96 protein-coding genes and 5 pseudogenes are annotated in these 105,982 nt (G+C 70.8%); 60 read left to right on the forward strand and 41 right to left on the reverse strand.

Going from position 1 to position 105,982, the window contains the following annotated elements; genetic code table 11:
- On the forward strand, nucleotides 1-445 hold a 445-nt coding region (locus tag JF597_RS11385), incomplete at its 5' end, for an FCD domain-containing protein (protein WP_293992572.1).
- A gap of 351 nt (nucleotides 446-796) precedes the next feature.
- On the opposite strand, the gene JF597_RS11390 is transcribed toward JF597_RS11385, so the two are convergent.
- A complete protein-coding gene (locus JF597_RS11390; protein ID WP_007385204.1) occupies nucleotides 797-1,078 on the reverse strand; it encodes an HPr family phosphocarrier protein in 282 nt (93 codons plus the stop codon).
- 176 nt (nucleotides 1,079-1,254) lie between these two features.
- On the opposite strand from JF597_RS11390, the gene JF597_RS11395 reads away from it, so the two are divergent.
- The gene (locus JF597_RS11395; RefSeq protein WP_293992585.1) at nucleotides 1,255-4,176 is read left to right on the forward strand and encodes a bifunctional GNAT family N-acetyltransferase/acetate--CoA ligase family protein; all 2,922 of its coding nucleotides are present in this window, start codon (nucleotides 1,255-1,257) and stop codon (nucleotides 4,174-4,176) included.
- Here JF597_RS11395 and JF597_RS11400 read toward each other — a convergent pair.
- Entirely contained in the window at nucleotides 4,170-4,310 is a 141-nt protein-coding gene (locus JF597_RS11400) for a hypothetical protein (RefSeq protein ID WP_293992588.1), read from the reverse strand. The genes JF597_RS11395 and JF597_RS11400 overlap by 7 nt on opposite strands.
- Between JF597_RS11400 and JF597_RS11405 the strand changes: the two genes are divergently transcribed.
- The 4 genes from JF597_RS11405 to JF597_RS11420 all read left to right on the forward strand — a co-directional run bounded on the left by JF597_RS11405 (nucleotide 4,300) and on the right by JF597_RS11420 (nucleotide 8,142).
- Nucleotides 4,300-4,896 carry a DUF5998 family protein gene (locus JF597_RS11405; RefSeq protein ID WP_093498645.1) on the forward strand — a complete coding sequence of 199 codons (597 nt, stop codon included), beginning with the start codon at nucleotides 4,300-4,302 and terminating at the stop codon, nucleotides 4,894-4,896. The genes JF597_RS11400 and JF597_RS11405 overlap by 11 nt on opposite strands.
- The gene (locus tag JF597_RS11410) at nucleotides 4,896-6,089 is read left to right on the forward strand and encodes a nucleotide pyrophosphatase/phosphodiesterase family protein (protein WP_293992594.1); all 1,194 of its coding nucleotides are present in this window, start codon (nucleotides 4,896-4,898) and stop codon (nucleotides 6,087-6,089) included. The genes JF597_RS11405 and JF597_RS11410 overlap by 1 nt, the downstream gene beginning before the upstream one ends.
- Nucleotides 6,090-6,129: 40 nt before the next feature.
- The gene (locus JF597_RS11415) at nucleotides 6,130-6,780 is read left to right on the forward strand and encodes a thymidine kinase (protein ID WP_293992596.1); all 651 of its coding nucleotides are present in this window, start codon (nucleotides 6,130-6,132) and stop codon (nucleotides 6,778-6,780) included.
- Nucleotides 6,781-6,948: 168 nt separating this feature from the next.
- The gene (locus JF597_RS11420; protein ID WP_293992599.1) at nucleotides 6,949-8,142 is read left to right on the forward strand and encodes a transposase; all 1,194 of its coding nucleotides are present in this window, start codon (nucleotides 6,949-6,951) and stop codon (nucleotides 8,140-8,142) included.
- A gap of 33 nt (nucleotides 8,143-8,175) precedes the next feature.
- On the opposite strand, the gene JF597_RS11425 is transcribed toward JF597_RS11420, so the two are convergent.
- Complete coding sequence (locus JF597_RS11425; protein ID WP_293992601.1) at nucleotides 8,176-10,161, reverse strand: GAF domain-containing protein; 1,986 nt, start codon at nucleotides 10,159-10,161, stop codon at nucleotides 8,176-8,178.
- A gap of 267 nt (nucleotides 10,162-10,428) precedes the next feature.
- Here JF597_RS11425 and JF597_RS11430 point away from each other — a divergent pair, with 267 nt between their 5' ends.
- On the forward strand, nucleotides 10,429-11,220 hold the full coding sequence (locus tag JF597_RS11430; protein WP_293992604.1) for a class I SAM-dependent methyltransferase: 792 nt from the start codon (nucleotides 10,429-10,431) through the stop codon (nucleotides 11,218-11,220).
- Here the strand turns inward: JF597_RS11430 and JF597_RS11435 are convergent.
- A complete protein-coding gene (locus tag JF597_RS11435) occupies nucleotides 11,208-12,323 on the reverse strand; it encodes a transaldolase family protein (RefSeq protein ID WP_293992607.1) in 1,116 nt (371 codons plus the stop codon). The genes JF597_RS11430 and JF597_RS11435 overlap by 13 nt on opposite strands.
- 292 nt (nucleotides 12,324-12,615) lie before the next feature.
- Between JF597_RS11435 and JF597_RS11440 the strand changes: the two genes are divergently transcribed.
- From JF597_RS11440 to JF597_RS11485, 10 genes are all read left to right on the forward strand, one after another.
- Nucleotides 12,616-13,104 (forward strand): cupin domain-containing protein, encoded by a 489-nt coding sequence (locus JF597_RS11440; protein ID WP_293992609.1) that lies wholly within the window; start codon nucleotides 12,616-12,618, stop codon nucleotides 13,102-13,104.
- A gap of 94 nt (nucleotides 13,105-13,198) precedes the next feature.
- Nucleotides 13,199-14,854: an FAD-binding oxidoreductase gene (locus JF597_RS11445; RefSeq protein ID WP_293992612.1), complete on the forward strand. Its 1,656-nt coding sequence runs from the start codon at nucleotides 13,199-13,201 to the stop codon at nucleotides 14,852-14,854.
- A gap of 8 nt (nucleotides 14,855-14,862) precedes the next feature.
- A complete protein-coding gene (locus JF597_RS11450) occupies nucleotides 14,863-16,329 on the forward strand; it encodes an MFS transporter (protein WP_293992614.1) in 1,467 nt (488 codons plus the stop codon).
- A 109-nt stretch (nucleotides 16,330-16,438) separates the two neighbouring features.
- Nucleotides 16,439-17,200: a glucose 1-dehydrogenase gene (locus JF597_RS11455; RefSeq protein WP_293992617.1), complete on the forward strand. Its 762-nt coding sequence runs from the start codon at nucleotides 16,439-16,441 to the stop codon at nucleotides 17,198-17,200.
- 271 nt (nucleotides 17,201-17,471) lie between these two features.
- A complete protein-coding gene (locus JF597_RS11460; RefSeq protein WP_293992619.1) occupies nucleotides 17,472-18,638 on the forward strand; it encodes a 3-deoxy-7-phosphoheptulonate synthase in 1,167 nt (388 codons plus the stop codon).
- 17 nt (nucleotides 18,639-18,655) lie between these two features.
- A complete protein-coding gene (locus JF597_RS11465) occupies nucleotides 18,656-19,426 on the forward strand; it encodes a 2,3-dihydro-2,3-dihydroxybenzoate dehydrogenase (protein ID WP_293992622.1) in 771 nt (256 codons plus the stop codon).
- Between the two features lie 87 nt (nucleotides 19,427-19,513).
- A complete protein-coding gene (locus tag JF597_RS11470) occupies nucleotides 19,514-20,155 on the forward strand; it encodes an isochorismatase family protein (RefSeq protein ID WP_293992624.1) in 642 nt (213 codons plus the stop codon).
- 53 nt (nucleotides 20,156-20,208) lie between these two features.
- Nucleotides 20,209-22,092, forward strand: a complete 1,884-nt coding sequence (locus tag JF597_RS11475; protein ID WP_293992841.1) for an anthranilate synthase family protein — start codon at nucleotides 20,209-20,211, stop codon at nucleotides 22,090-22,092.
- Entirely contained in the window at nucleotides 22,080-22,412 is a 333-nt protein-coding gene (locus JF597_RS11480) for a hypothetical protein (protein ID WP_293992627.1), read from the forward strand. Before JF597_RS11475 ends, JF597_RS11480 begins: the two co-directional genes overlap by 13 nt.
- Nucleotides 22,413-22,490: 78 nt before the next feature.
- Nucleotides 22,491-23,708, forward strand: a complete 1,218-nt coding sequence (locus tag JF597_RS11485) for a 3-hydroxybenzoate 6-monooxygenase (protein WP_293992630.1) — start codon at nucleotides 22,491-22,493, stop codon at nucleotides 23,706-23,708.
- A 40-nt stretch (nucleotides 23,709-23,748) separates the two neighbouring features.
- Here JF597_RS11485 and JF597_RS11490 read toward each other — a convergent pair whose 3' ends face one another.
- On the reverse strand, nucleotides 23,749-24,552 hold the full coding sequence (locus JF597_RS11490) for a VOC family protein (protein WP_293992632.1): 804 nt from the start codon (nucleotides 24,550-24,552) through the stop codon (nucleotides 23,749-23,751).
- A 313-nt stretch (nucleotides 24,553-24,865) separates the two neighbouring features.
- Between JF597_RS11490 and JF597_RS11495 the strand changes: the two genes are divergently transcribed.
- Nucleotides 24,866-25,708, forward strand: a complete 843-nt coding sequence (locus JF597_RS11495; RefSeq protein WP_293992634.1) for a sulfurtransferase — start codon at nucleotides 24,866-24,868, stop codon at nucleotides 25,706-25,708.
- Between the two features lie 59 nt (nucleotides 25,709-25,767).
- On the opposite strand, the gene sepH is transcribed toward JF597_RS11495, so the two are convergent.
- The gene (gene sepH / locus JF597_RS11500; protein ID WP_293992637.1) at nucleotides 25,768-26,805 is read right to left on the reverse strand and encodes a septation protein SepH; all 1,038 of its coding nucleotides are present in this window, start codon (nucleotides 26,803-26,805) and stop codon (nucleotides 25,768-25,770) included.
- 471 nt (nucleotides 26,806-27,276) lie between these two features.
- On the opposite strand from sepH, the gene JF597_RS11505 reads away from it, so the two are divergent.
- Nucleotides 27,277-28,089, forward strand: coding sequence for a hypothetical protein (locus JF597_RS11505; protein ID WP_293992640.1), 813 nt, complete (start codon nucleotides 27,277-27,279; stop codon nucleotides 28,087-28,089).
- On the opposite strand, the gene JF597_RS11510 is transcribed toward JF597_RS11505, so the two are convergent.
- Together JF597_RS11510 and JF597_RS11515 are read right to left on the reverse strand one after the other, a co-directional pair.
- On the reverse strand, nucleotides 28,013-29,332 hold the full coding sequence (locus tag JF597_RS11510) for a D-arabinono-1,4-lactone oxidase (RefSeq protein ID WP_293992642.1): 1,320 nt from the start codon (nucleotides 29,330-29,332) through the stop codon (nucleotides 28,013-28,015). The genes JF597_RS11505 and JF597_RS11510 overlap by 77 nt on opposite strands.
- On the reverse strand, nucleotides 29,292-30,530 hold the full coding sequence (locus tag JF597_RS11515; protein ID WP_293992645.1) for an MFS transporter: 1,239 nt from the start codon (nucleotides 30,528-30,530) through the stop codon (nucleotides 29,292-29,294). Before JF597_RS11515 ends, JF597_RS11510 begins: the two co-directional genes overlap by 41 nt.
- A 164-nt stretch (nucleotides 30,531-30,694) precedes the next feature.
- On the opposite strand from JF597_RS11515, the gene JF597_RS11520 reads away from it, so the two are divergent.
- Together JF597_RS11520 and JF597_RS11525 are read left to right on the forward strand one after the other, a co-directional pair.
- A complete protein-coding gene (locus tag JF597_RS11520; RefSeq protein ID WP_293992647.1) occupies nucleotides 30,695-31,822 on the forward strand; it encodes a ferrochelatase in 1,128 nt (375 codons plus the stop codon).
- A gap of 8 nt (nucleotides 31,823-31,830) precedes the next feature.
- A complete protein-coding gene (locus tag JF597_RS11525) occupies nucleotides 31,831-32,646 on the forward strand; it encodes an inositol monophosphatase family protein (RefSeq protein ID WP_293992650.1) in 816 nt (271 codons plus the stop codon).
- A gap of 490 nt (nucleotides 32,647-33,136) precedes the next feature.
- Here the strand turns inward: JF597_RS11525 and JF597_RS11530 are convergent, their stop codons facing one another.
- On the reverse strand, nucleotides 33,137-33,310 hold the full coding sequence (locus JF597_RS11530; RefSeq protein ID WP_167450044.1) for a hypothetical protein: 174 nt from the start codon (nucleotides 33,308-33,310) through the stop codon (nucleotides 33,137-33,139).
- A gap of 419 nt (nucleotides 33,311-33,729) precedes the next feature.
- Here JF597_RS11530 and JF597_RS11535 point away from each other — a divergent pair, with 419 nt between their 5' ends.
- From JF597_RS11535 to JF597_RS11550, 4 genes are all read left to right on the forward strand, one after another.
- Nucleotides 33,730-34,383 (forward strand): response regulator transcription factor, encoded by a 654-nt coding sequence (locus JF597_RS11535; RefSeq protein WP_130438183.1) that lies wholly within the window; start codon nucleotides 33,730-33,732, stop codon nucleotides 34,381-34,383.
- A gap of 5 nt (nucleotides 34,384-34,388) precedes the next feature.
- On the forward strand, nucleotides 34,389-35,651 hold the full coding sequence (locus JF597_RS11540) for a HAMP domain-containing sensor histidine kinase (RefSeq protein ID WP_293992658.1): 1,263 nt from the start codon (nucleotides 34,389-34,391) through the stop codon (nucleotides 35,649-35,651).
- Nucleotides 35,652-36,052: 401 nt separating this feature from the next.
- The gene (locus JF597_RS11545) at nucleotides 36,053-36,349 is read left to right on the forward strand and encodes a DUF4193 domain-containing protein (RefSeq protein ID WP_003997302.1); all 297 of its coding nucleotides are present in this window, start codon (nucleotides 36,053-36,055) and stop codon (nucleotides 36,347-36,349) included.
- 13 nt (nucleotides 36,350-36,362) lie between these two features.
- The gene (locus JF597_RS11550) at nucleotides 36,363-37,325 is read left to right on the forward strand and encodes a hypothetical protein (protein WP_293992720.1); all 963 of its coding nucleotides are present in this window, start codon (nucleotides 36,363-36,365) and stop codon (nucleotides 37,323-37,325) included.
- Nucleotides 37,326-37,427: 102 nt separating this feature from the next.
- On the opposite strand, the gene JF597_RS11555 is transcribed toward JF597_RS11550, so the two are convergent.
- On the reverse strand, nucleotides 37,428-37,895 hold the full coding sequence (locus tag JF597_RS11555) for a DUF3093 domain-containing protein (protein ID WP_293992722.1): 468 nt from the start codon (nucleotides 37,893-37,895) through the stop codon (nucleotides 37,428-37,430).
- A gap of 58 nt (nucleotides 37,896-37,953) precedes the next feature.
- Between JF597_RS11555 and JF597_RS11560 the strand changes: the two genes are divergently transcribed.
- The 8 genes from JF597_RS11560 (at nucleotide 37,954) to JF597_RS11595 (ending at nucleotide 45,877) form a co-directional block, all read left to right on the forward strand.
- Entirely contained in the window at nucleotides 37,954-38,538 is a 585-nt protein-coding gene (locus JF597_RS11560) for a PaaI family thioesterase (protein WP_293992724.1), read from the forward strand.
- A complete protein-coding gene (dut, locus tag JF597_RS11565; protein WP_293992726.1) occupies nucleotides 38,535-39,116 on the forward strand; it encodes a dUTP diphosphatase in 582 nt (193 codons plus the stop codon). The genes JF597_RS11560 and dut overlap by 4 nt, the downstream gene beginning before the upstream one ends.
- 1 nt (nucleotide 39,117) lies before the next feature.
- Nucleotides 39,118-39,882, forward strand: coding sequence for a DUF3710 domain-containing protein (locus JF597_RS11570; RefSeq protein ID WP_293992729.1), 765 nt, complete (start codon nucleotides 39,118-39,120; stop codon nucleotides 39,880-39,882).
- A gap of 162 nt (nucleotides 39,883-40,044) precedes the next feature.
- Nucleotides 40,045-41,211, forward strand: coding sequence for an alginate lyase family protein (locus JF597_RS11575; RefSeq protein WP_293992731.1), 1,167 nt, complete (start codon nucleotides 40,045-40,047; stop codon nucleotides 41,209-41,211).
- Nucleotides 41,212-41,361: 150 nt separating this feature from the next.
- Complete coding sequence (locus tag JF597_RS11580) at nucleotides 41,362-43,920, forward strand: sensor histidine kinase KdpD (protein ID WP_293992733.1); 2,559 nt, start codon at nucleotides 41,362-41,364, stop codon at nucleotides 43,918-43,920.
- Nucleotides 43,917-44,603 (forward strand): response regulator, encoded by a 687-nt coding sequence (locus JF597_RS11585; RefSeq protein WP_093498626.1) that lies wholly within the window; start codon nucleotides 43,917-43,919, stop codon nucleotides 44,601-44,603. Before JF597_RS11580 ends, JF597_RS11585 begins: the two co-directional genes overlap by 4 nt.
- A 77-nt stretch (nucleotides 44,604-44,680) precedes the next feature.
- The gene (locus tag JF597_RS11590; RefSeq protein WP_293992734.1) at nucleotides 44,681-45,079 is read left to right on the forward strand and encodes an OB-fold nucleic acid binding domain-containing protein; all 399 of its coding nucleotides are present in this window, start codon (nucleotides 44,681-44,683) and stop codon (nucleotides 45,077-45,079) included.
- 3 nt (nucleotides 45,080-45,082) lie between these two features.
- Entirely contained in the window at nucleotides 45,083-45,877 is a 795-nt protein-coding gene (locus JF597_RS11595; protein WP_293992735.1) for a DUF3159 domain-containing protein, read from the forward strand.
- A 57-nt stretch (nucleotides 45,878-45,934) separates the two neighbouring features.
- Here the strand turns inward: JF597_RS11595 and JF597_RS11600 are convergent, their stop codons facing one another.
- Together JF597_RS11600 and JF597_RS11605 are read right to left on the reverse strand one after the other, a co-directional pair.
- The gene (locus JF597_RS11600; RefSeq protein ID WP_293992736.1) at nucleotides 45,935-46,606 is read right to left on the reverse strand and encodes a TrkA family potassium uptake protein; all 672 of its coding nucleotides are present in this window, start codon (nucleotides 46,604-46,606) and stop codon (nucleotides 45,935-45,937) included.
- Entirely contained in the window at nucleotides 46,606-47,277 is a 672-nt protein-coding gene (locus tag JF597_RS11605) for a TrkA family potassium uptake protein (RefSeq protein ID WP_293992737.1), read from the reverse strand. Before JF597_RS11605 ends, JF597_RS11600 begins: the two co-directional genes overlap by 1 nt.
- 363 nt (nucleotides 47,278-47,640) lie before the next feature.
- On the opposite strand from JF597_RS11605, the gene JF597_RS11610 reads away from it, so the two are divergent.
- The 5 genes from JF597_RS11610 (at nucleotide 47,641) to JF597_RS11630 (ending at nucleotide 55,796) form a co-directional block, all read left to right on the forward strand.
- A complete protein-coding gene (locus JF597_RS11610) occupies nucleotides 47,641-49,686 on the forward strand; it encodes an APC family permease (protein ID WP_293992738.1) in 2,046 nt (681 codons plus the stop codon).
- A 98-nt stretch (nucleotides 49,687-49,784) separates the two neighbouring features.
- Entirely contained in the window at nucleotides 49,785-51,113 is a 1,329-nt protein-coding gene (locus tag JF597_RS11615) for a TRAM domain-containing protein (protein WP_293992739.1), read from the forward strand.
- Between the two features lie 382 nt (nucleotides 51,114-51,495).
- Complete coding sequence (locus tag JF597_RS11620; protein WP_293992740.1) at nucleotides 51,496-53,079, forward strand: FMN-binding glutamate synthase family protein; 1,584 nt, start codon at nucleotides 51,496-51,498, stop codon at nucleotides 53,077-53,079.
- A gap of 13 nt (nucleotides 53,080-53,092) precedes the next feature.
- Entirely contained in the window at nucleotides 53,093-54,856 is a 1,764-nt protein-coding gene (locus JF597_RS11625; RefSeq protein WP_293992741.1) for a thiamine pyrophosphate-dependent enzyme, read from the forward strand.
- Between the two features lie 94 nt (nucleotides 54,857-54,950).
- The gene (locus JF597_RS11630; protein WP_293992742.1) at nucleotides 54,951-55,796 is read left to right on the forward strand and encodes an RNA polymerase sigma factor SigF; all 846 of its coding nucleotides are present in this window, start codon (nucleotides 54,951-54,953) and stop codon (nucleotides 55,794-55,796) included.
- A 580-nt stretch (nucleotides 55,797-56,376) separates the two neighbouring features.
- Here JF597_RS11630 and JF597_RS11635 read toward each other — a convergent pair.
- Nucleotides 56,377-56,550, reverse strand: a complete 174-nt coding sequence (locus JF597_RS11635) for a CsbD family protein (protein ID WP_079133780.1) — start codon at nucleotides 56,548-56,550, stop codon at nucleotides 56,377-56,379.
- A gap of 139 nt (nucleotides 56,551-56,689) precedes the next feature.
- Between JF597_RS11635 and JF597_RS11640 the strand changes: the two genes are divergently transcribed.
- Nucleotides 56,690-56,860 carry a hydrophobic protein gene (locus tag JF597_RS11640; protein ID WP_293992743.1) on the forward strand — a complete coding sequence of 57 codons (171 nt, stop codon included), beginning with the start codon at nucleotides 56,690-56,692 and terminating at the stop codon, nucleotides 56,858-56,860.
- Between the two features lie 249 nt (nucleotides 56,861-57,109).
- Here JF597_RS11640 and JF597_RS11645 read toward each other — a convergent pair.
- Nucleotides 57,110-57,343, reverse strand: a pseudogene (locus JF597_RS11645) (cardiolipin synthase B); the annotation flags it as partial.
- Between the two features lie 305 nt (nucleotides 57,344-57,648).
- On the opposite strand from JF597_RS11645, the gene JF597_RS11650 reads away from it, so the two are divergent.
- From JF597_RS11650 to JF597_RS11670, 5 genes are all read left to right on the forward strand, one after another.
- The gene (locus tag JF597_RS11650; RefSeq protein WP_293992744.1) at nucleotides 57,649-59,004 is read left to right on the forward strand and encodes a nucleobase:cation symporter-2 family protein; all 1,356 of its coding nucleotides are present in this window, start codon (nucleotides 57,649-57,651) and stop codon (nucleotides 59,002-59,004) included.
- Nucleotides 59,004-60,311: an amidohydrolase family protein gene (locus JF597_RS11655; protein ID WP_293992745.1), complete on the forward strand. Its 1,308-nt coding sequence runs from the start codon at nucleotides 59,004-59,006 to the stop codon at nucleotides 60,309-60,311. The genes JF597_RS11650 and JF597_RS11655 overlap by 1 nt, the downstream gene beginning before the upstream one ends.
- Before the next feature lie 364 nt (nucleotides 60,312-60,675).
- Nucleotides 60,676-61,698 carry a 2OG-Fe(II) oxygenase family protein gene (locus JF597_RS11660; protein ID WP_293992746.1) on the forward strand — a complete coding sequence of 341 codons (1,023 nt, stop codon included), beginning with the start codon at nucleotides 60,676-60,678 and terminating at the stop codon, nucleotides 61,696-61,698.
- Between the two features lie 101 nt (nucleotides 61,699-61,799).
- On the forward strand, nucleotides 61,800-63,314 hold the full coding sequence (locus JF597_RS11665; RefSeq protein ID WP_293992748.1) for a nucleobase:cation symporter-2 family protein: 1,515 nt from the start codon (nucleotides 61,800-61,802) through the stop codon (nucleotides 63,312-63,314).
- Nucleotides 63,274-63,741 carry a site-specific integrase gene (locus JF597_RS11670; protein ID WP_293992750.1) on the forward strand — a complete coding sequence of 156 codons (468 nt, stop codon included), beginning with the start codon at nucleotides 63,274-63,276 and terminating at the stop codon, nucleotides 63,739-63,741. The genes JF597_RS11665 and JF597_RS11670 overlap by 41 nt, the downstream gene beginning before the upstream one ends.
- 329 nt (nucleotides 63,742-64,070) lie before the next feature.
- Here JF597_RS11670 and JF597_RS11675 read toward each other — a convergent pair whose 3' ends face one another.
- Both JF597_RS11675 and JF597_RS11680 read right to left on the reverse strand, forming a co-directional pair.
- A complete protein-coding gene (locus JF597_RS11675; protein WP_293992752.1) occupies nucleotides 64,071-65,135 on the reverse strand; it encodes a carbohydrate kinase in 1,065 nt (354 codons plus the stop codon).
- A complete protein-coding gene (locus JF597_RS11680; protein ID WP_293992754.1) occupies nucleotides 65,128-66,186 on the reverse strand; it encodes a LacI family DNA-binding transcriptional regulator in 1,059 nt (352 codons plus the stop codon). Before JF597_RS11680 ends, JF597_RS11675 begins: the two co-directional genes overlap by 8 nt.
- A gap of 149 nt (nucleotides 66,187-66,335) precedes the next feature.
- Here JF597_RS11680 and JF597_RS11685 point away from each other — a divergent pair, with 149 nt between their 5' ends.
- From JF597_RS11685 to JF597_RS11700, 4 genes are all read left to right on the forward strand, one after another.
- Nucleotides 66,336-67,463: a substrate-binding domain-containing protein gene (locus JF597_RS11685; RefSeq protein WP_293992756.1), complete on the forward strand. Its 1,128-nt coding sequence runs from the start codon at nucleotides 66,336-66,338 to the stop codon at nucleotides 67,461-67,463.
- Between the two features lie 107 nt (nucleotides 67,464-67,570).
- Nucleotides 67,571-68,605: an ABC transporter permease gene (locus tag JF597_RS11690; protein ID WP_293992758.1), complete on the forward strand. Its 1,035-nt coding sequence runs from the start codon at nucleotides 67,571-67,573 to the stop codon at nucleotides 68,603-68,605.
- Nucleotides 68,602-69,384, forward strand: a complete 783-nt coding sequence (locus JF597_RS11695) for an ATP-binding cassette domain-containing protein (RefSeq protein WP_293992760.1) — start codon at nucleotides 68,602-68,604, stop codon at nucleotides 69,382-69,384. Before JF597_RS11690 ends, JF597_RS11695 begins: the two co-directional genes overlap by 4 nt.
- Nucleotides 69,385-69,400: 16 nt before the next feature.
- Nucleotides 69,401-70,408 carry an aldose 1-epimerase gene (locus JF597_RS11700; RefSeq protein WP_293992762.1) on the forward strand — a complete coding sequence of 336 codons (1,008 nt, stop codon included), beginning with the start codon at nucleotides 69,401-69,403 and terminating at the stop codon, nucleotides 70,406-70,408.
- Nucleotides 70,409-71,130: 722 nt separating this feature from the next.
- Here JF597_RS11700 and JF597_RS11705 read toward each other — a convergent pair.
- The 6 genes from JF597_RS11705 to JF597_RS11730 form a co-directional block, all read right to left on the reverse strand.
- On the reverse strand, nucleotides 71,131-71,562 hold the full coding sequence (locus tag JF597_RS11705) for an STAS domain-containing protein (protein ID WP_293992764.1): 432 nt from the start codon (nucleotides 71,560-71,562) through the stop codon (nucleotides 71,131-71,133).
- Nucleotides 71,563-71,689: 127 nt separating this feature from the next.
- Nucleotides 71,690-72,640 carry a sensor histidine kinase gene (locus tag JF597_RS11710; protein ID WP_293992766.1) on the reverse strand — a complete coding sequence of 317 codons (951 nt, stop codon included), beginning with the start codon at nucleotides 72,638-72,640 and terminating at the stop codon, nucleotides 71,690-71,692.
- The gene (locus tag JF597_RS11715; protein ID WP_293992768.1) at nucleotides 72,637-73,419 is read right to left on the reverse strand and encodes an MEDS domain-containing protein; all 783 of its coding nucleotides are present in this window, start codon (nucleotides 73,417-73,419) and stop codon (nucleotides 72,637-72,639) included. Before JF597_RS11715 ends, JF597_RS11710 begins: the two co-directional genes overlap by 4 nt.
- A gap of 117 nt (nucleotides 73,420-73,536) precedes the next feature.
- Complete coding sequence (locus JF597_RS11720) at nucleotides 73,537-74,226, reverse strand: hypothetical protein (RefSeq protein ID WP_293992770.1); 690 nt, start codon at nucleotides 74,224-74,226, stop codon at nucleotides 73,537-73,539.
- Between the two features lie 140 nt (nucleotides 74,227-74,366).
- Nucleotides 74,367-74,498, reverse strand: a complete 132-nt coding sequence (locus JF597_RS11725) for a hypothetical protein (RefSeq protein ID WP_293992772.1) — start codon at nucleotides 74,496-74,498, stop codon at nucleotides 74,367-74,369.
- Nucleotides 74,499-74,563: 65 nt separating this feature from the next.
- On the reverse strand, nucleotides 74,564-74,875 hold the full coding sequence (locus JF597_RS11730) for a hypothetical protein (RefSeq protein ID WP_293992774.1): 312 nt from the start codon (nucleotides 74,873-74,875) through the stop codon (nucleotides 74,564-74,566).
- Between the two features lie 519 nt (nucleotides 74,876-75,394).
- On the opposite strand from JF597_RS11730, the gene JF597_RS11735 reads away from it, so the two are divergent.
- From JF597_RS11735 to JF597_RS11745, 3 genes are all read left to right on the forward strand, one after another.
- On the forward strand, nucleotides 75,395-75,598 hold the full coding sequence (locus JF597_RS11735; RefSeq protein ID WP_030404051.1) for a cold-shock protein: 204 nt from the start codon (nucleotides 75,395-75,397) through the stop codon (nucleotides 75,596-75,598).
- Nucleotides 75,599-75,946: 348 nt separating this feature from the next.
- A complete protein-coding gene (locus JF597_RS11740; RefSeq protein ID WP_293992782.1) occupies nucleotides 75,947-77,443 on the forward strand; it encodes a DEAD/DEAH box helicase in 1,497 nt (498 codons plus the stop codon).
- A gap of 46 nt (nucleotides 77,444-77,489) precedes the next feature.
- The gene (locus tag JF597_RS11745) at nucleotides 77,490-77,894 is read left to right on the forward strand and encodes a CBS domain-containing protein (protein ID WP_293992785.1); all 405 of its coding nucleotides are present in this window, start codon (nucleotides 77,490-77,492) and stop codon (nucleotides 77,892-77,894) included.
- A 255-nt stretch (nucleotides 77,895-78,149) separates the two neighbouring features.
- Here the strand turns inward: JF597_RS11745 and JF597_RS11750 are convergent, their stop codons facing one another.
- The 3 genes and pseudogenes from JF597_RS11750 to JF597_RS11755 form a co-directional block, all read right to left on the reverse strand.
- A complete protein-coding gene (locus JF597_RS11750) occupies nucleotides 78,150-78,362 on the reverse strand; it encodes a hypothetical protein (protein ID WP_293992787.1) in 213 nt (70 codons plus the stop codon).
- A gap of 30 nt (nucleotides 78,363-78,392) precedes the next feature.
- Nucleotides 78,393-78,518: pseudogene (locus JF597_RS55525) on the reverse strand (hypothetical protein); the annotation flags it as partial.
- A gap of 218 nt (nucleotides 78,519-78,736) precedes the next feature.
- The gene (locus tag JF597_RS11755) at nucleotides 78,737-79,096 is read right to left on the reverse strand and encodes a hypothetical protein (RefSeq protein ID WP_293992789.1); all 360 of its coding nucleotides are present in this window, start codon (nucleotides 79,094-79,096) and stop codon (nucleotides 78,737-78,739) included.
- 828 nt (nucleotides 79,097-79,924) lie between these two features.
- Here JF597_RS11755 and JF597_RS11760 point away from each other — a divergent pair.
- The 3 genes from JF597_RS11760 to JF597_RS11770 all read left to right on the forward strand — a co-directional run bounded on the left by JF597_RS11760 (nucleotide 79,925) and on the right by JF597_RS11770 (nucleotide 85,245).
- Complete coding sequence (locus JF597_RS11760) at nucleotides 79,925-80,263, forward strand: MerR family transcriptional regulator (protein WP_293992792.1); 339 nt, start codon at nucleotides 79,925-79,927, stop codon at nucleotides 80,261-80,263.
- Nucleotides 80,264-80,885: 622 nt separating this feature from the next.
- Entirely contained in the window at nucleotides 80,886-82,571 is a 1,686-nt protein-coding gene (locus JF597_RS11765; RefSeq protein WP_293992794.1) for a ribonuclease J, read from the forward strand.
- A 718-nt stretch (nucleotides 82,572-83,289) separates the two neighbouring features.
- Nucleotides 83,290-85,245 carry a potassium transporter Kup gene (locus JF597_RS11770; RefSeq protein WP_293992797.1) on the forward strand — a complete coding sequence of 652 codons (1,956 nt, stop codon included), beginning with the start codon at nucleotides 83,290-83,292 and terminating at the stop codon, nucleotides 85,243-85,245.
- Nucleotides 85,246-85,579: 334 nt separating this feature from the next.
- Here the strand turns inward: JF597_RS11770 and JF597_RS11775 are convergent, their stop codons facing one another.
- Nucleotides 85,580-86,974, reverse strand: coding sequence for a HAMP domain-containing sensor histidine kinase (locus JF597_RS11775; protein ID WP_293992800.1), 1,395 nt, complete (start codon nucleotides 86,972-86,974; stop codon nucleotides 85,580-85,582).
- Nucleotides 86,971-87,696: a response regulator transcription factor gene (locus tag JF597_RS11780; RefSeq protein WP_293992802.1), complete on the reverse strand. Its 726-nt coding sequence runs from the start codon at nucleotides 87,694-87,696 to the stop codon at nucleotides 86,971-86,973. Before JF597_RS11780 ends, JF597_RS11775 begins: the two co-directional genes overlap by 4 nt.
- 98 nt (nucleotides 87,697-87,794) lie before the next feature.
- Between JF597_RS11780 and JF597_RS11785 the strand changes: the two genes are divergently transcribed.
- From JF597_RS11785 to JF597_RS11795, 3 genes are read left to right on the forward strand one after another with little or no spacing between them, the layout of a single operon-like run.
- On the forward strand, nucleotides 87,795-88,448 hold the full coding sequence (locus JF597_RS11785) for a DUF4956 domain-containing protein (protein WP_293992805.1): 654 nt from the start codon (nucleotides 87,795-87,797) through the stop codon (nucleotides 88,446-88,448).
- Complete coding sequence (locus JF597_RS11790; RefSeq protein WP_293992808.1) at nucleotides 88,445-89,254, forward strand: polyphosphate polymerase domain-containing protein; 810 nt, start codon at nucleotides 88,445-88,447, stop codon at nucleotides 89,252-89,254. Before JF597_RS11785 ends, JF597_RS11790 begins: the two co-directional genes overlap by 4 nt.
- The gene (locus tag JF597_RS11795) at nucleotides 89,251-90,105 is read left to right on the forward strand and encodes a phosphatase PAP2 family protein (RefSeq protein WP_293992810.1); all 855 of its coding nucleotides are present in this window, start codon (nucleotides 89,251-89,253) and stop codon (nucleotides 90,103-90,105) included. The genes JF597_RS11790 and JF597_RS11795 overlap by 4 nt, the downstream gene beginning before the upstream one ends.
- An 18-nt stretch (nucleotides 90,106-90,123) precedes the next feature.
- On the opposite strand, the gene JF597_RS11800 is transcribed toward JF597_RS11795, so the two are convergent.
- Both JF597_RS11800 and JF597_RS11805 read right to left on the reverse strand, forming a co-directional pair.
- Nucleotides 90,124-90,996 carry a S8 family peptidase gene (locus JF597_RS11800; RefSeq protein ID WP_293992813.1) on the reverse strand — a complete coding sequence of 291 codons (873 nt, stop codon included), beginning with the start codon at nucleotides 90,994-90,996 and terminating at the stop codon, nucleotides 90,124-90,126.
- 687 nt (nucleotides 90,997-91,683) lie between these two features.
- Nucleotides 91,684-94,887: an AAA domain-containing protein gene (locus tag JF597_RS11805; RefSeq protein WP_293992815.1), complete on the reverse strand. Its 3,204-nt coding sequence runs from the start codon at nucleotides 94,885-94,887 to the stop codon at nucleotides 91,684-91,686.
- Nucleotides 94,888-95,153: 266 nt separating this feature from the next.
- Here JF597_RS11805 and JF597_RS11810 point away from each other — a divergent pair.
- Nucleotides 95,154-95,428, forward strand: a pseudogene (locus JF597_RS11810) (ATP-binding protein); the annotation flags it as partial.
- Nucleotides 95,429-95,695: 267 nt separating this feature from the next.
- A complete protein-coding gene (locus JF597_RS11815; RefSeq protein ID WP_293992817.1) occupies nucleotides 95,696-96,277 on the forward strand; it encodes a TetR/AcrR family transcriptional regulator in 582 nt (193 codons plus the stop codon).
- A 220-nt stretch (nucleotides 96,278-96,497) separates the two neighbouring features.
- On the opposite strand, the gene JF597_RS11820 is transcribed toward JF597_RS11815, so the two are convergent.
- Nucleotides 96,498-96,896 carry an NAD(P)-binding oxidoreductase gene (locus JF597_RS11820; RefSeq protein ID WP_293992820.1) on the reverse strand — a complete coding sequence of 133 codons (399 nt, stop codon included), beginning with the start codon at nucleotides 96,894-96,896 and terminating at the stop codon, nucleotides 96,498-96,500.
- 15 nt (nucleotides 96,897-96,911) lie between these two features.
- Nucleotides 96,912-97,634, reverse strand: a complete 723-nt coding sequence (locus JF597_RS11825) for an OBAP family protein (protein WP_293992822.1) — start codon at nucleotides 97,632-97,634, stop codon at nucleotides 96,912-96,914.
- Nucleotides 97,635-97,782: 148 nt separating this feature from the next.
- Between JF597_RS11825 and JF597_RS11830 the strand changes: the two genes are divergently transcribed.
- Nucleotides 97,783-98,127, forward strand: coding sequence for a DUF6343 family protein (locus JF597_RS11830; RefSeq protein WP_293992824.1), 345 nt, complete (start codon nucleotides 97,783-97,785; stop codon nucleotides 98,125-98,127).
- Nucleotides 98,128-98,307: 180 nt separating this feature from the next.
- On the opposite strand, the gene JF597_RS11835 is transcribed toward JF597_RS11830, so the two are convergent.
- From JF597_RS11835 to JF597_RS11880, 10 genes and pseudogenes are all read right to left on the reverse strand, one after another.
- Nucleotides 98,308-98,439 (reverse strand): hypothetical protein, encoded by a 132-nt coding sequence (locus JF597_RS11835; RefSeq protein WP_293992826.1) that lies wholly within the window; start codon nucleotides 98,437-98,439, stop codon nucleotides 98,308-98,310.
- A gap of 152 nt (nucleotides 98,440-98,591) precedes the next feature.
- Nucleotides 98,592-98,825 (reverse strand): annotated as a pseudogene (locus JF597_RS11840) (endonuclease); the annotation flags it as partial.
- 483 nt (nucleotides 98,826-99,308) lie between these two features.
- Nucleotides 99,309-100,118 (reverse strand): hypothetical protein, encoded by an 810-nt coding sequence (locus JF597_RS11845; RefSeq protein ID WP_293992829.1) that lies wholly within the window; start codon nucleotides 100,116-100,118, stop codon nucleotides 99,309-99,311.
- On the reverse strand, nucleotides 100,118-100,762 hold the full coding sequence (locus JF597_RS11850; RefSeq protein ID WP_293992844.1) for an SAF domain-containing protein: 645 nt from the start codon (nucleotides 100,760-100,762) through the stop codon (nucleotides 100,118-100,120). Before JF597_RS11850 ends, JF597_RS11845 begins: the two co-directional genes overlap by 1 nt.
- Before the next feature lie 83 nt (nucleotides 100,763-100,845).
- Nucleotides 100,846-101,280: an ATP/GTP-binding protein gene (locus JF597_RS11855; protein ID WP_293992832.1), complete on the reverse strand. Its 435-nt coding sequence runs from the start codon at nucleotides 101,278-101,280 to the stop codon at nucleotides 100,846-100,848.
- Between the two features lie 88 nt (nucleotides 101,281-101,368).
- A complete protein-coding gene (locus JF597_RS11860) occupies nucleotides 101,369-102,091 on the reverse strand; it encodes a hypothetical protein (RefSeq protein WP_293992834.1) in 723 nt (240 codons plus the stop codon).
- 658 nt (nucleotides 102,092-102,749) lie between these two features.
- A pseudogene (locus JF597_RS11865) lies at nucleotides 102,750-104,159 on the reverse strand (ATP/GTP-binding protein); the annotation flags it as partial.
- The gene (locus tag JF597_RS11870; protein ID WP_293992835.1) at nucleotides 104,135-104,761 is read right to left on the reverse strand and encodes a hypothetical protein; all 627 of its coding nucleotides are present in this window, start codon (nucleotides 104,759-104,761) and stop codon (nucleotides 104,135-104,137) included. The gene JF597_RS11870 and the pseudogene JF597_RS11865, both read right to left, overlap by 25 nt.
- Nucleotides 104,758-105,030 carry an NlpC/P60 family protein gene (locus JF597_RS11875; RefSeq protein ID WP_293992837.1) on the reverse strand — a complete coding sequence of 91 codons (273 nt, stop codon included), beginning with the start codon at nucleotides 105,028-105,030 and terminating at the stop codon, nucleotides 104,758-104,760. Before JF597_RS11875 ends, JF597_RS11870 begins: the two co-directional genes overlap by 4 nt.
- A 60-nt stretch (nucleotides 105,031-105,090) precedes the next feature.
- A complete protein-coding gene (locus tag JF597_RS11880) occupies nucleotides 105,091-105,840 on the reverse strand; it encodes a hypothetical protein (RefSeq protein ID WP_293992840.1) in 750 nt (249 codons plus the stop codon).
- Between the last annotated feature and the right edge of the window lie 142 nt (nucleotides 105,841-105,982).

The following is a 105,982-nucleotide window of genomic DNA, read 5'->3' on the forward strand; positions in this document are numbered from 1 at the left end:
GGAGCCGCTCGGCGCCTCCCGGGCCGCCCAGCGCCGCACCGAGGCCCACCTCAAGGTGCTGCGCGGGCTGGTCAGGCTGGGGCAGGAGCGGGCCAGGCGGGGCAGCAGCGAGGACCTGCGCTCCCTGGGCGGCTGGTTCCACGAGACCCTCGCCCAGGCCTCCGGGAGTCACGCCCTGACTTCGACGCTCACCCAGCTGCGCCACAAGATCTCCTGGATGTACACCGTGGAGACGCCCGCCAACCCCGTGGAGTCCTGGACGGAGCACGGTGCCATCGTGGACGCGGTGGCGCGCGGCGACGGCGACCGCGCCCGGGCGATCACGGCCCTGCACACCGAGCGCTCCACGGTCTCCCACCGGCTGCGCTTTCCCGGCGCCACCGAACGGGCGAACGGTGTGAGGACTTCGCAACACCCCGTAAACATGTCGGGCCTGCGGCATTAACACGCGCGCCGTATACAAAGAGATGTTATTCGGCGGGGCGTGGTTTCGCTGCCCGAATTCACGCGCGCCGGGAATTCACGGTCGCGCTCCTTGCGTGTGCCCGCGGTAAATGCGGACGCCGGAGCCTTCGCAAACTCCGGGGCGCGGCGGTCGTAAAGTCATGTCCGGCCCGCCGTGAAGTCGTGCGCGGCCCGCAGTGAAGTCGTGCGCGGCCCGGCGTGCGGTCGTGTGCGGTCCTCACGGAATCGCGGCACCTGCCGGACGGCCCGGCGCGGGGCGGGCGGGGAAACGGCGGGGCCGCGCCGACCCCATGGGAGTCGGTGCGGCCCCGGACGTGCGGGCGCGGGTTGCTCAGACGGTCTCGGGGAGTTCCTCGAGGCCCTCGGCGACCAGCTTGGCCAGGCGGTCGAGGGCGGCGTCGGCGCCCTCGGCGTCGGAGGCGAGGACGATCTCCTCGCCGCCCTGGGCGCCCAGCCCCAGGACAGCCAGCATGGAGGCCGCGTTGACGGGGTTGCCGTCGGCCTTGGCGATCGTCACCGGGATACCTGCGGCCGTGGCGGCCCGGACGAAGATGGAAGCGGGGCGGGCGTGGAGGCCCTCGGCCCAGCCGACGTTGACGCGGCGCTCAGCCATGTGATGCTGCCCTTCGGTGTTCAGGGTTGTCTAGACCAGTTTCCCATATCGTGAAGCATGCCCGGAGGGGACGTGAACCCCTCCGGGTGTGTCGCCGGACCGCGGCCTCGGTCCGTCGTCCGTCCTCCACAGACTGCCTCGCGCCGTTGCCGGACGCGAGCCGTACTCTGGGGCCCATGCAGACCCCGGCGGACCCGCAGGACCGGCACGAGTACCCGTCCCACTGGGAGGCTGACGTGGTGCTGCGCGACGGGGGTACCGCGCGCATCCGGCCCATCACCGTCGATGACGCCGAGCGCCTGGTCAGCTTCTACGAGCAGGTGTCGGACGAGTCGAAGTACTACCGCTTCTTCGCGCCCTACCCCAGGCTCTCCGCCAAGGACGTCCACCGCTTCACGCACCACGACTTTGTGGACAGGGTGGGGCTCGCGGCCACCATCGGCGGCGAGTTCATCGCAACCGTACGCTATGACCGCATTGGCGCCGACGGGACGCCCGCCTCCGCGCCCGCCGACGAGGCCGAGGTCGCCTTCCTCGTCCAGGACGCCCACCAGGGGCGGGGTGTGGCCTCCGCCCTCCTCGAGCACATCGCGGCCGTCGCGCGCGAGCGCGGGATCCGCCGCTTCGCCGCCGAGGTGCTGCCCGCCAACACCAAGATGATCAAGGTGTTCATGGACGCGGGCTACACCCAGAAGCGCAGCTTCGAGGACGGCGTGGTCCGGCTGGAGTTCGACCTGGAGCCCACGGACCGCTCCCTCGCCGTGCAGCGCGCCCGCGAGCAGCGGGCCGAGGCCCGTTCGGTACGGCGCCTGCTGGCACCGGGGTCCGTGGCCGTGATCGGCGTCGGCCGCGCGCCCGGCGGGGTCGGCCGCAGCGTCCTCGGGAACCTGAGGGACGCCGGCTTCACCGGCCGTCTGCACGCCGTGAACCAGGCCTTCCCGGACGACCTCAAGGAGGTCGACGGGGTGCCCGCGCACCGCTCCGTGCGGGACGTCGACGGGCCCGTCGACCTCGCGGTGGTCGCCGTACCGGCCGAGCACGTCCCCGCGGTCGTCACCGAGTGCGGCGAGCACGGCGTCCAGGGTCTCGTCGTCCTCGCCGCCGGGTACGCGGAGAGCGGTCCCGACGGCAGGGAGCGCCAGCGAGCGCTCGTCCGGCAGGCCCGCACGTACGGCATGCGCATCATCGGCCCCAACGCCTTCGGGATCATCAACACCGCGGACGGCGTCCGGCTGAACGCCTCCCTCGCACCGGAGATGCCCCGCCCCGGCCGCATCGGTCTTTTCGCCCAGTCCGGCGCCATCGGCATCGCCCTGCTCTCCCGGCTGCACCGGCGCGGCGGCGGCGTCACCGGCACCACGGGCGTCTCCACCTTCGTCTCCTCCGGCAACCGCGCGGACGTGTCCGGCAACGACGTCCTCCAGTACTGGTACGACGACCCCGAGACGGACGTCGTCCTCATGTACCTGGAGTCCATCGGCAACCCGCGCAAGTTCACCCGCCTCGCCCGGCGGACGGGGGCGGCGAAGCCGCTGGTCGTGGTGCAGGGCGCGGGGCAGGCGCCGCCGGGCCACGCGGTACAGGCGACGCGGCTGCCGCACGCCACGGTGTCCGCGCTGCTCAGGCAGGCCGGGGTGATCCGGGTCGACACGATCACCGAGCTGGTCGACGCGGGGCTGCTGCTCGCGCGGCAGCCGCTGCCGGCGGGGCCGCGGGTGGCGATCCTCGGCAACTCGGAGTCGCTCGGGCTGCTGACGTACGACCGGTGCCTGGCGGAGGGGCTGCGGCCGGCCAGGCCGCTGGACCTGACGACACGGGCGGGTGCCGCGGACTTCCACCGGGCGCTGTCGCAGGCGCTGGCCGACGACTCGTGCGACGCGGTGGTCGTCACGGCGATCCCGACGATCGGGGAGGGGGCGGTGGGGGACGCGGAGCTGGCGGAGGCGCTGCGGTCTGCCGCCGAAGAGGTTCCGGGGAAGCCGGTGCTTGTGGTGCACGTCGAGCTCGGGGGGCTGGCGGAGGCGCTTTCGGCTGCGGGCCGTACCGCACCTTCGGCTGCCGCGACGGCACCCGGCACCGGTGGCGGTGCCCACCTTCCCCCACTCCCGGCTTCGCTCGACCGGGGGGACCCCCATCGCGCCGCGGAACGACTGCCCACCGCGGGATCAGTACGACTGCCCACCCCGGTGGCGGTACAGGCGAAGCCCCCCGCCCCGCAGGCCTCCCGCCCCTGCTCCCGTCTCATCCCCGCCTACCCCGCCGCCGAGCGGGCCGTCCGGGCGCTTGCCGAAGCCGTGAAGTACGCGCAGTGGCAGCGCGAGGCCGCCGACCCCGGGAAGGTGCCCGAGTACGACGACATCGACGAGAGGGGCGCCGCCGAGCTGATCGGCGCGCTGCTCGAGCGCGACGAGGGGCTCACCATCGGCGCCGAGGAGACCTGCCGGCTCCTCGGCAGGTACGGCATCGACGTGCACCGCGCACTGCCCGCCCCCACCCCCGGTGCCGCCGCCGACGCCGCCCGCGCCCTCGGCTATCCCGTCGCCCTCAAGGCCACCGCCCCCCACCTGCGGCACCGCGCCGACCTGGGCGGCGTCCGCCTCGACCTGGCGGACGAAGAGCAACTGCGCCGGGCGTACGACGAGTTGAGCGAGCTGTTCGGGCCGCCCGAGGAGCTGCGGCCGGTGGTGCAGCGGATGGCGCCCCGGGGTGTCGACACCGTCGTACGCGCCGTGATCGACCCGGCCGCCGGAGCCGTGGTGTCCTTCGGCCTCGCCGGGGCCGCCTCGCAACTGCTCGGGGACATGGCGCACCGGCTGGTTCCGGTCACCGACCGGGACGCCACCTCACTGGTGCGTTCGATCCGGACCGCGCCCCTGCTGTTCGGCTGGCGCGGCTCGGCCCCCGTCGACACGCCCGCCCTGGAGGAGCTGCTGCTCAGGGTCTCCCGGCTGGTCGACGACCACCCCGAGGTCGTCGCGGTCACCCTGGAACCGGTCGTGGTCGCCCGGCAGGGCGTGAGCGTCCTCGGGGCCACCGTGCGCCTCGCACCGCCTCCGGCCCGCGACGATCTGGGCCCCCGCACCCTGCCCGCCTACTGACCGCCACCGAAGACGTCGAACGCCCGCACCGCGCGGCGGCGTTCGAAGCGGCCGCGGGCGACCCCGACGGCGCCGTACGCGGCCTCGCACGACTGGCCCGGGTCCCCCTGCCCACGGATTAGGATGGACGCCATGGCCAAGACCAGTACGACGACCCAGGGGCTGCGTGTCGCGATCGAGCGCAGCGGCTACTACCCGGCCCTCGTGGCCGAGGCGGTGGAGGCCGCCATCGGCGGCGAGCCGATCCGGTCGTACCTGGTCCACCAGGAGACGACGTTCGACCAGAACGAGGTGCGGCGGCACGTGACCGTCCTCGTCCTCACCGGCAACCGCTTCATCGTCAGCCACACCGACGAGCAGGCCGCCGACAGCACCTCCCCTACGCCGTACGCGACCACCTCGACCGAGTCGGTCAAGCTCGGCCGGATCTCGTCGGTCGTGGTGAGCCGGGTCGTGGCCAACCCGGAGCAGTACACGCCGGGCACCCTGCCCCGGGAGATCGTGCTGACCATCGGCTGGGGCGCCGTATCCCGCATCGACCTCGAGCCCGCCGCCTGCGGCGACCCCAACTGCGAGGCCGACCACGGCTACACCGGCAACTCCACGGCGGACGACCTCAGCCTGCGGGTCAGCGAGGCCGGGGACGGCCCGGAGACTGTGCGCCAGGCGCTCGCCTTCGCGCAGGCCATCTCCGAGGCGACCGCGGACGTCACCCGCTGATGGCGTACGCCGCCTGGGACCATCCGGAACCCCTCGCCCTCGGCTCCGCGCCGCTGCCCGAGTACGGCAGCGGTTCCCTCGCCGACCTGCTGCCCACTCTGGCCGCGGGCATGGCCGTACCCGGAATGACCGCGTCGATCACGGAGCTGACGCCCGCCGACCGCAACTGTGTCTTCCTGATCGACGGTCTGGGATGGGAGCAGATCAAGGCCCACCCGGACGAGGCACCCTTCCTCACCTCGCTGCTCGGCAGCTCGCGCGGCGGCACAGGACGGCCCCTGACCGCCGGCTACCCGGCGACCACCGCGACCTCCCTCGCCTCCGTCGGCACCGGCCTGCCCCCGGGCGCGCACGGCCTGCCCGGCTACACGGTCCGCAACCCGCAGACCCGGGAGCTGATGAACCAGCTGCGCTGGCAGCCCTGGACGGATCCGGCCGCCTGGCAGCCGTACCCCACCGTCTTCCAGCTCGCCCAGGACGCCGGTGTGCACGCGGCCCAGGTCTCCTCCCCGCACTTCGAGCACACCCCGCTCACGAAGGTCGCGCTGAGCGGCGGAACGTTTCACGGGCGGCTGACCGGCGAGGAGCGGATGGACCTCGCGGCGGAGCAGCTCGCCGCCGCCGACCGTGCCCTGGTCTACACGTACTACGCCGAACTGGACGGCGCCGGGCACCGCTACGGCGTGGACTCCGACACCTGGCGCGGCCAGCTCATGCACGTCGACCGGCTCGTGCAGCGGCTCGCCGAGCAGCTCCCGGCGCGCAGCGCGCTGTACGTCACCGCCGACCACGGCATGGTCGACATCCCCTTCGACGAACAGCACCGCATCGACTTCGACGAGGACTGGGAGCTGAAGGCGGGCGTCGCCCTGCTCGGCGGCGAGGGCCGGGCCCGGCACGTCTACGCGGTGCCCGGCGCCGCGAACGACGTCCTGGCCTGCTGGCGCGAGGTGCTCGGCGAGCAGTTCTGGGTGGCCTCGCGGGACGAGGCGATCGCGGCCGGCTGGTTCGGCCCGGCGGACCGGTTCGAGGAGCGGGTGTACGACCGGATCGGCGACGTGGTCGCGGCCGCGCACGACGACGTCCTGATCATCGCCTCCGAGCGGGAGCCCAAGGAGTCGGCGATGGCCGGCAACCACGGTTCGATGACCCCCGCCGAGCAGCTCGTGCCGCTGCTCGAAGTACGCTCCTGAGACCCTGCCCCCCGATTCGCCGAAAGGTGCTCAACTTCTCATGCCCGAGCTGGTGTTCTTCTCCGGAACGATGGACTGCGGGAAGTCGACGCTGGCACTGCAGATCGCGCACAACCGGTCGGCCAGGGGGCTGCAGGGACTGATCTTCACCCGCGACGACCGGGCGGGGGAGGGGAAGCTCTCCTCGCGGCTCGGACTGGTGACCGACGCGGTCGAGGCGGTGCCCGGCATGGATCTGTACGCCCACGTCGTCGACCTGGTGTCGCAGGGCGGCAGGGTCGACTACCTGATCGTGGACGAGGCGCAGTTCCTGGAGCCCGAGCAGATCGACCAGCTGGCGCGGGTCGTGGACGACCTGGGGCTGGACGTCTTCTCCTTCGGTATCACCACCGACTTCCGCACCAAGCTCTTCCCCGGATCACGGCGGCTGATCGAGCTGGCGGACCGCCTGGAGACGCTCCAGGTGGAGGCGATGTGCTGGTGCGGGGCGCGTGCCACGCACAACGCCCGTACGGTGGGCGGCGAGATGGTGGTGGAGGGCGAGCAGGTCGTCGTCGGTGACGTGAGCAGCCCCGCGGCGGAGGTCGGCTACGAGGTGTTGTGCCGGCGCCACCACCGCCGCCGTGTGACAAGCGCTTCCGCCCATGCCGGCGCCCTCTCGCCGGACGTTCTGCCGGTGACCTCCGACTGATCTCCGGCCTGCCTCCGACGCGCCTCCCGCCGAGGGGGTCCGGCCGGCCTCCGGGGTGTGGCCGGGCAACCGTCGACGCTCGCAGGTGTGTGCCCGGTCTACCTCCCGTCGCCGGGCGTGGGCGGCCAGTCTTGTGGCACAGCCACGGAGTTGGCGGACGGGGGAAACGTGAACGCACAGATTGTCGCCGGTCACCGAATACGGTCGAACGCGCGGGACACCATCGATCCGGGTGACGAGCTCAGCGCGGCGCTCTTCGCGTCGCTGCGCCGCAGTGACCAGCGGCTGAAGGCGCGGCACTACTTGAGCGGGCTGCTGGCGGCGGAGGGACGCAAGTCGATCCGGAACATCGCCACACTCGTCGGCGGGGCCGCGGCCGAGCAGAGCCTGCACCACTTCATCAGCAGTTCCACCTGGGACTGGTCGCCCATCCGCGAAGCCCTCGCCGGCCATGTCACGCGGGTGCTGGCGCCCCGCGCCTGGGTCGTACGGCCGCTGTTCATCGCGAAGGCGGGCGGGCACTCGGTCGGGGTGGAGCGGCAGTTCGCCCCGGAGCACGGGCAGGTGCTCAACGGCCAGCTGGCCTTCGGGGCCTGGGCCGCGACCGAGGGGACCAGCGTCCCCCTCCAGTGGCGACTGCACCTTCCCGAGTCCTGGCTCGGCAACGCGAGCATGCGTCGCAGGGCGGAGATTCCCGACAGCGCCGAGGCGGAGACACCGGACGAGTGCGCGACGGCCACGGCGCTGACCCTGCTGAACCGGTGGGGTGTGCCGAGACGTCCCGTCGTGCTGGACGCCCACGTGACGGGTCTCGGCGGCGTGGTCCGGCCCTTCGCCGACGCGCGGATCCCCCTGCTCATCCGGGTGACGCCGAGTACCCGGCTGACCGTGGCGGACCGCGCCATGCCCGGGTACCGCGCGGGAGCGCTCCCGGCCGGCCGCATCATGGAGTCCGCGCGGGGCCTGCGCCGTCCGCTGGCTACCGCCCCGGGGCCGGTGCGGGGCACCATGCTCGCGGCGGCGGTCCGGGTCCGGCTGCCTCGGCCGGACACCGGGCCCGAGCTGTCGCTGATCGGCGAGTGGCACGAACGGGGAAAGGCGCCGACGTCCCTGTGGCTCGCGGCCCCGGCGACGGCACCGGTCGGTGATCTGGTGCGGTTGACCTGGCTTGCCCGTCGGGTCGCCCAGGACGAGAAGCAGACCGGCGAGCGGGTGGGCGTCCGCGACTTCGAGGGGCGCACGTTCAGGGGCTGGCACCGCCACATGACCCTGGCCTCCGTCGCGCACGCCGTGTCGGTGCTGGAGGCCGGGGCGGACGAACCGGGCCGGTCGCGTCTGTGCGAGCTGCGGCCCTCGGCCTGACGGTCCACGGCCTGCCCCCTTCGCCACCGGCTCCTATTCCGCCGCCCCTTGAGGGGCCTGGCCGCCGGCGCTCCCCGCCGCCCCGGAGTTCGCCTGCCGGTGCTGCAGGGTGTGCCGGGTGCGGTGCAGCCGCAGGGCCAGCTGGATCTCCAGAGCCCGCTCGGGTTCCAGCCAGTCGGCTCCGAGGAGTTCGGCGATGCGCTCCAGCCGCCTGGACACCGTGTTGGGATGGACGTGCAGGCTCGCCGCCGCGCGCGTCGGGCTGGCGGAGGAGGCGAAATAGGCGTCGAGGGTCCGGGTCAGCTCGGTGAAGCGCTGGGTGTCGTAGTCCAGTACGGGACCGATCACGCCCTCGATGTAGTCGCCGATGCCGTGGGTCTCGGAGAGCAGCACGCCGAGGAAGCCCATCTGCTGCGGAGTGGCGACACCACCGAGGTTGCCCAGTTCGGTGAGCGCCTCCAGGCAGCTGAGGGCCTCGCGGTGGGCCTGCGCCACATGGCCCGGGCCCGACACCGGCCCGGCCGCCCCGACCGTGACGGGATGTCCGACGACCGGCGCGAGCTCCGCGGAGACGGCGGTGGCCGCGGCGAGCGGGTCCGCGCCGGGCACCAGCAGCGTCACGCAGCCGTCCCGGAACTTCGTGAGCCCGGACATGCGATGGGCGTACGACGACGCCCACGCGGCGGCCCGGCCGCCCGGACCCCCCTCGGGCCGGGCCACCACCATCACATGCGGTTCCTCGATGGAGATGCCCAGCCGGCGGGCCTGCGTGACCAGACGGTGCGGCTGCGGCCCGACGTCGCCGAGCAGCTCCTCCAGCAGCTCGTCACGGATCTGGTCGTGCGCCACCGTCGAGGTGCGCTGCAGCAGCAGGATGAGGGCGACCGCCCGCGCGGTGAGCTGGAGCAACCGCACTCCGAAGCCGTCCGTGAGCGGTTCGTCGGGGACCAGAAGAACGGCGCCGAGGTTCTCGCCGCCGGCCGTGACCGGTGCGACCCAGCCGCCCCCGGTCATCGGCACCGGGCAGCCGGCCGCGTGGGCGTCGTAGGTCCACCTGAGCACGTCGGCCTCGGCGAGTTCGGGCGGTGTGCCGGTCACGACGACCTTGCGTCCAAGGCAGTCCCTGACGACCATCGCCCCCGACAGCTCCCTGACCGCCGCCTCGGCGAGGGTCTGCGGGTCGCAGCCGCTGAGCACCAGGTCGATCAGCCGGATGTAGGCGGCCTCGACGCGGCGCTGCACGTCGAGACTGCTCCTCGCGCGCGAGGTGTCCAGTTCCAGCTCGGTCACCTCGGCACGGGTCTCCTCCAGCAGCCGCGCGCGTTCGATGGCGACGCCCGCGAGCTTGCCGAGCGACCGCAGCAGACTGATCTCGTCCGGCGTGAAGTACCGCACCTTCCGGTCGGCACCGTAGAGGGTGCCGAAGACCTTGGTGCCGTAGCCGAGCGGCACCGCCAGGATGGCGTGCAGCCCCTCGGCCCGGACGACGGCGTCGATGTCCGGGGAGTGTGGAATGTCCCTGTCGGTCAGGTAGTCGGGGCTCCAGGCGGGCGCCCCGCTCCGCTGGACGAGGCCGCCGAGGCCGGAGTCGTCGGAGGTCTCCAGGCCCACGCTGCGCGAGGTGGTCTCACCCTCCGCCGCACGGATGGAGGAGGCCGGCCCCTCGCCGTCCGCGTCGCGCAGCCCGATGTAGGCCATGTCGAAGTTCAGCAGCCGGCGTGCCCGGCGTGCGATCTCGTGCAGCAGCGCGTCCATGCCGTGCACCAGGGTGAGGTCGTGGGCGGTGTCCACGAGCGCGGCGAGCCCGGCCTCCCGCTGCTGTGCGTGGCTGATCCGGGACTGGACGGACGCGGCCAGACGGACGGCCTGGTCGAGCTCGGCGAGGGTGTCGTCGGACACCTCCTCGTGCCGGGCGGTGCGCAGCAGTTCCTCGAACCGAGCCGCCGGCGCACCTTCGGCGAGCAGTTCCAGCACGGACATCGCATCGGGCGACGTGGCCGGCACCAGTCCCTTCATCATCTTCCCCCGTGATCAAGCAAGTAGCTCCTTAGAGAGCCTAAGCTTGGGGACCTGTGGCGGCAACCGCCGCCCGCGCGCGCCCAGGTGGGGGCACGGGTGGTGGCCCAGCCACCTCTCTCCCCGGCCGGATGTGTGGTCTGATCACCTGTCGCCCGTCGGGGACGGCACGGAAGGATCGGACGGGGACCCGTGACCACGGGGACACGAACGGTGACGGGGAACGCCGAAGGCGGCGCCCGGCACACAGAGGGGAACGTCGGGGGACGCATGTCCGAGATCAAGAGTTATCTACGTTCGCTCGAACGCAGCCGTGACTCCATGCGAGCGGAGCACCGGCGTGGGGAGTTCTCGTTGCGCGGCAGGGAGTGGGACCTGCTCGGCACGGTCTTCGCCCCCCTGCACGCGGGCACCACCGAGATCGTCCTGGACCTGCTCGGCCTCTCCGATTCCGGCCACCACCCCTGTCGCGGCTCGTTCCTGGAGGTCGGCTGCGGCACCGGAGTCGTCGCCGTGACCGCCGCGCTCGCCGGCTGCGAGCGGGTCGTCGGCTGCGACATCAACGCCGAGGCGGTGACCAACACCGCGCTCAACGCGCGGCGGCACGGCGTCGCCGACCGGGTCCTGGCCGTGCACAGCGACCTCTTCGAAGCACTCCCCGCCGGGCAGCGCTTCGACACCATCGTCTGGAGCTCGCCGTACGTCCGCGCACCGGAGGACTACCGGTTCGTCACTCCCCTGGAACGCGCCTACGTGGACCCCGGATACGAGGCGCACCGCAGGTATGTGGACGAGGCGCCGAGCCGGCTGACGGCCGGCGGCCGGGCCCTGCTGCACTTCAGCAGCCGCGGGGACGCGGACGGACTGCACCGGATCGCCGAGGAGGCGGGACGGCAGCTGAGGGTGCTCGCCGGGCACGTCGTCGTCGACCGGGGGGACACGGTCGAGCACTTCCTGGTGGAGATCCGTTCCGGCGAGTCCCCTTCGGAGGGGTACGGCAGCGCCGTGCACCGGGCCGGGTTCGTGGCCGGCCCGCCCGCCCGGACGGCTCAGCCCGTCTGAGTAACCGTCAGGAGCAGCTCCCACGCGGCCCGTTCGCTCTCGATCGCGGCGGTCTCCAGTTCGTGCGCGAGCGAGTCGAAGGCGATGCCGGCCCGTCCGTACGCGTCCAGCACCCGGCAGGCCGCGCAGTGTTCACCCGACAGGGTGTCGCCGTGGAACCCCTCGTGGCGTTCCAGCGCTTCGAGCCCCTGCCGGGGCAGGGCGTGCGAGGTCATCCAGGCGATGAGCCGTTCGACGCGGTGCACCGCGGCCCGAGGGGACTCCGGCGCGTTCTCGGAGGTCCAGAGCAGGCGTTGGGGGCGGGCGCCGCCGGCGACCAGGGAGCGCCAGTGCGGGCCGCCGAGGCTCTCCTCGTACCGGCGGTAGACGAGCCGGGCGACGGCCACCCCGGCCTGTCCGCGCAGGGCGGCGGCGCGGGGGTCCGCCGAACCGTCCAGCAGAGCGTCGACGCGGGCGTTCAGATGGCCGACGTCCAGGGAGACGAGCGAGGCGAGGGCGGACGCGGGGTGGCCGTCGGCCGTGGCGCGTTCCAGGCCGCGGAAGTAGACGTCCACCGCCTCGGCGTACCGCTGCACGGAGTACACGGAGCTGAGGTGCACGCCGACCCCGTGCGCGAGCACGTCACCGGCGGCCGCAAGTCCCCTGCCGGCGACCGGAATCCGGATCAGGAGGTTGGGGCGGTCGACCATCTCCGCGAGCCGCCTGGAGTGGTCGGCCATGGCCTGGGCGTTGCCGGCCAGCCGGGGTGAGATGCCCAGGGAGACCCAGCCGTGCATGCCCTTGGTCGCCCGGAACACCGGTTCCAGCGCCGTGCAGGCCGCACGGGCGTCCTCGGCGATGAGCGCGTAGACACGGTCCTCGGCCGGGGCGGCGGCGTCCAGTAGCCCCGTCAGCTGGTCCCGGTAGGCGGTGGTGTCCGAGACGGCGCGGGCGACCGCCGCGGGCCGGGAGATGACCCCGCCGACCAGTCCGTCGGCCACCAGTCGCGCCAGGCTGCCGTCGGCCAGCCGGCCGCGGTGGTAGTCGTCCAGCCAGAGAGTGACCCCCTCCGCCGAGAGCTGGTCCGGGACGCCACTGCGTTGCGAGCGCGGACACGTGGTCAATGACTGCCTCCGTTCCAGCAGCCGAACAGGATGCAAAGGGCAGCCGCGATTCTAGGCCCTGGCATTTCTCTTTGGTGCATGCGGCGATAACGGCCGAGTTACTGCGTGATCACGTCGCGGCGACCTGACGAAGTATGCGGCACGGTTTGCGTGACGGCTCGTCATGTGCTTCGCCGGGTCGTGGGGTGACACCTGACAAACTAAGTCCGTGCGCGTTGCAGGCCGTGCGGGCGGCGTGTGAGGCTCCCGGAGGACTGGTGAGCGAGTAATCGCAGTGTTCTCTGGAGGGGCCTTGACCGCAGAGCTCGACGGACGGTCGCCGGTGATTCGCCGCGACGGTGAGGGGATTTCCCGGCTCTGGGGAAAGGGGTCGGTGGTCACCACGAAACTCTCCGCCGAGGAGACCGGCGGCGCGCTGGGGATCACGCACTTCAGCGCGGTGATGGGGGAGCGCGCACCGCGCCACACCCACACGCTGGAGGACGAGATCTTCATCGTCGAGGGAGGGGAAGTCGTCCTCACCGTCGGAGAACGCACCGAAATCGTCAACGGCGCAGGCGTGCTGTTTCTTCCGCGTGGTGTGCCGCATTCCTACCTGGTGGAGAGCGAGACCGCCCGTTTCTATGTCATCACCACGCCCGGTGGATTCGAGAGGTTCTTCTCGGAGGCCGGCTATCCGGTTCGGCTGCGAGGTTCGGCACCGGTAGGCGACGCGTGGTCGGCCGACCGCACCGCGGAATTCTCGGAGCGTCTCGGGCTCGGCCTGATCTGGGGCGACTGACCGGTCGGCGATTTCCTGACCTGTAGGGCCGTTCACCGGTTCCTGTACGGCTGTCCAAAAGCTTGCACCGACACAGAAAGAGAACGCGGGTTCCATGAAGAGACGAAGTGTCCTGGCCGGCACGGCCGCCGCGATAGCCGCCACGACCCTGGAGACCGCCCCGGCGGCGACGGCCGCCACCGCCCCCTCGGCCGCTCCCGACGCCGTCACCGTCCTTCCGGGCGACCCCCGCTACGCCGACCTCGTCGTCGGCAACAACTCCCGCTGGGTCGCCCGGCCCGACTCCGTCCGGCTGGTGCGCACCACCGCACAGGTGGTGCGCGCCGTTCAGGAGGCCGTGGACGGCAACAAGCGGATCTCCGTGCGCAGCGGCGGCCACTGCTACGCGGACTTCGTCTTCAACCCCGAGGTCCGGGTGGTCATCGACACCTCCCTGCTCGACACCGTCGCCTACGACGCGAAGCTCAACGCCTTCGAAGTGGGCGCGGGAGCCACGCTGCTCCATGTCTACGACTCCCTCTTCAAGGGCTGGGGCGTCACCATCCCGGGTGGCATGTGCTACTCCGTGGGCGCGGGCGGGCACATCAGCGGCGGCGGCTACGGAATGCTGTCCCGCCGCCACGGCCTGACCGTCGACCACCTCTACGCGGTCGAGGTCGTCGTCGTGGACGCGAACGGCAAGGCCCGCAGCGTGGTGGCCACGCGCGAGGCCGCCGACCCCAACCGCGACCTGTGGTGGGCGCACACCGGTGGTGGCGGCGGCAACTTCGGCGTCATCACCCGGTACTGGTTCCGCAGCCCCGGTGCCACCGGCACCGACCCCGCCGCGCTCCTGCCCAAGCCTCCGAAGGAGGTCCTCGTCAGCGCGCTCGCCCTGCCCTGGAGCGAGCTGGACAAGGACGCCTTCACGTCGCTCGTGCAGAAGTTCGGCGCCTGGCACGAGAAGAACGGCTCCGCCGACTCCGCCGCGGCCTCGCTGTGCAGCTTCCTGATGATGAACCACCAGGCGAACGGCAGCATCGGCCTGCTCACCCAGATCGACGCCACCGTCCCCGACGCCGAGAAGGTGCTCGACGACTTCCTCACCGAGGTCACCTCCTCGCTGTCCGACACGGCCGTGCGCCCGATGTCCGAGCCGGTCGGCGAACTGGGGGCGCTGCCCGACCTGTTCACGCCGCAGCGGCTCCCGTGGCTGCACTCCGTCAAGCTGCTGGGCACCAGCAACCCGACCCTGACCAACCCGACGCTGCGCGGCCATCACAAGTCCGCCTACCTGCGCAAGAACGTCACCACGGCGCAGGCCACGGCGATGTACCGGCACCTGACGCGCACCGACCAGGAGAACCCCTCCTCCATGGTCGTCCTCCTCTCCTACGGCGGGAAGATCAACACCGTGGGTTCCGGGGACACCGTGTCGGCGCAGCGGGACTCGATCTTCAAGGGGCTGTTCCAGAGCTTCTGGTCGAACGCCGACGACGACGCCGCCAACGTCGGCTGGGTGCGCGACGTGTACGGCGAGGTCTTCTCCGCCACCGGGGGCTATCCCGTGCCGGGTGCGGCCACGGACGGCTGTTACATCAACTACCCGGACGCCGACATCACCGACACCAAGGTCAACACCACCGGGGTGCCGTGGTACACGCTCTACTACAAGGGCAACTACCCGCGGCTGCAGCAGATCAAGGCCGCGTACGACCCCAGGAACACCTTCCGGCACTCGCAGTCCATCACCCTTCCCGACCACACGTGAGGCGAGCTGTGCAGCAGCATGACGTCGCCGCGGCCGAGCGGACGCAACCGCCCCGGACGGCCGCCGAAGAGGTACCCGGCAGGAGGAGGGGCGCGGCCTTCGCGCTGCTGGCCTCGGTCCAGTTCGTGCTCATCCTCGCCATGAGCGTCCTCAACGTCGTACTCCCCGACATCCAGCACGAGTTCGGGCTCGACCGAGCGGAACTCGCCCTGCTCTCGGCCTCCTACGGCATGTCGTTCAGCGGACTGCTGCTCCTGGGCGGCCGGCTGTCCGACCTGTACGGGAACCGGCGGATGTTCCTCCTCGGCACCGGGATCTTCGGGGCGAGTTCGGTACTGGCGGCGGTGTCCCCGGGCCTGTGGACCCTGCTGGTGGCCCGCTTCGCCCAGGGCGCCGGTGCCGCACTCGCCGTACCGGCCGCGATGGCGCTGGTCAGCGTCGTACACCCCGAACCCGCGCGGCACGCACGTGCCATGGCGGTCTGGGGCGGGCTCGCGGCCTCCGGCGGGACCGCCGGCATGCTGCTGTCCGGGGTGGTGGCCTCTTCGGACTCCTGGCGCTGGGCGTTCGTCGTGCCCGTCGCGGTGGCGGCGGTGACCCTCGCCGCCGCCCCCCGGCTGGTCCCCGAGGGCGCGGCCCCGCGCGGCGGCCGGCTGGACGTCCTCGGAGCCGTCCTGGTCACTACGGGGATCGCGCTGCTCAGCTACGGCCTGGTGGAGGCACCGGAGCGCGGCTGGACCTCCCCGCTGGCGCTCTCCACCCTGATCGGGGGCGGTGCGCTGCTGCTGGCGTTCGTCATCACCGAGGCGCGGGTGCCCCAGCCGCTCCTGCCGCTGTCGTTCCCCGCCTCCCCCCGCAGGGCCATGGCGCTGCTGGCGGTGTTCCTGGGCGCCGCCGGGATCACCACGATCTTCTTCATGCTCGCGCTGTACTTCCAGGAGGTCAGGGGCTATTCGGCGCTGGAGACGTCGGCGGCGTTCCTGCCCTTCGGCCTGACCCTGGTCGCCGGCGGACTGAGCGTGGGCAGGCTGGTGCACCGCTTCGGGGCGCGCGCGGTGCTGGTCACGGGACTGGTGCTCGCCGGACTGGGGCTGGCGGCGCTGGGCCGGATCGGCACGGACACGCCGTACGTGGGCGCGGTACTGGCCGGGCTGGTGCTCTTTCCCGCCGGGGTGGCGCTGGTGTTCGCCGGATCCACCGTCACCGCGACCACCGACGTCCCGCAGGACCAGGCCGGTCTCGCAGGCGCCGTGGTCAACACCGCGCTGGAGGCCGGACCGGCCATCGGGCTCGCCGTCCTGGTGACCCTGGCCACCGGACGCACCACGGATCTGGTGCACACCGGGGCGAGCGCGGCGTCCGCCCTGACCTCCGGCTACGGCTTCGCCTTCAGCGTCGCGGCCGTGGCCTTCGGCGCCGCCGCGGTCTGCGTGCTCGTCCTGCTGCGCCCCCGCCCGCCCCGGGACAACGGCTGAAGGCCCCGCTCCCTCCGCCCGCCGGACGGAAGGGCCCCGCTCCGCCGGTCGTCCTTCCCGGGCACCCTGATTTCCCATCCGTCACGACATGTACCGAGGAGCACCCCCCATGACCGCCCGTTTCAAGGACAAGGTCGTCATCGTCACCGGGGCCGGAGCCGGCATCGGCCGGGCCAGCGCCAGGGCCTTCGCCCGCGAAGGCGCCACCTTGGTCGCCGCCGGAGCCCGGCCGGAATCCATCGAGGAGACCGTGCGCCTCGTCGAGGAGGACGGCGGCACGGCCGACGCCGTGGTCGCCGACGTCACCCGGCCCGAGGACATGGAACGCCTGGTGCGCACCACGGTGGAGCGCCACGGCGGCCTGCACGTCGCGCACAACAACGCCGGGGTCTTCGGCAAGCCCACCCCGGTCGGCGACCTGGACCTGGCGGCGTGGCAGACCGTGCTGGACGTCAACCTGAACGGCGTCCTGCTCAGCATGCAGCAGGAGATCAGGCACATGCGGGCGCACGGCGGCGGCGTCATCGTCAACACCGCGTCCAACATCGGGTACCACGGGCGCCGCCCCGGCATGGCCGCCTACGCCGCGTCCAAGGCCGCCGTGAGCACCCTCACCCGCGTCGCCGCCCTGGACCACATCAAGGACAACGTGCGCATCAACGCGGTGAGCCCCGGCGCCACGGACACCAGCATGTCGCTGCGCCCCGGGGAGACCGACGCCGATCGCGCGGCCCGGCTGGCCACGACGGTTCCGATCGCCCGCGTCGCGGCGACCGACGAGATCGTCAACGCCGTGCTGTGGCTGGCGTCCGACGAGGCGAGCTTCGTCGTCGGCCACGACCTCGTCGTCGACGGCGGCGTCACCACCTGATCCCGCCCCCCGGGTCCCCTCACCCGATTCGCGGCGTCCCGGTTTCGTGATCCACAGGGTCCCGAAACCGGGACGCCGTGCATTCCAGGAATTCCCGAGCCCGGCCACGTGAATTCGCTCCGACCCGTGGGTTAATTCGTGCCGGCCCGCCGGAACATGACGAAGTAACGGTTCGCTGCTTTACGGAGTTTCCACGGTTCCGCAGAATCGGTGAAAGCAACTCACGAGTTCAGCCGAATAAATCCTTCTGCATCCCATGAGAGGAACCGAGTTGGACAGCGAGCTCGCTTACATCGAATCGCTCCCCGCTCTCCAGCAGCCCGACTGGCGAGGCCGTCCCGAAACGGAGCGGGCGAGGCGGGAACTGAACGCGCTGCCGCCGCTCGTCGAGGCCGCGGACGTGACCCTGCTGCACGACCACCTCGCGACGGTCGCCGAGGGGAACGCCCAGGTCATCCAGGCCGGAGACTGCGCCGAGGACTGGACGGAGAACGGCCGCGTGGACGTCGCCCGCAAGGCCGCGGTGCTCGACCTCCTGGCGGGTGTCATGCGCGTCAGCACGGGCCGCCCCGTGGTCCGCGTGGGCCGGCTCGCCGGTCAGTACGCCAAGCCGCGCTCCAAGCCCACCGAAACCGTCCGGGGTGTCGAACTGCCCGTCTACCGCGGGCACATGGTCAACGATCCGAACCCCGACCCGGTACTGCGCCGGCCCGACCCCCGGCGCCTGCTGACCGGCCACCGGGCCGCGCGCGAGGTCATGGCACACCTGGGCTGGGCCGGCAGCGCCGGACGCGCCCAGGCCCCCGTGTGGACCAGCCACGAGGCCCTCCTCCTCGACTACGAACTGCCCATGCTGCGCCGGCAGGACGACGGCGGCCTCCTGCTCACCTCGACGCACTGGCCGTGGATCGGCGAACGCACCCGGCAGGTGGACGGCGCCCACGTGGCGCTCCTGGCGGCCGTGCGCAACCCGGTGGCCTGCAAGGTGGGGCCGACCATGACCCCGGAGGAACTGCTGCGCCTGTGCGAGCGGCTGGACCCCGGCCGGGTCCCCGGGCGGCTGACGCTCATCGCCCGGATGGGCGCCGGCACGGCACCCCACACGCTCCCCGCCCTGGTCGCCGCCGTCCGCGCCGCCGGTCACCCGGTGATCTGGCTCTCCGACCCGATGCACGGCAACACCGAGTGCGGCCCCGACGGCCTGAAGACGCGTTTCGTGAAGACCCTCGTACGCGAGGTCGAGGAATTCCAGGAATCCGTGGCGTCCGCCGGAGGAATTCCCGGCGGCCTGCACCTGGAAACCACTCCGGACCAGGTCACGGAATGCGTGGCCGACGTCACGCACCTGGATTCCGTCGGAGACAAGTACACCAGCTTCTGCGACCCGCGGCTCAATCCCAGGCAGGCCGTGGAAGTCGCCTCGGCATGGCGTCGCTGAAAGGAGACCTGTTCACCATGCAGGAAAAGATCGCGCTGGTCACGGGAGCCGCGGGCGGAATAGGCGAGGCCGTCGTCCGCACCCTGGGCGAACGCGGGGCCTCGGTGGCCGCCGTGGACAAGGACGCCGCCCGGCTGAGCGAGGTGACCGGGAAACTGGCCGCGGCCGGGCTCCGGGTACGGGCGTTCCCCGCCGACGTCACCACGAGCGCGGCGGCCGAGCGGCTGGTCGCGGACGTCGAGGACGCCCTCGGACCGCTCGACCACCTGGTCAACGGAGCGGGCGTACTGCGCCTGGGCAAGGCCCGGGACCTCACCGACGAGGACTGGGCGGCGACCTTCGCCGTCAACACCACCGGAGTGTTCAACATGTCGCGCGCGGTGGTCGGCCGCATGGTCCCGCGACGCTCCGGTGCCGTCGTCACCATCGCCTCCAACGCGGCCGGCACGGCCCGCGTGGACATGGCCGCGTACGCGGCCTCCAAGGCTGCCGCGACCATGTTCACCAAGTGCCTCGGCCTGGAGGTCGCCCGGTACGGCATCCGGTGCAACGTGGTCGCGCCCGGCTCCACCGAGACGCCGATGCTCACCTCCATGTGGAAGGACGACCACGGGCGCACCGCGACCCTCGACGGATCGCCCGACGCCTACCGGGTCGGCATCCCGCTCGGCAAGCTGGCCCGTCCCTCGGACGTGGCCGAGGCGGTGGCGTTCCTCCTCTCGGACCAGGCCGCGCACATCACGATGCACGACCTCACCGTCGACGGCGGCGCGAGTCTCGGCGTCTGACCGCCCATCGGCTCATCGGCTCATCGCCCGCCGCCCCATCGACTCATCGGCATATCGGCACATCGGCACATCGATACGAGGAAGGCCATGCCAGGCATACCCCCCATCCAGCCCTATCCGCTGCCCCGGGCCGACGACCTGCCCGCCAACACGGCGGCATGGAAGGCCGATCCGGACCGCGCGGTCCTGCTCGTCCACGACATGCAGCGGTACTTCCTCCGGCAGTTCCCCGAGGACCGGGCTCCGGGCGCCGGCCTCGTGCGGAACGCGACCCGGCTCCGCGAACAGGCGGTCGCCTCCGGCATGCCCGTCGCGTACACCGCGCAGCCCGGTGGCATGACCGACGAACAGCGCGGGCTGCTCAAGGACTTCTGGGGACCGGGCATGCGCGTCGCCCCCGCCGACCGGGAGATCGTGGCGCCCCTCGCCCCGGGACCGGAGGACTGGGTGCTCACCAAGTGGCGCTACAGCGCGTTCTTCCGGTCCGACCTGCTGGACCGGATGCGCGCCCACGGACGCGACCAGCTCGTCCTCTGCGGCGTGTACGCGCACATCGGCGTCCTGTCCACCGCGGTGGAGGCCTTCACCAACGACATCGAGACGTTCCTGGTGGCCGACGCCGTTGCCGACTTCGACGAGGCGTACCACCGGCTGGCCCTCGACTACGCCGCCGAGCGCTGTGCCCTCGTCACCACGACGACGCGGGTGATCGAGGAGCTCGGCCGATGAACGAGCCGTCCCGCGCGTCGGTGAACGAGCCGACCGACGAGGAGACCCCCCGTATGGCACCCGACCCGCTCGACCGGATCCTCGGGCCGCGGCCGCCCGCCTTCGCGCTGCTGCACCGTCCCGAAGCCGGCGGCGCGGACACCCTGGAGGTCCTGTCGGGCACCGCGTCGACGGTGGACACCGTGGCCCGGATACCCCTCGGCGAGGCACCCGATCCGGACGCCGGGGCCCGCCACGAGGTCCTGACGCTGATCCCCTACCGCCAGGTCGCCGAGCGCGGCTACGCCTGCGCCGACGACGGCGAACCGCTCATCGCGATCACCGTCGCGGAGCAGACCTCCGTCCCGCTGGGCGACGCCCTGCGGCGGCTGCCGGACGGGCCGGTGGTGCTCAGCGGCGGCGCCTTCGACCTGGACGACGACGAATACGCCGGCATCGTCCGCAAGGTGATCACGGACGAGATCGGCACGGGCGAGGGGGCGAACTTCGTCATCAAGCGGTCGTTCGTCGCCGACATCACCGGCTACACCGTGCACAGCGCCCTGGCGTTCTTCCGGCGGCTGCTGGAGCGGGAGCAGGGCGCGTACTGGACGTTCGTCGTGCACACCGGCGACCGCACCTTCGTCGGCGCCTCCCCCGAGCGGCACGTGAGCCTGCGGGCCGGCCGCGCCGTGATGAACCCGATCAGCGGCACCTACCGCTACCCGCCCTCCGGGCCCACCCTGGCGGGGGTGATGGACTTCCTCGCCGACCGCAAGGAGACCGACGAGCTGTACATGGTCGTCGACGAGGAGCTCAAGATGATGGCCCGCGTCTGCGACCCCGCTCCGCGGGTCGTGGGGCCGTATCTGAAGGAGATGGCGCGGCTCGCCCACACCGAGTACTTCATCGAGGGCGCGAGCGACCACGATCCCCGCACCATCCTGCGGGAGACCCTGTTCGCCCCGACGGTGACGGGCAGCCCGCTGGAGAGCGCCTGCCGGGTGATCAACCGGTACGAGCCCCGCGGGCGCGGCTACTACAGCGGCGTGGCCGCCCTGATCGGGCAGGACGAGCAGGGACGGCGCACGCTCGACTCCGCGATCCTCATCCGCACCGCCGACATCGACGACACGGGCCGGCTGAGCATCGGCGTCGGTGCCACCCTGGTACGGCACTCCGACCCCGGCTCGGAGGTCGACGAGACCCGGGCCAAGGCGGCCGGCCTCCTCGCCGCCCTGGGCGCCGAGGACCCCACGCGCCTCGCCGACCACCCGCGGGTACGCCAGGCCCTCGGCCGGCGCAACGACTCGATCGCCGGGTTCTGGATCGGCGAGCGCGCCCACCGGGCCGGCCCCAGGCCCGAACTGGCCGGCCGCCGGGTCCTCGTGGTGGACGCGGAGGACGCCTTCACCTCCATGATCGGCCATCAGCTGCGGGCCATGGGGCTGAAGCCGACCGTGCGCCGCTTCGACGAGCCGTACTCCTTCGACGGCCACGAACTCGTCGTCATGGGCCCGGGCCCCGGTGATCCGCGCGACACCCGGCACCCCAAGATCGCACACCTGCGGTCCGCGATCCGCACGCTGCTGGACCAGCGCCGGCCCTTCCTCGCCGTCTGCCTGAGCCATCAGGTGCTCAGCACCCTGCTCGGCCTGGAACTGGTGCGCCGGCCGGTGCCCAACCAGGGGGTCCAGCGGGAGATCGACCTGTTCGGGGCCCGGGAACGGGTCGGCTTCTACAACACGTTCGCCGCCCGCGGCACACAGGACGAGTTCGAGGTTCCCGGCACCGGGATCGTCGAGGCGAGCCGGGACGGCGCCACCGAGGAGATCCACGCGCTGCGCGGGCCGGGTTTCGCCTCCATGCAGTTCCACGCCGAGTCCGTGCTCACCCAGGACGGCGTACGCATCGTCGGGGACGCGCTCGAGGGGGTGCTGCGCACGTGCACGTGGTGATCGCCTGGTGGGACCTCGACCGGTCCGCGCAGACCATCGCCTCGCTCCGCGACTTCCTGCGCGACGAGGCGGTGGACCGTTTCTCCCGGGTACCGGGGCTGCGCCTGAAGGTGTGGATCTCTGACGAGCGCACCAACCGGTGGGGCGCCGTCCTCCTGTGGGAATCGGCGCGGGCCGCGGCCGCGCCCCTGCCGGCCCGGGCCGCCGAACTCATCGGATACCCGCCCACCGAACGGCACGCCTTCGACGTCGAGGCCACGACGGAGGGCGCCTACGACACCGTCCGACTGGCCCGCCTGGGCCTCGCCTTCGCCGGCTGAGCCCACGCTGCCGTCGCGACCGCGACGGATCCTTCCCCCGGTCTTTCGACCAGCTTCCCCACAACGACAAGGATGACGATGAAGGTACTCATTGCCGGGGGCGGTATCGGCGGCCTCGCGGCGGCGCTGAGCATCGCGCGCCACCACCGGGTCGTCGTACTGGAACGAAGGGACACCTTCGGCGAACTGGGCGCGGGCATCCAGCTGGGCCCGAACGCCTTCCACGCCCTGGACAGTCTCGGCGTCGGCGCAGCGGCCCGTCGACAGGCGGTGTACACCGACGAGTTGCGGTTCATGGACGGCACCACCGGACAGCGGGTCGCGAGCATGCCGCTCACCAGCGCGTACCGCACCCGCTTCGGCAACCCCTACGCCGTCGTGCACCGCGGCGACCTCTACCAGACGCTCCTGGACGGCTGCGCAGCCGAGCGGAACATCACGCTCCACACCAACTGCTCCGTGACCCGGTACGAACAGGACCCGGACAGCGTCACGGCGATCACCGACACCGGCCTGCGTTTCACCGGCTCCGCGCTCGTCGGCGCCGACGGCATCCGCTCCGCCGTGCGCGGCCAACTCGTCGGAGACGGTGCGCCACGCGTGTCCGGCCACACGATCTACCGGTCCGTCATCCCCATGGAGCGGGTCCCGCGGGAACTGCGCTGGAACACCGTCACCGTGTGGGCGGGCCCCAAGTGGCACTTCGTCCACTACCCCATCGGCAGCGGGAAGTTCCTCAACCTGGCGGTCACCCGCGACGACGGCGCCCGGGACGTCGTGGTCGGCAGGCCCGCGGAACGGACGCACGTCCTGTCGGAGTTCCCCGAGCTGAGCGACACCGCCCGGCAGCTGCTGGAACTGGGGGCCGACTGGAAGGAGTGGGTCCTGTGCGACCGCGACCCGGTCGCACGCTGGACGGACGGCCGCGTCACCCTCCTCGGCGACGCCGCGCACCCCATGCTCCAGTACGCGGCCCAGGGCGCCTGCATGGCCCTCGAGGACGCCGTCCTCATCGGCCGGCTCCTCGCGGACGCGGACGGGGACGGGGACGGGGACGTCCCGCAACGCCTGGAGAAGTACAACGCCGAGCGGTACGACCGTGCCGCCAGGGCCCAGTTGGTGTCCCGGGCCATCGGCGAACAGCTCTACCACCCGGCCGGAGACGCCGCTGCCGCCCGCAACACCATGCTGTCCACCCTCACGGTCGACGAACTGTACGACAAGGTCGAGTGGTTGCACGGGGCGCGCATCGGCGAACCCGCATGCGCCGCGCCGCCGGTGTGCCGACTGCCGTGAGCGTGGCGGGCGCGGCGCGTCTGGGGCAGCCGGCGGCGGCTCAGCGCGGGCTCTCGACCACCGAGAAGACCGCGCCCTCCGGATCGGCCACCGTCGCGACCCGCCCGTGTGCGCTGTCCCGGGCCGGCTTCAGCACCTGCCCGCCCAGCTCGGCGGCCTCCCGCAGGGTCGCGTCCGCGTCGGCCACCTCGAAGTACGTCAGCCAGTGCGGCCCGCGGTCCCGGGACACCGAGAGGCCGACGCCGTGGATGCCGGCCACCGGGCGGCCCCCGACGTGCAGGGTCACGTAGTCGAAGTCGGCGGAGACCACCGGCTCCTCCTCGTAACCGAACACCGTCCCGTAGAACTTGGCGACGTTCGACGTCTCGAAGGTGAGCAGCTCGTCCCAGACCGGTGTCCCCGGGACGCCGGTCAGGGACGTGCCCGGATGGGCCGATCCCTGCCAGATGCCGAACACCGCGCCCGAGGGGTCGGAGGCGATCGCCAGCCGCCCGGCCTCGGCCGCGTCCAGCGGGCCGACGCCCACCGTGCCGCCGCACAGCCGGGCCGTCTCGGCCGTCAGGTCCACGTCGTCCGAGGCGAAGTACGGCGTCCACGCGATCGGCAGATGCAGGTCCGGCGACAGCTGCCCGATCCCCGCGACCTCCTGCCCGTCGAGCAGCGCCCGGACATACGGCCCGAGCTGCTGGGGGCCGGGCTCGAACTCCCAGCCGAACAGGGTTCCGTAGAACTCCTCGGTCGCGGTCAAGCCGTGCACCATCAGACTCACCCAGCAGGGGGTGCCGGGCGCGCGCCGAGCGTGTGTACCGCCGTTCGGGCCGGCCGATCCCCGTACCTCGGTCATCGTCACTCTCTCCTCGGCCCCTCGCGGTGGCCATGTCGCTTCCGCTCTCCGGACCGGCTGTGCGGCAGCCGCGGGCACGCCCCGTGCCGATGCCCGCACCCTCCGTGGCGCTGCGCGTCCACGGCTGTGGGCCGGCTCCGCCGCGAGGATGCCTGGTCTGCCGTTTCTCGCCCGTTTCCGGTCGACTGCCGGCGGGTGTCCATCAGCTGTACAGCATGTGCCCCATCCCGTACGCCCGGTGATCGAGCCTGTCCGGCCGAGCAGAGTAGTCGTACCTGGACGATGCGGCCACCCCTGGCGTAAGGATGGGGCCATGGAAGCCATCATCACCGCAACCGGACTCGCCGACGCCCTGACCGGGCCGACCCCGCCCGTTCTGCTGGACGTCCGCTGGCAGCTGACCCCGCCCGGCACCCCGCCCTTCGACGGCCGGGCGGCCTATGCGGCCGGGCATCTGCCGGGCGCCGTCTACGTGCACCTGGACGGCGAACTCGCCTCGCCGCCCGGCGCGAACGGCCGGCATCCGCTGCCCGACCTGGCGGTCTTCGCAGCGGCGATGCGCCGCGCCGGGGTGTCGGCGGGCCGCCCGGTCGTGGTGTACGACGGCGGACAGGGCTGGGCGGCGGCGCGCGCCTGGTGGCTGCTGCGCTGGACGGGTCACCCGGACGTGCGGGTCCTCGACGGCGGGTTGCCGTCCTGGACCGGCCCTCTGTCGACCGACGTCACCGAGCCGGCCGAGGGTGACTTCGAACCGGTCCCGGGTGCGGGGGAGTTGCTCGACGCGGACGGGGCGGCGGCGCTGGCTCGCTCGGGTGTGCTGTTCGACGCCCGTGCGGGGGAGCGGTACCGGGGCGACGTGGAGCCGATCGACCGGGTCGGCGGCCACATCCCGGGCGCCGTGTCGGCGCCGACCACCGAGAACGTCGGCCCGGACGGCCGGTTCCGGCCCGCGGCCGAACTCCGTGACCGCTTCAAGGGCCTGGGCGCCTCGGAGGGGACCGAGGTGGGCGTGTACTGCGGCTCGGGCGTCTCCGGTGCCCACGAGGTGCTGGCGCTGGCCGTCGCGGGCATTCCGGCGGCGCTGTACGTGGGTTCGTGGTCGGAGTGGTCCGCCGACCCGTCCCGCCCGGTGGCGGTCGGTCCCGACCCGCAGTAGCCCAGCGGAAGGAGGGGGCACGCACGCGTGCCCCCTCCGCCTGCCTCGGTCTCCTGCTCCTACTCCTGCTTCTTGCGCCGCGTCCCGAAGACGATCTCGTCCCAGCTCGGCACCGCGGCCCGGCGGCCGGGCCGGACGCCGTCGGCCTCGGCCTGGCGGTCGGTGGCACCGATCAGCCGGTCGCGATGGCTGCCGACGGAGCGGGGCATGAGGACGTCCGCGTAGGCGGAGCCGGCCGAGGCCGCCGGTGCCGGGGGCTCTTCCGTGACCGGTTCCGCGACGGGCTCCTCCGTGACCTCCACCGGGCGCTCCGGGACCACCATGTCACCCCGGAAGCTCGGCACCGCCTCCAGCAGGCTGGTCAGCGAGTCGCGTTCGCCGGTCGTCTCCTCAACCGGTTCGGACGACTGCGCGGGCAGGCTCGGCCGCTCGCGGTCGCGGTCCCCGGAACGGTCCAGCGGACGGTCGCGCGGCAGCCGCGCGATGCGCGGCACGAACGGAAAGCTGGGCTCCGGTACGGCGAGGTCGTCGGACTCGCCGATCAGCGAGCGCGCCTCGTCGTCGACCGCCTGGACGAGCCGCCGCGGCGGGTCGTAGGTCCAGCTCGCCGAGTGCGGTTCGCCCGCGACCCGGTAGACGAGCAGGACCTCCCAGGTGCCGTCGTCGCGGCGCCAGGAGTCCCACTGCACGGTGTCCTTCTCGGCGCCGCGCAGTACCAGCCGCTCCTGCACGGCCTCGCCGAGCAGTGGCCCGGAGTTCTCGCCGGGCCTGCGGACCGGCGTCTTGCGGGCCCGCTCGGCCATGAAGGCGCGCTCGGCCAGTACCGGACCCTCGAAGCGCCGCACCCGGTCGACGGGGATCCCGGCGAGCTGCGCGACCTCTTCGGCCGTCGCGCCCGCTCGTATCCGCGCCTGGATGTCTCGGGGCCGGAGATGGCTCTCGACCTCGATCTCGATCTGGCCGAGCCGGGGCCGGTCGCCGCGTACGGCGGCACGGAGCCGTTCGTCGATCGGAAGGGTGTACTCCGTTGAGTCGGCAGCCTTGAGCACCAGCCGTGTGCCGTCATTGGAGACGGCCACGACACGCAGTTCGGGCATGGGGACCTCCCGGGTGGTGCCTGCCGACGTCACGTGCGTCGCTGCTTCCGCTAGTCGAGTGTGGCCTGCCCGGGTGCAGCCTGCCACAACCTTGCCGAGTTGCCCGGCGTGTCGGGCGCGGGCCCTGCACCGCCGTTATGGCACGGTTACCTATTCGCAACGCTAAGTGACCAACTCCGTCACCCTGTGCAACTAGCCCCCTCCCGGCGGTCCTGCAAGGCCTCGGACGCCCTGGCGGGAGACCGGACCCAGGGCTCGCAACAGTACTCCATTCGGGCCACGTGCGTGGATTGGCGCGCCGCTCAACTTCTGGCAACAACCGCCCCCCGGCCGTTGTTTGCCCGTATCGGGCGATCTTGAACGTGGCGTACTTCACGCAATCCTCAGAAACGGAACTAATGGTTTCGTCCGTACGTCCCTTTCTTTTGCAGTCGGTCGAACAAGTGCGGGAAAGGCAGGCAAGGTTCGGGAATGCGTGAAAGGCCCGGTTCCGGTGACGAGACCAGTACGGGGGAGGAGGTGAAGGGAAGTTCGAAGCAGATCGACCTCAGCGTCCCCCAGGTCGCGGGCAGTGCGGTGGCCGCGGTGGTGGCCGCCGAACTCGCGTCCAGCTTCGGGGTGTACGGGACGATCCTCGGCGCCGGAGTCGTCAGCGTGATCGCCACCTGCGGCGGCTCGGTGTTCCAGCACTTCTTCAGGCGCACCGGCGAACAGTTCCGCGACGCGACGGTGACCGGGGCCAGAACGCCGCGCCCCCAAGAGCAAGCGCCCCCGGCCTCCGGCCGGTTCGGCGAGGGCACCGTCTACCGCGCCCGGCTCCGGACCCGGCGCCGCCCGCTGGTCGCGGCCGCTCTGGTGTTCACGGTGACCATGGCCGGCATCACGGCCTGCGAACTGGTCTCCGGCAACACCTTCGGCGGCGGCGCCGGTACGACGGTCGGCAGCGCGGTCACCGGCCACACCACGTCGTCGGGGCCGTCGGGGCCGTCGGGCTCGCCGGGCTCCTCCGACGCCAAGAACTCCCCGGGCTCCTCGGGTTCCTCCGGCGCGGACTCCGGCGAGGGTGCGGCCACTTCGCCCACTCCGTCGCCGTCGCCGTCCTGGGCGGCGACCCGTGCGCCCGGGAGCGAGGGGACCGCCGCACCGTCGCCGAGCGGGTCCGTGAGCGGGGAGCCGAGCACGGCCCCCACGCCCGACGGGTCCTCGGCTACTGCCCCAGAACCCTCCGCAGGTAGTCGTTCTGGAACAGCCGATCGGGATCGAGCCGGTCGCGCAGCGCCGTGAACTCGCCGAAGCGCGGGTAGACCCCGGCGAAGTAGTCCGCGTCCCGGGTGTGCACCTTGCCCCAGTGCGGGCGGCCCTCGTGCGCGGTGAAGATGCGTTCGGCGGCGGTGAAGTACGCCTGGTACGGCGTGCCCCGGAACATGTGCACGGCGACGTAGGCGCTGTCCCGGGCGGACGCGGTGGACAGCGCGATGTCGTCGGCCGGGGCGGTGCGGACCTCGACCGGGAAGTTGATCCTGAGATCCGAGCGGTCGACCATCGCCCTCAGTTCCCGCAGCGTGTCCACCAAAGCCTCGCGCGGGACGGCGTACTCCATCTCCACGAAGCGCACCCGGCGCGGGGACGTGAAGACCTTGTAGGGGATGTCCGTGTAGGTCCGCGCGGACAGCGCCGTGCTGGAGATCCGGGCGATCGCCGGTACGACGGCGGGCGCCGCACGGCCGACCAACTGGGCCGCGTGGAAGACGCCGTTGGAGAGGAACTCGTCCTCGAACCAGCCGGCCAGCTGCCCCACCGGCTGCGGCGGCCCCGCGCTGCGGTTGTTGCGCTTGGTGTTGGTGTTGCCGGTGTGCGGGAACCAGTAGAACTCGAAGTGCTCGTTCTCGGCGTGGAGCTGGTCGAACTCGGCGAGCACCCGGTCCAGCGGCATCGGCTCCTCACGCGCGGTGAGCAGGAAGACCGGCTCCACCCCGAACGTGATCGCGGTGACGATGCCCAGCGCGCCGAGCCCGACCCGCGCGGCCGCGAAGACCTCCGGATTCTCCTTCTCGGAACAGGTGAGCACCGAGCCGTCCGCGGTGACCAGTTCGAGTTCCCTGATCTGCGCGGCCAGCGACGCCGACTCGCGGCCGGTGCCGTGGGTGCCGGTGCTGGTGGCCCCGGAGACCGTCTGCTCCATGATGTCGCCCATGTTGGTCAGCGACAGGCCCTCACGGGCCAGGGCCACATTGAGCCTCTTGAGCGGGGTGCCGGCCTCGACCGTGACGGTCATGGCCTTACGGTCGATGTCGCGTATGCCGGTCAGCAGCTGAGGGCGGACCGAGACGCCGTCGGTCGCGGCGATCGAGGTGAAGGAGTGGCCGCTGCCGACCGCCTTCACCTTCAGGCCGTCCTCGGCCGCCTGCCGTACGGCCGCCGCCAGCTCGTCCACGGAGGCGGGCATGACCTCCCGCGCGGGGCGGACGGTGACGTTCCCTCCCCAGTTACGCCACGTGCCGCTCTTCCCGCTCGCTGTACTGCTCAACGGTGCCTCCCCGACCCGTGACCGGCCTGCTGAGCCGGCGGTACCCGAGGAAACCGACCGCGACCGCGACGGCCCCGGACACGGCCGGAACCCCGTACCCGGCACGGGCGCCGGCCGCGTCGATCACCCAGCCGGCGACCGAGGAGCCGAGCGCCACCCCGACCGCGAGGCCGGTGCTCACCCAGGTCATGCCCTCGGTGAGCTTCGCGCGAGGTACGTGCTTTTCGATGAGGGACATCGTCGTGATCATCGTCGGTGCGATGGACAGGCCCGCAACGAACAGCGCCACGGCCAGAAGCGGCAAGTTTCCGACCAGTAGGAGGGGGATCATACTCACGGCCATCGCGCATATGCCCAGCAGCCACCTGCGTTCCGGCCTCCCCGCGAACCTCATGAGCCCGAAGACCGCTCCGGCCACGCAGGAACCCGCCGCGTACAGCGCCAGGACGACGCTGGAGGCGCCCTTGTGGCCGCGTTCGTCGGCGAAGGCGACGGTCACCACGTCCACGGCCCCGAAGATCGCCCCGGTGGCCACGAAGGTCGCCACCAGCACCTGGAGGCCGGGCGCCCGCAGCGCCGAACCGCCGCCGTGGTGCCCGCGCGGGTGCGGCGCGGGCTCGGTGGCCCGCTGGGCGGTCAGCCAGAAGACGCCGGCGGCGAGGAAACCGGCGGCCAGCAGCGGGCCCGCCTCCGGGAACCAGGTCGTGGACAGGCCGATGGAGAGGATCGGCCCGAAGATGAAGCAGACCTCGTCGACGACCGACTCGAACGAGTAGGCGGTGTGCAGCTGCGGGGTGCCCCGGTAGAGGGCGGCCCAGCGGGCCCGGATCATCGCGCCCAGGCTCGGCACCGCGCCGATCCCGGCGGCGCACACGAACAGCACCCAGTCCGGCCACCCGTAGTGCGCCGCGAACAGCAGCCCGGCCGCCGCCGCGAGCGCGAGCAGGGTCGCGGGGCGCAGGACGCGGCGCTGGCCGTGCAGGTCGACCAGCCGGGACACCTGCGGCCCGATCGCCGCCGCGGACAGCGCGATGGTGGCCGACAGCGCGCCCGCGAGCCCGTACCGCCCGCTGAGCTGGGAGATCATGGTCACCACGCCGATGCCCATCATGGACAGCGGCATCCGGCCGACGAAGCCCGCGGCGGAGAAGCCCTTGCTGCCGGGGGCGGCGAACAGAGCACGGTAGGGGCTGGGCACGGGAATCTCCGACGGCTGAGCTGAGTAAGGCGCGATTGCGGCTGATACAGCTTACGAGTGAGGTCACCCGGATGCACCCGCCGAGTGCCGGGGATAAACCTCCCGAATCCGACTCTTCACGCTCCTGTTTCCGGGCCTTCAGTGCCGGGTGGCAGGATCGGCTCATGTCAGACGCGCTCGATGCCACCCCCTACGACGCCCTGCTCCTGCTCTCCTTCGGCGGCCCGGAAGGCCCGGACGACGTGGTCCCGTTCCTGGAGAACGTGACGCGCGGGCGCGGTATCCCGAAGGAACGCCTCAAGGAAGTCGGGCAGCACTACTTCCTGTTCGGCGGGGTCAGCCCGATCAACGACCAGAACCGCGCCCTGCTGGACGCCCTGCGCAAGGACTTCGCCGAGCACGGCCTGGACCTGCCGATCTACTGGGGCAACCGCAACTGGGCGCCGTACCTGACGGACACCCTGCGCGAGATGGTCGCCGACGGCCGCCGCCGCATCCTGGTGCTCGCCACCAGCGCCTACGCCTCCTACTCGGGCTGCCGGCAGTACCGCGAGAACCTGGCGGACTCGCTGGCCGCGCTGGCGGCCGAGGGCCTCGAACCGCCCAGGATCGACAAGCTGCGGCACTACTTCAACCACCCCGGCTTCCTCGACCCGATGATCGACGGAGTGCTGGCATCCCTCGCCGACCTCCCCGAGGGCGTCCGCGCGGGCGCCCACATCGCCTTCACCACGCACTCCGTCCCGACCGCCGCCGCCGACACCTCCGGCCCGGTGGAGGCGCACGGCGAGGGCGGCGCGTACGTCGAGGAGCACCTGGACGTGGCCGAGCTGATCGCCACCGCGGTCCGCGAGCGCACCGGCGTCGACCACCCCTGGCGGCTCGTCTACCAGTCCCGTTCCGGCGCCCCCCAGATCCCGTGGCTGGAGCCGGACATCTGCGACCACCTGGAGGCGCTGCACGGCGCCGGGGTCCCGGCCGTCGTCATGGCACCCATCGGCTTCGTCTCCGACCACATGGAGGTCCTCTACGACCTCGACACGGAGGCCACGGCCAAGGCCGCGGAGCTGGGCCTTCCGGTACGGCGGTCCGCGACCGTCGGGGACGACCCGCGGTTCGCCGCCGCGATCCGCGAGCTGGTCCTGGAGCGCGCCGCCAAGGAGAGCGGGCGTGAGGTCACGCCGTGCGCCCTGGGCGCGCTCGGCGCGAGCCACGACGTCTGCCCGGTCGGCTGCTGCCCGGCCCGCGCCCCCCGCCCGGCCGCGGCCGGTGCCGACAGCCCCTACGCGTGAGGAACCCCGTGACCGACGCCCTGCACACGGACCTGCTGGACCTCGCCCGGGAGGCGGCCGCCCGTGCGGGCAGGCTGCTGCGGGACGGCCGCCCGGCCGACCTCGCCGTGGCCCGGACCAAGTCCAGCCCGATCGACGTCGTGACCGAGATGGACATCGCGGCGGAGAAGCTGATCACCGACCTGATCGCCGGTCGCCGTCCCGACGACGGCTTCCTCGGCGAGGAGGGCGCGTCGACGCAGGGCACGAGCGGCGTGCGCTGGGTGATCGACCCCCTCGACGGCACGGTCAACTACCTGTACGGGCTGCCGACCTGGGCGGTCTCCATCGCCGCCGAGCAGGACGGGGAGACGGTGGTCGGCGTCGTGGCGGCCCCGATGCGCGGCGAGACGTACCACGCGGTGCGCGGCGGCGGGGCCTGGGCGACCGGGGCCTGGGAGGGCGAGCGCGAGCTGCGCTGCCGCCCGGCACCGCCGCTGGACCAGGCGCTGGTGTCGACCGGCTTCAACTACGTCACCGCCGTCCGCACCCACCAGGCCGAGGTCGCGGCCCGGCTGATCCCGCTGCTCCGCGACGTCCGGCGCAGCGGGTCGGCGGCGATCGACCTGTGCGACCTTGCCTGCGGCCGGCTGGACGGGTACTACGAGCGCGGGCTGAACGCGTGGGACTGGGGGGCCGGGGACCTGATCGCCCGCGAGGCCGGCGCCCGCACCGGTGGACGCCCCGGAGCGCCCCTCTCCCGCGACCTGACGGTCGCCGGCCCCCCCGGCGTCTTCGAGCCCCTCCAGCGCCTCCTGGAGGACTTCGGAGCATGGCACGACTGAGCCACGCCGCACGCCCGGACGGAGGGGGTTCCGGACCGCCGGTCACCGCCGCGCCGGCCGAGCGCCGGTGCGGCGGGCGGCGGTCGCCGGTGGTGGAGCCGATTCGGCGATGGGGGAGCCGGCAGGAGTACGTGGTGGGGTGGGCGGGCCCCGCCGGTCACGGCCGTGACGGCTGAGCGCCGTTGGCGGGAAGAGATCGGCGGGGGAGCCCGGTCGGGCAGTGGGCCCGCAAGGGCGGTCGCCGGCGTGGACGGGCCGGGGCTCCGGGCGCCGTGCGGACACCTCTCCGCGGTCTCCCCGGGAGCTTCGAAACCCTGCTCGGAGATCGGGTGCCGTCGTACCGAGCACCGGCGTGCTGCCGCGAAAAAGATCTCGTCCCTGCCGCCGACAGGAATCGAACGCGGTAGCGGGGGAAGGGATCAGGTACGAGCAGGGCCCCGGCGCTGGATTCGCCGGGGCCCTGTTCTCGTGGTGCGGTGTTGCGGGTCTGTCAGACGCTGGTCGCGCCGACTTCCACACCGTGTTCGGCTGCGAGGCGGCGCAGGTCGTCGAGCTCGGCCTGCTCCACTTCGACGAGGAAGTCGTCACCCTCGTCACGAGCCCGGGTGATGTCGGACTCGGTCGCCTTTATGCGCTGCAGAAGTCCTGCGGTGAATGCGTCCATGCTGCGCCCCCTCGTCCTGGGTCGTGGGTCGGTGGCACGGGGGTGTGCCGTTCGGGAGGGGCGATCACGTCTCTCGCGGGTGCCCAGCGCTGCCCTGCTGGGCGGCGACGGTGCCGGACACCCCCATCGTCCACTCTGCTGTAGCGGCGGTGTACGTACCGCATGGTGCTGCGGCACATGCAGAGCGTGATCGCGGGGTGTACATGCCGTCCTCCCCCCGCTCCTCTCCGTGGAAACCTCAACCGCAGGAGAAAATCCCGCATTCCCGCCCGGCGGCCTCGGATCCGGCTGCCCGGGCCCCTGTCTTACTGCCGACTTATGGCCGAAAAGGGCAGGATGGAGGTCACACATCCCATGAAGACCCCTGCCCGGGTGCGCCGGTGCGCGCTACGCGGGTGGACAGCGGAAGGACAAGCGACGTGCGCGTACTCGTCGTCGAGGACGAGCAACTGCTCGCCGATGCGGTGGCCACCGGACTGCGCCGGGAGGCCATGGCCGTCGACGTCGTGTACGACGGTGCGGCCGCCCTGGAGCGCATCGGCGTCAACGACTACGACGTGGTCGTCCTCGACCGCGACCTCCCCCTCGTGCACGGCGACGACGTCTGCCGCAAGATCGTCGAGCTCGGCATGGCCACCCGCGTGCTGATGCTGACCGCCTCCGGCGACGTCAGCGACCGCGTCGAGGGACTGGAGATCGGCGCCGACGACTATCTCCCCAAGCCCTTCGCGTTCAGCGAGCTCATCGCGCGCGTGCGCGCCCTGGGCCGCCGTACCAGCGTGCCGCTGCCGCCCGTCCTGGAGCGCGCCGGCATCAAGCTCGACCCGAACCGCCGCGAGGTCTTCCGCGACGGCAAGGAGGTCCAGCTCGCGCCGAAGGAGTTCGCGGTGCTGGAGGTGCTGATGCGCAGCGAGGGCGCCGTGGTCTCGGCCGAGCAGCTCCTGGAGAAGGCGTGGGACGAGAACACCGACCCCTTCACCAACGTCGTGCGCGTGACCGTGATGACCCTGCGCCGCAAGCTGGGCGAGCCCCCGGTGATCGTCACCGTCCCCGGCTCGGGTTACCGGATCTGATGACCGTGGCCGCCACTCCCGCACCCCCGCAGGCACCCCCCAAGCCCACCTGGGACCCCAGGCGGCCGCAGCCCGTCCTGCCGTGGCTGCGCCCGACCATCCGCATACGGCTCACCCTGCTGTACGGCGGCATGTTCCTGATCGCCGGCATCCTGCTGCTGTCGATCATCTACCTGCTCGCCGCCCAGGCGATCAGCACCGGCAACCAGCCGCTGTTCAAAATCGTCGGCTTCGACAAACTGTCGGTCTCCAGCGACAACTGCCCCGCGATCAACATGGCAGGCGGCACGTCCAGCACCGTGTCGCTGGGAGACTTCAACAACGCGATCGCCCAGTGCGTGGACCACCAGCGCCAGGCGGCCCTGGACAACCTCCTCAGCCGCTCGCTCCTCGCCCTGCTGGGCCTGGCCGTGATCGCCTTCGCGTTCGGCTACGCGATGGCCGGCCGCGTGCTCTCCCCGCTCGGCCGGATCACCCGCACCGCCCGTGCGGTGGCCGGCTCGGACCTGTCCCGCCGGATCGAGCTGGACGGCCCGGACGACGAACTCAAGGAACTCGCGGACACCTTCGACGACATGCTGGAGCGGTTGCAGCGGGCCTTCACCGCCCAGCAGCGCTTCGTCGGCAACGCCTCGCACGAGCTGCGCACGCCCCTGGCGATCAACCGCACGCTCCTGGAGGTGCATCTCTCGGACCCGGGCGCGCCCGTGGAGCTGCAGCAGCTCGGCAAGACGCTGCTGGCCACCAACGAGCGCAGCGAGCAGCTCGTGGAGGGCCTGCTGCTGCTCGCCCGCAGCGACAACCAGATCGTCGAGCGCAAGCCGGTCGACCTGGCCGAGGTGGCCTCCCAGGCCGTCGACCAGGTGCACGCCGAGGCGGAGGCCAAGGGCGTGACGATCCGGGGCGCACGGAAACCGGCCGTGGTCCAGGGCAACGGTGTGCTGCTGGAGCGGATCGCCCTGAACCTGCTGCAGAACGCGGTGCGCTACAACGTGCCCGAAGACGGCTGGGTGGAGGTGAACACCGAGATCCAGCACGGGCAGGCGGTGCTCTACGTCGCGAACACCGGGCCGGTGGTCCCGGCCTACGAGATCGACAACCTCTTCGAGCCCTTCAGACGGCTCCGTACCGAGCGGACGGGCAGCGACAAGGGCGTGGGCCTCGGCCTGTCCATCGTGCGGTCCGTGGCCCGGGCGCACGGCGGGCACATCGTGGCCCAGCCCCGGGAGGGCGGCGGGCTCGTGATGCGGGTCACGTTGCCGATCTGACGCCGTTACAAGATCGCGACACACGCGGGGGATGTTCGCTTTGCGCTGAATTTTCCGGCGGCGCGGCACATTCCCCTCTGTGTGATCGATCACAAGGGCGGTTTTCCGGCCATCTACTCTCTGTGATCATGGCCGGGGGAATAAAGCCGGGAAAATCCCTGTTTTCAGGGGTCTTGATCACGGGAAGTACAGGGTGAGGCGCCTTTGAAGTGCCTCGGCAGGACCGTGTACGGTCCCCATCGCCATTCAACCTGATCGCTCTTGGGGGGTCCGGTTGGGTGTCGATTGAGTAACAGACCTTGATGTGAGGCAAAATCTCCGCCTCGGGTCGGGCACAAGTCCGGCCTCTCACGCGTTACGTGCGCTGGAGACACCGCAGACACCCAGAGGGGGAGAGCGACATGGCAACCGATTACGACACTCCACGCAAGACCGACGACGACGTCGACTCGGACAGCCTTGAAGAGCTGAAGGCCAGGCGGAACGACAAGTCGACGTCGTCAGTGGACGTCGACGAGTTCGAGGCCGCCGAAGGCCTGGAGCTGCCCGGCGCGGACCTCTCGAACGAGGAGCTGGCCGTCCGGGTGCTGCCCAAGCAGCAGGACGAGTTCACCTGCATGAGCTGCTTCCTGGTGCACCACCGCAGCCAGCTGGCCCGCGAGAAGAACGGTCAGCCGATCTGCCGCGACTGCGACTGAGGACGGGTCGGGCATGACTGGCTCGACCCCACCTCGGAAGCGCCGCTTCCCCTTGCCGGGAGCGGACTCTGGGCCGTCCGACGGCCCACGCGCGCGTGATCGTGATGACGAGCGGGGCTCGCCCGATGCGGGAGCCTCGCTCGAACCGGCGGCCGACCGGGGTGACCTCCCGGCGCCGGCGGACAGCTCCCCCGCGCCCGTCGCCCGGACGGGGGTCCCCCCGCTCGAGCGAAGTCGAGAGCGGGGGAGGGCCGCGGCCATCCGCGACAGGGCCGTGGACATGGCCCGGGAAGGGGCCCGTAAGGGCGGCAGCCGGGCGAAAGCCGGGCTGGCGTACCTCGCGGACCGGATCATCGAGATCGCCCCGCGTGTCCCCGTACGCGACCTCGGGACCCTGCGCCGGCAGTTCCCGGGCCTCGGGCCCGAGCAGCTCGCCGACAGGCTGGTGGCGGGCGCGGCGGGCGCGACCTCGGCGGTCGGGGCCGGTGTCGGGGCGGCGGCGATGCTGCCGGTGCCCCCGGCGATGCCGACCGAACTGGCCGCGGAGATCACCGGGGTCGCGGCGATCGAGCTGAAGATGATCGCCGAGCTCCACGAGGTGTACGGCGTGCGGCCGCCGGGGAACCTGAAGGCCCGCAGCACCGCGTATCTGTCCTCCTGGTCGGGGGAGCGCGGGATCGACGTGATGAAGCCGTCGACGCTCAACAACGCGCTCGGCGGGCACATGAAGCGCGAGCTGCGCCAGCAGATCATGAAGCGGATGGTGCGGGACCTGCCCAACCTGATGCCGTTCATGGTGGGCGCCGCGGTGGGGGCGGTCATGAACCGCCGGGACACCAGAAGGCTCGCCGCGCGGATCCGGGCGGACCTGAGAAAGATCCAGGTGCCGTGGGAGGAACTGCCGGAGCTGCCGCCGCTGGAGAAGCCGGCGGAGCCGCTGCCGATCGCCGAACTGCCCGAGGACTTCGAGGGCTGACGGCCCTGCCGGGCGCGCGGGGGACGAGCGAGACCGGCACCGCCGGGCCGGGCGCGGGCGCGGCCCGGATGCCCCGCGGGCCCCGTGCTGCGCGCCGGAGCGCTACGCCTTCGCGCCGGCCTTCGCCGCCTCGATCGCCGCCGCCAGGGCCTCCGGCTCCCGGGTCGACAGATACAGGTACGGGGTCGGGTCCTCCGGGTCCGTGACCTCCACGCGCAGGGCCCTCGGGATGTAGGAGCGCAGCAGGAGGAAGGCACGGACGTCGGCCTTGTACGTACGCCAGGCGCGCGCCTCGTCCGGGTCCAGGATCTCCGACGGGCCCAGGGCGGAGACCGGGATCTTCGCCTCGCCCGCGATCAGCGAGTCGCCGACGACCCGGATCCGCGGGGAGCCGTACGAGCTGGCCACCACCGCTGCCGCCGCGGTGCCGCCGGCCAGGCCGCCCAGCATCGGCAGGGTGCCGAACGGCAGCAGGATCAGGGCGAGCGAGACGCCGACCAGGAAGCTGATGAACCACCAGGAGCGGGGGGCGGTGAGGCGTTCTTCGTAGGGGGTGGCGGAGAGCTGCATGGAGCCAAGCTTGGCACGGTGCCCGGATTCACCGGACGCGCGGGTAAGGTCTGCGGCTGTGAGTGGTAGTTCCGCAGCTCTTCAGCCTCCTGCCGGTGCCCGGAAACCGGAGCGGCACCCCGACGCGCCCGCGCCCGGTGAGCTCGTCGGTGCACACTACGAACAGTGTTTCGGGTGTGGCCACGAGCAGTCCCACGGCCTGCACCTGGAGGTACGGGCCGGTGAGGGAGTCTCCCTCACCGCCGAGTTCACCGTGCGCCCCGCCCATCAGGGCGCCCCGGGCCTCGCGCACGGCGGGGTGCTCGCCACCGCCCTGGACGAGACGCTGGGTTCGCTCAACTGGCTGCTGCGGAAGATCGCCGTGACGGGACGGCTGGAGACCGACTTCGTGCGGCCCGTGCCCGTGGGCACCACGCTCCACCTGGAGGCGGAGGTGGTCGCCGTCGCGGGCCGGAAGATCTACTCGACCGCCACCGGCCGCGTGAACGGCCCGGAGGGACCCGTCGCGGTCCGCGCCGACGCCCTCTTCGTCGAGGTACCCGTCGAGCACTTCGTCGAGCACGGCCGCGAGGAAGAGATCCAGGCCGCGATGGAGGACCCGGACCAGGCCCGGCGCACCCGCGCCTTCGAGGTGAATCCGTGAACCCTGCAGAACTCCCGACCCCGGCCCGCACGGCGGGTCCGCTCGGCGTCCTCGTCCGCCGCGTCGACCCCGACGTACCGCTTCCGGCGTACGAGCACCCGGGTGACGCGGGAGCCGACCTGCGCACCACCGAGGCGTGCGAGCTGGAGCCCGGGGAACGGGCCGTACTGCCCACGGGCGTGTCGATCGCCCTCCCGGAGGGGTACGCGGCCTTCGTGCACCCTCGTTCGGGGCTCGCCGCCCGGTGCGGTGTGGCCCTCGTGAATGCCCCGGGGACGATTGATGCCGGGTACCGTGGGGAGATCAAGGTGATCGTGGTGAATCTCGACCCGCGCGAGGCGGTGCGGTTCGAGCGCTTCGACCGGATCGCCCAACTGGTCGTCCAGCAGGTCGAGAGGGTCCGCTTCCACGAGGTGGCGGAACTTCCCGGCTCGGCGCGGGCCGAGGGGGGCTTCGGGTCCACCGGCGGTCATGCCGCGGTGGGCGACGTGAGCGGCACAAGCGGTCAGGCCGCCGAGGGCGGTCGGACGGGTGGGAATCGATACGCTTCGGTCGTATCCGACCGGGAAGGACAGTGACGTGTTCGGACGTCGCAAGAAGAAGGGTGCCGCCGAGGACGCGGCCGGCGAGGCCGAGCAGGTCGTCGACAGCGTCGACACCGAGGCGGACGAGGAAGAAGAGGGCGAGCGCGAGCGCGTTCGTCTGGAGCCGGAGCCCCGGCCCGACGGGCCGTGGGACGACACCGAGGTGCGCGAGCCCGGCGAGGGCCGGGTGGACCTGGGCGGTCTGTTCGTGCCGGGCGTGGACGGCATGGAGCTCCGGGTCGAGGTCGCGGGCGACGCGATCGTCGCGGCGACCGTCGTGCTGCGCGACAGCGCCATCCAGCTGCAGGCCTTCGCCGCCCCCAAGCGCGAGGGCATCTGGGGCGAGGTCCGCGAGGAGATCGCGACCGGCATCACCCAGCAGGGCGGCATCGTCGACGAGGTCGAGGGGCCGCTGGGCTGGGAGCTGCGCGCCCAGGTGCCGGTGCAGCTGCCGGACGGCACGGGCGGCTTCCAGGTGGTGCGGTTCGTCGGTGTGGACGGTCCCCGCTGGTTCCTGCGTGGTGTGATCTCTGGGCAGGGCGCGGTGCAGCCGCAGGCGGCCGGTCTCCTCGAGCAGATCTTCCGGGACACCGTCGTGGTCCGCGGCGAGGGCCCGATGGCGCCCCGCGACCCGATCGTCCTGAAGCTGCCCAACGATGCCCAGATGGTCCCCGAGGGCGTCCAGCAGGAGGAGTCCTCGCGCTTCTCCGGCGGCATGGGCCAGCTCCAGCGCGGACCGGAGATCACCGAGGTCCGCTAGGCGCTCCGCCGAGAGCCGTTCGAGAGCCGCGCCCTTCGGGGTGCGGCTCTTCTGCGTGCGCGACCCCTTGACGGCGAATTGGTCCGTACCTACGGTCACGGCTCAACGCGCCGTTCATAAAGGCGCCTCGCGTTCACTTACATGAACGAAAGGCCTTCAGGTATGCGCAGAACCGGACTCCTCGCAGCCGTCGCCGCCCTCCTCGCCGGAGCCCTCTCCTGGCCGGCCCAGGCCGCCCCCAGCACCTTCGTCCACCCCGGGGTCACCGTCTCCAGGAGCCAGCTGGACTTCGCCCGCACGGAGGTACTGGCCGGCGCCCAGCCCTGGAAGGCGGCCTACGACCAGATGATGGCGAGCAAGTACGCCGACCTGAACCGCACGCCGACCCCGTGGGCGACCGTCGAGTGCGGCTCGTACTCGAACCCGAATCACGGCTGTACCGACGAGCGCGAGGACGCGATCGCCGCCTACACCGACGCCCTCGCCTGGTACATCACCAAGGACGCCCGCTACGCCCAGAAGGCCATCCAGATCATGGACGCCTGGTCGGCCACCATCACCGGCCACACCAACAGCAACGCGCCGCTGCAGAGCGGCTGGGCGGGCTCCTCCTGGCCCAAGGCCGCCGAGATCATCAGGTACACGTACACCGGCACCTGGGCGAACGAGGCCCGCTTCGCCACCATGCTGCGCAACGTCTACCTCCCCACCGTCATCAAGGGCTCCAACTCCAACGGCAACTGGGAGCTGTCGATGACGGAGGCCGCCGTCGGCATCTCCGTCTTCCTGGAGGACAGGGCGTCGTACGACACGGCCATGGCGAGGTTCCGCACCCGCACCGCCGCCTACGTCTACCTGGCCTCCGACGGGTCGGTGCCGAAGACCGTGCCCAGCCAGAACCTGGACACCACCGCCAAGATCGTCTCCTACTGGCAGGGCCAGTCCACCTTCGTCACCGGCCTCACCCAGGAGACCTGCCGGGACTTCACGCACACCGGCTACGGCATCTCCGCGATCTCGCACGTCGCCGAGACCAGCCGGATCCAGGGTCAGGACCTGTACGGCACCGACGTCGGCGAGCGGCTGCGGCAGGCCCTCGGCTTCCAGGCCAAGTACCAGCTGGGCGCCGCCGTCCCCGGCTGGCTCTGCGGCGGCTCCCTGAACCTGGGGCTCGGACCCGTCACCGAGGTCGGCTACAACGCCCTCCACAACCGCCTCGGCATCGCCATGACCAACACCGAGACGCTCACCCGGAACAACCGCCCCGCCGGCACCAACAACCTCTTCGTGGCCTGGGAGACGCTCACCCACGGCGACAACCCCGAGTGAGCGGCCCGCACGGGCGTCGGAGCCCCGCACCGGCGCCCATCAGGGTTGCGTCAAAGATGCCCGCTGCCGGGGCCCCTGCACCATTCGCCGGGATTGTTGGCCGTAGGGTCGACGCTGCGTTGGCGGCAGTTGCAGGAAGACAATAGGACCATGGCACGCGGCAGGCTTCGGATCTATCTCGGTGCGGCACCGGGCGTCGGTAAGACCTACGCCATGCTCTCCGAGGCGCACCGGCGGGTGGAGCGGGGCACCGACTGCGTGGTCGCCTTCGTCGAGCACCACGACCGGCCGCGCACCGAGGTGATGCTGCACGGCCTGGAGCAGATCCGGCGCACCGAGCTGGAGTACCGGGGCGCCGTGTTCACCGAGATGGACGTGGACGCCGTGCTGCACCGGGCGCCCGCCGTCGCCCTCGTGGACGAACTCGCCCACACCAACATCCCCGGCTCCCGCAACGCCAAGCGCTGGCAGGACGTGGAAGAGCTGCTGGCGGCCGGGATCGACGTGATCTCGACCGTCAACATCCAGCACCTCGAATCGCTCGGCGACGTCGTCGAGTCCATCACCGGCGTGCGCCAGCGTGAGACGGTGCCCGACGAGGTGGTACGGCGCGCGGACCAGATCGAGCTGGTCGACATGTCGCCCCAGGCGCTGCGCCGGCGCATGGCGCACGGCAACATCTACCAGTCGGACAAGGTCGACGCGGCCCTGTCCAACTACTTCCGGCCGGGCAACCTCACCGCCCTGCGCGAGCTGGCGCTGCTGTGGGTGGCCGACCGGGTCGACGAGTACCTGAAGCAGTACCGGAGCGAGCACCAGGTCTCGGCGATCTGGGGCTCACGGGAGCGGATCGTCGTCGGGCTCACCGGCGGACCGGAGGGGCGCACGCTGATCCGGCGGGCCGCCCGGCTCGCCGAGAAGGGCGCCGGCGGCGAGGTGCTCGCCGTCTACATCTCCCGCAGCGACGGCCTGACCTCGGCCTCCCCGAAGGAACTCGCGGTCCAGCGCACCCTGGTCGAGGAACTCGGCGGCACCTTCCACCAGGTCGTCGGCGAGGACATACCCGCGGCCCTGCTCGACTTCGCGCGCGGCGTCAACGCCACCCAGATCGTGCTCGGTTCCTCGCGCCGGAAGGCCTGGCAGTACGTCCTCGGACCCGGCGTCGGGGCCACCGTCGCCCGCGAGTCCGGGCCGGACCTGGACGTCCACATCGTCACCCACGGCGAGGCCGGCAAGGGGCGCGGGCTGCCGGTGGCCCGGGGCGCCCGGCTCGGACGGGGCAGGATCATCGCCGGCTGGCTGGTCGGCCTGGTCGGCCCGGCCGTCATGGCGGTGCTGCTCAACACCGTCGACCTCGGCCTCGCCAACGACATGCTGCTCTTCCTGACCCTCACGGTCGCGGCCGCGCTGCTCGGCGGGCTCTTCCCGGCGCTGGCCTCGGCGGCCTTCGGGTCGCTGCTGCTGAACTACTTCTACACCCCGCCCCTGCACCGGCTGACCATCGCCGACCCGAAGAACATCGTGGCCATCGTGATCTTCTTCGGGGTCGCGCTGTCCGTCGCCTCGGTCGTGGACCTCGCGGCCCGCCGCACCCACCAGGCGGCCCGGCTGCGCGCCGAGTCGGAGATCCTCTCCTTCCTCGCCGGCAACGTGCTGCGCGGCGAGACCAGCCTGGAGGAACTGCTCGAACGGGTCCGGGAGACCTTCGGCATGGAGTCCGCCGCCCTCCTGGAGCGGGCGAGCGACGTCGAGCCGTGGAGCTGCGCCGGGCGCGCCGGTTTCGGGCCCGCCCTGGAGCGGCCCGAGGACGGCGACGTCGACATGCCGATAGGCGACCACATGGCCCTCGCGCTGACCGGCCGGGTGCTGCCCGCCGAGGACCGCCGGGTGCTGGCCGCCTTCGCCGCCCAGGCCGTCGTCGCCCTGGACCGCAGGCGCCTCCAGGAGGAGGCCGAGCAGGCCCGCGCGCTCGCCGAGGGCAACCGGATCCGCACGGCGCTGCTGGCCGCCGTCAGCCACGATCTGCGCACCCCCCTGGCCGGCATCAAGGCGGCGGTCACCTCGCTGCGCTCGGACGACGTGGACTGGTCCGAGGAAGACCGGGCGGAGCTGCTGGAGGGCATCGAGGAGGGCGCCGACCGGCTGGACCACCTCGTCGGCAACCTGCTCGACATGTCCCGGCTGCAGACCGGCACCGTCACCCCGATCGTCCGGGAGACCGACCTCGACGAGGTGGTCCCGATGGCGCTGGTCGGCGTACCGGACGGCGCCGTGGACCTCGACGTCCCCGAGACCCTGCCGATGGTCGAGGCCGACGCCGGGCTCCTCGAGCGGTCGGTGGCCAACCTGGTGGAGAACGCCGTCAAGTACAGCCCGTCCGACCGGCCCGTGCTGGTCTCCGCCAGCGCCATCGCGGACCGGGTGGAGGTGCGGATCGTGGACCGCGGGCCCGGCGTGCCCGACGAGGCCAAGGAACGCATATTCGAGCCCTTCCAGCGTTACGGTGACGCTCCGCGCGGCGCCGGGGTCGGACTCGGGCTCGCGGTCGCCCGGGGCTTCGCGGAGGCGATGGGCGGCACCCTGAACGCCGAGGACACGCCCGGCGGCGGGCTCACCATGGTCCTCAGCCTCCGCGCGGCAGGATCGGTCGCCGAAGCGGCGCAGGCCGTGGCAGAACCCCTGGCAGAACCGGAAAGGCAGGCCTCATGACCCGTGTGCTCGTGGTCGACGACGAGCCGCAGATCGTGCGCGCCCTCGTGATCAACCTCAAGGCGCGCAAGTACGAGGTCGACGCGGCCCCCGACGGCCGCACCGCCCTCGAACTGGCCGCCTCCCGCCACCCCGACGTGGTCGTCCTCGACCTCGGCCTGCCCGACATGGACGGCGTCGAGGTGATCAAGGGGCTGCGCGGCTGGACCCGGGTGCCGATCCTGGTCCTCTCCGCCCGGCACTCCTCCGACGAGAAGGTCGAGGCGCTCGACGCGGGTGCCGACGACTACGTCACCAAGCCCTTCGGCATGGACGAGTTGCTGGCCCGGCTGCGGGCTGCCGTACGGCGGGCCGAGCCCGTCACCGGGGGCGGCGAGGACGACGTCCTGGTGGAGACCGAGGGGTTCACCGTCGACCTGGCCGCGAAGAAGGTCAACCGGGCGGGCCGGGACGTCCGGCTCACCCCGACCGAGTGGCACCTCCTCGAGGTGCTGGTCCGCAACACCGGGCGCCTGGTCAGCCAGAAGCAGCTGCTGCAGGAGGTGTGGGGGCCGTCGTACGGGACGGAGACCAACTACCTGCGCGTGTACATGGCCCAGCTGCGCCGGAAGCTGGAGGCGGATCCCTCGCACCCGAAGCACTTCATCACGGAGCCCGGGATGGGGTACCGGTTCGAGCGCTGAGGCGGTTCGACAAGTGAGGCGGGTCGCGAAGTGAGCTGGACTACGGCGGTGTCGGTGTGCCCCGGTAGGCTTCAGACATGAGTGCTGTTCCTCGTTCCGAGAAGCCGGCCGGCCGGTTCCGGCGCATGCTCGACCGGCTCTCCTCGTCCCAGGAGGACCTGGAGTCGGAGGAGCTGCGCGAGGACGCCGACACCGCGGGCTGTACCCGGATCGGCGACTGCCACGACCGGCAGATCGTCACGGTAACTGGTACCTTGCGCACGGTCACCCTGCGGCCGCGTGCCGGAGTCCCGGCCCTGGAGGCCGAGCTGTTCGACGGCTCCGCCGCGCTGGACGTGGTGTGGCTCGGCAGGCGTTCCATCGTCGGGATAGAACCGGGACGCAGGCTCATCGCATCGGGCCGGATCTCGCTGAGCCGGGGCCGCCGGGTGCTGTTCAATCCCAAGTACGAACTGAGACCCCTCGGTAGGGAGTAGCCGGTGACGTCGCTCGACAAGCCGACCGAAGACACACAGGCGGAGGACGCCCGGGCGGAGGACGCGCGGGCGGTGACCGAGGCCGCGCTCTTCGAGGCGTTCGGCGGTGTCCGGGGCATGGTCGAGACGGTCCTGCCCGGCCTGCTCTTCGTCACGATCTTCACCATCAACAAGGACCTGCACTGGTCGGCGATCGCCGCCCTCGCGGTCTCCGTGGTGCTGGTCGTGGTCCGCCTCGCCATGCGGGACACCGTCAAGCACGCCTTCAGCGGGGTCTTCGGCGTCGCCTTCGGTGTCGTCTTCGCGATGATGACGGGCAACGCGAAGGACTTCTACCTCCCCGGCATGCTCTACACGCTGGGCCTGGCGCTGGCGTACATCGTCACGACCCTGTGCGGGGTCCCGCTGATCGGCCTGATCCTCGGCCCGGTCTTCAAGGAGAACCTCTCCTGGCGCACCCGCAACCCCGGCCGCAAGAAGGCGTATGCCAAGGCCAGCTGGGCGTGGGGCCTGATCCTGCTCGCCAAGTGCGCGATCCTCTTCCCGCTCTACTGGTGGGCCAACACCGCGCAGCTCGGCTGGGTGCTCGTCGCGCTGAAGATCCCGCCGTTCCTGCTCGCGGTCTGGCTCACCTGGGTCTTCCTGGCGAAGGCACCGGCGCCGATCGACGTGTTCGCGGAGATGGAGGCGGCCGAGAAGGCCGAGGAGGAGCGCAAGGCGGCGCTCGCCGCGGAGAACGGCGGGGCGGCGCCGGCCGCGGAGAGCGGCGAGGCCGCCGGCGGACGCCACCGCAAGTAGGCACGGACGAGAGAAGGGCGCCCTCCGCAGCGGAGGGCGCCCTTCTCCTTGCCTGCGTCAGTCTTCTTCCCGCCGTACCGACAGCAGGTCCTCCAGCTGCTCCTCACGGGCCTGGGCCGCCACGAACAGCAGCTCGTCGCCCGCTTCCAGGGAGTCCTCCTTGGACGGGGTGAGGACCCGGGTGCCGCGGATGATCGTGACCAGCGAGGTGTCCTCGGGCCACTCCACGTCGCCGACCTGGGTGCCGGCCAGGGCCGACTCCTCGGGCAGCGTCAGCTCCACCAGGTTCGCGTCGCCGTGGCTGAAGCGCAGCAGACGGACCAGGTCGCCGACCGACACCGCCTCCTCCACCAGGGCCGACATCAGGCGCGGCGTCGAGACGGCGACGTCCACGCCCCAGGCCTCGTTGAACAGCCACTCGTTCTTCGGGTTGTTGACCCGGGCGACGACGCGCGGAACGCCGTACTCCGTCTTCGCGAGCAGCGAGACGACCAGGTTCACCTTGTCGTCGCCGGTCGCGGCGATCACGACGTTGCAGCGCTGCAGCGCCGCCTCGTCGAGGGAGGTGATCTCACAGGCGTCGGCGAGCAGCCACTCCGCCTGCGGGACCCGCTCCACCGAGATGGCGGTAGGAGCCTTGTCGATCAGCAGGACCTCGTGGCCGTTCTCCAGCAGCTCGCCCGCGATGGAGCGGCCGACGGCACCGGCCCCGGCAATGGCGACCCTCATCAGTGACCGCCCTCCTCTTCCGGACCCCCGGCGAAGGCGGCCTCGACCTTGTCGACGTCGTCCGTCCGCATCATCACGTGCACCAGGTCGCCCTCCTGGAGGACCGTCTGCGAGGTGGGCAGCATCGCCTCGCCGAGCCGGGTCAGGAACGCGACCCGGACCCCGGTCTCCTCCTGGAGCCTGCTGATCTTATGACCGACCCACTTCGGGGAGGCGTGCACCTCGGCGAGCTGGACCCCGCCGGTGGGGTCGCGCCACAGCGGCTCGGCGCCCGAGGGCAGCAGCCGGCGCAGCATCTGGTCGGCGGTCCAGCGGACCGTGGCGACGGTCGGGATGCCGAGGCGCTGGTAGACCTCGGCGCGCCGGGGGTCGTAGATCCGGGCCGCCACGTTCTCCACGCCGAACATCTCGCGGGCGACCCGCGCGGAGATGATGTTCGAGTTGTCACCGCTGGAGACGGCGGCGAAGGCGCCGGCCTCCTCGATGCCCGCCTCGCGCAGGGTGTCCTGGTCGAAGCCGACTCCGGTGACCCGGCGGCCGCCGAAGCCCGGGCCCAGCCTGCGGAAGGCGGTGGGGTCCTGGTCGATCACGGCGACCGTGTGCCCCTGTTGCTCCAGGGTCTGGGCGAGAGCGGAACCCACTCTCCCGCAGCCCATGATGACGATGTGCACGACCGTCCTTCCGGTGTTCAAAAGTTACTGCTCAGCCACATCAGGTTCTCAGACCGAGGCCCAAGCTACACACGCACCGTCCCGGGCGGGCACCCCCGTGCCGCGCTCATCGCCGAGTGATGCTGCGCACGCTCCACGCGGTGAGGATTCCGAGGCCGACAAGGGCGACCGTGGCACCGATCAGCTCTGCGGTCGCGGGCATGGGACCTCCGAAGTGCGAAGACAGGCGGGGTCTGCCATCTAGGCACGGATCGGGCGTAGGCTGCGGAATCCGCAGTTCCAGCCGTCACCTTTTTCACTCGGGAGGCAGATCCCGCACTGCGGCTGGAGACCTGGCAGCTGGAAGGCCTACGATCCTCTCTCGTGTCCAAACTGACCGACGTGCCCAAACGGATCCTGATCGGGCGCGCTCTGCGCAGTGACCGGCTGGGCGAAACGCTCCTGCCGAAGCGCATCGCACTCCCCGTCTTCGCATCCGACCCGCTGTCCTCCGTCGCCTACGCGCCGGGGGAGGTCCTGCTGGTCCTGTCCATCGCGGGCGTGTCGGCATACCACTTCAGCCCCTGGATCGCCGTCGCGGTCGTCGTGCTGATGTTCACGGTGGTCGCCTCCTACCGGCAGAACGTGCACGCCTACCCGAGCGGCGGCGGCGACTACGAGGTCGCCACCACGAACCTCGGCTCCAAGGCGGGCCTGACCGTCGCGAGCGCGCTGCTCGTCGACTACGTCCTGACCGTCGCCGTCTCCATCGCCTCCGGCATCGAGAACCTCGGCTCCGCGGTCCCCTTCGTCGTCGAGCACAAGGTGTTCTGCGCGGTCACCGTGATCGTGCTGCTCACGCTGATGAACCTGCGCGGCGTGAAGGAGTCCGGCAAGCTCTTCGCGATCCCGACGTACGTGTTCGTCGGCGGCGTCTTCATCATGATCGCCTGGGGTGCGTTCCGGGGGCTGGTTCTCGGGGACACGATGAGGGCCCCGACCGCGGACTACCACATCAAGGCCGAGCACCAGGGCCTGGCGGGCTTCGCCCTGGTCTTCCTCCTGCTGCGTGCCTTCTCCTCCGGCTGCGCCGCGCTCACCGGTGTCGAGGCGATCTCCAACGGCGTCCCGGCGTTCCGCAAGCCGAAGTCGAAGAACGCGGCGACCACGCTGGCCATGATGGGCCTGCTGGCCGTCACGATGTTCTGCGGCATCATCGCGCTCGCCGCCGTCACCAAGGTCCGGATGGCCGAGAACCCGGCCACCGACCTGATCCACAACGGCGTCGCGATCGGCTCCGGCTACGTCCAGAACCCGGTGATCTCCCAGGTCGCCGAGGCGGTCTTCGGCAAGGGCAGCTTCCTGTTCATCGTGCTCGCCGCCGCCACCGCCCTCGTCCTCTTCCTGGCCGCGAACACCGCGTACAACGGCTTCCCCCTCCTCGGCTCGATCCTCGCCCAGGACCGCTACCTGCCGCGCCAGCTGCACACCCGCGGCGACCGCCTCGCCTTCTCCAACGGCATCGTCCTGCTCGCCGGCGCGGCCGCCCTGCTCACGGTGATCTACGGCGCCGACTCGACCCGCTTGATCCAGCTGTACATCGTCGGCGTGTTCGTCTCCTTCACGCTCAGCCAGACCGGCATGGTCCGGCACTGGAACCGCCACCTGGCGGTGGAGAAGGACCCGGCCAAGCGCAGCCACATGATCCGCTCCCGCGCGATCAACGCGTTCGGCGCCTTCTTCACCGGCCTGGTGCTGGTCGTCGTCCTGGTCACGAAGTTCACCCACGGCGCCTGGGTGGCACTGCTCGGCATGTGCATCTTCTACGCCACGATGACCGCGATCCGTAAGCACTACGACCGCGTCTCCGAGGAGATCTCGGCCCCCGAGGAGCCCGACGACGACCTGGTCCGCCCCTCCCGGGTCCACTCGGTCGTCCTCATCTCCAAGATCCACCGCCCCACCCTGCGCGCCCTGGCCTACGCCAAGCTGATGCGCTCGGACACCCTGGAGGCGCTCACCGTCAACGTCGACCCGGCCGAGACGAAGGCGCTGCGCGAGGAGTGGGAGCGGCGGGGCATAGACGTACCCCTGAAGGTCCTCGACTCGCCGTACCGCGAGATCACCCGGCCGATCATCGAGTACGTCAAGGGCCTGCGCGCCCAGTCCCCGCGGGACGCGGTCTCCGTGATCATCCCGGAGTACGTCGTCGGCCGCTGGTACGAGCACATCCTGCACAACCAGAGCGCGCTGCGGCTGAAGGGCCGGCTGCTGTTCACGCCCGGCGTGATGGTGACCTCCGTGCCCTACCAGCTGGCGTCCTCCGAGGCGGCCAAGATCCGGGCTCGCAGGCGCCAGGAGTGGAACGCACCGGGTGCGGTACGGCGCGGTCCGGCCGAGCACCGGCCCAAGGAGCACAGCGGGGGCTGAGCGGGATGGGGGAGTGCCGGCGACCCCGTAGACTGGTGGGCTGTCGTCGGCCCTCGCCAGGGCCGTTTCCCTCCCCCTTGATCTGGAGTCACCCCGCCATGCAGGCAGAACCGAAGAAATCGCTGGTGGGGACGGAGTACGAGGTCGAGGTCGGCCCGGTCGCGCACGGCGGGCACTGCATCGCCAGGACCGCCGAGGGCCAGGTGCTGTTCGTCCGGCACGCGCTGCCCGGCGAGCGGGTCGTCGCCAAGGTGACCGAGGGCGAGGAGGGCGCCCGCTTCCTGCGCGCCGACGCGGTCGAGATCCTCGACGCGTCCAAGGACCGGGTCGAGGCCCCCTGCCCCTACGCCGGCCCCGGCCGCTGCGGCGGCTGCGACTGGCAGCACGCCAAGCCGGGCGCCCAGCGCCGTCTCAAGGGCGACGTGATCGCCGAACAGCTCCAGCGGCTCGCGGGCCTCACGCCCGAGGACGTCGGCTGGGACGGCACGGTGATGCCCGCCGAGGGCGACAAGCTGCCGGCGGGCGAGGTGCCGCAGTGGCGGACCCGGGTGCAGTACGCCGTCGACGCGGACGGCAACGCGGGACTGCGCCGGCACCGCTCCCACGAGGTGGAGCCGATCGAGCACTGCATGATCGCGGCGCCGGGCGTCAGCGAGCTGGGCATCGAGGAGCGCGACTGGTCGGGCATGGTCTCGATCGAGGCGATCGCCGCGACGGGCTCCCAGGACCGCATGGTCATCCTGGAGCCGCGCCCCGGCGCCCGCCTTCCCCTGGTCGAGCTCGACAGGCCGGTCTCGGTCATGCGGGTCGACGAGCACGACGGCGGCATCCACCGCGTCCACGGCCGCGCCTTCGTCCGCGAACGCGCCGACGGCCGCACCCACCGGGTCGGCAGCGGTGGCTTCTGGCAGGTCCACCCGAAGGCGGCGGACACCCTGGTCACCGCCGTCATGCAGGGCCTCCTCCCGCGCAAGGGCGAGATGGCGCTGGACCTCTACTGCGGCGTCGGCCTCTTCGCCGGCGCCCTCGCCGACCGCCTCGGCGAGAAGGGCGCGGTCCTCGGCATCGAGTCCGGCAAGCGTGCGGTCGAGGACGCCCGCCACAACCTCGCCGACTTCCCGCGGGTCCGCATCGAGCAGGGCAAGGTCGAGTCGGTCCTCCCGCGCACCGGCATCACCGAGGTCGACCTCATCGTCCTCGACCCGCCCCGCGCGGGCGCCGGCCGCAGGACGGTGGAACACCTGGCATCCCTGGGCGCCCGCCGCATCGCCTACGTGGCCTGCGACCCGGCAGCACTCGCCCGCGACCTGGCGTACTTCCGGGACGGGGGGTACCGGGTGCGGATGCTGCGGGCGTTCGATCTGTTTCCGATGACCCACCACGTTGAGTGTGTCGCGATCCTTGAACCGGCCGCGAAGGGCTCCTGACCTGCGGGCTCTTGTAGATTCCTCAGGCGCGGCCGGTGCGCTCGATCTGTTTCCCGGAATGCATGACGTGAACCACGTCCGATGTGCGCCTGAGCGTCACTGACCTGCTGTTTTGCGAGCACTACGGGGACGGCGGCTGTGCCTCGTTCGGTGCAGGCCAGCACGGCGGCAGGTTGTCTTGACGCTCGGACGACGCTCGCTCTGATGGTCTGTCAGAGCAGTGTCGACCGCGCTCGGTCCGGTGGGCCGCCCGTCCCATGCGGTCCACCACCCTGACGAGCGCGGCCGGGGGCTCGCGGCCCGTCTGGCGGCCACGGCGACTGGGAGCGTCCAGTGCCCGGCTGTCGCGCATGGCGATCGACAACCGGGCAATGCGCCAGGGATGACACGCGTAGGAATCGTCCTCCTGGCTCTCGTGGCCGCTCTCGGGGCTTTGGCCGCGGCGCTCAGGATCTCGCCCTATTGGTGGTTCGCCGCCGTTCCGCTCCTTTTCACGGGGGTGCTGGGCGCTTGGGACCTGGTGCAGTGGCGGCACTCGGTGCTGCGTAACTATCCCGTCCTCGGCCATGCCCGCTACCTCCTGGAGCGCGTACGCCCGGAGCTGCAGCAATACTTCATCGAGCGGAACTATGACGGGCGCCCGTTCGACCGGGATGTGCGCAGCATCGTCTACGAGCGCGCCAAGGGCACCGACGCAGAGGAGCCGTACGGCACCGAGCGGGACGTGTACCAGCCCGGTTACGAGTTCCTCGTCCCGTCGATGGCGCCGTGCCCGGTGCCGAAGGATCCGCCGCGCGTGAGGATCGGCGGACCGGACTGCAGCCGTCCGTACGACATGGCACTGCTGAACGTCTCGGCGATGAGTTTCGGCTCGCTCTCCGCCAACGCGGTCCTCGCGCTCAACGGGGGTGCTGCGGCCGGGGGTTTCGCCCAGGACACCGGTGAGGGCGGGCTGTCCGAGTATCACCTCCGTCCGGGAGGCGACCTCGTTTGGGAGATCGGTACAGGGTACTTCGGCTGCCGTACCGAAGAAGGCGGTTTCGACGCGGCCGAGTTCGCCGACAAGGCCGCACACGAGCACGTCAGGTGTGTGTCCCTGAAACTGTCGCAGGGTGCGAAGCCCGGCATCGGCGGTGTTCTGCCGGGAGCCAAGGTGAACGCCGAGATCGCCCGGGTCCGCGACGTGCCCGAGGGGCGGACGGTCGTCTCCCCGCCGTACCACCGGGTGTTCTCCACCCCGCGCGAACTCGTGCGCTTCATCGCTCGCATGCGCGGGTTGTCCGGTGGCAAGCCTGCCGGGTTCAAGCTGTGTGTGGGCTCCCGCCGGCAGTTCCTGGCCGTGTGCAAGGCCATGCTGGAGGAGGGCACTGCGCCTGATTTCATCGTGGTGGACGGCTCCGAGGGTGGGACCGGTGCGGCGCCGCTGGAGTTCGCGGACCATGTGGGCACCCCGCTCACCGAGGGTTTGCACACCGTTCACAACGCCCTCGTGGGCGTGGGCCTGCGCGATCGGATCAAGATCGGGGCGAGCGGCAAGATCGCCACCGGCACTGACCTGGTCAAACGCATGGTGCAGGGCGCCGACTACGGCAACGCTGCGCGGGCGATGATGTTCGCCGTCGGGTGCATCCAAGCGCAGAGGTGCCATACCAACACCTGCCCCACGGGTGTCACGACCCAGGACCCACGGCGTGCCCGCGCCCTCGACGTAGGCGACAAGACGACGCGCGTCCAGCGCTTCCAGGAAGCGACCGTGGCCAGCGCGTTGCAGATCATGGCGTCCATGGGTGTCACCGATCCCGCGGAACTGCGTCCGCACATGCTCCGCCGGCGCGTCGACCCCTGCACCGAACGCTCCTTCGAGGAGCTGTACGAGTGGCTTGCGCCAGGGCAGCTGCTCGCCGAGCCGCCCGCCTCCTGGGCGGCCGACTGGCAGGCCGCCGACCCCGACCGTTTCACCGTGTGACCTGGAGGACTACGTGACCCGTACTGTTGCCCGCGTCATCGTGGACGCGTTGAGCGAGCTCGGCGTGCGCCAGGTGTTCGGCGTCGTGGGAGACGCGCTCAATCCCCTGACCGACGCCATCCGCACCACCGAGGGCCTGGAATGGGTGGGCTGCCGGCACGAGGAGGCGGCGGCTTTCGCCGCGAGCGCCCAGTCGCAGCTCACCGGCACCCTCGGCGTGTGCATGGGCACGGTCGGACCCGGTTCCGTCCACCTCCTCAACGGGCTGTACGACGCGGCCAAGAGCCACGCTCCGGTCCTGGCCATCGCCGGCCAGGTGCCGCTCGCCGAACTCGGCAGCGACTACTTCCAGGAGGTGGACAACGACGCCCTCTTCAGGGATGTGGCCGTGTTCCGCGCGACCATCACCTCTCCCGACCAGCTTCCGCAGATGCTGGAGACGGCGGTGCGTCACGCACTGGGCCGCAGAGGCGTCGCCGTTCTCACGGTGCCGGGTGACCTGGGCGAGCGGGAACTGACCGCCGACCGGCCGGCCCGGTTCTCCCTGAACGCCCCGGTGAGCCGGCCGGACGGGTCGGCCGTCCACCGTGCCGCGGAACTCCTCGACCGCTCCGAACGGGTCACCCTGCTCGTCGGTGAGGGCGCCCGCGCCGCTCGCGAGGACGTCCTCACCCTCGCCGACCGCCTGGCCGCACCGATGGTGCTCACCCTGAAGGCCAAGGCGGGCTTCGAAGGCGACGACAACCCCTTCCAGGTCGGCCAGACGGGGCTGATCGGCAACCCCGCCGCCGCTGCGGCCCTCCAAGACGCGGACACCCTGCTGCTGCTCGGCACGGACTTCCCCTACCGGGACTGGTATCCCGAGGGCCGGACCGTGATCCAGGTGGACACCGAGGCCACCCATATCGGACGCCGGGTACCGGTCGATGTCGGGCTCGTGGGAGACACCGGCGCCACCGTACGCGACCTCCTGGACGACCTCGCCGCCGTGCCCGCCGGGTTCGAAGGCGCACGTGACCGCTCGCACCTGGAGAGGGCGCGTGAACGCTTCGACCAGTGGCGCACCGGTCAGGCGCGGCTCGCCGATCCGTCGCACGACAAAGGCGTGGTGGGCCGTATCCGCTCCGCGCTGGACAACCGCGCCCATGACATCCGCCCTGAGGCGCTGGCCGCGGCCGTCGACCGGATCGCGGCCGATGACGCCGTCTTCACCTCTGACACGGGCATGGCCACCGTGTGGCTCTCGCGCTTCGTCGAGATGCGCGGCGAGCGGCGCCTCATCGGCTCCTACAACCTCGGCTCGATGGCCAACGCCATGCCCCAGGCCCTGGGCGCCCAGTGCCTGGACCGCGAGCGCCAGGTCGTGGCCTTCTGCGGCGACGGCGGACTGAGCATGCTCCTTGGCGACCTCATGACCCTGAAGACGTACCGCCTTCCCGTCAAGCTCGTCGTCTTCGACAACCGCCGGCTGGGCATGGTGAAACTCGAACAGGAGCAGTCCGGCCTGCCCGAGTTCGGCACCGTGCTCGACAACCCCGACTTCGCCGCCGTAGCCGAAGCCATGGGCATCACCGGCATCCGTGTGACCGACCCGGCCGAGGTGGAGGGCGCCGTGCGACGCGCCTTCGGCAGTCCGGGCCCGGTCCTGCTGGACGTCCTCACCAACCCCGACGAGATCGCCGTCCCGGCCAAGCCGACCGTCGAGCAGGGCTGGGGTTTCGCGGTCGCCAAGGTGAAGGAAATCGTACGCAGTCATGGAGAGCCCGGCGGGGACTGACAACAGTTCGAGGAATGCCGGTCGGCGGACGGGGTAGGCGCGTGCCTACCGGACATGGACCGGCGAGGACGAGGCTGATCGACTGAGAGGCGCCATGATGCCGACGACTACCGTGCTGACCGCCGAGCAGACGGTGGATGTGCCGGAGATCACGGTCCCCTCCAAGGTCGCGCCGAAGGACGCGCGGGAGCTGTCGAAGCCGTTCTTCGACCGGCTGGCCGTCCTGGAGGAGGGAACGCCCGAGTATCAGTACGCGCGCAACACGCTGATCGAGATGAACATGTCGCTGGTCCGGTTCGCGGCCGGCCGGTTCCGCAGCCGCGGGCCGGAGGAGATGGAGGACATCGTCCAGGTCGGCATGATCGGTCTGATCAAGGCGATCGACCGCTTCGAGCTGACCCGCGAGGTCGAGTTCACCTCCTTCGCCGTGCCGTACATCGTCGGCGAGATCAAGCGGTTCTTCCGCGATACCTCCTGGGCCGTACATGTCCCGCGCCGGCTCCAGGAGGCCCGCGTCCAACTCGCCCGCGCCAACGAGGAACTGCGCAGCCGGCTGGGCCGGACACCGACCACCAGAGAGCTTTCCGAGCTGATGAGCCTTACGGAGGACGAGGTCGTGGAGGCCCAACTGGCCTCCAACGGCTACAAGTCGGCCTCCCTGGACGCGGCGATCAACGGCAGTGAGGACGGCGAGGCCGCGCTGGCGGACTTCATCGGCGACGAGGACGCCGCCCTCGGCCTGATCGAGGACTTCCACGCCCTGGCCCCGATGATCGCCGAGCTCGACGAACGCGACCGCAAGATCATCCACTGGCGGTTCGTGGAGGAACTCACCCAGGCCCAGATCGGTGAACGTCTCGGTGTCTCCCAGATGCACGTCTCCCGGCTGATCTCCCGTCTCCTGGCCCGCCTGCGCGAAGGCATGCTCAGCACCGTCTGACGCTCGCGGGCCCGGCAGCCGGACGGCAGCCGGGCGTCCTGCGGAGCGGGGGAGAGGTCGGATGTGGTGCCTCGCTTTTGTGAGGTCCTGCCGATCGGGCGAGCCCCGGGGCCGCGTGGTGCGGTCCGCCTCCGCACTCGCCGCGATCGGGTGCGGGCCGATGACAGATACGGCGCTCCGAGCACCGTTCCCACCCCGAGACGCGGCGCACCGCGCGAGGCGGACCGCAGCAAGCGGCCGGCGGGCAGACACCGCCACAGGTCAACCGGGCGGCCTGCTCACGGTTCGTGCGGTGTCGGCGCGTGCGTGCCGAACTGAGCGAACCGGCCGAAGGGAAGACTGCGGGCGGTACCGCCGCAGGTACTGGAAGACCGGCTCATTCCCCGTGCACGGGCTTCGCCGGCTCTGCGTTGAACTGAGCGCCGACCAGCAGGGGCAGGTCGGACAGCCATAGCCGGACCAGGAAGACAGTTCTACCGCCAATTGCCTGCGTGTTCGGCCCTCGGCGATCTGTCGAAAGGGGCCTTCCCGGAGTCACGCCGGGCAGGCCCCTTTCGAATTCTCGGTGGAGAATGCAGGTTTAGTGCTTGAACGCGTCCTTCGCCTTTTCCTTGGCCTCACGGGCATCACCCGTGCTCTTCTCAGCCTGCCCCTCAGCGGCCATACGGTCGTTTCCGATGGCGCTTCCCACGGCTTCCTTGGCCTTGCCCTCGGCCTGCTCGCTCTTTGCCTTGGCCTTTTCGCCGGCAGTCATGGAAGAGTACCTCCTGATAGCTCGTGTGCCGCTGTCGCGGTAACCCGCTTGTGCCCCGGCGTTCCTTTCACAAACAAAGCGTAGTCGGTGAATGGCCACAGAATTGCAGGGCAGACGAGAGTGCAGGAGGTTGATAAACATGGTTCCCCTGCTGCTTGTTCTGCTTCTTGCGCTGCTCCTCTTTGGTGCCGGCTTCGCCGTCAAGATCCTCTGGTGGGTCGCCGTCGCCGTCCTGGTGCTGTGGCTTCTCGGCTTCGTCATGCGCTCCACCACCGCCGGTGGTGGCCGAGGTCGTTGGTACCGATGGTGATCTGACCCGCAGCGCGCCTTCATCACGGGGTCCGGCCGATATGACGGCCGGGCCCCGTGCGCATGCCGGACGTGGGGGGACCTGGTACGCAAGAGGCCATAAAGCCCATAAGTGTCCCAAACAGCAGCAGGTAGGCGTGTTGCAGTCGAGGGCGGGACACGCACGCGCGAGGGAATCCGCGCGACCTCCTGCCGTGTCCCCGCCCCCGGCCTTACCGGCGGCCGTGCGCCCAGCCGGGCTGCGGCGGCGGAGGGTTTGCATGTCCTGCCAGCCGATGCTTGCGGAGCCGCGCACGCCCTGCACCACCGACGAGCCGGCCTACGGGTGTTCCGTGAAACGGTCGCGGTCATCGAAGAGTTCGTCATGACACTCGGCCCAGTCCTGCGCGAACGCGGCGGCGATGCCGTCCATGGCCGGGCCGCGCACCTGGACGTGGGTGTCGCGCCACTCGGCAGGGTTGCGGGCATTGCCGGTCCATTCCTCCGACCCCCTGGGCCTGACGGCCGTCGCGCCGCCCCTGCCGATGCCCGAGTACACCGTCAGCTCGATCTGGCATGCCACTGTGCCGACGACCCCGCTCACGTCTGGCTCCGCCACCTGGTCGCTGGGCGTGCTGTGCGGCCGTAGACACGGGCCCGAAGGGCACCCCGGCCGTTGCCTGGCCGAAATTCGTGCGAAACACACCCTCCCTAAGGTCACCCGCACGTCGGTCATGGCTGCAACGGCCGACGGGTGACCGGCAGTCCGGCGCTAACCAGCCACCTTTCACCGCGTTTTGAGGAGGAAGGATGGCTGTGCAGCCTCCTGCCGACACGCGCGCCCCAGAAGCCGCCGCGCACCCCGTCGACGTACGACCGCCCCTGCACCGCATGGTGCCGCTGAGCCTCCAGCATGTGCTCGTCGCTTACTCGGGCCTGGCCACCATGCCGCTGCTCGTGGGCGTCGCGCTGGATCTGCCGGACGACCGGATCCGGCTGCTGATCAGCGCGAACCTTCTGGTCAGCGGTCTGGCGACGCTGCTACAGACACTCGGTTTCAAGTGGTTCGGGGCGCGGTTGCCGATCGTGATGGGGTCGACGTTCACCGCGATCACGCCGGCCGTGCTCATCGGCCAGGACTACGGCATGGCCGCAGTGTTCGGGGCGACCATCGTCGCCGGGCTCGTGACGGTGGCGGTCGCACCATGGTTCGGGCGGATCCTGCATCTGTTTCCGCCGCTCGTCACCGGCTCGGTCATCGCGGTCATCGGGTTCTCCCTGGTGCCGTCGGCGGCCGGGCTCATCACCGGAAGCGGGAATGAGGACGGCAGCGGCGCGCGAGGGCTCGCCGTCGCCGCCGTCACCGTCGCTCTCGTCGTCCTCGTCGAACGGCTGGCGCCACCCGCCATGGCCCGCTTCTCCGTGCTGGTCGCGATGGCCGCTGGAGCGCTTCTGGCCGTACCCCTGGGCCTGTTCGACGGTTCGGCCGTCGGTGAGGCGCAGGCCCTGTCGGTGCCGGATCCGACCGCGTTCGGGGCGCCCACGTTCGTCGTGCCGGCGATCGTCGCCCTGCTCGTCGTGCAGGTGGTCAACATGGTCGAGTCGGTGGGCGACACCCTGGCCGTGGGACAGATCGTGGAGCGCGGCGACGACCCGGGAACCGTGGTGAGGGCATTGCGCGCCGATGGGGCGGCCACCGTGGTCTCCGGCGGTTTCGGGTCCTTCCCGATCGTGACGTTCGGGCAGTCCGTCGGTCTGTTGAGCGTGACACGGGTGATGAGCCGCCATGTCGTGGCACTGTCCGGCGCGTTGATGGTGCTGCTCGCCTTCGTTCCCGTGCTCGGGGCGGCGGTTGCGGCGGTACCGGGACCTGTGCTCGGCGGGGTGTCACTCGTGACGTTCGGCACCGTCGGCGCGGTCGGGCTGCGGATCCTGAGCCGCGCCGACCTCTCCGACGGGCGCAATCTGCTGACGGCGGCACTCGCGTTCGGCCTTGGCATGATCCCGGTCGGCGCGCCCGACTTCTACGCGCCGCTGCCGTCGTACCTGCGCACCGTCCTGGACAGCGGCATCGCGGTGACCGGGATCGTCGCCTTCACGCTGAATCTGCTGTTCCACCACACGAGCCGCACTCGTCGCGTCCTTCGTGGCAAGGAGCAGTCCTGATGTACATCGACACGATCACCGACGTCTGTGTGTGGAGCGGCGGGCGATGGCTGGACGCGCGGGACGTGCACGTGGCGGACGGGCGGGTGACGGCAGTCGTCGGGGCCCGCGAACTGCCTCGTGGACAGCGGGTATTGGCGGCGGCGGGCGGGCATCTGATCCCGGGTCTCGTCAACACGCATACCCACCTCCACCAGGCGCGCATGCGCGGCATCGGCGAAGGCGAGCCGCTGTTGTCCTGGCTGCGAACCGTCGGCGAGGAGACCGTCGCGCTCACTCCCGAGCGCGCCTACGCAGCGGCCGCCGCCGCGGCGACGGAAGCCCTGCGCAGCGGCACCACCACCCTGGTGGACCACATGTGGCCGAACCCGTCCGCCGAGATCCACGACGCGGTGCTGCGCGCCCTTCATGACTCGGGGATCCGCGCGGTGCTGTGCCGCGGCGTGGCCGACCGGGCGGACCCGTCCCGCAAGTGGGGCTTCGACCCACGTCTCATGCAGCAGCTGGACAGCGCCCTCGCTCACACCGACGAGTTGGTGGACGCCACGGCGGGCAGCCGCGTCTCGGTGGGGCTCGCCGTGCCCAATCCGCGCAGTCTCACTCCTGCGGGAATGCGGCAGGTACGGGCGTACACCGAAGAGCGGGACCTGCCGGTGTCGATCCACCTTCTGGAGACGGCGACGGACGACCTGATGTGCCGGGAACACACCGGTCGAGGAGCCGTGGAATACCTGGAGACGGCCGGATTCCTGTGGGAGCGGCTGCTCGCCGTGCACTGTGTGGAGCTGGACGCGGCGGGCCGTGCGGCGCTCGCCCGGCACGGAGTCGGCGTCTCCTACAACCCGCTCAGCAATATGCGGCTGGGCAGCGGCATCGCCCCCGTGATCTCCATGCGGGAAGCGGGACTTCGGGTAGGGCTCGGGGTGGACGGGGCCGCCAGCAACGACACCCAGGACATTCTGGAGGCCATGCGGATCGGGGCGTATCTGCAGCGTGCCGCGCATCGGCAAGCCGATCTGCTCGGTTTCCCGGAGATGCTGGCCATCGCCGCCGGGGGCGCCAACGAGGTGCTCGGTCTCGATTCCCGGGCGGACGGTGTGGTGCCCGGTGCCAGGGCCGACCTCGTGCTGCACCGATTCGAGCGGGACTACGCGTGCCTTCCGGTGCGCGATCCGGGCGCCACGCTGCTGACCTGCGCGAGCAGCCGGACCGTGGACACGGTCCTGGTGGCGGGCGAGGCAGTGGTGCGGGACGGGCGCAGCGCGCGCCTTTCCGAGACGTTCCTGGTGGACCTGTTGTCGCGATAGCGGCCACCCTCTGGTGAGGGCCCTTCGCACAGGGTGGGCGGCGCCGAGCGCACAGCATCGGGGGGATGGTCCCGATTTCGGCCCGTACCGCCGCCACACCCACGTCGTCGTTCGTCGTGGACGTGCTGTCGCAGTAACAGAACTGGTTCCCGGACGAAACATGGTGCCGCCAAGCTGGCCCCATCGCGCATCGTCCCTGTCGACGGGGCGTATGCCAGCCCACGGCGCCGGGCCCACGGACGGGTCCGAGGCCGACCGTGCCCGCGGACCTCTGTGTGTCCGCGGTGGGGGTGCAGGGGCGGTGACTGCACCTCGTAGGACTTCGGAGAACACCACTCCGACGTACTCAGGAGTACTTGCCGCGATGACTGACATCACGACGCGTGCTGTGCCGCACACGACGCCTCGATCGACGTACGGCCTCGCCGAACTCGACAAGGAAACCCGCATGGGCGGGGCCGGAACCGAGACCACGGCGCGGGAGATCCGCCGCATCGACCTCTCCGACTTCGAGGCCCGCAAGGCCGAGATCACCGAGGAGCTGTGGGCGGCGGCCACGGACATCGGGTTCTTCCAGCTGGTCAACCACGGCATCGAACAGGACCTGGTGGACGAGGCGTTCACGAACGCCGAGGGATTTTTCGCGCTGCCCGAGGCCCACAAGGCCCGGCATGCGCTGAAGAAGGGCCTCAACTCCGGGTGGGAGTCCCTGACTCAGGTCAGGCCGTCCGTCGGGACACCGGACCAGAAGGAGTCGTACCAGGTCACCCGCCCTCACATGGAGGGGCTCTGGCCCGACGACGTCCTGCCCGAATTCCGGCTGCGTGCCCTCGACTTCGAGACACGCTGCCGCGAGGTGGCGATGCGGGTCCTGTCCTGCTTCGCCGACAAGCTGGGCTTCGCCGGCGACTTCTTCACCCGCGCCCACGACCCTCGGAGCATGTACTACCAGTCCACCCTGCGGATGCTGCACTACTTCGCGATCCCCGAGGACGCCGAGCCGCACCCGAACGTGTGGCGGGCCGGTGCGCACACCGACTTCGACTGCCTGACGCTGCTCTTCCAGCGGGACGGGCAGGGCGGGCTGCAGGTGTGCCCGGGAAAGGAGGCCGAGGCCCAGGAGTGGACTCCCGTGGTGCCCTCGGCCGACGCCATCACCTGCAACATCGGCGACATGCTGATGCGGTGGAGCGACGACCGGCTTCCGTCCAACTTCCACCGGGTCAAGTCCCCGGGCCCCGGCGAGGACCGGGGCGCACGCTACAGCATCGCCTTCTTCGCCCAGGCCGACCGTGACGTGGTGATCGAGGGGCCGGACGGACGGTATCCGCCGATCACGGCGGAGCAGTACATCCAGCAGCGCATCGCTGCCAACTTCGCACGATAGAGGCGCGGTTGTGATGATGTCCGCGAAGAAGCGGGCGCCGTTCGGGCGGCTCGGGGTGCTGGGTCTCCAGCACGTTCTGGTGATGTACACGGGGTGTCACGGTGCCGCTCGTCTTCGGCGCGGCCACCGGGCTCGCTACCGCGACCATCGCTCTGCTCATCAACGCGGACCTGCTGGTCGCGGGCGTCGTCACGATGATCCAGGGCGCGGGCGCCGGGCGGGTGCTCGGCGCCCGCATGCCCGTGATGGCCGGCGCGGCCTTCACCGCCGTGGCGCCGATGATCCTGATCGCCGGTGAGTACGGGCTCCAGGCCGTATACGGTTCGATGCTCTCCGCCGGGATCTTCGGCCTGCTCGCCGCCTGGCCGTTCGCCAACGCAGCGCGCTTCTTCCCGCCGCTGGTGAGCGGTGTGGTGATCACCGTGGTCGGCCTGGCGCTGATCGGTGTCGGCGTCAATCTTGTCGTCGGCAGCGACCCCAAGGCGGCGGACTACGCGGCGCCGTCGCGCCTCGCCCTCGCCGCCTTCGTCGTCATCGTGATCCTGCTGGTGGCGAGGTTCGGCCGGGGCTTTCTGGCCCAGACCGGCGTTCTGCTCGGGCTGCTGGCCGGTACCGCGGTCGCGGTACCGCTGGGTCTGGTGGACCCGTCAGCCGCCCGTGGCGCCGACTGGATCGGGGTGAGCGCTCCGTTCCACTTCGGCGCGCCCGAGTTCCCGCCGGTCGCGGTCATCTCGATGTGTGTCGTGATGCTGGTCCTGTTCGCCGAGTCGACCGCGGACCTGATCGCGGTCGCCGAACTCACCGGCAAGGAGCTGACGACCGCGGACATGGCGCGCGGGCTGGCCGCCGACGGACTGTCCGGGGTGCTCGGCGGAGTGATGAACGCCTTCCTCGACACCGTATTCGCCCAGAACGTGAGCCTGGTGTCGATGACCCGGGTGCGCAGCTGCCATGTGGCCACCGTCGCGGGCACCGTCCTGGTTGCCCTGGGCCTGGTTCCCAAGCTGGGGGCGGTGGTGGCCGGGCTGCCCGGACCGGTCGTGGGCGCGGCGGGACCGGTCATGTTCGCCACGGTCGCCGCCGTCGGTATCAGCACACTGCGGAAGGTCGAGTTCGAGGGAACGCAGAACCTGCTGATCGTCGCCGTGTCGATCGGCGTGGGCATGGCGCCCGACGTGGCACCGGACCTCTGCTCCCGTTTCCCGGCCGGTGTGCGCATTGTGCTGGGCTCACCGGTGACGAGCGCGACCCTGATCGCGTTCGGGCCGAACCTGGCCTTCAACCGGACCCGCCCGGCACGCACGGCGGGACGGGTGGGAGATGCGGGCCATCACCCGCAAGGACATCCAGAGCTGGATCCGCGCCCTGGTGGACAAGGGCGCGGGAGCCTCCGCGATCAAGAGGGCGTTCGACCTCACGTCCTCCATGATGCGCGCGGCCGTGGACGACGACGTCCTTGCGGTCAGCCCCTGCCGCAACCTCGACCTGCCGACCATCGCGGTCAAACCGCCGCAGTGGTTCACGCTCGACCAGGCGCAGAGCATCCTGGACGAACTGCCCACCGCATGGCGGACGATGTGTCCGCTCGGTTTCCACACCGGACTGCGCTGGGGTGAACTGTCCGGCCTGCACCGGCACCGCATCGACACGCGTCGCTCGCGGCTCTTCGTGGTGGAGGTCAACGCCAGGAGCGGCATCAAGGAGTACCCCATGAGCTCCAAGAGCCGTCGGGAAGTCCCGTTGCCACCCCATGTCCTGGAGGCTCTCGAACGCCACATCCACCGGCTCGACCTGGACGCCGTGGTGTTCGCCACCCTCACCAAGGGCCGGGCCGGCCGTCTCCTCGCCGACAGCAACTGGCGAGGGCAGACCCGGTGGCCCACCGTCGAGGCCGCCTACTACTTCGACACCGACGGCGAGCAGCAGATCGTCCCGCACCACCCGCCGCACTCCATGCGCCACACCTGCGCCTCCTGGCTGGTCCGGAAGGGAGTCTCGCGCTACGAGGTCCAGCACCTCCTCGGCCACGAGAGCTTCCACTGACGATCGCTGCCTGAGGTGACGTTGCCCTGCCGTCATGGCCAGGGCGGCGTCGTTGTATGCAGTCGGCTCCGGTTCAACGAGAACTGTCAGCTGGGACGGAGACGCGGTGGAGTGCCGCTGCAGTGTGTGAACTCACACGAGTGGAACTGTCCTTCGCGACGCAGAGAGCCCGCTACATCAAGGTCGTCAACACCGCCGATGTCGCGAGTGACTGGTGGTCGATCGCGGAATTCACCGTGTACAACTGATCACGGGTTCGCATGGCCGGAGTGGCACGCCTCGCCGAGGGCGCCGCTCCGGCCACAAGGCGGTCTCCGTATGTGGGAGCGCTAGTTCTTGACCGGCTGAGGCGGCTGCGGAGTCGGGCTGCCTGTCCCCGTCCGGTCGGTGAAGGCCAGGTCTGTTACCGCCAGGGGTGTCTGGGCGGACAGGTGTGGGCGGGGCAGGGCGGTGGGCGGGTCGGCGCCCAGGCGTTCGCAGGTCAGCGAGGAGACGAGGACCGCGTCGTCCACGACGATGGTCAGCACGTCCGGGTCGGCCGTGGCCAATGTCCCCGGCGTGTCCAGCCCGTGGCGCAGCAGCGCACCGAGCAGCCCGGCGGTGAAGGCATCGCCTGCGCCGACGGTGTCCACCACGGCGACCTTGCGGCCGGCGCGGCTGAAGTCTCCCGCGCCGCTCGGGAAGACGTGGGCTCCGTCGGGGCCGTCGGTGATGACGACGAGCAGTGCTCCGAGGTCCGTCCAGTGGGCGGCGATCTTCTCGATCGGCGTGCCCGGGTAGAGCCATTCGACGTCCTCGCGGCTGGCCTTGACCAGGTGGGCGAGGCCGATGCTGCGCTCGACCGCCTGCCTGCCGTGTTCCGGATCGCCCAGGAGGAGGGGGCGGATGTTGGGGTCGTAACTGATCAGGGTGGTGCCGGCGGCGTGCAGTCGTTGGACGGCGGAGTGGATGTGGTCGTCGGCCGGCGGGGTCCAGGAGGCGACCGAGCCGAAGTGGAGCACGGCGGTGTCCGGCGGGACGAGGGCGGTCTCCGCCTCGGTCCACTGCCAGTCGGCGGTGCCGTCGAGGTAGAAGTCGTAACTCGCCCGCCCCTCGGTGTCCATGGAGACCACGGCGAGCGTGGTGGGTTCGGCGGCTGAGGGGGCGTACGCCAGGTCGATGCCCTCGGCGGCAGCGTGGGCGCTCAGCATGCGGCCGAAGGAGTTGCCTGCCAGCCGGGCCATGAGCGCGGTGCGGTGACCGAGGCGGGCCAGGCCGACGGCGACGTTGAAGGGGCTGCCGCCGGGCCGGGCGCGGTAGTCGCCGGGGGTGCCGAGCTGGACCAGGTCGATGAGGGCTTCGCCGATCACGGTCACGGCCGGGGGCTGCCCGAGGGCTCGTATCGCTTCAGTCATGGCGGGGTCCTTCGGGGGCTATCTCGCCGGAACCCCGCTCGATGAGCCGGGTCGGTACGGTGACGGTGTGGGTCGGGGAGTCGTCGCCGTCCAGTCTGCGGAAGAGCATCTCGGCGGCTGTCCTGCCCAGTTGCTCGACGTCCTGGGCGATGACGGAGATCCCCGGGTTGAGGATGTCGGCCAGCGGAAAGTCGTCGAAGCCCACCTGGGCGATGGTGTCCTGCAGGCCGCGGGTACGCAGCGCGCGCAGGACCCCTATGGTCACGAAGTTCTGGCTGGTGAACAGCGCCGTCGGCGGATTCGGCAGCGCGAGGAGCTGTTCGGTGGCGGTGATGGCGGCCTGTTCGCTGGACCCGAGGTGACGGACGATCGCGTCGTCGTGCTCGATGTGCGCGACTTCCAGTGCGTGCCGGTATCCGTCGAAGCGCTGGGCGGCGGTCGGGATGGACGCGCGGTCGCCGAGGTAGGCGATCCGGCGGTGACCGGCCTTGAGCAGGTGGTTGACGGCGGTGACGGCACCCTGCCGGTTGTCGGAGACGACGGCGTCCGCGTCCAGCAGGCCGGCCTCGCGGTCGACGAAGACCAGGCGGGTGCCGGAGCGCTGCTCGCTGATCAGGTAGCTCTGGTCACGTCCCGCGGGGACGATCACCAGCCCGTCGACCCGGCGGTCGATGAGCGCCTGGGCCAACTCCCGTTCCCGGGCGGGGTCCTCGTCCAGGCTGCCTACCAGCACCAGCACGCCGCGGGCGCGGGCCACGTTCTCGACGGTGCGGGTCAGGGCGGCGGAGAAGGGGTTCGCGGCGTCTTCGACGAGCATGCCGATGGTGGCAGTACGGCCGTCGCCGCGGCGCAGGCTGCTGGCCGTGAGATTGGGACGGTAACCCAGTTGGTCGGCGGCGTCGCGGACCCTGGCGACGATCGCCGGATCGACGGTGGGGACCCCGTTGAACACGCGCGAGACCGTCTTGATGGCCACTCCGGCCAGCGCCGCGACCTCACGCATGGTGGGGCGGCTGCGGGTGGACCGGGGCGCCGACTCGCCCTGAGTCATCGTTGTCTCCAACCGATCGCGCGTTACCTACTCGTTGCCCGCGCATGTCTATCAGCGTCTTGACGGCCTCGTCCATACGGGCCCAGTATCTCGCCCAGTCAACGTTGTCTCAGCGTCGGCCAAGGGACGGCTGCGAAAGGGATCACACCATGAACATCTTCATCAGCCAGAGGTCGAGCCGCCGCGGTCGGCGTACCCGGGCGGCAGCGATCGGCGTCACGGTGTGCCTCGGCGCCACGCTCGCGGCCTGCGGTTCTTCCGGCTCGGGCTCGTCCTCGTCCGCATCGGGCGGCAGCGGCAAGGTAGGTGTCTCACTGATCCTGAAGACGCTCACCAACCCGTACTTCGTGAGCATGGAGAAGGACGCCAAGACCCAGGCCGCCAAGGACAACGTGAGTCTCACGGTGGCGGCGGGCAACAGCGACGGCGACACGCAGACCCAGATCACCGCCATCGACAACGCCATATCGCGCGGTGACAAGGGCATCCTCATCACCACCAACGGCGACGCCGTGAACGCCGCCCTCGGCCGGGCCAAGCAGGCCGGCCTGTTCGTGATCGCCCTTGACACCGCGCCGAACCCGGCCAGCACCGCGGACATCACCTACGCCACCGACAACGAGCAGGCGGGCAAGCTCATCGGCCAGTACGCCGCCGCCGCACTGGACGGCAAGCCGGCCGTCATCGCCATGCTCGACCTGTTCAACAACCAGGTCGTCTCCGTCGACATCAACCGCGACCACGGCTTCCTGGAGGGCATGGGCGTCGACCCGGGGAGCAAGACCGAGAACGGCAAGGAGGCCAAGTCCGGCAAGTACACCGGCGGCAAGGGCGGTACGTACAAGGTCGTCTGTCACCAGCCCACCCAGGGGGCCATCGACGGCGGCCGTACCGCGATGGAGAACTGCCTGTCGGCCAACCCGGACATCAACGTCGTCTACGCGATCAACGAGCCCGCGGGTGAGGGCGCGTACAACGCGCTGAAGGCGGCCGGCAAGGAGAAGAACGTCGCGATCTACGCGATCGATGGCAGCTGCTCCGGCCTGAAGAACGTGACCAGCGGCGAGTTCGCCGCCGACGCGGTGCAGTACCCGGGCAAGATGGCGGCCCTCGGCGTCACCTCGATCGCCAAGCTGGCCCGCGGCGGCAGCAAGCCCAGCGTGACCAGCGGAAAGTCGTTCTACGACACCGGCACCGCCCTGGCCGCCGCCAAGTCCCTGGACGGTCTGACCGTGCAGTCCCCGTCGCAGGCCGCCTCCGCCTGCTGGGGCAGCTGACACCGAGCCGGGTGCGGCGCCGGTGACCACCGTCACGGCGCCGGCGTCGCACCCGCACCCCACGAGCCCATGAGCCCGTACCAGGGAAAACACCGGAAGGACCCCCTGTGACCACCCACGTGGACAGTCAAGCCACACCGGCACCGGCGGAGGAGTTCCTCAACAGGCCCGCCACCCTCAGCCAGCGCATCCATTCGGTGCTGCACCGCCAACCGGCCCTCAGCCCGGCCATCGTCCTGGTGCTCGCCGCCGTCGTGTTCTCCCTGGTGAACGAACGCTTCTACGCGTTGCAGAACCTCTCGCTGGTCGCCCAGCAGACGGCCGTCATCGGTTCGCTCGCCGTCGGGCAGACGGTCATCATCCTCACCGCCGGCATCGACCTGTCGATCGGCGCGGTGATGGTGCTCTCCTCGCTGCTCATGTCGAAACTCGTCGCGGACAACCACTGGCCCGGCGTGTTCGCCCTGCTGGCCGGGGCGGTCGCCGCGATAGCCGCGCAGGCCGTCAACGGTCTGCTGGTGACCAGGATCAAGCTGCCGCCGTTCATCGTCACCCTCGGCACCCTCAGCGTCTTCACCGCGATCACCCTCATCTACGCCAAGGGCCAGACGGTGGCGCTGCAGCCGGGCAACATCCTGCTGTGGAGCGGCCAGACGGTCTCCCTCGGGCAGCTGAACCTGACCTACGGCGTCCTCCTCATGATCGCCCTCTACGCGGTGGTCGGCTACGCCCTGCGCTACACCGCTTGGGGACGCCACCTCTACGCGGTCGGCGACGACGTCGAGGCCGCCCGGCTCGCCGGCATCTCCGTCAACCGGGTCCTGCTCAGCGCCTACATGGTGGGCGGTTTCGCCATCGCCGTGGGCGCCTGGATCCTGGTCGGTCGGGTCGGCGGCGGTGACCCCAACAGCGGTCTCAACGCCAACCTGCAGTCCATCACCGCCGTGGTGATCGGCGGCACCAGCCTGTTCGGCGGACGCGGTGTGGTCTTCGGCTCGCTGATCGGCGCGCTGATCGTCCAGGTCTTCGTCAACGGCCTCGCACTGGCCGGCATCGACCCCAACTACCAAGTTCTCGCAGTCGGCATCCTGGTGATCGCGGCTGTCTCCGTCGACCAGTGGATCCGGAGTGTGAAGTCGTGACGACCGCCACCGCCCCCGTTCTCGAAGCCAAGGGCCTGGTCAAGCTCTTCGGCAGGGTCGTCGGCCTGAACAGCGTCGACCTCACCCTCCACCCCGGCGAGGTCCTCGCCGTCATCGGCGACAACGGCGCCGGCAAGTCCACCCTGATCAAGTGCCTGTCCGGGGCCCTCGTCCCCGACCAGGGCAGCATCCTCGTCGACGGCAAGGAGGTCCACTTCAAGCGTCCCCAGGACGCCCGCGACGCCGGCATCGAAACCGTCTACCAGACCCTCGCCGTCGCCCCCGCGCTGGACATCGCCAGCAACCTCTTCCTCGCCCGTGAGATCCGCCGCAAGGGCATCCTCGGCTCGGTGTTCCGCATGCTCGACACCGGCGAGATGAAGAAGCAGGCCGCCGACCACATCAAACGGCTCGGCATCGGCACGCTGCAGAACATCAACCAGGCCGTGGAGACCCTCTCCGGAGGCCAGCGCCAGTCCGTGGCCGTCGCCCGCACCGCGGCCTTCGGCGGCCGGGTGGTGATCCTCGACGAACCCACCGCCGCCCTCGGCGTCCGCGAGACCGGCCAGGTCCTCAAACTCGTCCGCGACCTGCGCGAGCAGGGCCTCGGCGTCATCCTCATCAGCCACAACATGCCCAACGTCTTCGAGGTCGCCGACCGTATCCACATCCAGCGACTCGGCGGCTGCGCCGGCGTCATCACCCCGCAGTCGCACTCCATGGAGGACGCGGTGGCCATCATGACGGGAGCGAAGAAGCTCGCCCCCGAGGCGAGCTGAAGGGAACAGCAGGGGAATGACCGCCGAGTACCGGATCGCCGAGAACCGCCTCGGCGGCGAACGAACCCTCGTCGTCTCCGCACCGGACGGCACGGCACGTGCCGTCCTCGCCCTGTCCGGGGCGACCCTGCTGAGCTGGCAGGTCAGAAGCGAAGCGACCGGCCGGCTCACAGAACTGACGGACGGCTACCGCGACGACAAGGAACTCCTGGTGCAGGACGGCGTACGCGCCGGCCTGCTGGCCCCCTTCCCCAACCGCGTCGCCGACGGCCGCTACCACCACGCCGACCAGGACCACGACCTGCTCCCCGGCCACCACGGGGACAGGCTGATCTACCACGGCTTCGCCCGCGAGGCCCCCTTCGAACTCGCCCACGCCACCACGACAGCCGACTCCGCCCGACTCCTGCTGCACACCACGAGCATCAGACCGGGCCGCTACCCCGGCTACCCCTTCGCCATCGACCTCGCCGTCGAATACACCCTCACCGCCCGCGAGTTGGGCATCACGATCCGCGCGACGAACGTGGGCGGCAGCACCGCCCCCTACGCGGCGGGCTGGCACCCCTACTTCACCCTGTCCCGCCCCATCGACGACCTGACCCTGCACATCCCCGCGCACACCCTGATCCGCACCGACGCAGCCCTCATTCCGCTGCCCGGCGAGGACGCCCTGCTCCCCCTGGACAACTGCCCCGGCATGGACTTCCGGACACCGAAACAGCTGAGCGACGCGGTCATCGACGCCTGCTACGCAGACCTGACCCCAGGCCCCGCCGGCCGGATCGAGACGGTACTGACCAACTCGGCGACCGGCGAGGAACTGCGGGTCTGGCAGCACAGCGGCTATATGCACGTCTTCACCGGCGATACCCTGGCCCGCGACCGTCGCGCCTCCATCGCCCTCGAACCCGTCGAAACGATGACCAACGCGTTCAACCGCCCGGAACACGCCGCCGCCCTCGCTCTCGAACCCGGCCGAAGCCGCGCATTCGCCTTCGGCGTCGAGTACGCGGTCCCGTAAACCTGCGGCGCCGACACGGCCTGATGCGTTGTCTCTGCCCGGCATCGGAGGTCACGCCCATGGCTTTCGCGTACGTCCATCGTCGACGGGATACGCCAGAGCGAACCTGACCGAGGAGGCAGACGACGCTCCGCGTAGCCGACGCACGCGTGGTCGGGCAGTCAGACCACGTGAATGGTCGAGCCACTAGCGCCTGGCCAGGCGCTTTGCTGGTGCCTTCAACGGCTCCGAGGGCGTGGTCTTCAAGGTCGGCCCGGCGGAACGGTTTGACCGCCTGCGACATGTGTCCCTCGTCAGGAGGCTGGGCAGCGGCAGCGGTCAGGACCACGACCCGTCCGAGCCCGAGCGGTGAACCGACCGTGAGGAACAGCGGCGCGCCGAGCGTCAGGGCGCTGGGGCCCTCCAGCGTGCGGATGATTGCCGAGTGTGTGGGCTTTCATCGCTCATGACGCTCGTTTGACGCTCCGAGGGTCTGATCGCCTGCCTCGGGAGCCAGAAAACACGCTCTGAACTGGTGTTTCTTCAACCCCCGCATGATCTGACGTGTTTGCGATGGCGCATCATGTGGAGTGCGTGGCCTGGAGCCTGCGACAAAGGGGCTGGGGCTTTGACCTGTGGAGCGCTGTTTTGACGCTTGTTCCGACGGTGTGCCGGACAGGACAGATCGGTCACGGTGCGGGGCGTGGCCGCGGACGGCAGGGCCGTCCAGGCGAGTGGCTCGTTCACATGCCGTTCGACCGCGTCTCGGGTTCAAGCGTGGTCGAGTGGCTCCGAGATGTCGCACAGGCGCCTGTGCCGCGGCTGAGCGCAGCGTGCACTGTGGGGAACACGGGGAGCAGCGTGTCGAGGCCGAGGAGGCGCCACACCTGCTGGTAATGGTCGCTGAGGGCGGCGAGGCGCAACGTGCCCGCATGGTTGTCGAGCGCGCGCGACAGCGTGATGATCATGCTGACGCCCGAGGAGTCGAGGTAGTGCACGTCGGAGGCGTCGAGTACGAGGGTGGCGCAGCCCTCCCTGATCAGGTCCTGGCACCGGGCGCCGATGTCGGAGGCGTTGTCGTAGTCGACCTCGGTCGGCAGTCGGACGACCGTCGTGTCCGCGTGCCGTACGAGCACTCTCAGCATCGAGAACCGACTCCCATCCAGATCGTTCATGCCTGTGCCACCGGCGCCTTTCTGCTTGTCGCCGCCCGGTGACACCACCGCGCCTACCCTGGGGCGACGTCGGTCACGCGTGCCTTTCAGTGCTGGGGTCGTCAGTGGACCGCCGGCACCGGCGGGCTCAGTCGCGCAGTTCGGTGTGCAGGCGGATCGTGGTCCCTTCGTCCGGTGTGGACCGGATCTCGACGAGATCGCAGAGCTGGTGGACGAGCCACAGCCCGCGTCCCCCCACCTGCCCGGCGGTCGGCATCGTACGTCCGGCCAGTGGGTCCTCCAGGTAGCCGGCGTCGCGGAACTCGCAGACGAGCCGTCGCTCCTCGCTCCAGGTGCGCAGCACGCCTTGTCCGCCGCCGTGGCGGATGCTGTTGGTGGCCACCTCGGTCGCGGCCAGATGCAGTTCGCGCAGGCGCCCACCGGTCAGGCCGTGCTGTTCGGCGCAGGCAGCGATCTTCTCCCGGAGGGCGGGCAGGTCGCCGCTGGTGTAGACGAACTCGTCGTACGGGTCACAGGGGTCGGTGAGGGCAACGAACGCATAGGGTGCCCGCGCGTCGTAGTCCTCGCTCAGCACCGTCCGGCCGTCTGTGCGGATATGGGGGTGGCAGCGTGCCATGTCGGCCAGGGCGGCCTGGTCGCGTGCGACGTCGTAGGGGCACAGCAGCCACCAGGCCGGGCCCTGGGCGAACGCCCTGTTGAGCAGCCATTCGTGGTAGCGCAGTTCCTCGGCCTCAGCAGCATTGCGGGCCTTGTCCCAGGGGGATTCGCCGATCCCGCGGACGGGCCGGCCCTCCGCGACGTGTTCCTTGATCCATCCTTGCCAGGCAGCGATGAGCCGCCCCGGATGATGCGCCACCCGGCTGGTGTCGACATAGCGGACGGTGTCGGTCTCACGGATCTCCGCACGCAGCAATGACGCCTTTTCCTGCGGCACGGCCACGACGACGGCCTCGTCCCCGTCGAGCGCTTCCTGGATGAAACCCACAGCGCCCGCGACGAATTCATCGCTGCCCGAGTACGGATACAGCTCATGCCGGTATCCAGTGCCTTCGAGGGGGGTGGACGAAGAGGAGGTCAAGGTGTCATCACCACCGGAACGTCGGCGACTGCGAAGCCGGACAGCTTCCAGGCGAGCCGCACGGTCTCGTTGGTGCCTTCCAGGATGACCTTGCGATCCGGAAGGTGCCTGGCGGCATTGGCCAGCGCGCTCATCCCGGCGGCATCGAAAAATTCCAGGGTCTGACAGAGCAGACGCACCGTCGGCGAGTGAGCGAGGAGGGTGCACAGGATGGTGCCGAAGGCCACCGCGCCGTCGCTGTCGACGGTCCCGGTCACCGTCCAGCCTTCCTGCTCGGTTCGGTACACCCGGAACGCGGGTGAGACCGGACGGCTGCCCAGATGATGCGGATGCACACAACTGATCTGCTGCAGAGCCGGCAGGTCCCAGTCGGCACCGCTGTAGGCGCAGACCACCATGGCTCCGGTGTCGGCGGCGAACTCCTCGAGATCGAGCTCGCTGCGCAGCCACTCGCCGTTCCGGTCCGCGCGAGGGCCGGGGACGACGTGGTGCAGCACGCGGAGGGACCTGAACCCCTCCCGGTCCGCCGTTACCGCCTCCCGACGCACCGCGGAGAGAAGGGAACCCTGCAACCGGGCGGGGTCGAGTACAAGCGGTGCGAACTCGCTCTCCGCCCGCGGGACGGGGCCGACGATCACGACCTTGTCCCCGTGCAACGCACCGTCCGCGACGAACGCCCGGCTGCGGTCGATGACGTCGTCGGCAGGATCCAACAGGTGACAGACATGATCGCCGGTGTCGACCTCGTCAAGGGTTGGCAGTACGCGCGGCGTTCTCACTACTCCTCCCTCGCTCCTCCCTCACTCTACTGCTCCCGTAACCGGCACTCTCGGGCCAGTCTTTATCAGGCTGGGCCGGCTCGAAGTAGCCCTGATGTTCCCCTCACCGGTCCTGCGTCAGCGGCTCGGGCCGGAGTCGTCGTCGTGGGAAGAGCGCCGTGGTCCCCTGCCGCGTGGAGCGGAGTCCTCCTCTTGCCCTTCCAACAGCTCGAGGAGCGCGGCGTCCGCCCTCTTCTGGTCTTCCTTCGTCAGCTCGACCGGTGCGTTGTTGTAGACGGTGTAGTGATCCGGATCGATGATGTTGGCGGCCCGCAGGGTGAACGTCAGTAGGCGGCGCCACCCCTTGCGGTGCCCGACCCTTGCCTGCAGCTGGACCTTGTAGTCACGGGCTTCCGGCATGAACCCGGAGAAGGGCGCCTCGAACTCGATGAAGAGTTGCTGCGCCTCTCTGCCGGGCACGACGAAACCGGCCGGCAGCTTTGCATCCTCGTCCGGCCCCGGCTGGAGGCGAGACGGTGAGGACACCCACAGCAGCGGCAGATGAGAAGCGGGCTCGTCGGGGAAGGTCAGGATGAGGTCCTGCACGACTATCGGCTTGGGGCCGGTGTTGTGAAGGACGAGCGGGAGCCGAAGGCGGGCGGTGGACGAGCGGATGATCGCTGCGAAGGAATGAGGCTCCCACGTCTTCAGGCAGCCCTGTCTGGCGTTGAGCCACCAGAACGACGCGACGGTGAAGAGCAATGCGCTGACCGATACGACACCGGCGCCTGTGAGTGATGAGGGCGCGGCCTGATAGGCCGCGGTCATCAGGGGAGCCACAGATTCAGTCTGCCAGCCTCGGCGTGAGTTCGCTAACAGGACTCAGGAGCCTGAGCCGCCGGCGCACAGCAGCCGGAAAGCGGGACCGTCTGCGTGCCGCAGGCGGCCGGTGCGGTCCTCAGCCGACGTCACGAGCCTGGCGGGACCGGGCCGAGAGCCACGCCGATGGCGCCCGCCAGCTCCAGCGCACCGATCACCCGGTGGGAGGCGGTGGTGAATCCGGCGTGGGCGGCCGGCGCGGGCATCGGACCGAGCGCCATGATCTTGGCTATGCCCCCTCAGGGCGAAGACCAGCACGATCAACAGGCCAGGGCGGCGGTGAGGCTCATGAGGCGTCCTTGAGGGTGTGCGGATGACGGGCCCGGCGGCGTTCGACTCCCAGCCCGGCGAAGAACGCGACCAGATCCGGGTTGTCGACCACCGAGGGGTTGAGGACCTGCTCGGCGGGGCGAGGCGCCGGTGCGGACGGCGTCGCGGAGCCTCTCGCGCAGGGTGTCGTCCGGCGTTGGCGCTGACCGCGCCGTAGGGTTGCGACGGCTTCTGCGCGGGCCGGTGCCAGGGTGGTGCGGATCTCGTCCTCTCCCAGGTGGCGGCGTCCCCAGGCGGTGAGCAGCGGTAGTGGTCGCCCATCGTCCATGCCGCCGGCACCATCCGTGGCATCGCCTCGATCGGGTCGGCGTCCGGGGTACGGGCTGCGGCGGTCTGGTCCTTGACGGTCTCGACATGGCCGCTCCCGCGCGTGCACCGGAGACGGGCCGTGATGCTTGCCGGCGCCACCCTGACCTCCACGCCCGCCCGCACCATCCCTGGGGAAGCAGCCCTTCGCTGGGCGCGTACTCAATGCTTCCCGAAACGTTGCGCTCCGGCTGGGTCAATATCTGTGCCCGCGAACTGAGATTTCAACGGAACGGGCAGCCAGATTCTCTACCGCATTAAGTGGAGCGGGATTCCTCACCGCACACAGGCCGCTGCGGCGTGCTACTGTCGGTGTCAGTTGCAGTTGTGGTTCCCAAAACTTCAAGCGCCCTCCGGCCGGCACCTGTGCCACTGGAAGCGCTTTTGTTATCCGGTTCTTTTTCCGGGCGGGGTGATCATCGCGGCGACACGGGGTCCGCGCAGCGCGGATCCCGATGCACTGCCCCAAAGGAGAAATGACATGGCTGCTGGTACCGTGAAGTGGTTCAACGCGGAAAAGGGCTTCGGCTTCATCGAGCAGGACGGTGGCGGCGCTGATGTGTTCGCCCACTACTCGAACATTGCCACCCAGGGCTTCCGTGAGCTGCTGGAGGGCCAGAAGGTGACCTTCGACATCGCGCAGGGCCAGAAGGGCCCGACGGCCGAGAACATCGTTCCCGCCTGACGCTGACTGTCGCGTACTTGTAGCTGGGGCCCGCGTCCTTCGGGGTGCGGGCCCCAGCTACTCGCGTTTTCCCGCAGTGGTTTCGCCTGCGGACGACAACCAGGAAACCCGTAGGCTCACCGCATACGGAGCATCCTTCAGGGGTGCGTGCCTCTCTTCACGGCTTCATCGCGGTGGACTCCCGAACATTACGTCCGCTTCGCGCCACTGATTCCAGCTCCTGCGCCCGCACGGATTTTTCGTCGGCCAGATTCGCTTTCGCATTCCACCGGTCCATTCTTGCAATTCTCTGTGCTGCTGATCGCTGCGGGAATTCCTTGATATGTGCCGCATCGAGGAAGGTTCCGCATGAACCGCACACGCACGAACGACCGCTTCACCCGCACCCGTAACGGCAGTGCCGAATCCGGAAGGGGCGGCAGCCGATTCGGTTCGTCGGCCGGGAGCCGCTCCGCCGGGCCGAGCCGTTCCGGTGGTCACGGCCGCCGGCCCGCCGCGGTCCAAGGGGAGTTCGCGCTGCCCAGGACGATCACTCCCGCGCTCCCCGCCGTGGAGGGCTTCGCCGATCTCGACATGCCCAGGGCGCTGCTGGGCGCGCTCAGTTCGCAAGGCGTGACCGTACCCTTCCCGATCCAGGCCGCGACCCTGCCGAATTCCCTCGCCGGCCGCGACGTACTGGGCCGTGGCCGCACCGGCTCCGGCAAGACCCTCGCCTTCGGGCTGGCGGTGCTGGCCCGTACGGCCGGTCAGCGCGCCGATGCCGGGCAGCCGCTGGGGCTGATCCTCGTACCCACGCGTGAGCTGGCGCAGCAGGTCACCGACGCGCTCGCCCCGTACGCCCGCTCCGTGAGGCTGCGGCTGGCCACGGTGGTGGGCGGAATGCCGATCGGCCGGCAGGCGAGCGCGCTGCGCGGTGGGGCCGAGGTCGTCGTCGCCACACCGGGACGCCTCAAAGACCTCATCGACCGCGGCGACTGCCGGCTGGACCAGGTTTCCATCACCGTCCTCGACGAGGCCGACCAGATGGCCGACATGGGCTTCATGCCGCAGGTCACCGCCCTTCTCGACCAGGTCCGCCCCGATGGCCAGCGCATGCTGTTCTCCGCCACTCTGGACCGTAACGTCGACCTGCTCGTGCGGCGCTACCTCAGCGACCCCGTCGTGCATTCCGTCGACCCCTCGGCCGGCGCGGTCACGACGATGGAGCACCACGTGCTCCACGTTCACGGCGCCGACAAGCACACGGCTACCACCCAGATCGCCGCACGCGACGGCCGCGTGATCATGTTCCTCGACACCAAGCGCGCCGTCGACGGCCTCACCGAGCACCTCCTGAACAGCGGGGTACGGGCCGCAGCCCTGCACGGCGGGAAGTCACAGCCACAGCGCACCCGCACGCTGGCACAGTTCAAGGCGGGACACGTCAACGTGCTGGTAGCGACCAACGTCGCGGCGCGCGGCATCCACGTCGACAACCTCGACCTCGTCGTCAACGTCGACCCGCCGACCGACCACAAGGACTACCTCCACCGCGGCGGCCGTACCGCCCGCGCAGGAGAGTCCGGCAGCGTCGTCACCCTGGTCACCCCCAACCAGCGCCGCAGCATGGCCCGCCTCATGGCAGCGGCCGGCATCGTCCCGCAGACCACCCAGGTCCGCGTCGGTGAAGAGGCCCTGCACCGCATCACCGGCGCCCAGGCCCCCTCCGGCATCCCGGTCGTCATCACCGCACCGGTGGTCGAACGCCCCAAGAAGCGCGGCGCCACCTCACGCGGCCGACGCCGCCCCGTCTCGGCGGCCCGCCGCGCGCCCGTACGGCAGTCCACCGCCGGTGCCGCGGCATAGCACCTTGGTGATCAGGAAGCCGGCCCAACTCCGCAGGAGGCACCCTTTGACGCTGGACCAGACGCAGTTCCGCCCGGCGAGCGCCCACCCCGCGCACAGCACGGTGGCCGACAGCATGGACGCGGGCGGACCGCAGGTCTGGGGGGACATGACCGTGGAGGTGGCACTGTCCGTGATGGCCGCCGCCCGTACAGGTCATCTGGTCGTCTGCGACGAGGACGGTATGCGCACCGGCCTGGTCACCCGGGACCGGCTCACGGCCGTTCGTGACGGTTCCGGATACACGGACCGGGTCCGCCTGTGTGACGTCGTCGACGTCATCGGGCCCTTCGCCGCGCCGCCGGCCACGAGGGCCGAAGCCGGGCGTGCGATGCGCTGCCGCCGGCTAGGGGCCCCGCCCGTGGTCGACGGACGCGGCAACGCTCTGGGCGTCGTCGCCCTCTCTCGCTGAACCGCCCTCACCCCTGCCCGCCCCCGTCTGGGCGTAGTCCTCAGGGCCATGACCCGACTCGGTGCCGATGGCGGAGCCGTTGTTCTTGCCGGCGATCAGGTCGCCTTCCCGTGGCCGGGGGACAGCCGGTCGGCGGCCTCGGCGGGCCGTTCGCTGATGACCACAGGGTGCACGCACCGCGATCGACGGGCTGCCGAGTGCCGGTGCGGGCGGCGCATCGCGCGTCCGGTCCGAAGGGCCCGGTCAGCTCGCACCTCAGTTCCCCGCGGCCTTGGACGTAAGAACTCCGCTGCGGGGCATGTGGTCCTGGAGGAAGTCCCGCAGCCTGGGATTCTGGCTGGTCTTGCTGGTCTTGCGGGGCTCGGGGCGCGGTGAGCGGGCGTCCGTGCGGCGCTGGGCGGCGTGCGGACGGTAGTGCCGGCCGCCGTTGGGCGTGAGCGTGCGGTTGCGGCGGATCTCCCGGCTCACGGTGGAGGGACTGCGGTCGAACTCGGCCGCGCTGGCCCGGACGGACGCCTTCTGCCGGAGCCGGTCAGCCAGGTGGATGCGGTCGGCCTCGGTGAAGGCAGCGCGACGGGCCGACGGGGTTCCGCAGGGCGAGCCGGGGGTTCGGGTGCTTGCCAGGGCGGCCCCGTGTCCACGATGGGCGGGGCTGCCCTGTACCGCTGTATGCCTGCCGGACGTAGAGCCAACGCTTGCCGGTGCGGCGGTCGATGCCGATGATCCGGCAGGCTTCCGTGTTCCCTATTGCAGGATCCGTGAGCCGAAGTGTTCCTCCCGCTCACGGTCCGGGTTCCCCGGCCCCTGAGGCCGCCGGTGGGGCCTCGCTGTGTGGCCGTGGGTCAGTGGTCGGAGTAGCTGAAGTCGCCCACGGTCCAGGCACTGACGTCCTCGATCGCGACGCGGTACATCCCGCCTGTCTCCGGGATCCCCACCGTACCTTGCAGGATCCGGGCGACGTGGAAATGCAGATGCGTGGGCGGTCCGTCCTTCCTCGCGGGGACGTCGAAGACGGCGGAGAACCCGCCCAGGTCGGCGGAGTCCTTCAGCACCTCGGACACCCTCTGTCTCCACATGGCCCCCGGAGCCAGCCGGCCGGTGATGACAGCACCACTGGTGACCACGGTCAGGGTCATCTGATTGCTCTGCCCGGATTCCACGAGGGCGGCTATCGCAACGAGCAGCTCGTCAGGTTTCGGCATGGGATCGGATTCTATGCGGCCCGGACGGGCGGCCTGCACGATGGCGCAACAGGGCAAGAACGCCTGTGCGGTATCGCGTGCGTCGGCAACGGCCACGTGGAACGGGGCAGCTGTGGCGTTGACGGACATCGTGTTCATCAGGGTCACCCACGGCTGCGGACCGTTCATGCCCGGCCCTTGACCACCCGGCCCTGTGCCCCCCGGAGGGGGCTGAGAATCGCCGTCGACGCGCCGCGCCGGTCGACGCCGCCACGGGAAGCTCCGCGGGAGACCTCGTCATCGAACCGCAGCAAATCTATCCCCGCTGGAGTAGACATTCGCTGTCTTCATGATTATGGTTTCTTTCGTAGCCGAGATCGAGCAAGGCCCGGCAGACACGAACTGCCGGGCCGCAGTCCACGTATGACGGTGCGGTGGTGGAGTTTCGAAGCCAGGTTGTAGGACGACGGCGACGGGACTGACGACCGGACCGGGTGGCCCGAAGTGATGAGGGGCCGCCGTGAGCAGGACCGCAGTTGACGCGGTTGCAGTACCAGCAGTGCGCAGTCCCTGTTTGCAAGTGATCGGCTCCGAGGGAAGAACGGAGGAGACGAGCACCATCAGGATCGCCCGGGCGGGAGACGCGAGCCCGGGTACCGCAGGACATCGATAGGCAGGTGGTCTCCGGTCACGCATCCGCGATCCCCGCACCCCCGCCGGAGTATCAGGCGGCTGGGCGGAAACAGAAGGCCGGCACAGCACTAGGGCCGGCAGATGGTGTTGCAGGTCCTTCGGGGCCTTGGTGCCAAACGGCACCAAGGCCCCTCGACGCGTTCACAGAGAGGTGAGATGACAGCAGACGAGTCGCTGAGCCGTCTGGACGACGACGACTACCCCGCCTACACGATGGGCCGGGCCGCCGAGTTGCTCGGTACCACTCCCGGCTTTCTCCGCGCCATCGGCGAAGCGCGACTGATCACACCACTGCGCTCCGACGGCGGACACCGCCGCTACTCCCGCTACCAACTGCGCATCGCGGCCCGCGCGCGTGAGCTCGTCGACCAGGGCACCCCGATCGAGGCCGCATGCCGGATCATCATCCTCGAAGACCAGCTCGAAGAAGCCCAGCGCATCAACGCCGAATATCGGCGCTCCGGCGGATCGTCCAGTCCATCGGCCGCAGCCTGAGGTGAGCGGGCCCGCCGGTACCGGCGGGCTGCCACCCCCGCGCGTGGCCGGGCTGTGGCGCGCGGAGACGGTGCTCGTGTCCGAACGGCTCCACCGGCGTTTCGCTCACCTCCGGCCCCGGTCGCGGCGCCGCCACAACGGGTGACGCGGCTGGCAGGCTCTCACCGAGGCAGGGATCATCGCGGCGTGGAGTCAGTCACGCAGCTTCGGCTGGGCCGGCTCGACCAGGTCGGCCGCCCACTCGACCAGGTCGGCAACCGGGTGAAACTCCCCACCGGCATGGCCATGATGTGATCCGCCGGGGAGACCGGCTCCGGCGTCCCCGGACACAACTTCCCCGCCGGTCTCGTTCTTCTGGGCATCATCGGCAACCATCCGATCATGCTGAGAGCCTGCCCGTGACAGCGTCCCTCGACTGGACGCACTCGCCGGACGTGACGCCTTCATCGAACGGCCGCACGGCTGACCCACCGAAGGTGGTACCGCCCTGACCCATCCCTGTCCGGCCGCCGGCGTCATCGGATCCTCCCCGGACACCGGTTGTGGTGCCCCGACCCGGTCAGGAGGAAGAGATCGCTCAGGTAAGGATCATCCTGTCCCGCTCTCCGGGTACCGTCAGGGTATGAGTCATCCGCACCCCGAGTTGAAAGCCGCACCGCCCCTTCCCGAAGGAGGGCTGCGGGTCATCGCCCTGGGCGGCCTGGGTGAGATCGGCCGCAACATGACCGTCTTCGAGCACGCGGGCAAGCTGCTCATCGTCGACTGCGGCGTGCTGTTCCCCGAGGAGACCCAGCCCGGCGTGGACGTGATCCTGCCGGACTTCACCTCGATCCGGGACCGGCTGGACGACGTCGTGGCCGTGGTCCTCACCCACGGCCACGAGGACCACATCGGCGGCGTGCCGTACCTGCTGCGCGAGCGGTCCGACATCCCGGTCGTCGGCTCCAAGCTGACGCTGGCGTTCCTGGAGGCCAAGCTCAAGGAACACGGCATCCGGCCGCGCACGGTGCGGGTGCGGGAGGGCGACCGGCGCGGCCTCGGCCCCTTCGACTGCGAGTTCGTGGCGGTCAACCATTCCATCCCCGACAGCCTCGCGGTCGCGATCCGCACCCGGGCCGGGATGGTGCTGCACACAGGCGACTTCAAGATGGACCAGTTCCCTCTCGACGACCGCATCACCGATCTGCGCGCCTTCGCCCGCCTCGGCGAAGAGGGCGTGGACCTGTTCCTCACCGACTCCACCAACGCCGAAGTACCCGGCTTCACCACCTCCGAGCGTGAGCTGAACCCGGCGATCGAGCAGGTGATGCGCACCGCGCCGCGCCGGGTCATCGTCTCCAGCTTCGCCAGCCATGTGCACCGCATCCAGCAGGTCCTGGACGCCGCCCACCAGCACGGCCGCAAGGTCGCCTTCGTCGGCCGGTCCATGGTCCGCAACATGGGCATCGCCCGTGACCTGGGCTATCTGAAGGTGCCGTCCGGTCTGGTCGTGAGCACGAAGGAGCTGGAGAAGCTCCCGGACCACAAGATCACGCTGGTGTGCACCGGTTCCCAGGGCGAACCGATGGCCGCGCTGTCACGGATGGCCAACCGCGACCACATGATCCGCATCGGCAAGGGCGACACCGTCCTGCTCGCCAGCTCCCTCATCCCCGGCAACGAGAACGCCATCTACCGGGTGATCAACGGACTCACCCGGTGGGGCGCGCACGTGGTCCACAAGGGCAACGCCAAGGTGCACGTCTCCGGGCATGCCAGCGCCGGCGAACTCGTCTACTGCTACAACATCGTCAAGCCCCGCAACGTCATGCCCGTGCACGGCGAATGGCGCCACCTGCGGGCCAACGGCGACCTCGCCATTCGTACCGGCGTCGACCCCGACCGGGTCGTCATCGCCGAGGACGGAGTCGTCGTCGATCTGGTCGACGGGCGCGCGTCCATCACCGGCAAGGTCCCCGCCGGCAACGTCTACGTGGACGGCATGGAAGTCGGCGGCGCCACCGAAGCGTCCCTTAAGGACCGGCTCACCCTCGCCGCCGAAGGCGTGGTCACGGTGGTGGCGATCGTCGACGCCGACACCGGCGCCCTCGCCGAGGCCCCCGACTTCCTGGCCCGGGGTTTCGTCCACGACGACGCCACCTTCGAGCCGGTCATCCCCGTCATCGAGAAGACGCTGGCCGCCGCGGCCGAGGAGGGCGTCGGGGACGCGCGCCAACTCGAACAGCTACTCGCCCGCGCCGTGGCGAACTGGGCGTTCCGCACCCACCGCCGCAAGCCCCTCATCATCCCCGTCATCATCGATGCGTGAGCCCACCCCGGCAGGCGTCCGGGGTCGGACGCCGTTGTGCACGAGGTGAAACTCGGCGACGAGTCGTTCCTGATGTCCAGCCTCATCACCGGCCCACCGGGCAGGCCCGTACGAATCGCGCCCGGGTTTCGCCCGGACGTGTCCGGGGCGGCCGGTGGCGGGAGCGCTGCGCCGGGCGTCTCGCAGCGCCTTCCACAGCTGACCTGCCGCCCGAGCAGCGACACGATGGCCACGGGACAAGAAACGCGGACAGCCCGGTGTACCGGCCGGAAGAGGAGAGAAAGTCCGTCAGTCATGACGCTCATGTGACGCTCCGGTCGCCTCACAGCCCGCGCCCGAGGCAGGAGAACCTGCCTCGGGCGTCGCACGGCCCGGCCCCGAAGGCCCTCGCCGGAACACCTGACCGCTGTGCAGCCGCAGCCGCCAGGTGTTCCGGCCGTGCAGGGCTGTGGGTTGCGGCCTGGAACGGGACGGTGCGGTCGGCTTCGCCGCCCGGCGCTGACCAGGAGGAGGTCGTTCTCCCGAGCGGCGATGTGTGGCAACGGCCGCGAGCGGTAGCTGGAGAAGGACAGCCCGCTCGATGGACGGCCCCGCGCCCGCGTCGGGCGTTTGTCCCGCGGAAGCGGCGTGCGCGTGCGGACGGTTGTGCGAGGGCCGGTAGGGTCCGCCGTGACACACCTGACCTGGGGCACAGCAGCCCGTGCGGAGGAGGACCACCATGGCCGACAGCCGGCAGGAGAGCGCGCCGACGCCGCCACCTGAGGCGCATCGGCAACTCGCGCACGACTCGGTGCGTCTGGCGGTGGTGATCGGTGCTCTCGGCGTGGTCTTCGGTGACATCGGGACCAGCCCGATCTACACCCTCCAGACCGTGTTCAACCCGAGCGACCCGCACCCCGTGCCCGTCAGCACACAGAACGTGTACGGGGTGGTGTCGCTGGTGTTCTGGTCGGTGATGGTCATCGTCACGGTCACCTACGTCCTGCTGGCGATGCGCGCCGACAACGACGGCGAGGGCGGCATCATGGCCCTCATCACCCTGGTGCGCAGGTGGAGTTCGCAACGGGGCCGGCGCACCGCCGCCGTACTGGCCGCGCTCGGTATCTTCGGCGCGTCCCTGTTCTTCGGCGACAGCATGATCACCCCGGCGATCTCGGTGCTGTCCGCGGTCGAAGGGCTCAAGGTCGTCGAGCCGTCGCTGGACGACGCGATCGTGCCGATCACCGCCGTGATCATCGTGGTGTTGTTCCTGGTGCAGCGCCGGGGGACGGCGGCGGTGGGCCGGGTGTTCGGACCGGTGATGATCGCCTGGTTCACGGCCATCGGGGCGTGCGGGGCGGTGGGCATCGCCGACCACCCGGACATCCTCAAGGCGCTGTCGCCGACCTACGCGCTGGGCTTTCTGTTCGGGCACTTCGGCACCGCCTTCTTCGCCCTGGCCGCCGTCGTGCTCGCGGTCACGGGCGCCGAGGCCCTCTACGCCGACATGGGACACTTCGGGCGCCGGTCCATCACCCGCGGCTGGCTCTTCCTCGTCTTCCCGGCCTGCATCCTGAGCTACCTCGGCCAGGGCGCGCTGATCCTCGACGACCCGGCCAACATCAGCAGCCCGTTCTTCCTGCTCGTGCCCGACTGGGGACGCTGGCCGATGATCCTGCTGGCCACGGCGGCCACCGTGATCGCCTCCCAGGCGGTGATCACCGGCGCCTACTCGGTCGCCTCCCAGGCCGCCCAGCTCGGCTACCTGCCGAGGCTGCGGATCGCGCACACCTCCGAGTCCACCGTGGGCCAGATCTACGTGCCGTGGATCAACTGGCTGCTGATGGTCTCGGTCCTCACCCTGGTCTTCGCCTTCCGCAGCTCCGCCGCGCTGGCCTTCGCCTTCGGCATGGCGGTCACCGGCACCATCACCATCACCACCCTGCTGTTCTTCTACGTCGCCCGCGCGAAATGGGGCACCCCGAAGTGGCTGATCGGTATCGGCGCGACCGTGCTGCTCTTCGTGGACCTGCTGTTCGTGGCGGCCAACATGACCAAGCTCGTCCACGGCGCCTGGCTGCCGCTGCTGATCGGCCTCACCGCGTTCACCGTCATGACGACCTGGCAGCGCGGCCGTCAACTCGTCACCGCGGAGCGGGCCCGCGAGGAGGGCCCGCTGCCGGAGTTCATCAACGGCCTGCGCAGCGGTGAGCTGCCGGTGCAGCGGGTGCCCGGCACGGCCGTCTTCCTCAACCGGGGCAAGGAGACCGCTCCGCTGGCCATGCGGGCCAACGTGGAGCACAACCACGTACGGCACGAGCAGGTCGTGATCCTCTCCATCGAGACCGAGCCGGTGCCCCGCGTCCCGGCCGACCGGCGGCTCGCCGTCGACGGCCTCGGCTACGCCGACGACGGGATAGTCCACGTCACCGCCACCTACGGCTACATGGAGACCCCGGACGTGCCCGCCACCCTGGCGATGCTCGACCCGGCCGAGACCGAGGGGCCCCTGCAGCTCGACCAGGCGTCCTACTTCCTGTCGAAGATCGAGCTGCGGCGGGGACAGGCACCCACGATGGCGCCCTGGCGCAAGCGGCTGTTCATCGCCACCTCCTACATCACGGCCGACGCGGCCGAGTACTTCGGCCTCCCCCGCAACCGCACGGTCATCATGGGCTCGCACATCGAGGTGTAGGCGCGCGCTCGGGCTCTGTGCGCCGCGGGGCCGGCCCTGCCGGTCGCAGCGGACCCGCCACCCCCGGTGCCGGGGTCACCGTGACCGTCGACGGCCACGTGATCTCGGTCGGGGCACCGACGCGGCTGCTGGCGGGGGTCCCGCGATGGGGTCAGGGCCATGATGGTCGCCCGGGACCTGATCGGCACCCTGCCGCTGCCACTCGGCGTGGCCAGGCCACGAGGGCGCCGCCGTCATTGTCGGCCTCAACGGACTGCGCTTGCTGCGCGAGACGGCCTGGCAGCGAGCCGCATGAGCCGCCGGGGCATCCCGGACTCCTGACTGTCGCCTTCCGTCATCCAGCGCCGCCCGCGGCTCGGCAGGGCAGGTCGAGGGTGACAACTGCCCCGTGCTCGGCGTTCTGGGCCTGCGCGGTGCCGCCGTGCGCGGTGGCCACGGCGTGGACGAAGGCGAGTCCGAGGCCGGATCCCTTGCTGGTGCGGCTGGCTTCGGCGCGGGCGAAGCGGTCGAAGGCCCGGGGGAGGAACTCGGGCGGGAAGCCGGGGCCGTCATCGCCGACGCGTACCCGCACCCTGCCGTCGCGGACGGCGGCTGTGACGCGGACGCTTCCGTTGCCGTGGCGCAGCGCGTTGTCGACGAGGTTGCCGACGGCGGGCACCAGCCAGCGGGCGTCGACGTCGATGGTCGTGTCATCCGCGTCGATGTGCAGGCCGTATCCGGCTCGTTCGGCGGTGCGCCGATGCGGGGAGACGGCGGTGTCGACCAGGTCGGCGAGTCGTACGGGCGCCCGGGTGATGTGGCCGGTGCTGCCGAGTTCCTCCAGGTCGAGGAGGGCGTTGGAGAGGTCGATCAGGCGTTGCACCTCGGCGTCCACGGAGCGCAGGGTCTCGGTGAGTTCCTCGGTGGAGCGGGGGCGGTGCAGGGCGACGTCGACCTCGGCCCGCATCAGGGTGAGCGGGGTGCGCAGTTCGTGGCTGGCGTCGGCGACGAACCGGCGCTCGCGTTCGGCGGATGCTTCGAGCTGGTCGAGCATGTGGTTGAGGGTGTGGCCGAGACGGGTGATCTCGTCGTCCCGGTCGACGGGCACGTCCAGGCGCAGGTTCTGGGCGCCGCCGGCGAGGGTGGCGGCCCCGACGCGGTAGCGCTCGACGGGGCGCAGGGCGGCGCGGGCGGTGCGGTAGCCGACGTAGGAGGCGGCGATCAGGGTCAGACCGGAGGCGATGCCCAGCTGGGCGAGGAGTTCGCGCAGCGCCTCGTCGCGATGGCCGCGCCGGACGGCGGCGACCACGATCCTGGTCCGTCCGTCCGCCGTGACGCGCCCGGCCTTAAGGCGCAGGGCGTCCGGCGCGATCGGGAGCAGGGAGCCGACATCGCGGCGGACCGTGGCGCCGCGCATGACGGCGCCGAGTTCGGCGGGGGTGAGCAGCGGTTCGCGGCGTACGGCGTCGCTGAAACTCAGGACCCGGCCGTGCGCGTCCAGGATCTGCCGGAGGCTGCCGCTGGGGCCGGGCGGGAGCCCGGCGTCGGTGCGTACGGCCTGGTCGAGACTGTGCCGGTAGGTGGTCAGGTCGTCGTTCAGCTGCTGGTCGAGGGCGGTCTGGACCCGCCAGTAGACCAGCCCGGCCGCTCCGGTCAGGACCAGGGACATGGTGACGGCGACGGCGAGTACGAGGCGTACGACGACGGGCAGCCGCCGGAACCACGCCCGGGGCCGGCCGACCAGGGTCACGGGGCGGTCTCCAGGCGGTAGCCGCGTCCACGCAGGGTCGTGATCGTCGTACGGTCGAAGGCGCGGTCGACCTTGGCGCGCACCTTGGAGACGTGGACATCGATGGCGTTGCTGCGCAGGTCGGTCTCGCCGTCCCAGACCTCGTCGAGCAGCTGAAGCCGGCTGACCACGCACCCCGCGTTCTCCATCAGCACCCGCAGCACGTCGAACTCCCGCCGCGCCAGGTCGAGTTCGTTCTCCCCGCGCCAGACCCGTTGCTGGTCGAGGTCGAGGACGAGGTCCCCGACCTGGAGCCGGCGTGCCGTTTCGGGGCGGCGCCGGGATATCGCCCGCAGCCGGGCCAGCAGTTCCTCCATGGCGAACGGCTTGACCACGTAGTCGTCGGCGCCGGCGTCCAGCCCGGCGACCCGCTCGCTGATCGCGCCGCGCGCGGTGAGCAGGATCACGGGCACGTCGATGCCCTCGCCGCGCAGCGTCCGGCAGACCTCGACCCCGTCCATCCCCGGCAGCATCACGTCGAGGACGACGGCGTCCACGCGCGCGTCCCGGGCGGCGGCGAGCCCGGAGGGGCCTTCGTAGCGGCCCTCGGCGGTGTGCCCGGACTCGGTCAGGTAGCGGACGACCAGGTCCGTGAGGCGTGTCTCGTCGTCGACGACCAGGTAGTGCATGCCGGTCAGGCTAACCATCCGCAGGCCACGGCAGGGCACCTGGGAAGGCTTCATGGTCTGTTCATGTGACATCCCTACCGTCGTTCAGGTCGCGGTGCTCCGCGGACCGCGACCGGTCCGCCGTCCGACGTGCCGTGACGGAAGGGACCCCCATGCTCGCATCGGTGCTCGCCGCCAAGGGCATCACCGACCACCTCACGGTCACGGATCTGATGATCCGCGGTGGTCTCGACGTCCTCGCCCTGCTGATCCTGGTCGGCCGGCTCTACCGGCGCCGCCCCAGCGCACCGGCGATGCCGCTGGTGCTGGCCGCGCTGAACATCGGCCTGTTCGCCGCGATGAGCACGATCAGCTCCGGCAAGTTCCCGGCCGGCGTCGGCTTCGGCCTGTTCGGCATCCTCTCCCTGGTCCGGCTGCGCAGCGCGGCGTTCACTCTGCGCGACGTCGCCTACACCTTCGTGACCCTGGTCATCGCCCTGTGCACGGGACTGCCGCACCGGCAGATGTGGCTCGTCGTCGCCCTGGTCGCCGCCGTACTGCTGGCGGTTCTGCTGGTCGACGACCCGAAGTCGTACGACCCCCCGACCAGGACGGTGAAGCTCACCCTCGACCGGATCTACCCGGAGCCCGCGCTCATCGCCCACGACGTGGCGCTCCGCTTCGGCCAGGCACCACTGTCGGTCGAGGTCGACGAGGTCGACTACGTCCGCGAGACCACCCGGGTCTCCGCCCGCTACCCCGTGCAGCCCGGCGAGACCGCGCTCGTTCCGCAGTCCGAACCGCGCGAGGAACTGACGCTCTCATGACGTCCGCTCTCGCCTCCGCACTCGGCCTGTCCGGGCTGCGGGGCGCGACGCTGGCCGAGGTCGACGCGGCCGCCGCGCTCCAGCACCGCACCGACCGCAAGTACCTGGTCCCGCTCGACCGCGCCCGCGACCTCGTCGCCCGGCTCGCCGACAGTCACCGCGTCCTCGACCTCGGCGGCGGCCGCCGTACGACGAGCTACCTCAGCACGTACTTCGACACCGAGGAGCTCGGCGCCTGGCGGGCCCACGTGCAGCAGCGCCGCCGGCGCTGGAAGGTCCGCACCCGCCTGTACGCGGAGGACGCACTGTGCCGGGTGGAGGTGAAGACGAAGGACGGCCGCGGTGCCACGGTCAAGCAGGCCCTCCCGGTCCCGGCCACCGCGTACGGCGAACTCGGCACGCAGGCCGGCGAGTTCGTGGACGAAGTGCTGCACGGATCCGGCATCCCCGTCACGGCCAAGGCGCTGGCCCCCACCGCCGAGGTCCGCTACGTCCGCGCCGCCCTCGCGGACCTCGACCACGGCACCCGCGTCACCCTTGACGGCGTCCTCACCTGCCACCGGGGCGGCCACACCGCCGCGCTCGACTCCGGCCACGTCCTCGTCGAGACCAAGGGAGGCACCCGCCCCGCCGCCGCCGACCGGCTGCTTCTGAGCCTCGGCGCGCGGCCGGTCTCCCTCAGCAAGTACATCGTCGGCCAGTCCCTGCTCACCCCCGGCCTCCCCGACAACGACGTACGCCGCCTCGCCCGCGCCCACTTCACCACCGGGGCGCATCCGCTCTGCGAAAGGATCCCCACCGCATGAACGCCCTGCGCGGCATCAAATTGCCGTACGCCCTGATCGCGCTGCTCGCCGTCGCGGCCGTCTCCGTCGGTGTGCTGCGACCGCAGTGGGTCGCCGCCGCCACCTCCATGAAGAAGAAGCCCGGAGCGACGGAACGGATCAAACAGGACCTGCCGCCGAAGCTCTTCACCGACGCCGAGATCGCCCCGATCGGCAAGGAGGCGGCGACCCAGCGCAAGAAGGCCGATTCCCTCTTCGCGAAGTGGACCGCGCAGCACGGCACCACACGCGACGACAAGGCGTTCACCGCGTGGGCCGCCGCGCAGGTCCCCGCGCCCCCGTCGGCCGCACAGCGCACCGCGGAACTCCGCCAGGTCCAGGCCCTCGCCAAGACCCGCACGGCGGCGGGGAAGAAGGCCGCGACCTGGCTGGAGCTGCACGGCAAGAAGGACATCTGGAAGCTCTACCTGCACGACCAGCGCGAACTGATCCCCGCCGCGCAGGGCACGGCAGAGAAGGCCGAGCTCAAGGCAGCCCTGAAACTGGCCAAGACGATCAGCGACCGACTGGCGGCCGAGGACAAGCAGCCGGCCCCGTTCGTCCTGGACCCGACCCTGCGCCCGGAGAAGCAGATCAAGCCCGGGGCGAAGGGCCCGTACTCCTACCCCTCCCGCCACGCCGCCCGCGCCGCAGCGGCCGTCACCTTCCTCGGCGCCCTCGCCCCGCACCGCGCCGCGGACTACGAGTGGATGCGGGCCGAAGTCCTCTACTCCCGCCTCTACATGGCCGGCCACGTCACCAGCGACCTGACCGCCGGAACCCTCCTCGGCGACCTGATCGGCGACTACGAACTCGCCGTCGGCGGACACTGACACCGCTGAGCCTCGTTGTCAGAGGCCACCGGTGTTGAGCAGCCGGTTGGGGGTGTCGGAGCGGACGCCGTGCAGGACACCGGGGGTGGCCGTGTGGTCGAGCCAGACGTGGACCTGGTTGGCCGTGGCGTGCGGGTGTGCCGACAGGTACAGCGCGATCACGCCGGTCGCGTGCGGCGCGGCCCAGGACGTGGCGCCGTCGTCCTCCGTGGCCGTACCGCCGCCGGCGAGGGCGGCGGTCACCTTCTGGCCGGGGGCGTACAGGTCCACGCAGCGTCCGTAGCCCGAGCCGTAGGAGCCGCCGTCGCTCCATGGACGGTCGTTCGGGGTGGAGGCCGCGACGACGATCGTGCCGGGGACGCCGGCCGGGGAGTGCTTGCAGGCGTCGTCGTGGAAGTTGCCGGCCGACACCACGGTCGGGATCCCCGCGTCGACCATCTTCTTCACGGCGGACTCCAGGGCCGCCGACCGGTGATCGAGGTTGAGCGACATGTTCACCACCGCGGGCTTCTGCGCGTGCGCGGTGACCCACTTGACCGACTTCACCAACGCCGCCTCGGCCGCCGTCGGCGAGCCGCCGCCCTCGCTCTCGCACAGGACGCCCTGGACCCGTACGAGCTCCGCCTTGGGCGCCACCCCGTACTTCGCCCCGCCGATGATGCCCGCGACGAACGTGCCGTGGCCTGTGCCCGCCTCGCTGAAGCAGTCACCGGAGTCCTTCGGGCCCACGAAGTCGGCCCCGAGGTGGGCCCGTCCGCCGAACTCCTTGTGGCCGATGTCCATCCCGGTGTCGATCACGTAGACGTGCACGCCCTTGCCCGTGGCGGTGGTGGTGAACTTCCCGTTCAAAGGCCGCGACCGCTGGTCCAGGATGTCCAGGTTCCACGGCACGTGACGGGTGATGGAAGACGCTGCGGCCTGCGTGACACCCGACAACGTCCCCACGGTGTCGGTGGACGCGGGCGCCGAACCTGACCGCGCCCCGTTCCCGGAGGACGGCACGGGCTGCCTCGGCCCGTGCACGGGGACCGTCCCGCCGCTTCCGCCGGAAGCCGCGCCGGCTTCCCTGCCACAGGCCGAGGCCCCGAGAACCGTCGCCATGGCCACCACCACGAGACCGGTCTTCGTCACGTTTCGCTTCACGATGTCCCCCGCCGTCCTGCTACGTACACAGTCAGCGCACAAGACGACCACATGGGGCGCGCGGTTCCGGCGGGGCATGCGGCAGCCGGCCACCATCGCTTCCGTCCCGTTCCGTATCCGGCCGTCGAAGACCAGCCCCAGCGCTCTCTTCTCGGCGCACCTTCCATCGGCCCACTGTCGGCAGTGCCGCGGTGACCGGCCGGGCGTCGGACGTCCTGGGCGCCCGCTTCGGCCTCGTCTTGGGCGGCCTCGTCTCCGTCGGCTCCCGCGGCCCCCGGCGGCTCGGCCGCCCACGGCGATGCGCCAGGCCGGCACCCGCACCGTCCGCCGCGATTTCACGTCGAAGCGTCGAGAGACGTCGCCGGGCGTATGCCGATCCAGGGGCAAACGGGGCCCATGGGTGTGAACTGGCGGGTGCTTCAGGCCGGCGCCGCCTCAGGGCCTGCCCCGGCCCACGCGTATGTCCATGTTCCAGGCGTTGCTCCGGCCGTTCGGTCCGGTCTTGCAGGCCATGTCGTAGCAGCGCCAGAACCAGATGCCGTTCGTGCGGCGGCGCAGTTCGATGCTCGTGCCGCCGCAGCGAGCGCACTTCGGAGGGCGGGCGAACAACTCGGCATGTTCGTGCTCCAGCAGCTTGCGCGCGAAGTGGCCGCCTCGAATCGTCACCATGATCTCGCGGGTCCACGACTGTGACAGGGTGTTGAGACTTCCCATCATCACCGTCTGCTCGTCGATCACGGCAATCTTCTGGTGCATGACGTTGACGGGGATGACGGTGTGGACGAGGGCTCGGAGGTCGGAGATGAGGCTCCGGCTGTCCGGGCGGGCCTGGAGCTGGTCGGTGTCGTCGCGGATGAACACGGTCACGCGCACGCCACGTTCCGCCGCGTCGCGCAGCAGCGGCAGGATGCCGCGTACCCGGTTGGCGACCCATGGTGCCCACAACCAGATCGAGGTGCGGGCCTTGGTGATCTCCTCCTCGAAGGTGCTGAAGAATGTCAGTTCGTCGTCGAGGCCCGTCACTTCGACGTGCCGGGCCAGGACGTCGGCGAGCGCGGCTCCGAAACCGCCGAGATCTCGGGCCTTGTCCTGCGGCGGCGTGATCAGATGACTGGCCCGCAGCCGCCGCACGCCGGGAGTGCCGACCAGCTCGGCAAGACGAGTGAAAGCCCTGCCGTTACGCGCGGTCCGGATCCGTTCCCAGCTGCCGAGAACGTAGAGGCGGGTCTGGACACGGGTGGCCGCCACATTGAACAGACGTACACCGTTCCGTGCCCAGTCCGAGGCGTCCGGTTCCCGGTGTGCCAGGGACATCCACAGTTCGCGTCCGTCGATGCCTTCGACCGTGTCGAAGACGACGACGGGGAACTCCCGCCCCTGGAACCGGTGGGCCGTGCCCACCTCGGCCAGGGGGCCGCCCCCGCTCTCCACATCCCGCAGAGCCTCAAGCGTCGCGTCCGCCTGGGTACCGTACGGCGTGACGATGCCCGCCTCCTCGCCCTTCCCGCGGTGGTAGTCCACCAGGGCCCTGGCGATCAGTGCCCCGGCCGGCCACCAGCCGCTCCTGCGGCCGGTGAGGTGCGGCTGTGCCAGCTCGTGCAGACCGTCGGTGTCGACGACCACGATCTCCGGATCGTCGGGCGGTCTCGGCGCCGCGGTCTGCTTGCCGCCGCGAAGCAGTCCGCCGTAGGCGAGCGAGTTGGCCAGCCGCATGACCGCCGGGCCGAAGCGGTGCTGCTCGCTCAGGGTGACGCAGGCGGGGTGCCGGGCGGCGTCCGCCGGCTCCCGGATGCCGCAGTGCTCGAAGACGTCCGGGAGCAGCCAGCGCTTGACATCCGGGCGGTCCAGATCTTTCAGCTGTTCCTCGATGACCGGCCCGAGCTGCATGAAGTCGCCGAGCAGCACGGCCGTCCGGGACGCCTTCGCCGTCGCGAGGATCACTTCCGGCAGCGTCGCCGCCCCCGCCTCGTCGACCAGGACGACGTCGTAAGGGCCTTCGAAGACCGCCTTGTTGGTCCGGAACCGGGCGAGTGTGGTGGCGACCAGTCGGGCCCTCTTGATGATCTCACCCTGGGCGTTGCGGGCGAGGCGCTCGTACTCTTCTTGAACCTGTTGGAACTGTGCCTCCAGTGCCGGCCGACGGGAGGTGTCGGCTGTCACCTGAGGCCGGAGTCGCTCGGCGCGGGCATGGCGGGTCGGCCAGCCCTTCCGGTCGGAGAGGCCGGTGAGTTCCGCCGCGTCGAGAGCGCGCACGACGGCCTTCTCCAGCCGGGTGACGTCGTCACGGCTGTTCGCAAGGGCGGCAAGGGCCGACCTGCGGGCCGACTGCGCCGAAGCGAGCGTTCCCTCCAGGGCGGCGATCTGCTTGCGGGCGTGGGTGATGCCGGCGGCCAGCCGGGCCCGTTCCTCTTCCAGCGCGGTGACATGCGCTTCGGCCGTCGCGCGCGCGGCCTGGGCGGTTCGGCGTGCCCGGTCGGCGTCCTCCTCCATGGCGGTCACCTGATCGCGGAGTGCCTGCCGTTTCTCCCGAGCCCGCCACTTGGCCATGGACCGCCGGCTGTCGAGCTGCCCCAACTCCTCCGCCAGGTCACGCAGTTGTTCTTCGGCCAGGAGTGCCTCGGCTTCCTTGCGCTCCGCTGCTCCGAGGATCCGCGCCTGCTCGTCGTACAGGCGGTCGACCTCCGACCACTGACGACGGGACTCCATCGCTTCGTCTCGGTTCCGCTGTGCCGCCGACACAGCCCTGTCGGCCGCTTCCAGGGCCGCCTCGGCTTCCTCCAGCACGGACGCGGCGCGCTCCGCGCGTTCCCGCGCGGACTGGGGGTCCTGGCCGGGCGTACGCAACAGCTTCAGCGCGTCGAAGTACGCGGTCGGATCGAAGCCGACGAGGGAGGCGTCCAGCGCAGCCAGTTCCTTCGCGCGGTTTCGTATGTCCACCAGCGTGGCCTCGATGACACGCTTGCGCTCGGCCGTCTCCGTCAGCCGCTCGAGGACCATGAGCGGCAGGGACACCGTGGGATCGTCCGCCACTTCCCGGAGTTGCGGCGGGCCGACGCGGACGATGTCACCGGGTTCGTGCCGGTTCCCCCGCACCACACCCAACAGGGCGTTGTCCACCGCGATGTTGGTCGCGGACACCAGCAGCACGCGGTCGCCCCGGGTGATCAGGTCACCGATCGCCCGCTTCAGCACGGTCGTCTTGCCGGTGCCCGGCGGACCCCACACCAGGTGCACGCCCTGGCCCAGACACGCACGGTACGCGTGTCCCTGCGCGGGGTGGAATCCCGGAGGGTCCGGGTCGGAGGAGGAGGTACCGCCGATCGCTCCTGCGGCCAGGGCGTTCGCCAGCGGGCTTTCGCCCAGTCCGGCGATACCGTCGCGCAGCGCCTCCACGAGGAACGTCGGCGGTTGCTTCAGCAGCCACAGATACGCGTCCGGAAGATCCGCGAATTCCGCGACCTTCAGTGTGAGCAGCGAGCCGTTCTGCACCGTCTCCGAGACGACGAACCCCTGCGTCTCGATGTTGTCCGAATTCGGGCCGGCGAGCCGCAGGGCGTCCAGCTGGTCCGGTCCGATGTCCGAACCGCGCAGGTCCACCGCGTACCAGCCGGCTTCCTTGGTGCGGGACGCGCGCCCCACCCGTTGCCATCGGGGCTGCCTCCCCGAGCCGCCCGTGACCCTGATCAACTCGCCCAGAGCCGTCGCGATCTCCTCGCGCCACCCCACCCGCGTCGCCCCCGTTCCGCGCCTTCGCGGGATCTCCCGCGTGTGCGCGGCCGGATCCCGCGGGGACCCTACCCGCTGAGTACCTGCGGCGATTCCGTGAGCGCCACGCCGTAGGGCGACTTTCGGCCTGCCCTGTCACCGCTGGGCATCGGCGAGCCGAGCCCGTACCCGCCTTCGAGATGCGCTTCACCTCCACCCCGCGCGGCGCCCGGCTCGCCCGCAGGCTGGCCGCCCACCGGCTGGACACCTGGGGATCCTGTACGGCGGTGGCCCGCACGAGTCGATCGCGCTCGTCGCCGGCGAGCTGACCGCCAACGCGGTGCGGCAGGGGCACGTGGCCGGCCGGGACTTCCACTTGCGCCTGTACGTGACCGGGCCGACCGCCGCCGCCGTGGTCCGGATCGAGCTCACCGACACCCGCACCGAACGCACACCGCCCCGCCCGGAGGCGCTACGTGCGGCGGAACCCGAGGACCCGAGGACCCGGGGGCCGGGGGCTGGTCCCCGTCGCGGGGCTCGCGTGCGCGCGCGGCGTTCTCCTCGGCGAGTGCCGGCATCGGGGTTGTGGTGCCGGAAGGGGATGATCTACGTGCTGTCCGCTTCCCCTGGAGCCGGCGCTATCGTGGACCTAAGCGGACGGCTGTCCGGTACCGGGGAGCGCCGTGGACGCCTGTCCGGTGGCGCGGGAGGCGTGGGCGCGAGCCCTGAAGGAGGAGGGGGAGTGGAGGCCAGAAACGACGGGCCCCAGCGCTCGGACGCACAGCGCAACCGGGAGCGGATCCTGAAGGTGGCGTTGGCGGAGTTGTCGCGTGCCGTGGATGTGCCGCTGAACTCGATCGCCAAGAAGGCGGGGGTGGGGCAGGGCACCTTCTACCGCAACTTCCCCAACCGTGAGGCGCTCGTCCTGGAGGTCTACCGCCACGAGGCGCAACAGCTCGCCGCTGCTGCGGGGGAACTGCTCGCAGCCCGGGCGCCCGATGAGGCCCTGCGGGAGTGGATGGACCAGCTCGCTCGCTTCGCCGTCGCCAAGGCCGGTCTGTCGGATGCGATGCGTCAGATCGTCGGCACGACGGACGGCCCGGCCCAGCCGGGATACGCGCTGGTCGTCGAGGCGATCGAGGCGCTGATCGCCGCCAACCACGAGGCCGGCACGCTCCGTCCGGGGCTGACGCCCGACGACTTCGTCCTGGCCGTCGCGGGTATCTGGCAGATCGATGCCCGCGGGGACTGGCGCACCCAGAGCACGCGGCTGCTGGATCTCGTCATGGACGGGCTGCGCGCGGGGGCACCCGGACGGGGGTGACGATCGGGCCGCCTGCCCGGGTGGACCGACGGCCCGGCAAAAAGCGTCGCTGACCGGCCGTCGACTGCGGACGAACGGCGCTGACCGACGGTGGCGGGAGCGGCGTCCTCGTCGTGGTGCGGGACCTTTGCGACGCTGCCGTGCGGCATTGACCACGGCGAGTCGTCGGCGCCTGCCTGCGCTGCCGGACACCGGGGGGCACGTCTCGGAATGGGACTCGTCAGTCCGTGATGACGGCGGCGCGGTGGATCCACTCGGTGCTGTGGGCCGCCTTGTGCAGGAAGTCGGCGACGTCCGCGCGGCTGATCGTCGGGTTGCCCTTCATCGGCAGGCGCCCGCCGACGAGGTAGCTGCCCTTGGCGGGGCCCTTGGTCAGCATGGCCGGGTAGACCAGCGGCCAGTCCAGGCCGCTGGAGCGGATCGCCTTCTCGGAGATCTCCTTGTTGGCGTAGATGTTCCGCAGGAACGTGCTGTACATGACCTTCTGCGTGGCGCTCGCGGACCGGAAGGTGTCACCCACGCCGAAGGACGACAGCCAGACCAGGCGGGATACGCCCACGTCCCGGGCCGCGCCGATCACGGCCGTGGCGGCGCTGACGACCGGTGGGGCCGGTCGCACCGAGGACGAGCAGATTCATGGCAAGGATTCTGTCCGCTTAGCAAGTGGAATGTCCGTCCGCTTCTGCCGCTTGCGGGACGTCGAGACGCCGAGTCGGGCGTCCCGGGCCCGGATCATCTCGTCCGCCGCCTGCCCGTCCTCGGTGAAGCCCATCATCAGCTGCGGGATGCCGTAGGGAAAGTCGTCGCGGTCGTACTGCCACGTGTGGAACGTCTTCCCGTACGTGGTCACGAGGTCCTCGAAGTAGGCGTGCTCGGCCATGTCGGGGATGCCGGGGGCGGTGAGGATGCCGGACCTCACCTCGTAGTGATGGCTGTGCCACAGGCGTTTCTCGTCCTCGGGCAGCCCGCGGAAGCGCTCCTCGCTGATGATGTACTCGATGCCGATCAGACGGGCGTCGGGCGCGTTGCGGTCGAAGATGACGCACTGGTGCAGGTCGTGCCGGAGATGGATGCAGAAGTGCGTGGCCTCCACCTGCCTGCCCATGTCGTCGGCGTACATGTGGAAGCCGTTGAGATACGTGCTCATCGCATCGAGCGGGTACTTCCGCTGCAGGGCGCCGGCCGCCAGGTCGAGCGCGCGGTGCTTGAGCGGGTGCCCATTGCCGATCTTGCGAACCGTGGCCGCCTTGCGGCCGAACAGGAGACCGGCCGTGGCCGTCAGGCCTGCCGCGACACCGATGCCGAGGGTGGTGGCTGTTGCCCGGCCGGAGCCGCGCGAGCCGTGTGTGGGTGCCATGGGCGGCGAGTGCCCCGGACCCGGCGGCCGTAACGGTGTGCTGCGTCGACGATCAGTCCCCGCGCGCACGGCCGCATCACCCGGGCCGAGGCGGGTACGCGGGGCGCATGAGGCCGAGGAGGTCTGTCGAACGCTGAGGGGCCACGTCATGAACGGAACGGACGACGGTCGGCATGAGGACGCGGCACCACGCACGGAGTCGGGATCGATCGGCCGCCGCTCACCCCGCACCGGTACGGAACCGGTCACCGCACGAAGTCCGCTCCGGCTGCGCCTGCTTCTCTCCGGCATCTTCGCCCCGGTCTTCGTCGCCGCGACCGCGTACTTCGCGGTGTGGGCAGCCGACTCGGGCCCGGGGGAGAGCCCCGGGCGAGGGCCGTTGACCGTCCTCGCGGTCGTGTGCGGGGTGGTCGCGCTCCTCGCACTGATCGACCTGGTCGTCGTCGCGCGTCGGCTGAGGCGCGAACGGGCCGTTGCGCCGCCCACGCGCTGAGACGCCCGCCGTGTCGCTGGGACGGCATCGGTCGCCGCCTTCGCTTGTCAGCCAGACCGCGGTCGTCCTGCCGTCACGACCGCGTGTCTCACGCGCCACCGTCGTTCGGTACGGCGTGTGCGCTGCGCCACTGCCTGCGACGATCACCGTCCGTTCACGCGCGGGCAGGCTCTCGACCTGCTAGCCGTCCGGCCACCAGGTAGGTCCGATGCCCTTGCGTACCTCGGGGCGTCCGGCGGGACGTTCGTCGGTCTCCTCACGAATGCGCCGAGCGTCCGTCTTCACCGTCCTGTTCACGCGGATATGGCGCATGTCCGCCTCCTTCCAGCGTCTTCCGGGTTCCGCGATCTCACGAAGCCGGACGCATGGGGGGATTTCCTCGACTCGGGCACGCCCGGCGGTTCCGGGAGACCGGCCGGCCGACCGTGAAGGAGCGGCCCACAACTCTTTCCCGCGTGTTCCCCTCAGCTGCCGGCGCGCGCGATGACGTCGTCCGCGATCCCCTTGTCGAGCGCGGATCGCACCAATCCGGCGGCGAGCGCCGGGTATTCGGTCTCTTCGACCAGGCGGGCGATGGCGCTCGGGGATTTTGGGAGACCGAGCCGTTCGGCGCCTTGCAGGGCCTTGGCGTCGAAGTACGGTGCGGCCTCCGGCCAAACGCCCTGGACTTCCCGCAGGAAGATGTCCGCCCCGGTGGGAGCAGTTCCTCTTCGGACTCCGCTATCGGGCCGACCCGGCGGCGTTCGCCGTCGCCGTAGTCGAGCCACACCTCGTGCGGGCCCTGGATGATGATGTCCTCGACCCGCTCGTCGTCCAGGTACGGCTGGAGCCGGCCGGCGCGGAAGAGGATGTCGTACACGGCGCGACGCAGGGCCTGGTCCTGCTGCGGCGTCATCGCCTCAGCATCCGACCACAGCGCAACCGCCTCGGCGATCCAGTTCAGGCAGCGCTGCTCTTCACTGTCCCGGTCCATATCGGGCTTGGTCTTGAGGAGTTCCTCGCGCTGCCTGGCGACCTGCGACGCAATGTCCCGGGCCACCCGGTAGTCGACGGTGACCTGCGCAGTTGCGGCTCCGAGAGCGTGCGTACTTGCGCCAGCGCCCGCAGGTACGGACGTGCCGTTTGGCTGGTGGACCCGCTCCTGGGACGGCGGCGCGACGATGGGGTTGGCGTGCAGGGGCCTACCGCGCATGTGACACCTCCCCGCCTGCTGCGCGCGGAACTAGACGGGCCCGGCGTAGGGCGGCCCGTTGAGCCAGCGCGCTGCTGCCCGCGCGGGCAGCCTTCATGAGCGGCGACCTGGTGAAGTGGCGCGGTTGTTCGGCGCCGTCGGACAGTACGCGAGCGTCTTTTGGTGCGTAGGGCAAGGTGGCCACCACCGGGACCTGCAGCACACGCTGCACCTCACCTGCGGGATACGGCCCCTCGTCGATCATCACCAGGCCGATGTCCCCGACACGGTTTTCCAGCTCGCGTACCCGTCCCTCGGCTGCCTGCAAGCAGCGCAGGGTGTTGCGGACGACCACGAAGGTGGCGTCCGCTTGCTCGGCCAGCACTCCCGAGGGCCCGTACGCTCCGCGTCGGCCGAGGTCGATCAGGACGTCATGGTCGTGTTCCGCCTCGATGCCGCGCAGCATCTGCGCGAGGGTCTTCCAGACCGGGCCAAGGCTCGCCGCCTGTGCGGGGTCGGTGATACCGGGCAGCAGCAGCCGCTCCCACGGCGGGCCGTCCTCGCTGCCCAGGTCGATCAGCTGCCGCCAGAAGGCTTCGCCGAACACCCCGATTCTGGCGGCGACAGAGAGGTTGCGGAGGCTGCGCTGGTCGCCAAGTGTGCCCTGCAGCAGGCCGTGCAGCACGGCAGAGCCGTCCGGGTCACACTCGGCCAGGATCATCTTGCGGCCCGCCTCCAGTGGCCACGACAGCAGCAGGGCCAGCGTGCTCGTGGTCACGCCGGGTGCGCCGCTGCAACCTGCGAGCGCGATCACAGCCATCAGTTGCCGTCCGGAGCAGCGAGGACCAGGCGCAGGGTGCCGGCCGACTCCCACGCGGCGGCCGTGGGTCCCTCGGCGGCGGCCGTAGCCACGTCGACGACCACGATGCCCGTACCGGGAGCGGCCCCGGACGCCTTCACGACCCGGCCGTCGATCGTCCGCGGCGCAGCATTCGAGCCGTTGCCGGTTTCCGTCGCCCCCTGAGCCGGGACGTGCACGAGCTGTACCTTCTGGCCCGGCACCAGAGCGGTGGCCGGGATCTCCTTGGGCTCCAAGCCGATCGGCACCAACTGCTCCCCGGCCTTCACCAGTGAATCCCTCGTCACCTGCGAAGAGGCCAGCAGAGAGCCCGGCTTGAGCTCCACGGCGGCTCGCTTGCCCACCACCGACTTCAGATTGTCGGCGCGCACCGCCTTGACCGCAGGGTCCAGCGCCACGGACGCCTTGCCCAGGTCGTCCTCGGTCAGCACCTGGCCGACCTGGACGTCCCGGACTACGGTCACGACGTCGGTGCGGTTGCCGACCTGGAGCAGCAGGACGGCAACTCCGGCGCCTCCGGCGGCGATCAGTGCCAGAGACAGGGCGATGACCACTGGCCGTCGCCTGCGAGCCGATACCCGCGGCGGAGCCACCGGTCCGGACACGCGCCCCTGCTGGAAGACTTCGTTCGGGTTGGCTGTGTCTATCGGTTCCTGTGTCTTGCTCACCGTTCTGTCCCTCCCGGCGCCTACCTGACGACCTGTACTTCGCCGACAGCCACCTGCACTTGGGTCTGCCGGGCCTCGGTGAGCTGGCCGGTCTGTCCGCCTCCCTCCCAGTTGATCGTCCACGTCGAGGTCGCGGTCACCGGGAACTTGCCGCCTGCGGCACCGGCCGAGGTCTTGGAGTACACGTGTCCGCAGGTCGGCGACGGGCCCATGACATCGGACGACGTGTAGGGCGTGCCGGGACCATTGCAGGTCACGGAGAAACCGTCGCCCATCGTCCACACGATCCGCGACACCTTCGCGGTCGCTGCGACGGTGACCCCGCCCGCGGTAGCCGACGCCGTGTTCGGTCCGTATGTTGTGACGCTCTGGTTGACCCACATCCACATCGGGACACCCACGGTGTACTTTCCGGCCGCGCGCGGGCTGGCGATGTCCGGGCCGCGCAGCGTCATAGAACACCCACGTCGGGGCCGCCGCCGGCGTAGGCGACGCCTGCCGAAGCCAGGGCGAGAGCACTGGTGAGCGAGGCAAGGCGCCGGATCAGCAGGGCTGTTCTTGAGCGGTCAACTTCGTGACCATCCACCTCGTCCCCCACTGTTGAAGTGTTGCGGTGCTGACGTATTTGACGAGCCGCGTCGTGGGCAGCGGGACCTTCTCCTTCGAGGACTTGTCGATCAGGGTCCAGTGCGTCGTGTCGACGCAGTCCGTGACCGTGGCCTCGGGAATCTTTGCGCCGGTCACCTTGACGACTTTCGGATTGATCACCGGCTTGCCGGTTGTCACCTGCCCGGCCTTCCGCATGACCGAGAGGTCGTGCTCAATGTCGAGCAGCGCCCTCAAGGTGGTGGTCTTCTTCAGGTCGGTGCCAGCGGAGGAGGCCTTGCTGTAGGCCTTGGTCTGCGCGTCCCAGGAACTGGTGTAGGCCGCGATGACCGCGGCGTCTTCGGCGTTGACGCTGAGACTGGGCGATGGTGAGGACGCCTGCCGGGCAGCGCTGGAGGAGGGGGCTGACGCCGCATCGCCGCTGCCGCTGCAGCCGACCAGTGCCAGCAGACTGGTGGAGAGGGCCAGCGCAGCGGCGTGCTTGCGGGCGCGGGCGGCGGAGCTGTGCGCTGATAAGCGTCGTGGTGTGGCTCTCACATCAACTCCCCATGCGAGCGAGTCGGTTCGGCCGGCCGCCTCTGGGGCTCGCCGGGGGGCGGCCTGGTGTTTCGGCCGGGTGAAGCGCCGGTGCTGGGCGTTCGAGATCGCCAGGCTATGCATATGCCTCCCAACTCCTCATCCTGTTATTTGAGTTGACGCGAGCCAACTCGGGACGTATCTGGTCACAACCAGCACCGGAAGCCGGCTTGAGTCTCGGCAGCGGGACTCCGGTGCTACGACGTCCGCCCAGCACGGCCTTGCGCCGCTTACGGGGTGGAGTGAGGCCGTGGGTTGCGCGGCCGAGCGGTGTGGGTGCTCCCTGCGCCGACGACAGTGCGGGGCACACAGTGATCACGTGGCCGTCGTGTTGACCCGCTGGCCGGGGAACCGGTGGTGCCCTGATTGAGGTCGTCCAGTCCAAGGCCTCCGCTGATGACGCAGGAGCCGCTGGCGTACGACACCGGGGTCTGCGCGGGTCGGTAACCTTTCCTTTTGCGAAGTCTGCCTGCCAGCGTGCCACCCAGCGCCCTCAAAGCTCCGTCCCCTTTGGGAAATTCTGGCCGATCGCGAGACCGTGCAATGGTAAACACTCCCTTCGCGCGAGTAAATCACAGGGGGTTTCGGTGGGCATGGCATCCGTGTGTTTCTGGGCGTAGGGCCAGCGACGTCAGGGTCCTTGAGCTGGGCAGTGGTCAGAAGTACTCCTGATCCTTCTTCTGCGGCATCTGAGCGTTCGTCGCGCCGGCAGGGGAGTGTGCGGTGAGGAAGGCGGTGACAGGTGCGGGTCGACGAAGACCAGCCCTTGGCCCGCATGCGCCCAGCCGATCGCCTGCGCCAGGGCCCGCTCGGTCTTGCCACCGCCGGCCTTGCCGACGCCGACTTCGAACAGGGTCTCCTCGGCGTAAGTGGCGACCAGCCGCTCACGGCCGTCCGGGCCCCGGTAGATGCCCTGCAGGAGCAAGTCGGGCCTGCCGAACTCGAAGGTCGGCAGGTCACCGGCGAGTACCGGCAGACGGCAGTGCACGGTCGGGGGCTTGAGCAGGCCCGTCAGCTCCTCCAGCCGCACCCAGTTCGGACGCGGCGGCTGACAGTGCCCCAGATTCCAGCGGCGTTCGAAACTGCGCCGGGTGGGCCAGCGGTCGGCGCCGATCCGCCACGGCCCCAGCCTCCAGCCGCGCATGGCCCATCGCGAGCGCCCCCCGAACACATCAAAGGCAGCCTGGAGTTGGGCCAGGCGCGCGTGGGCACGGCCTTCGGTGTTCGAGGCGCACATCACCAGCAGCTGAACGCGGACCAGGTGGTCGTCCTCAGCGAGCTTGCCCAGGGCCACCACCGGATCCACGCGGCGCGGCACGGGGGGCATCACGAGCCGCCGGCCGGAGGCAGGCGGCTTGTCGCTGAGGAGCTGCCGCAGCTGCCAGGCCATGGAGTCCTCGATGCCGGCGGCGTCCTGGCGCAGCCAGCGGGCGGCCCGCTGGGCCTCTCGGCGTTCCGCACGGCGCGCGGCGCCCATGAGCTGCATCCTGCGAGCCCGCAGCACCCACTTCGGCGCGCGCTGGATGCCGAGCCGGATCTCGGCGAGGTCGCCGAGCTCGGCGCGCAGGTCGGAGACGGCATCCACGAGCGGCTGGAGGGGGTCGGGGTTCAGCGGCACCTCGCGCAGCGGGGCAGTGGGCTTGCCCCGCAGGATGAACTCGGCCCGCACCGTGTGCTTACGCTCCTTGTCGGCGATCGGCCGAGCCCTGCGGACCGTGACGTCCGGTCCGAACGGGGTGATCGACAAGAGCCGTTGACCGCCCGCAGGGCCTTCGATGCGGTAGCGCAGCGGCGCACTGCCGTCGGCGCGGAGCCGGATCTGCACGGCCTTCGAGCGGCGCGGGGCCCACCAGGGCATGGCCGTGGACGCGCGGGCGAGCTGGACCCCCCGCCTGAAGATCTCCTCCAGGCCCGGGTCGAAGTGCCGTGAGGCGACGAGTTCCAGGGCCATCCGCTGGGTGGAGGCACGCGCAGCGAGCCAGCGGGCCGCCATCTCGCCGGCGCCCCAGCACACGGCGATGGCCAGGGCGAGCAGGTACCAGTGGTCGTAGAGCCAGTCGGCGGCGCCGGCCAGGCCGGTCACCAGTCCCGGTACCTGACCGGCAGCTGTCGGATCGGCTTGGCCCGTCAGATTCGGGGCTGCGGAGTCCACGTCGCTGCTCCTTTCTTCGACGTCGTGCGGGTGAAGTGCAAGTCGGTGATGCGGAGGTCGGTGAAAGTGCCGCCGCGGTCTGTACCGGCCCACACCAGGTGGACCACTGCCTTGCCAGGGCTGCCGTCGCGGCGGGCGATCGCCGCCTGGATGCGGAAGCGGGCGGTGGCGAAAACCGGGGCCACCGCCTGGCCCGAGCCGGGGAAGACGTCCGGCCAGTGCGACCGGCCGACTCCGGTGGCGTCCGCACGCAGCAGTGCTCGCCCGGCGATAAGCAACTGGCGCTCGTCGCCGACGGGAAGGTCGGCGGGCCAGGCCCTCTCCAGGGACCGCTGCACGGCCGCGTCGCCTGCCGTGCCCTCGCCGTGCGGGGGAAGAACGGACGCGAAGACTGGTGCCGGTGTGCCGGGCGTCGTGCGGGCGGGCGTCCCGCCTGTGGCAGGTGGCGCTGCCGCCGACTGCGTGGGGGGCTGTGTGGTCGACGCCGCCTGCGGGACCGGCGCCTGCCGGCCGTGCGATCCGCTCAGCAGGGCGATGCCTGTGACGGCGAGCACAGCGGTGCTCAGCAGCAGCCAACGCGGGGAGCGTGGGGAAGTGGTCACAGCAGCCGTGCTCCCCCCGCATAGCCCGACATCGCATTCACCGAGTCCAGCCGTACGACGGTGCCCGGCCGTGCGGCGTTGATCATTTGACCGCTGCCCGCGTAAATGCCGACGTGGTAGATCGTGGAGTCGCGCCCGGGGGCGTAGGCGAAGAAGACGAGGTCGCCTGGCTTGAGGGCGCCTGTACCAAGGCTCGCGGGGATCCGCTGGCCGGCACCGGCCTGCGTGGCCGCGGTGCGCGGCAAGGTGATACCGGCCCGGGCGTACACGTATAGCGTCAGCCCCGAGCAGTCGAAGCCCTCGATGGTCGCGCCGCTCTTGCCGCTGGGCTAGCAGCAGATGCCGTACGACTTGCCGCTCGCGTTGCCGCCGCCCCACGAATAGGGCACGCCCCGCTGGGAGAGCGCCGCCTCAAGGACGGTACGGACGGTCCCGGAGACGCCTCTCAGATCGGGGTCCTTGGCGGCCGCGGTGTACTGGTCGATCCAGCCCAGTACGTCGGCGGCATACGCGCTGGAGTCGTTGTACTCCAGCAGCGCCGCCTCGAGCTGGGCTCGCTGGGTGAGGTCACGGCCGGCTCCGCAGATGTAGACCGCGGCGCCGAGCGCGGCGTCGTCGGCGTTCTGCGGGTCGGCGCCCTTGTCGCCGTTGCCGTCCTCGCCGATCGACGCCCACGTGGATGGCAGGAACTGGAAGGGGCCGACCGCGCGTTCCCCGTTCGCTGTGCCGTCCCAGCGGCCGTGGTCGGTGTCCGCGACGACGGCCGTGTTGCCGCCCTGGCCGGACCCGTTGAGGAGTACGCCGTAGATCGGTGGGCGGATGTCGCCGTTCTCGGCGATCGTGTGGCCGATGGCGTGGTTCGACTCGACTCTGGCGATTCCGGCGAGGATCGGCCAGCGCATCCCCTGGCACTTGGGCACATAGGTGCCGACCTGCTGGACGGCTTTCTTGTAGGCGGTGAGCATGCGCGGCGGGATGTCTGCGGCGCTGCCGCCCTCAGCGATCCCGCCGGTGTCCGCGTTCGTCTTGAGCGCGACGTAGGCGCTGATGGCGTTGCCTACTGGTACGGCACAGCACACGGCGGGCCGGGGTGGGGGTATGAACGGGTACGGGGTGGGGTCTGGTGGTTCCCGGTGTGTGGTTGGGGGGTGGGGTTGTGGGGGTGTGGTTCTTATCGTGGTGGGCTGAGTTCGAGCAGCCGAGTGGTGTGAGGGGGCGGGT

Origin of the sequence: Streptomyces sp., from assembly GCF_019510245.1 — a bacterium.
Taxonomy (GTDB): domain Bacteria; phylum Actinomycetota; class Actinomycetes; order Streptomycetales; family Streptomycetaceae; genus Streptomyces.

Excerpts from the sequence above, each read along its gene's own strand:
- JF597_RS11390 (WP_007385204.1), bottom strand. The coding sequence starts at position 1,078 with ATGGCTGAGCGCCGCGTCAACGTCGGCTGGGCCGAGGGCCTCCACGCC.
- JF597_RS11395 (WP_293992585.1), top strand. The coding sequence starts at position 1,255 with ATGCAGACCCCGGCGGACCCGCAGGACCGGCACGAGTACCCGTCCCAC.
- JF597_RS11405 (WP_093498645.1), top strand. The coding sequence starts at position 4,300 with ATGGACGCCATGGCCAAGACCAGTACGACGACCCAGGGGCTGCGTGTC.
- JF597_RS11400 (WP_293992588.1), bottom strand. The coding sequence starts at position 4,310 with ATGGCGTCCATCCTAATCCGTGGGCAGGGGGACCCGGGCCAGTCGTGC.
- JF597_RS11410 (WP_293992594.1), top strand. The coding sequence starts at position 4,896 with ATGGCGTACGCCGCCTGGGACCATCCGGAACCCCTCGCCCTCGGCTCC.
- JF597_RS11415 (WP_293992596.1), top strand. The coding sequence starts at position 6,130 with ATGCCCGAGCTGGTGTTCTTCTCCGGAACGATGGACTGCGGGAAGTCG.
- JF597_RS11425 (WP_293992601.1), bottom strand. The coding sequence starts at position 10,161 with ATGATGAAGGGACTGGTGCCGGCCACGTCGCCCGATGCGATGTCCGTG.
- JF597_RS11430 (WP_293992604.1), top strand. The coding sequence starts at position 10,429 with ATGTCCGAGATCAAGAGTTATCTACGTTCGCTCGAACGCAGCCGTGAC.
- JF597_RS11445 (WP_293992612.1), top strand. The coding sequence starts at position 13,199 with ATGAAGAGACGAAGTGTCCTGGCCGGCACGGCCGCCGCGATAGCCGCC.
- JF597_RS11455 (WP_293992617.1), top strand. The coding sequence starts at position 16,439 with ATGACCGCCCGTTTCAAGGACAAGGTCGTCATCGTCACCGGGGCCGGA.
- JF597_RS11465 (WP_293992622.1), top strand. The coding sequence starts at position 18,656 with ATGCAGGAAAAGATCGCGCTGGTCACGGGAGCCGCGGGCGGAATAGGC.
- JF597_RS11470 (WP_293992624.1), top strand. The coding sequence starts at position 19,514 with ATGCCAGGCATACCCCCCATCCAGCCCTATCCGCTGCCCCGGGCCGAC.
- JF597_RS11475 (WP_293992841.1), top strand. The coding sequence starts at position 20,209 with ATGGCACCCGACCCGCTCGACCGGATCCTCGGGCCGCGGCCGCCCGCC.
- JF597_RS11485 (WP_293992630.1), top strand. The coding sequence starts at position 22,491 with ATGAAGGTACTCATTGCCGGGGGCGGTATCGGCGGCCTCGCGGCGGCG.
- JF597_RS11490 (WP_293992632.1), bottom strand. The coding sequence starts at position 24,552 with ATGACCGAGGTACGGGGATCGGCCGGCCCGAACGGCGGTACACACGCT.
- JF597_RS11495 (WP_293992634.1), top strand. The coding sequence starts at position 24,866 with ATGGAAGCCATCATCACCGCAACCGGACTCGCCGACGCCCTGACCGGG.
- sepH (WP_293992637.1), bottom strand. The coding sequence starts at position 26,805 with ATGCCCGAACTGCGTGTCGTGGCCGTCTCCAATGACGGCACACGGCTG.
- JF597_RS11505 (WP_293992640.1), top strand. The coding sequence starts at position 27,277 with ATGCGTGAAAGGCCCGGTTCCGGTGACGAGACCAGTACGGGGGAGGAG.
- JF597_RS11520 (WP_293992647.1), top strand. The coding sequence starts at position 30,695 with ATGTCAGACGCGCTCGATGCCACCCCCTACGACGCCCTGCTCCTGCTC.
- JF597_RS11530 (WP_167450044.1), bottom strand. The coding sequence starts at position 33,310 with ATGGACGCATTCACCGCAGGACTTCTGCAGCGCATAAAGGCGACCGAG.
- JF597_RS11545 (WP_003997302.1), top strand. The coding sequence starts at position 36,053 with ATGGCAACCGATTACGACACTCCACGCAAGACCGACGACGACGTCGAC.
- JF597_RS11550 (WP_293992720.1), top strand. The coding sequence starts at position 36,363 with ATGACTGGCTCGACCCCACCTCGGAAGCGCCGCTTCCCCTTGCCGGGA.
- JF597_RS11555 (WP_293992722.1), bottom strand. The coding sequence starts at position 37,895 with ATGCAGCTCTCCGCCACCCCCTACGAAGAACGCCTCACCGCCCCCCGC.
- JF597_RS11575 (WP_293992731.1), top strand. The coding sequence starts at position 40,045 with ATGCGCAGAACCGGACTCCTCGCAGCCGTCGCCGCCCTCCTCGCCGGA.
- JF597_RS11580 (WP_293992733.1), top strand. The coding sequence starts at position 41,362 with ATGGCACGCGGCAGGCTTCGGATCTATCTCGGTGCGGCACCGGGCGTC.
- JF597_RS11585 (WP_093498626.1), top strand. The coding sequence starts at position 43,917 with ATGACCCGTGTGCTCGTGGTCGACGACGAGCCGCAGATCGTGCGCGCC.
- JF597_RS11590 (WP_293992734.1), top strand. The coding sequence starts at position 44,681 with ATGAGTGCTGTTCCTCGTTCCGAGAAGCCGGCCGGCCGGTTCCGGCGC.
- JF597_RS11600 (WP_293992736.1), bottom strand. The coding sequence starts at position 46,606 with ATGAGGGTCGCCATTGCCGGGGCCGGTGCCGTCGGCCGCTCCATCGCG.
- JF597_RS11615 (WP_293992739.1), top strand. The coding sequence starts at position 49,785 with ATGCAGGCAGAACCGAAGAAATCGCTGGTGGGGACGGAGTACGAGGTC.
- JF597_RS11620 (WP_293992740.1), top strand. The coding sequence starts at position 51,496 with ATGACACGCGTAGGAATCGTCCTCCTGGCTCTCGTGGCCGCTCTCGGG.
- JF597_RS11630 (WP_293992742.1), top strand. The coding sequence starts at position 54,951 with ATGATGCCGACGACTACCGTGCTGACCGCCGAGCAGACGGTGGATGTG.
- JF597_RS11635 (WP_079133780.1), bottom strand. The coding sequence starts at position 56,550 with ATGACTGCCGGCGAAAAGGCCAAGGCAAAGAGCGAGCAGGCCGAGGGC.
- JF597_RS11640 (WP_293992743.1), top strand. The coding sequence starts at position 56,690 with ATGGTTCCCCTGCTGCTTGTTCTGCTTCTTGCGCTGCTCCTCTTTGGT.
- JF597_RS11650 (WP_293992744.1), top strand. The coding sequence starts at position 57,649 with ATGGCTGTGCAGCCTCCTGCCGACACGCGCGCCCCAGAAGCCGCCGCG.
- JF597_RS11655 (WP_293992745.1), top strand. The coding sequence starts at position 59,004 with ATGTACATCGACACGATCACCGACGTCTGTGTGTGGAGCGGCGGGCGA.
- JF597_RS11660 (WP_293992746.1), top strand. The coding sequence starts at position 60,676 with ATGACTGACATCACGACGCGTGCTGTGCCGCACACGACGCCTCGATCG.
- JF597_RS11670 (WP_293992750.1), top strand. The coding sequence starts at position 63,274 with ATGTGTCCGCTCGGTTTCCACACCGGACTGCGCTGGGGTGAACTGTCC.
- JF597_RS11675 (WP_293992752.1), bottom strand. The coding sequence starts at position 65,135 with ATGACTGAAGCGATACGAGCCCTCGGGCAGCCCCCGGCCGTGACCGTG.
- JF597_RS11680 (WP_293992754.1), bottom strand. The coding sequence starts at position 66,186 with ATGACTCAGGGCGAGTCGGCGCCCCGGTCCACCCGCAGCCGCCCCACC.
- JF597_RS11685 (WP_293992756.1), top strand. The coding sequence starts at position 66,336 with ATGAACATCTTCATCAGCCAGAGGTCGAGCCGCCGCGGTCGGCGTACC.
- JF597_RS11700 (WP_293992762.1), top strand. The coding sequence starts at position 69,401 with ATGACCGCCGAGTACCGGATCGCCGAGAACCGCCTCGGCGGCGAACGA.
- JF597_RS11705 (WP_293992764.1), bottom strand. The coding sequence starts at position 71,562 with ATGAACGATCTGGATGGGAGTCGGTTCTCGATGCTGAGAGTGCTCGTA.
- JF597_RS11720 (WP_293992770.1), bottom strand. The coding sequence starts at position 74,226 with ATGACCGCGGCCTATCAGGCCGCGCCCTCATCACTCACAGGCGCCGGT.
- JF597_RS11725 (WP_293992772.1), bottom strand. The coding sequence starts at position 74,498 with ATGGCGCTCGGTCCGATGCCCGCGCCGGCCGCCCACGCCGGATTCACC.
- JF597_RS11730 (WP_293992774.1), bottom strand. The coding sequence starts at position 74,875 with ATGGACGATGGGCGACCACTACCGCTGCTCACCGCCTGGGGACGCCGC.
- JF597_RS11735 (WP_030404051.1), top strand. The coding sequence starts at position 75,395 with ATGGCTGCTGGTACCGTGAAGTGGTTCAACGCGGAAAAGGGCTTCGGC.
- JF597_RS11740 (WP_293992782.1), top strand. The coding sequence starts at position 75,947 with ATGAACCGCACACGCACGAACGACCGCTTCACCCGCACCCGTAACGGC.
- JF597_RS11755 (WP_293992789.1), bottom strand. The coding sequence starts at position 79,096 with ATGCCGAAACCTGACGAGCTGCTCGTTGCGATAGCCGCCCTCGTGGAA.
- JF597_RS11760 (WP_293992792.1), top strand. The coding sequence starts at position 79,925 with ATGACAGCAGACGAGTCGCTGAGCCGTCTGGACGACGACGACTACCCC.
- JF597_RS11765 (WP_293992794.1), top strand. The coding sequence starts at position 80,886 with ATGAGTCATCCGCACCCCGAGTTGAAAGCCGCACCGCCCCTTCCCGAA.
- JF597_RS11770 (WP_293992797.1), top strand. The coding sequence starts at position 83,290 with ATGGCCGACAGCCGGCAGGAGAGCGCGCCGACGCCGCCACCTGAGGCG.
- JF597_RS11780 (WP_293992802.1), bottom strand. The coding sequence starts at position 87,696 with ATGAAGCCTTCCCAGGTGCCCTGCCGTGGCCTGCGGATGGTTAGCCTG.
- JF597_RS11785 (WP_293992805.1), top strand. The coding sequence starts at position 87,795 with ATGCTCGCATCGGTGCTCGCCGCCAAGGGCATCACCGACCACCTCACG.
- JF597_RS11790 (WP_293992808.1), top strand. The coding sequence starts at position 88,445 with ATGACGTCCGCTCTCGCCTCCGCACTCGGCCTGTCCGGGCTGCGGGGC.
- JF597_RS11795 (WP_293992810.1), top strand. The coding sequence starts at position 89,251 with ATGAACGCCCTGCGCGGCATCAAATTGCCGTACGCCCTGATCGCGCTG.
- JF597_RS11825 (WP_293992822.1), bottom strand. The coding sequence starts at position 97,634 with ATGGCACCCACACACGGCTCGCGCGGCTCCGGCCGGGCAACAGCCACC.
- JF597_RS11830 (WP_293992824.1), top strand. The coding sequence starts at position 97,783 with ATGAACGGAACGGACGACGGTCGGCATGAGGACGCGGCACCACGCACG.
- JF597_RS11835 (WP_293992826.1), bottom strand. The coding sequence starts at position 98,439 with ATGCGCCATATCCGCGTGAACAGGACGGTGAAGACGGACGCTCGGCGC.
- JF597_RS11845 (WP_293992829.1), bottom strand. The coding sequence starts at position 100,118 with ATGGCTGTGATCGCGCTCGCAGGTTGCAGCGGCGCACCCGGCGTGACC.
- JF597_RS11855 (WP_293992832.1), bottom strand. The coding sequence starts at position 101,280 with ATGACGCTGCGCGGCCCGGACATCGCCAGCCCGCGCGCGGCCGGAAAG.
- JF597_RS11860 (WP_293992834.1), bottom strand. The coding sequence starts at position 102,091 with ATGCATAGCCTGGCGATCTCGAACGCCCAGCACCGGCGCTTCACCCGG.